This window comes from Candidatus Dormiibacterota bacterium (genome assembly GCA_035635555.1).
Classification (GTDB): domain Bacteria; phylum Acidobacteriota; class Polarisedimenticolia; order Gp22-AA2; family Gp22-AA2; genus Gp22-AA3.
In genome coordinates this window covers 1-90,144 of record DASQAT010000054.1, presented here as the reverse complement: position 1 = coordinate 90,144, position 90,144 = coordinate 1, and the positions used below count along the sequence as shown (strand labels likewise).

87 protein-coding genes are annotated in these 90,144 nt (G+C 67.1%); 23 read left to right on the top strand and 64 right to left on the bottom strand.

The window, feature by feature from the left end; all coding sequences use genetic code 11:
- Positions 1-487 precede the first annotated feature (487 nt).
- Positions 488-730, top strand: a complete 243-nt coding sequence (locus VEW47_16405) for a hypothetical protein (GenBank protein HYS06763.1) — start codon at positions 488-490, stop codon at positions 728-730.
- Between the two features lie 26 nt (positions 731-756).
- Positions 757-1,839, top strand: a complete 1,083-nt coding sequence (locus VEW47_16400; protein HYS06762.1) for a DMT family transporter — start codon at positions 757-759, stop codon at positions 1,837-1,839.
- Positions 1,840-1,885: 46 nt separating this feature from the next.
- Here VEW47_16400 and VEW47_16395 read toward each other — a convergent pair whose 3' ends face one another.
- Together VEW47_16395 and VEW47_16390 are read right to left on the bottom strand one after the other, a co-directional pair.
- On the bottom strand, positions 1,886-3,463 hold the full coding sequence (locus VEW47_16395; protein HYS06761.1) for a D-aminoacylase: 1,578 nt from the start codon (positions 3,461-3,463) through the stop codon (positions 1,886-1,888).
- Between the two features lie 17 nt (positions 3,464-3,480).
- Positions 3,481-3,633 carry a hypothetical protein gene (locus VEW47_16390; GenBank protein ID HYS06760.1) on the bottom strand — a complete coding sequence of 51 codons (153 nt, stop codon included), beginning with the start codon at positions 3,631-3,633 and terminating at the stop codon, positions 3,481-3,483.
- A gap of 177 nt (positions 3,634-3,810) precedes the next feature.
- On the opposite strand from VEW47_16390, the gene VEW47_16385 reads away from it, so the two are divergent.
- Positions 3,811-5,013 carry a di-heme oxidoredictase family protein gene (locus tag VEW47_16385; protein ID HYS06759.1) on the top strand — a complete coding sequence of 401 codons (1,203 nt, stop codon included), beginning with the start codon at positions 3,811-3,813 and terminating at the stop codon, positions 5,011-5,013.
- A gap of 271 nt (positions 5,014-5,284) precedes the next feature.
- Here the strand turns inward: VEW47_16385 and VEW47_16380 are convergent, their stop codons facing one another.
- From VEW47_16380 to VEW47_16360, 5 genes are all read right to left on the bottom strand, one after another.
- On the bottom strand, positions 5,285-7,243 hold the full coding sequence (locus tag VEW47_16380) for a response regulator (GenBank protein ID HYS06758.1): 1,959 nt from the start codon (positions 7,241-7,243) through the stop codon (positions 5,285-5,287).
- A gap of 9 nt (positions 7,244-7,252) precedes the next feature.
- Entirely contained in the window at positions 7,253-7,708 is a 456-nt protein-coding gene (locus VEW47_16375) for a response regulator (protein ID HYS06757.1), read from the bottom strand.
- Positions 7,708-9,858 carry a PAS domain-containing protein gene (locus VEW47_16370; protein HYS06756.1) on the bottom strand — a complete coding sequence of 717 codons (2,151 nt, stop codon included), beginning with the start codon at positions 9,856-9,858 and terminating at the stop codon, positions 7,708-7,710. The genes VEW47_16375 and VEW47_16370 overlap by 1 nt, the downstream gene beginning before the upstream one ends.
- A gap of 255 nt (positions 9,859-10,113) precedes the next feature.
- On the bottom strand, positions 10,114-10,632 hold the full coding sequence (locus tag VEW47_16365; GenBank protein HYS06755.1) for a hypothetical protein: 519 nt from the start codon (positions 10,630-10,632) through the stop codon (positions 10,114-10,116).
- Between the two features lie 31 nt (positions 10,633-10,663).
- A complete protein-coding gene (locus VEW47_16360) occupies positions 10,664-12,394 on the bottom strand; it encodes a hypothetical protein (protein HYS06754.1) in 1,731 nt (576 codons plus the stop codon).
- A gap of 128 nt (positions 12,395-12,522) precedes the next feature.
- Between VEW47_16360 and VEW47_16355 the strand changes: the two genes are divergently transcribed.
- Together VEW47_16355 and VEW47_16350 are read left to right on the top strand one after the other, a co-directional pair.
- On the top strand, positions 12,523-13,527 hold the full coding sequence (locus VEW47_16355; GenBank protein HYS06753.1) for a hypothetical protein: 1,005 nt from the start codon (positions 12,523-12,525) through the stop codon (positions 13,525-13,527).
- 82 nt (positions 13,528-13,609) lie between these two features.
- Positions 13,610-13,876, top strand: coding sequence for a hypothetical protein (locus VEW47_16350; protein ID HYS06752.1), 267 nt, complete (start codon positions 13,610-13,612; stop codon positions 13,874-13,876).
- Between the two features lie 64 nt (positions 13,877-13,940).
- On the opposite strand, the gene VEW47_16345 is transcribed toward VEW47_16350, so the two are convergent.
- Positions 13,941-14,735, bottom strand: coding sequence for a hypothetical protein (locus tag VEW47_16345; GenBank protein ID HYS06751.1), 795 nt, complete (start codon positions 14,733-14,735; stop codon positions 13,941-13,943).
- 7 nt (positions 14,736-14,742) lie between these two features.
- Positions 14,743-15,306, bottom strand: coding sequence for a chalcone isomerase family protein (locus tag VEW47_16340; GenBank protein HYS06750.1), 564 nt, complete (start codon positions 15,304-15,306; stop codon positions 14,743-14,745).
- Between the two features lie 158 nt (positions 15,307-15,464).
- On the opposite strand from VEW47_16340, the gene VEW47_16335 reads away from it, so the two are divergent.
- Both VEW47_16335 and VEW47_16330 read left to right on the top strand, forming a co-directional pair.
- The gene (locus tag VEW47_16335; GenBank protein ID HYS06749.1) at positions 15,465-16,748 is read left to right on the top strand and encodes an outer membrane protein transport protein; all 1,284 of its coding nucleotides are present in this window, start codon (positions 15,465-15,467) and stop codon (positions 16,746-16,748) included.
- Between the two features lie 19 nt (positions 16,749-16,767).
- Entirely contained in the window at positions 16,768-18,558 is a 1,791-nt protein-coding gene (locus tag VEW47_16330; GenBank protein ID HYS06748.1) for a long-chain fatty acid--CoA ligase, read from the top strand.
- Here the strand turns inward: VEW47_16330 and VEW47_16325 are convergent.
- The 6 genes from VEW47_16325 to VEW47_16300 form a co-directional block, all read right to left on the bottom strand.
- Positions 18,497-19,453, bottom strand: a complete 957-nt coding sequence (locus VEW47_16325; GenBank protein HYS06747.1) for a DNA-formamidopyrimidine glycosylase family protein — start codon at positions 19,451-19,453, stop codon at positions 18,497-18,499. The two genes, VEW47_16330 and VEW47_16325, sit on opposite strands and share 62 nt — an antisense overlap.
- A gap of 20 nt (positions 19,454-19,473) precedes the next feature.
- Positions 19,474-19,983 carry a hypothetical protein gene (locus VEW47_16320; protein HYS06746.1) on the bottom strand — a complete coding sequence of 170 codons (510 nt, stop codon included), beginning with the start codon at positions 19,981-19,983 and terminating at the stop codon, positions 19,474-19,476.
- 63 nt (positions 19,984-20,046) lie between these two features.
- Positions 20,047-20,436, bottom strand: coding sequence for a hypothetical protein (locus VEW47_16315; protein ID HYS06745.1), 390 nt, complete (start codon positions 20,434-20,436; stop codon positions 20,047-20,049).
- Positions 20,433-20,885 carry a hypothetical protein gene (locus VEW47_16310; GenBank protein HYS06744.1) on the bottom strand — a complete coding sequence of 151 codons (453 nt, stop codon included), beginning with the start codon at positions 20,883-20,885 and terminating at the stop codon, positions 20,433-20,435. The genes VEW47_16315 and VEW47_16310 overlap by 4 nt, the downstream gene beginning before the upstream one ends.
- The gene (locus VEW47_16305) at positions 20,882-21,508 is read right to left on the bottom strand and encodes a sigma-70 family RNA polymerase sigma factor (GenBank protein ID HYS06743.1); all 627 of its coding nucleotides are present in this window, start codon (positions 21,506-21,508) and stop codon (positions 20,882-20,884) included. Before VEW47_16305 ends, VEW47_16310 begins: the two co-directional genes overlap by 4 nt.
- A 27-nt stretch (positions 21,509-21,535) precedes the next feature.
- Positions 21,536-21,715 (bottom strand): hypothetical protein, encoded by a 180-nt coding sequence (locus VEW47_16300; protein ID HYS06742.1) that lies wholly within the window; start codon positions 21,713-21,715, stop codon positions 21,536-21,538.
- Between the two features lie 144 nt (positions 21,716-21,859).
- Between VEW47_16300 and VEW47_16295 the strand changes: the two genes are divergently transcribed.
- Genes VEW47_16295 through VEW47_16285 form a run of 3 tightly spaced genes read left to right on the top strand, consistent with a single transcriptional unit; the run spans position 21,860 to position 26,482 of the window.
- A complete protein-coding gene (locus tag VEW47_16295; GenBank protein HYS06741.1) occupies positions 21,860-23,191 on the top strand; it encodes a M48 family metallopeptidase in 1,332 nt (443 codons plus the stop codon).
- The gene (locus VEW47_16290; GenBank protein ID HYS06740.1) at positions 23,164-25,368 is read left to right on the top strand and encodes a CRTAC1 family protein; all 2,205 of its coding nucleotides are present in this window, start codon (positions 23,164-23,166) and stop codon (positions 25,366-25,368) included. The genes VEW47_16295 and VEW47_16290 overlap by 28 nt, the downstream gene beginning before the upstream one ends.
- A gap of 10 nt (positions 25,369-25,378) precedes the next feature.
- Positions 25,379-26,482, top strand: coding sequence for a zinc-binding dehydrogenase (locus tag VEW47_16285; protein HYS06739.1), 1,104 nt, complete (start codon positions 25,379-25,381; stop codon positions 26,480-26,482).
- A 5-nt stretch (positions 26,483-26,487) separates the two neighbouring features.
- Here the strand turns inward: VEW47_16285 and VEW47_16280 are convergent, their stop codons facing one another.
- From VEW47_16280 to VEW47_16235, 10 genes are all read right to left on the bottom strand, one after another.
- On the bottom strand, positions 26,488-28,197 hold the full coding sequence (locus VEW47_16280) for an FAD-dependent oxidoreductase (protein HYS06738.1): 1,710 nt from the start codon (positions 28,195-28,197) through the stop codon (positions 26,488-26,490).
- 2 nt (positions 28,198-28,199) lie between these two features.
- Positions 28,200-28,775 (bottom strand): LemA family protein, encoded by a 576-nt coding sequence (locus VEW47_16275; protein ID HYS06737.1) that lies wholly within the window; start codon positions 28,773-28,775, stop codon positions 28,200-28,202.
- A gap of 22 nt (positions 28,776-28,797) precedes the next feature.
- The gene (locus VEW47_16270) at positions 28,798-29,517 is read right to left on the bottom strand and encodes a hypothetical protein (GenBank protein HYS06736.1); all 720 of its coding nucleotides are present in this window, start codon (positions 29,515-29,517) and stop codon (positions 28,798-28,800) included.
- Between the two features lie 13 nt (positions 29,518-29,530).
- On the bottom strand, positions 29,531-30,352 hold the full coding sequence (locus tag VEW47_16265) for a TPM domain-containing protein (GenBank protein ID HYS06735.1): 822 nt from the start codon (positions 30,350-30,352) through the stop codon (positions 29,531-29,533).
- 149 nt (positions 30,353-30,501) lie between these two features.
- Positions 30,502-31,476: a quinone oxidoreductase gene (locus VEW47_16260; GenBank protein ID HYS06734.1), complete on the bottom strand. Its 975-nt coding sequence runs from the start codon at positions 31,474-31,476 to the stop codon at positions 30,502-30,504.
- Between the two features lie 11 nt (positions 31,477-31,487).
- Positions 31,488-32,138, bottom strand: coding sequence for a hypothetical protein (locus VEW47_16255; protein ID HYS06733.1), 651 nt, complete (start codon positions 32,136-32,138; stop codon positions 31,488-31,490).
- Between the two features lie 18 nt (positions 32,139-32,156).
- Positions 32,157-32,597: a nuclear transport factor 2 family protein gene (locus VEW47_16250; GenBank protein ID HYS06732.1), complete on the bottom strand. Its 441-nt coding sequence runs from the start codon at positions 32,595-32,597 to the stop codon at positions 32,157-32,159.
- Positions 32,598-32,857: 260 nt separating this feature from the next.
- Complete coding sequence (locus VEW47_16245) at positions 32,858-33,322, bottom strand: ester cyclase (GenBank protein HYS06731.1); 465 nt, start codon at positions 33,320-33,322, stop codon at positions 32,858-32,860.
- A gap of 108 nt (positions 33,323-33,430) precedes the next feature.
- Positions 33,431-34,549 carry a host attachment protein gene (locus VEW47_16240; protein ID HYS06730.1) on the bottom strand — a complete coding sequence of 373 codons (1,119 nt, stop codon included), beginning with the start codon at positions 34,547-34,549 and terminating at the stop codon, positions 33,431-33,433.
- Positions 34,546-36,387: an amidohydrolase gene (locus tag VEW47_16235; GenBank protein HYS06729.1), complete on the bottom strand. Its 1,842-nt coding sequence runs from the start codon at positions 36,385-36,387 to the stop codon at positions 34,546-34,548. The genes VEW47_16240 and VEW47_16235 overlap by 4 nt, the downstream gene beginning before the upstream one ends.
- A 176-nt stretch (positions 36,388-36,563) precedes the next feature.
- Between VEW47_16235 and VEW47_16230 the strand changes: the two genes are divergently transcribed.
- Entirely contained in the window at positions 36,564-36,932 is a 369-nt protein-coding gene (locus VEW47_16230; GenBank protein HYS06728.1) for a hypothetical protein, read from the top strand.
- 11 nt (positions 36,933-36,943) lie between these two features.
- On the opposite strand, the gene VEW47_16225 is transcribed toward VEW47_16230, so the two are convergent.
- Together VEW47_16225 and VEW47_16220 are read right to left on the bottom strand one after the other, a co-directional pair.
- Positions 36,944-37,414, bottom strand: coding sequence for a hypothetical protein (locus VEW47_16225; protein ID HYS06727.1), 471 nt, complete (start codon positions 37,412-37,414; stop codon positions 36,944-36,946).
- Positions 37,415-37,431: 17 nt separating this feature from the next.
- Positions 37,432-41,214, bottom strand: a complete 3,783-nt coding sequence (locus VEW47_16220; protein HYS06726.1) for a kelch repeat-containing protein — start codon at positions 41,212-41,214, stop codon at positions 37,432-37,434.
- 198 nt (positions 41,215-41,412) lie between these two features.
- On the opposite strand from VEW47_16220, the gene VEW47_16215 reads away from it, so the two are divergent.
- Complete coding sequence (locus tag VEW47_16215) at positions 41,413-41,778, top strand: hypothetical protein (protein ID HYS06725.1); 366 nt, start codon at positions 41,413-41,415, stop codon at positions 41,776-41,778.
- Positions 41,779-41,796: 18 nt separating this feature from the next.
- Here VEW47_16215 and VEW47_16210 read toward each other — a convergent pair whose 3' ends face one another.
- The 22 genes from VEW47_16210 to VEW47_16105 all read right to left on the bottom strand — a co-directional run bounded on the left by VEW47_16210 (position 41,797) and on the right by VEW47_16105 (position 60,094).
- Positions 41,797-43,227 carry a DHA2 family efflux MFS transporter permease subunit gene (locus VEW47_16210; protein HYS06724.1) on the bottom strand — a complete coding sequence of 477 codons (1,431 nt, stop codon included), beginning with the start codon at positions 43,225-43,227 and terminating at the stop codon, positions 41,797-41,799.
- 21 nt (positions 43,228-43,248) lie between these two features.
- Positions 43,249-44,361 carry a sialidase family protein gene (locus VEW47_16205; protein ID HYS06723.1) on the bottom strand — a complete coding sequence of 371 codons (1,113 nt, stop codon included), beginning with the start codon at positions 44,359-44,361 and terminating at the stop codon, positions 43,249-43,251.
- A gap of 2 nt (positions 44,362-44,363) precedes the next feature.
- A complete protein-coding gene (locus tag VEW47_16200) occupies positions 44,364-44,639 on the bottom strand; it encodes a MoaD/ThiS family protein (GenBank protein HYS06722.1) in 276 nt (91 codons plus the stop codon).
- A gap of 136 nt (positions 44,640-44,775) precedes the next feature.
- On the bottom strand, positions 44,776-45,519 hold the full coding sequence (locus VEW47_16195) for a DUF1326 domain-containing protein (protein ID HYS06721.1): 744 nt from the start codon (positions 45,517-45,519) through the stop codon (positions 44,776-44,778).
- A gap of 105 nt (positions 45,520-45,624) precedes the next feature.
- Positions 45,625-46,140, bottom strand: a complete 516-nt coding sequence (locus tag VEW47_16190; protein HYS06720.1) for a hypothetical protein — start codon at positions 46,138-46,140, stop codon at positions 45,625-45,627.
- A gap of 14 nt (positions 46,141-46,154) precedes the next feature.
- The gene (locus tag VEW47_16185) at positions 46,155-47,654 is read right to left on the bottom strand and encodes a PQQ-binding-like beta-propeller repeat protein (GenBank protein ID HYS06719.1); all 1,500 of its coding nucleotides are present in this window, start codon (positions 47,652-47,654) and stop codon (positions 46,155-46,157) included.
- Positions 47,655-47,716: 62 nt separating this feature from the next.
- Positions 47,717-48,370, bottom strand: coding sequence for a rhomboid family intramembrane serine protease (locus VEW47_16180; GenBank protein ID HYS06718.1), 654 nt, complete (start codon positions 48,368-48,370; stop codon positions 47,717-47,719).
- Between the two features lie 13 nt (positions 48,371-48,383).
- Positions 48,384-49,037, bottom strand: coding sequence for a YiiX family permuted papain-like enzyme (locus tag VEW47_16175; GenBank protein HYS06717.1), 654 nt, complete (start codon positions 49,035-49,037; stop codon positions 48,384-48,386).
- Entirely contained in the window at positions 49,025-49,873 is an 849-nt protein-coding gene (locus tag VEW47_16170) for a CPBP family intramembrane glutamic endopeptidase (protein ID HYS06716.1), read from the bottom strand. The genes VEW47_16175 and VEW47_16170 overlap by 13 nt, the downstream gene beginning before the upstream one ends.
- Positions 49,867-50,340 carry a hypothetical protein gene (locus tag VEW47_16165; GenBank protein HYS06715.1) on the bottom strand — a complete coding sequence of 158 codons (474 nt, stop codon included), beginning with the start codon at positions 50,338-50,340 and terminating at the stop codon, positions 49,867-49,869. The genes VEW47_16170 and VEW47_16165 overlap by 7 nt, the downstream gene beginning before the upstream one ends.
- A gap of 15 nt (positions 50,341-50,355) precedes the next feature.
- A complete protein-coding gene (locus VEW47_16160) occupies positions 50,356-50,733 on the bottom strand; it encodes a hypothetical protein (GenBank protein ID HYS06714.1) in 378 nt (125 codons plus the stop codon).
- A 27-nt stretch (positions 50,734-50,760) separates the two neighbouring features.
- Positions 50,761-51,531: a tetratricopeptide repeat protein gene (locus VEW47_16155; GenBank protein ID HYS06713.1), complete on the bottom strand. Its 771-nt coding sequence runs from the start codon at positions 51,529-51,531 to the stop codon at positions 50,761-50,763.
- A 113-nt stretch (positions 51,532-51,644) separates the two neighbouring features.
- Positions 51,645-51,965 carry a hypothetical protein gene (locus tag VEW47_16150; protein ID HYS06712.1) on the bottom strand — a complete coding sequence of 107 codons (321 nt, stop codon included), beginning with the start codon at positions 51,963-51,965 and terminating at the stop codon, positions 51,645-51,647.
- Positions 51,950-52,405, bottom strand: coding sequence for an SRPBCC family protein (locus tag VEW47_16145; protein ID HYS06711.1), 456 nt, complete (start codon positions 52,403-52,405; stop codon positions 51,950-51,952). The genes VEW47_16150 and VEW47_16145 overlap by 16 nt, the downstream gene beginning before the upstream one ends.
- A 48-nt stretch (positions 52,406-52,453) precedes the next feature.
- Positions 52,454-53,383: a hypothetical protein gene (locus tag VEW47_16140; GenBank protein HYS06710.1), complete on the bottom strand. Its 930-nt coding sequence runs from the start codon at positions 53,381-53,383 to the stop codon at positions 52,454-52,456.
- Positions 53,384-53,390: 7 nt separating this feature from the next.
- Complete coding sequence (locus tag VEW47_16135) at positions 53,391-53,699, bottom strand: DUF1272 domain-containing protein (protein HYS06709.1); 309 nt, start codon at positions 53,697-53,699, stop codon at positions 53,391-53,393.
- An 18-nt stretch (positions 53,700-53,717) separates the two neighbouring features.
- Positions 53,718-54,641, bottom strand: a complete 924-nt coding sequence (locus tag VEW47_16130) for a cysteine synthase family protein (GenBank protein ID HYS06708.1) — start codon at positions 54,639-54,641, stop codon at positions 53,718-53,720.
- Positions 54,642-54,779: 138 nt separating this feature from the next.
- Entirely contained in the window at positions 54,780-55,535 is a 756-nt protein-coding gene (locus tag VEW47_16125; protein ID HYS06707.1) for a hypothetical protein, read from the bottom strand.
- A gap of 46 nt (positions 55,536-55,581) precedes the next feature.
- Complete coding sequence (locus tag VEW47_16120; GenBank protein ID HYS06706.1) at positions 55,582-57,036, bottom strand: hypothetical protein; 1,455 nt, start codon at positions 57,034-57,036, stop codon at positions 55,582-55,584.
- 10 nt (positions 57,037-57,046) lie between these two features.
- The gene (locus tag VEW47_16115) at positions 57,047-57,508 is read right to left on the bottom strand and encodes a hypothetical protein (protein ID HYS06705.1); all 462 of its coding nucleotides are present in this window, start codon (positions 57,506-57,508) and stop codon (positions 57,047-57,049) included.
- 16 nt (positions 57,509-57,524) lie between these two features.
- Positions 57,525-57,836, bottom strand: a complete 312-nt coding sequence (locus VEW47_16110) for a hypothetical protein (protein ID HYS06704.1) — start codon at positions 57,834-57,836, stop codon at positions 57,525-57,527.
- 194 nt (positions 57,837-58,030) lie between these two features.
- Positions 58,031-60,094 (bottom strand): sigma 54-interacting transcriptional regulator, encoded by a 2,064-nt coding sequence (locus tag VEW47_16105; protein ID HYS06703.1) that lies wholly within the window; start codon positions 60,092-60,094, stop codon positions 58,031-58,033.
- Between the two features lie 190 nt (positions 60,095-60,284).
- Here VEW47_16105 and VEW47_16100 point away from each other — a divergent pair, with 190 nt between their 5' ends.
- Positions 60,285-64,127 carry an FG-GAP-like repeat-containing protein gene (locus VEW47_16100; GenBank protein ID HYS06702.1) on the top strand — a complete coding sequence of 1,281 codons (3,843 nt, stop codon included), beginning with the start codon at positions 60,285-60,287 and terminating at the stop codon, positions 64,125-64,127.
- A gap of 180 nt (positions 64,128-64,307) precedes the next feature.
- Here VEW47_16100 and VEW47_16095 read toward each other — a convergent pair whose 3' ends face one another.
- Together VEW47_16095 and VEW47_16090 are read right to left on the bottom strand one after the other, a co-directional pair.
- A complete protein-coding gene (locus VEW47_16095) occupies positions 64,308-64,856 on the bottom strand; it encodes a hypothetical protein (protein HYS06701.1) in 549 nt (182 codons plus the stop codon).
- A gap of 185 nt (positions 64,857-65,041) precedes the next feature.
- On the bottom strand, positions 65,042-65,215 hold the full coding sequence (locus VEW47_16090) for a hypothetical protein (protein HYS06700.1): 174 nt from the start codon (positions 65,213-65,215) through the stop codon (positions 65,042-65,044).
- Positions 65,216-65,371: 156 nt separating this feature from the next.
- Here VEW47_16090 and VEW47_16085 point away from each other — a divergent pair, with 156 nt between their 5' ends.
- Positions 65,372-67,369: a nitrilase-related carbon-nitrogen hydrolase gene (locus VEW47_16085; protein ID HYS06699.1), complete on the top strand. Its 1,998-nt coding sequence runs from the start codon at positions 65,372-65,374 to the stop codon at positions 67,367-67,369.
- 264 nt (positions 67,370-67,633) lie between these two features.
- On the opposite strand, the gene VEW47_16080 is transcribed toward VEW47_16085, so the two are convergent.
- From VEW47_16080 to VEW47_16055, 6 genes are all read right to left on the bottom strand, one after another.
- Positions 67,634-67,981 (bottom strand): DUF2442 domain-containing protein, encoded by a 348-nt coding sequence (locus VEW47_16080; GenBank protein ID HYS06698.1) that lies wholly within the window; start codon positions 67,979-67,981, stop codon positions 67,634-67,636.
- Positions 67,935-68,174, bottom strand: coding sequence for a DUF4160 domain-containing protein (locus VEW47_16075; protein ID HYS06697.1), 240 nt, complete (start codon positions 68,172-68,174; stop codon positions 67,935-67,937). The genes VEW47_16080 and VEW47_16075 overlap by 47 nt, the downstream gene beginning before the upstream one ends.
- Positions 68,175-68,348: 174 nt before the next feature.
- Positions 68,349-68,630 (bottom strand): DUF3303 family protein, encoded by a 282-nt coding sequence (locus tag VEW47_16070; protein ID HYS06696.1) that lies wholly within the window; start codon positions 68,628-68,630, stop codon positions 68,349-68,351.
- Between the two features lie 48 nt (positions 68,631-68,678).
- Positions 68,679-68,966 carry a hypothetical protein gene (locus VEW47_16065; protein ID HYS06695.1) on the bottom strand — a complete coding sequence of 96 codons (288 nt, stop codon included), beginning with the start codon at positions 68,964-68,966 and terminating at the stop codon, positions 68,679-68,681.
- Positions 68,967-68,968: 2 nt separating this feature from the next.
- Positions 68,969-69,622, bottom strand: coding sequence for a M28 family peptidase (locus VEW47_16060; protein ID HYS06694.1), 654 nt, complete (start codon positions 69,620-69,622; stop codon positions 68,969-68,971).
- Between the two features lie 49 nt (positions 69,623-69,671).
- Positions 69,672-70,055: a hypothetical protein gene (locus tag VEW47_16055; GenBank protein HYS06693.1), complete on the bottom strand. Its 384-nt coding sequence runs from the start codon at positions 70,053-70,055 to the stop codon at positions 69,672-69,674.
- A 171-nt stretch (positions 70,056-70,226) separates the two neighbouring features.
- On the opposite strand from VEW47_16055, the gene VEW47_16050 reads away from it, so the two are divergent.
- Positions 70,227-72,878: a VCBS repeat-containing protein gene (locus VEW47_16050; GenBank protein HYS06692.1), complete on the top strand. Its 2,652-nt coding sequence runs from the start codon at positions 70,227-70,229 to the stop codon at positions 72,876-72,878.
- Between the two features lie 756 nt (positions 72,879-73,634).
- Here the strand turns inward: VEW47_16050 and VEW47_16045 are convergent.
- The 5 genes from VEW47_16045 to VEW47_16025 form a co-directional block, all read right to left on the bottom strand.
- A complete protein-coding gene (locus VEW47_16045; GenBank protein HYS06691.1) occupies positions 73,635-74,612 on the bottom strand; it encodes a peptidoglycan-binding domain-containing protein in 978 nt (325 codons plus the stop codon).
- Positions 74,613-74,722: 110 nt separating this feature from the next.
- A complete protein-coding gene (locus VEW47_16040) occupies positions 74,723-75,346 on the bottom strand; it encodes a hypothetical protein (protein HYS06690.1) in 624 nt (207 codons plus the stop codon).
- Between the two features lie 225 nt (positions 75,347-75,571).
- Complete coding sequence (locus VEW47_16035) at positions 75,572-76,663, bottom strand: NAD(P)/FAD-dependent oxidoreductase (protein HYS06689.1); 1,092 nt, start codon at positions 76,661-76,663, stop codon at positions 75,572-75,574.
- Positions 76,611-77,390 (bottom strand): SWIM zinc finger family protein, encoded by a 780-nt coding sequence (locus VEW47_16030; protein HYS06688.1) that lies wholly within the window; start codon positions 77,388-77,390, stop codon positions 76,611-76,613. The genes VEW47_16035 and VEW47_16030 overlap by 53 nt, the downstream gene beginning before the upstream one ends.
- A gap of 1 nt (position 77,391) precedes the next feature.
- On the bottom strand, positions 77,392-80,181 hold the full coding sequence (locus VEW47_16025; GenBank protein HYS06687.1) for a DEAD/DEAH box helicase: 2,790 nt from the start codon (positions 80,179-80,181) through the stop codon (positions 77,392-77,394).
- Positions 80,182-80,272: 91 nt separating this feature from the next.
- Between VEW47_16025 and VEW47_16020 the strand changes: the two genes are divergently transcribed.
- The 3 genes from VEW47_16020 (at position 80,273) to VEW47_16010 (ending at position 83,647) form a co-directional block, all read left to right on the top strand.
- Positions 80,273-80,563, top strand: coding sequence for a type II toxin-antitoxin system prevent-host-death family antitoxin (locus tag VEW47_16020; GenBank protein HYS06686.1), 291 nt, complete (start codon positions 80,273-80,275; stop codon positions 80,561-80,563).
- 20 nt (positions 80,564-80,583) lie between these two features.
- Positions 80,584-80,985 carry a PIN domain-containing protein gene (locus VEW47_16015; protein HYS06685.1) on the top strand — a complete coding sequence of 134 codons (402 nt, stop codon included), beginning with the start codon at positions 80,584-80,586 and terminating at the stop codon, positions 80,983-80,985.
- 148 nt (positions 80,986-81,133) lie between these two features.
- Positions 81,134-83,647, top strand: a complete 2,514-nt coding sequence (locus tag VEW47_16010) for an HNH endonuclease signature motif containing protein (GenBank protein ID HYS06684.1) — start codon at positions 81,134-81,136, stop codon at positions 83,645-83,647.
- 9 nt (positions 83,648-83,656) lie between these two features.
- Here the strand turns inward: VEW47_16010 and VEW47_16005 are convergent, their stop codons facing one another.
- On the bottom strand, positions 83,657-85,258 hold the full coding sequence (locus tag VEW47_16005; GenBank protein HYS06683.1) for an NAD(P)/FAD-dependent oxidoreductase: 1,602 nt from the start codon (positions 85,256-85,258) through the stop codon (positions 83,657-83,659).
- A 3-nt stretch (positions 85,259-85,261) separates the two neighbouring features.
- On the bottom strand, positions 85,262-86,863 hold the full coding sequence (locus VEW47_16000; protein ID HYS06682.1) for an NAD(P)/FAD-dependent oxidoreductase: 1,602 nt from the start codon (positions 86,861-86,863) through the stop codon (positions 85,262-85,264).
- 399 nt (positions 86,864-87,262) lie between these two features.
- On the opposite strand from VEW47_16000, the gene VEW47_15995 reads away from it, so the two are divergent.
- The 5 genes from VEW47_15995 to VEW47_15975 all read left to right on the top strand — a co-directional run.
- The gene (locus VEW47_15995) at positions 87,263-88,144 is read left to right on the top strand and encodes an energy transducer TonB (protein HYS06681.1); all 882 of its coding nucleotides are present in this window, start codon (positions 87,263-87,265) and stop codon (positions 88,142-88,144) included.
- Positions 88,145-88,195: 51 nt separating this feature from the next.
- Positions 88,196-88,390 carry a hypothetical protein gene (locus tag VEW47_15990; protein HYS06680.1) on the top strand — a complete coding sequence of 65 codons (195 nt, stop codon included), beginning with the start codon at positions 88,196-88,198 and terminating at the stop codon, positions 88,388-88,390.
- Positions 88,391-88,689: 299 nt separating this feature from the next.
- Complete coding sequence (locus tag VEW47_15985; GenBank protein ID HYS06679.1) at positions 88,690-88,971, top strand: type II toxin-antitoxin system Phd/YefM family antitoxin; 282 nt, start codon at positions 88,690-88,692, stop codon at positions 88,969-88,971.
- Entirely contained in the window at positions 88,968-89,261 is a 294-nt protein-coding gene (locus tag VEW47_15980; GenBank protein ID HYS06678.1) for a type II toxin-antitoxin system RelE/ParE family toxin, read from the top strand. The genes VEW47_15985 and VEW47_15980 overlap by 4 nt, the downstream gene beginning before the upstream one ends.
- A gap of 109 nt (positions 89,262-89,370) precedes the next feature.
- Positions 89,371-90,144, top strand: a 774-nt coding sequence (locus tag VEW47_15975; protein ID HYS06677.1) for an aminomethyltransferase family protein, incomplete at its 3' end; no start/stop codon positions are given.

Here is a 90,144-nt window from a genome sequence, read left to right as displayed (position 1 = left end):
CCTGGATGGTGCGGTACGGGGCGGCCTGGCTGCCGCAGCCGCTCGTGCAGGTGCTGTTGTCGTCCACGTACAGCGTGATCGCCCCGGCCGCCATCACCAGCCGCGCCACCACCCCCAGCGCGCACACCGCCAGCCCGCAGGAAAGAATGCGGAGAAAGCGCGATCGTGCGGGCGGGGCGGACCTCGGCCGAACCCGCGGCCGGGGACCCCTTGGCAGAGGGTCAGGTCCGTCCGGCGCAAGCCCTCGAGCGACCGTCACGCCCCCTTTGGGCGTCCTGGCCACGTCCCCCCCACTCAAGCCTGAATCCGCGCAGAGCCGGGATGCACACTCTATTACCGTGATGACAAAAGTTGTCAACGGCTTTTCTGAAATCTTTTTGACGCGACGAAAAAGGCATGACAGTCGCGCCATGTTCGGAGTCCCGGGAAATGCCTGAGGGCGGTTGCGCTTTCAAGGTGCTATCATTTGCGCTTGAGGAGGGTGACGGTGGCGAAAAATTCGAGCGCTTTCTCGGTCAACGAGAGAATCCAGCATGAAGAATACGGACCCGGCACGATCACGAACATCGGCCCGCTGCACACGACCATCGAATTCGATCAGGGCGTGACGAAGAAATTCATGAACACCCTCGTCCGGCTGGAAAAAACCGATGTCGCGGCCCCGGCGCGCCGCACCCGGGGGTCGTCGGCTGGGAAGACCGGCGCCAAGGCGAAGAAGGCGGCCAAGTAAGCGGCGCGCATCGTCGAAGTCTCCGCATGCGAGGGCTGGCCAGGGTCGATCCGCTGCACGCGCGCGGCGCCGCGATGGCGCTTGGGTCGGCGATCCTGTGGGGCGCGAGCACCCCTTTTTCCAAGATCCTGCTGCGACGGACCGGTCCGCTCATCCTCGCGGCCCTGCTCTACCTGGGCGCCGGTCTGGCGCTCGTCGTCGTTCTCGCCCTGCGGCGGCGAAGTCCCTCGGACGGCGCCGCCGAAGCCGCCCTCCGGGCGTCCGATCTGCCCCTCCTTGCGGCCGCGACCTTCTGCGGAGCGATCCTGGGGCCGTCCCTCATGATGTTCGGACTCCTGCGCGTCTCCGCGGTCACCGGATCTCTCCTCCTGAACCTCGAGCCGCCTCTGACCATCCTCCTGGCGATCGTCTGGTTCCGCGAGCACCTCGGCAGGCGCCAGGCGGGCGCGGCGGCGCTCATCCTCGCCGGAACGGTGCTCGTCGGCTACCGGCCGGGCGAGCTGGCCTCCCAGTGGTCCGGGATCGTGGCGGTCGCGCTCGCCTGCCTGGCCTGGGCCATCGACACGAACCTCAACCAGCGGTTGTCGCTGCGGGACCCGGTGGCGCTCGCGGGGGTCAAGGGACTCCTGGGGGGATTCTCGATCCTGGCGGTGGCGCTGCTGGCCGGGGAGGCCCGCCCCTCGCCGGGCGTTCTCGCCACGGGGCTGGCGCTCGGAACGATCACCTATGGCGTCAGCATGGTGCTGTTCTTCAGAGCGCTGCGACAGCTCGGGACGGCGCGCGTGGCGGCCTATTTCGCGACCGGGCCGTTCGTCGGCGCGCTGACCTCGGTCGTCGTGCTGGACGAGACCCTGCGTGGCCTCGACCTCGCGGCCATGGGACTCATGGCGGCGGGTCTGGTCATGCTCCTCCGCGAGACCCACGCGCATGAGCACGTCCACGAGGTCATGGAGCACGATCACGCCCACACGCACGACGAGCATCACGATCACGCCCACGAGCCGGGTGTCTCGACGGCCGGCCGGCACGCCCATCCGCACCGGCACGCGCCCCTGGTTCACGCCCACCCGCACACCCCGGATCTGCACCACCGCCACCGGCACGACTAGGACCATGTCCGAGTCATGGCCGGAGTCGTGACCGGGTCCGGGTCGATCAGGAGGCGCGACGCAGGACGCGACCGGGACGCTCGCCCGTCGACTTCCCGTCGCGGTAGACCACGACGCCGTTGACCCAGACGGAGCGGATACCATCCGAGACGGCGTGCGGGTGGGTCGGAGTGGCGCGATCCCTGACGGTTCGTGGATCGAAGAGAACCAGGTCGGCGTGCAGGCCGGGCCGGATCTGCCCGCGGTCCGTGAACCCCATGTGGGCGGCGGCGAGGGCCGACGCCTGGTGCACCGCCTGCGGGAGCTTCAGGATTCCCCGCTCGCGCACGTAGTGTCCGAGGATGCGCGGGTAGGACCCGAAGCCGCGTGGATGCGGCCCCTCGAGGTAGCCGTCGGTGCAGAAATTCATCTCCCGCCATGTCATCAGACGCTCGACGTCCGGCTCCTGCATGCTGGTGCCGATGACGCTCTCCACGCTCTCGCCGGTCTCCTTGCGCATCGCCTCGGACATCCGGATCAGGTCGATGAGCGTGGTCACCGGGTCGCTCCGACGCAGGCGCGCGATCTCCGCCACGGTCTTGCCGGCGTACGACGGCTCCGGACCGAACTCGGTCAGCAGGAGTCCCTCGGGGGCGGCGATCTCCTTCAGCACCAGGCTCGCTTCGGCGCGGTTCTCGAAGTCGCGCCCGGGGAACAGGACGGTCAGCGTGGATTCCCAGTAGAGGTACGGGTACATGTCCGCGGTGATGTCCACCCCCGATGCGCGCGCCTTGTCCAGCCGCGCCAGAAGCTTGTCCGCCTGCCCCCACCAGCTCCGCATGGCCAGCTTGGTGTGGGAGATCTGCACCGGCAGCTTCGCCTGCCGTCCGATCTCGATGATCTCGTCGATCGCCTTCCAGAAGTAGCGGTCCTCGCTCCGGATGTGGCTGATGTACCGGCCGCCGAACGAGGCGGCCGTCTTCGCCAGCTCCACCACCTCCTCCGGGGCCGAATAGATTCCAGGGTCGTACTCCAGACCGCTCGAGAGGCCGACGGCTCCCGCGGCCATTTCTTTCCCCAGGAGCCGCTGCATCTTCTCGATCTCGTCCTGCGTGGCGTGCCTGCGGAAGTCGTCGCCCATCACCCTGTCGCGCAGCGTGCCGTGACCGGCGTACGAGGCGACGTTGACCGCAGCCGGCCGGCGCTCGAGGCGATTGAAAAAGCGCCGCAGAGGGTAGGAGGAGCCGCCGTCCTGACCCACGACGATGGTCGTGATCCCCTGGCTGGTGGCGGCGGTAGCGTCGGGGATTTCGAAGATCTGATCGCTGCCGTGGCTGTGCGTGTCGATGAAGCCCGGTGCGAGCGTCAGCCCGGCGGCGTCCACGACCGTCTCGCCCGCCGCAGGGCCGGCGCCGCCGACGTCGACGATGAGGTCCCCCGAGATGCGGACGTTCGTCCTGCGCGCGGGGGAGCCTGTGCCGTCCAGGACGCTGGCGTGGACGATGACGGTCACCGGGGCGGCAGGGGTCGCCTCTGCCGCCGCGGGTGCCGTTGGAGAGGCGTAGTCCCGAGCCGGGGCGGCCGGGACGAGAGCCGCCATGAGCAGCAGTCCCCGGAGAACCAGGTTGCGGCGATTCGTCGACATCACGTGTCTCCTGTCAGTCATGGATGCGTCTCGTCGCCGGCCAGATCGCGCACTACGGCGTAGACGCCCCGGATCACGTCCGCCATGCGCCGGTAGTCCAGGGTGTCCGGCGTGTCCCGAATCGTATGACATTTGGGATTCCGGTAGAAGGCGGTGTCGGAGATCATCACGGCCCGGTAGCCCGCGGCGGGTGCGCATCCAGATTCCGCTCACCGGCCCTCTCCCGTGCGACGCCCGGATGACGGGCGTTTCAGCGAAAATGGCCTCCGTCGCTTGACGCCGGGTCCGCGCGGGGACCACCTTTGTCTCCAGGGGTCCGGGATATCGTGTGTGGGAGGGACCATCACATGCGCATCACGAGAGCCGACGTGTGGCGGCTGCTGCGCGCGGGAGCGATCGTCTCCGCGCTGGCCGCGATGGGCGTCCTGGACGGCTGCGCCCGCAGGACTCAGCCGGGCGATCCGCTTCCCGGGCTGACGCGCGCCGAGCGCGACCGGTTCGAGCGAGGCAAGCAGGTCTTCGAGCGGGAGTTCACACCCGAGACGGGGCTGGGGCCGCTGTTCAACTCCACGTCCTGCCGCGAGTGCCACGAAGATCCCGCGACCGGAGGCTCCGGCGACGAGATCGAGGTCCACGCCACGGCGTTCCGGCCGGCCGGCGCCGGGAGCAAGGGGGACGTCTGCGATCAACTCGCCGCCGAGGGAGGGCCGGTTGTGCAGCAGCACGTGACGCCCGCGCTCCACGACGCTCTCGGGATCGACGCGGAGCCGGTTCCCGCGCACGCCACCGGTACCGCACGGCGCACGGCCCCGTCGATCCTCGGCTTCGGTCTTCTGGACGCCGTCCCCGACGAGACGATCCTCGCCTACGCCGACCCGGAGGATCGCGATCACGACGGCATCTCCGGCCGGCCGAACCGCTTCACGGACGGCCGGATCGGACGCTTCGGGCGCAAGGCGTTCGTGCCGACTCTGCGCGAGTTCAATCCCGGAGCCTTCCTGATCGAGCAAGGGATCACGAATCCGGCCCAGCCGGTCGAGGAGACGATCGGCGGCCGGCCGATCCCCGCGGGCGTCGATCCGACCCCCGAGCCGGAGCTGTCGCAGGAGGATCTCGACCTGGCCATCGATTTCGTGCGCTTCCTGGCGCCGCCGCCCCGCCGGGGGACCGGCCTGGACGTGCTTCGAGGCGGGCGCCTGTTCAGGGCGGCGGGCTGCGCCGACTGTCACGTGCCGGCTCTCGAGACGGGGAAGAGCGACGTGCGGGCGCTGCGGCACCGCGAGGTGGCGGCCTACACCGACCTCCTGCTGCACGACATGGGGCGGGACCTCGCCGACATCTGTCTCGGCCAGGCGACTCCGTCGGAGTTCCGCACCGAGCCACTGATGGGTCTGCGGCTCCGGACCCACTTCCTCCACGACGGGCGCGCCGAATCGATCGAGACGGCCATCCGGCTGCACGGCGGTGAAGCGACGTCCGCGCGCAACAGGTTCAACGCGCTGTCCGCCGAGGAACGGCAGGCCCTGCTCAAGTTCCTCGGCTCGATCTAGGAGCCTGTCCGAGTCAGGGCATGGGCCGCGCACATGGGGCTTGCGAGTCCCAGGCGAGGCGCGAGGAGGAATCGATGCTGGTCGCATCGTTGACGACGAGGAACGAAGCATGGGGCCGCAATCCCCATGTGCCCTGCGGGTTCGCGGCGGCGCGGGGCCGTCTGGGTCGTTGCCGCTCCTCCGCGATGACTCACATCGCGGTCGTCGCGGCGCCTCGCAGCCGACCCCGCGGCGCCGCGAACGCGACCCATGCCATGACTCGGACAGGCTCCTAGGAGGGCGACCCGCCGTCGTCGAGCACGTCGCGGACCTTGCGCGCGAGAGTCAGGAGATTGAACGGCTTCTGGAGGAAGGAAACGCCGCGCTCCAGGACGCCGTGCTGCACGATGGCGCTGTCGGTGTAGCCCGACATGTAGAGCACTTTGAGGTCCGGTCGCGCTTTCAGGATCTGCTGCGCCAGCGTCCGGCCATTCATCCGGGGCATGACGACATCGGTGATCAGGAGATGGATCCGACCGGGTTGGGCCGCGCAGATCCGGACCGCCTCTTCCGCGTCACCCGTCTCGAGCACCGTGTACCCGAACCCGCGCAGAGCCTCGCGCACCACCTGCCTGACCGTCTCCTCGTCCTCGACCACGAGGACCGTCTCCGAGCCGCGCGGCGGCGTGGTGGATTCGCGCATCCTGACGACCTCGGCCGACTCCTGGACCCGGGGGAAGTAGATCCGGAACACCGCGCCGCGGCCCTTCTCGCTCTCGACCGAGATGTAGCCGCCGTTCTGCTTGACGATCCCGTAGACCGTGGCCAGCCCGAGACCGGTCCCCTTGCCCATCTCCTTGGTGGTGAAGAACGGCTCGAAGATGTGGCTCTGGACTTCGACGTCCATGCCCGACCCGGTGTCGCGCACGGCCAGCATCACGTAGGCCCCGGGACGGGAGCCGGCGTGATGCCGCGCGAATGCCTCATCGAGGTCGGCATTCGCCGTCTCCAGGATGAGACTTCCCCCCTGCGGCATCGCGTCACGGGCATTGACCACAAGGTTCATGACGATCTGGTCGACCTGCCCCGGGTCGGCCTTGATCCGTCCGAGCGCGGCTCCCTGGACGGTGTTCAGCTCGATGTCCTCGCCGATCACGCGGCGGAGCATCCTGTCCATCTCCCCGAGGACGAGGTTGAGGTCGAGCACCCTCGGCTCGATCACCTGCTTGCGGCTGAAAGCGAGGAGCTGCCGCGTCAGCCCTGCGGCGCGATGGGCGGCCTTCTTGATCTGGTCGACCTTGGCGCCCACCGGCTCGCCGGCCGGGAAACTCTCCGAGAGCATCTCGCCGTAGCCGGTGATGACGTTCAGGAGGTTGTTGAAGTCGTGGGCGATCCCGCCGGCCAGCCGCCCCACCGCCTCCATCTTCTGCGCCTGCCGGAGCTGTCCCTCGAGCTGTTTGCGCTCGGTGATATCGTGCATCGCGACGACCGCGCCGAGCTTCCGGCCCTGCGGGTCCATGATCGGCTGGCCGCCGACGAGCAGGGTGCGCGGCGGGCCGTTGCGCGGAAGGATCACGATTTCGGCGTTCCTCACGTGCTCGCCCTGCAGCGCCCGGAACAGCGGGATCGCCTCCTTCTTCAGGGGCGTCCTGCCGTCCACCTCGTACAGGCTGTAATGCTCGGACCAGTGCTCCGGGGGGATGGCGGTCTCCGGGAGTCCGTGCAGCTCCCGCGTGGCGCGGTTGAACAGCGTGAGGATGCCGTTCGAGTCGCAGGCCACGATCCCCACCTCGAGACTCTCGAGCATCGTGCGGAGAAACTGCCTCTCGTTCGCCAGCGTCTCCTCGAACTGGCCCCGCTTCCTGCGCTCCTCGGCCTCGTTCAGGGCGCGCCGCACCGCGGGACCGAGTCGGGTAAGCCGGTGCTTCAGGACGTAGTCCGTGGCACCGCTGCGCAGGCTCTCGATGGCCGCTTCCTCGCCGAGGGTCCCCGAGACGATGATGAACGGAAGGTCCCTCGATCTCCGCCGGGCGATCTCGAGCGCGCTCAGGCCGTCGAACCCCGGAAGGGAGAAGTCGGACAGGACCAGGTCGGGGTTCCCCTGCTCCAGGACGCTGACGAACTCCTCCCGGGTCGAGGTGACCTTCCGGTCGCAGTCGAGACCGTCCGCCTCGAGCGTCGCGCCGACCAGCTCCACGTCGTTCGGGTCGTCCTCGAGGTGCAGGATCCGCAGCGGTCTGTTCCAGCCCATCCGCGCTCCCTAGGCGATTTTCCTGAAGTTCTGAGGCGGCGGCTGGTTGACCACCGCCCAGAACAGACCGAGGCTCCTCACGGCGCCGATGAACTCGCGGAAATCGACCGGCTTCACGACGTAGGCGTTCACGCCGAGCCGGTAGCTTTCGAGGAGGTCGCTCTCCTCCCGGGACGACGTGAGCATCACCACCGGCACCGGGCGAAGGCCCTCGTCCGCCTTCATCTGTTTGAGCACCTCCAGACCATCCAGCTTCGGCATCTTGATGTCGAGCAGGACTACCGCGGGATTGCCGCGCGGACGATCCGCGAAGCGGCCGCGGACGTGCAGGTAATCGAGGGCTTCGACGCCGTCGTTCACCACCACGACCTCGTTCGCCAGATTGTTCTCGCCGAGAGCCGTGAGAGTCAGCTCGACGTCGTTGGGGTCGTCCTCGGCGAGCAGGATCCTCCGCATGTCGGTCATCATCGGGTGGTCTCCTTGTGCTTCGGAAGGGAGAAGTAGAAGGAGGCACCGCGGTCCACCTGTCCCTCCGCCCAGGTCCGGCCCCCGTGCCGGCTGATGATCCGCCGGACGTTGGCCAGACCGATCCCGGTGCCCTCGAATTCGTCCGCCCTGTGAAGCCGCTGGAACACTCCGAACAGCTTGTGGGCGTACTGCATGTCGAACCCGACGCCGTTGTCGCGCACGAAGATGACGACTTCGGGGCCCCCGTTCGTGGCTCCGATCTCGATGCGCGCCCGATCGCGGGTCCGCGTGTACTTGATCGCGTTCCCGATCAGGTTCGCGAAGACCAGCCGCAGCATCGCCGCGTCCGCCTCGACCACCGGCAGGTCGGCGATCGTCCACTCGATCGACCGCCCCTTCACCTCGCTGTCCATCTCGCGCAGGACTCCGGCGACCATGGAGGACAGCGAGACCTTCGCCCGACCCATCTCGCTCCTGCCCATCCGCGAGAACACCAGGAGATCGTCGATCAGCTCTCCCATGCGCCCGGCGGACGCGGCGATGGTGTCGAGGAACCTCCGCCCCTTGTCATCCAGCCCGGACGCGGCGTGCTCCCGCAGCATGTCCACGAAGCCGCTGATGTGCCGCAGCGGGGCCCGCAGGTCGTGCGAGACGGAGTAGCTGAAGGCCTCGAGCTCCTTGTTCGCGGCCTCGAGCTGCGCCCCGTGCACCTTCAGAGACTCGTTCAGCTTCTCGATCTGCTCCTGCGCGACCTTGCGCTCGGTGATGTCCTCGGAGATCCCGAGCAGGTATCGGGGCCGGCCCGTCTCGTCGGGAATCGGCACCTTCTTCGTGTGCAGGAAGCGCTGCGTTCCGTCCTTTCGGGTGATCGGCTCGTCCGGGATGTCCAGGAGGACGCCCCCCTTCAGGACGTCGCGGTCCCTGGCCGTGAAGAAATCGGCCTGCTCTTTCGGGAAGAAGTCGTAGTCGTTCCTGCCGATGAGCGCGTCCCTCGAAAAGCCGAGCAGCTGCTCCCCCGCCTGGTTCAGGCGCACGAACCGGAGCTCACCGGCGTCCTTGACGAAGACCATGTTGGGGATGTTCTCGACGACCGAGTCGAGGAATGCCTGGGTGTGCTTCACCTCGTCCTCGGCCTGCTTGCGCTCGGTGATGTCGGTGGAGATGCCTCCAATGGCGTACACGGCGCCTTGCGCATCGCGCAGCGGGAACCGGGTGAGGAGAAAGGTCCTCACGCCCTCCTTGACCGGCACCGTCTCTTCCAGGGTCAGCGGAGCGCCGGATTCCAGGACCCGCCGCTCGTTCGCGCGCAGCTGGTCGGCCGCATCCCTCGGGAAGAAGTCGTAGGAGGTCCTTCCCAGGATCTCCGCGGCGCTCCGGCCGAGTATCGTCTCGACCCGACGGTTGACAAGCAGGAAGCGCCCCTCCTTATCCTTCAGGTAGATTGCCGCCGGGCTGTTGTCGAGGATCGTCTGCAACCGGGATTCGCTCGTGGCCCGCGCCTCTTCCGCGGTCGTCCGCCTCCGGATCTCCCGCTGCAGAACCGAATAGATGCCGGTCAGCAGCGCGAAGCTCGTGACAGCACCGGCCAGTAGCGAGAGGTTCATCCACCATGTGTTCGCCTTCACCTCATCGTCCCGCTGGAGCATGAGCCGGCGCTCTTCGGCCGTCATCTCCGCGACGTTCGCGCGAACGTCGTCCATGAGCGTCTTGCCCTGCCCGGTGTCCACCAGGGCCGCGGCGGCCCGGAGCCCCTCCCGGCGCCTGAGGAGGATGGTCTGTTCCATGAATGCGTTCTTCGAGCGGACGATCGGTTCCAGGAGGTCGAGCCGTCGTTGCTGAAGGGGATTGTCGGCCGTCAGGGAGCGCAGCCGCTGCAGGTGCGCCTCGAGGTCCTCGAACGCGCGCCCGTACGGCTTCAGGAACCGCTCGTCCCCGGTGAGGACGAACCTGTGCGCGCCGGCCTCCATCTCCGTGATCGGGCCCAGCGTCGTCTGGATCTGACCGATGACCTCGTCGGTGTGGTGGCGCCACTCGGCGGCCTCGAGAAGTCTCTGGGTGGTCCGGTAGCCGGCCCAGGAGACGCCGGCGAAGATCAGGAGGGCCAGGCCGAATGCCGCCGCCGCGAGCCTGAGCTGGCCTTTGAGCAAGACGCTCCTCCGTGGCTCAGGGGTTTGGTGGGAATCCGGACGGAGCGGTGTTCTCACCGTCAAGCCGGCATCGAGGTTCCTCCCGCCGCGGGCGGGGGGCCGACAGTGGTGTCCCCGGGCAAAACCCTTTCAAAATCAACGCCCTCGGGGCTTAATCTAGGTGCTTTTCAGCGGGAGGCAAGGAGGGAGCGGTGCGTGGGGGGAGAAAAGAGCGGGCGGCCGGACACACCTGGCCCGGCTGCCCGCGGCGGGACATCAACCCTGGCGCTGGAAGGTGAAGACTTCGACCTGTTTCTGATCCTTGACCTTGAACGTCCACTCCTGGGTGAAATGGTCGGGATCGGCGAAGCTGACCACCAGACGTTCCATGTGACCCTCGGAGGGGGAGGAAAGGTTCGTCGCGTCCACGAAATTGAACGTCAGGGTCTTCGGTTCGGCGGTGGCCGCTTCGGCACGCATGCGGGGCTGGTTGTGTGCCGAGCAGTAGTGCGTCATCATCACGCGGCTGCCGTCCGGGTGATACATCGTGATCATCGCCGACTCGTCCCCCGGCTCGAGAGTCTCCATCACGGCCGAGCCGTCGGCCACCAGGGTGTAGGTGACCTTCACCGCCTTGCCGTCCTTCTTCGTCCCCTGCCAGGAGCCCACCAGCGCCTTCATCCGGTCGAAGCCGAAATTGGGCTTCTTCTGCACGGTGCCCGCGTCCGCCCGGACCAGGGCCGAGGCGCAGAGAAGCGCGACGAGTGCTGCGACACAGGTCTTCGATCTGTCCATGGATCCTCCTTGCGATGCGTGCGTCCCGATTCTACAGATCCTCGACCCGGAGGAGGACGTCTGCGTTCGCCCACGCGGCCTCGAACTCCCGGCGGGCCGCCTGCGCCTCGCGCGTCTTCTTTCCCGCCAGGAGGCTCTGCCACAATCCGAACAGCGAGCGGCCGTTCTTCGGATTCCTGTCGAGGTCGTCCCGGAAGACCGTCCCGGCCTCGCGCGCGCGTCCGGCGCGCAGCAGTTCCCCGCCGAGCGACTCCCGCACGGGATAGTACCAGATCGGCGGCTCGTCGTAGGCGAGCCGGTCCTGCGCGGCCGCGGCCTTCGTCCACGCCTCGAGCGCGAGCGTCCGGTCGCCGCGGGCCGACGCCATCCGCGCCTCGAGGACGGCGGAGGCGACGGCGAGGACGTCCTTGCAGAGATTCAGGTTGAACGCCGCCTCGGCGGGGATCCGGTCGCGTTCGGCGGCGAACGCCTTCTGCTCTTGGAGGGCCGATGACTGGTCGCGCCGCGCCGCGTACGACACACCGCGCGCGTAATGCCAGAGCGCGTGGGTGGTCTGAAGGGACGCGTCGGGCTCGGGGTAGCGCAGGACGTCGTCCCAGCGCTGGAAGCGCAGCGCGACGTACAACGCGGTCGGCATGAAATACTCCGCCATCGGCATGTCCCTGACCGCCGGTGCCGCGTCCTCGACGAGCCTCAGCGCCGCCTCCCGCGCCGCCTTCGAGTTTCCCGCCATCGCGGCGGCGAGCGCCAGGAAGTGCAGGTTGTGGTCGTAGTACATGACAGGGTAGAGGCCCCTGATGTCGTGGGTCCGGATGTACCTCTCGTCGACGCCGGCGGCCAGCCGGTTGGCCTTGACCGCCCCCGCGTAATCCCCGGTCCGCATGTAAACATGCGCGGGCATGTGCACAAGATGCCCGGCCCCCGGCATCAGCGACTCGAGACGCCTGGCGCTCGCGAGCGCCCTCTCCGGATGGGGCGACGCCTCGACCGCGTGGATGTAATAGTGGTTGGCGCCGGGGTGGTTCGGGCTGCGCCTGAGGACCGACTCGAGGACCGAGACGATCTCCTCCGTCCCTTCCTCGGGCTTGCCGTCGAGGGTCCACAAGTGCCAGGGTCGCAGATCCATCAGACTCTCGGCGAACAGCGTCGCCGCGTCCAGGTCGTCGGCGTAGCGCCGCGAGACCTCCCGCATCGCTCCGGCGTAGGACCGGTCGAGCGCGCCCCGGTCGGCGCCCGGATCGATCGAGTAGCGCAGTGACAGCGCCTTGATGTACGCCGCCTCGGGCTCCGTGACCTGGGACGCAAGCGACAGGGCCTTCTGGATCGCCCCGTAAGCCGACCGGTTGCGTGAGGCGTCGATCGGCAGGTTGATGTTCGGTCCCAGGGACAGGGCCACGCCCCAGAACGCCATTGCGCAGGCGGGATCGAGCCGCGCCGCCTCGCGGAACGAGCGCTCCGCCTCCTCGTGGTTGAACCCGTACACCAGGCGCAGGCCCTGGTCGAAATACTTCTGCGCTCCATCCGACTTCGTGGTCACTGCGTGATGGTGCGAGCCGAGATCGTCGAACAGGGGTGCGAGGGGGGCGGCGGAAGGGGCCGGTCCCGGCCCGGCGCCCGGGTGCCCGTCGCGCGGGTCGCCGCCGGCGCCGGTGCCGAGCGCGGCCAGAAGCAGGATCGATGCCTCGAGAAGGGATCGGTGCGCCACCTCGGTCCTCCAGCCGTACAGGGTACGGACCTTGAGCGCGAGGATCAAGAGCGCCAATGGCCGCGCGTTTCACGATCCGAAGCCTGGTCTGTGCGAACCCGAGCACAAGCGCAGATCCCGGTTCCCAAGGGGAGAGAACTGCGCCATATGGTGTTGCCGGGCTCGTGGCCGGCAAGGAGATGGAGATGGGGACGACATCGCGTCTGATCGAAGTCCTTCCAGGACAGATGCGCGATATCGCCACACGCATCAAGAGGCTGCGCGAAGGGATGGGTCTGACGCAGGAGGATCTCGCCGAGCGCTGCAACCGGGCGGCCGGCAGTGTGCTGGGCGGGGAGGACCTGCGGCGCGTCTCACGCATGAGCCGTTCGCGCGTCGCGCACCTCGAGCAGGCGGGGCTGCCGCGGCCGGGCAAGGGGGCGGCGATCACGGTGCAGCCGCACGAGGTGAAGCTCCTGGGCCACGTCCTCGGCGTCTCGCACGAGCAGCTCGTGGGAGACGACTCCGAAGGGATCATCGCCTGGGATCCGCTCACCAACCCGCGACGCGCGCACCATTTCCTGGGGCTCCTCGACGAGTACGATCGCCGGGCCCGCGAGCTGCTCGGCTGGGCGGAATTCCTTCCCTGCTCCCTCACGACGCGGGAGTTCATGCACGCCCATCATCGGGCGATCTTCGCCGTCGACGCCCTGCACCTGCCCGAGGAGCTGCGCGAGGAGTACAGCCGCGCCGCGGTGACGATGTACGACACCATCGGCGAGAGGCGGCGCGAGAGCCTCGTGGCGGCCGCCGCGTCACGCCCCTGGGTCATGGTCCACCTGATCCTGAGGTCCGACCTCGAGAGCATCGCCCTGGGGACCGGGCCCTACGCCGCCATCGGCCGCGACGTGCGGCGCGACTGTCTCCTGAACCTCAGAAGGCTCGTGGCCGACCGCTCCCTGCGGATCGATCTGATCGTCGCCGACGACGCGGCCGGAATACGCCACCTGTTCCGGGGGTTCGACTCGCTGGTGGTGTTCGACGAGGCGTTCGCCTTCTGGCGCTATGACTCGGGCGACATCGCCTACACGCGCCACCCGAGCATCGTCCGCCTGCGGCGGGCGCTCCTGGATACACTGCGGGCGCACGCGATCGAGAGCGGGGCCGAGGGGACCCCGCGTTTTCTGGACGATCTTCTGGGCTCCCTGTAGAGGTTCGACACACGACCGTCCGGGGGGGAGGCCGGCCCCGCCCGGGAGGACGGACACCAGCCGGCGCAAGGAGGCCCGTCGCATGAGAAAGTCACTGAGGATGGCTGCACGCTTCGCGGCGATCGCCCTCGTCGTCACCGCGATCGCCGTCACGTTCGCCCCGCCGTCGAGCACGTCCACGCCGTATCTCTCGGCGCTGTCCGACCTGGCGGGGACCTCCGCCTACGCGGCGAAGAAGAGCTGCCGGGGGATGTGCGAGTTTGTCGCTCCCGCCTTCACCTGTCTGAGCGACGCGGTCGGGAGCCGGTGCGTCCGGACCACCGGCGGCTGCACGACCCAGGCCTGCTGATCGGGTTCGGGGGGAACAGGCCGGCGGCGCCGCCGCCGGCCTCACCCCGAATACGGCGCCGGGTTCAGTGCACCGAGAAGCCGACACCCAGACCGTAGTCTTCGGTGGTGTCGGAAAGGCCGATGGACACGGCGGCACGGAGGTTCACCCGGCGGGCCAGCCCCTGGTCGTAGACGAGCGCGATCTTCGAGAGAGCGGGGTGATTGGGCAGAACCGAGTCGCGCCGCTCGTAGGACAGGCTGGCCGAGGCGCCGCGCGCGACGCGCCTCTGCAACCCGACCGACAGCCACAGAGTGTTGCGGAGATCGATGTTGCGCGGATCCCCCAGGACGGAGTACTGGGCATCGCCGAGCAGGTGCCACCGTGACCCCAGCGGCTGGATGAGGCCCAGGCCCGCTCCCGCGTCGGGCCGGCCGGTCCCGAGACCCTTTTCTTCGTCGGCCGTCGGAAGTTTTACCGCAAGGAGGATGGAGAGCCACGGGCGGGCGCCGCCGCCCGCGAGGAGGTAATGCTCCTCCTCGGCCACCACGTCGCCGGGGCCCGACTCGGTGCCGCCCCGTACGCCGTTCCGCTTGATCACCTGGTTGCCGACGAGGGTCACCGGGTCGTCGCTCGTGACGTACAGGTACGGCACGGACACGCGGAACTCCTGGCGATCCGAGATGACCGTGAAGGTCACCGGCAGCGCGAGGATGCGGGTCCCGGCCGACAATCCAAAGTCGCCGCTCCGGTACGTGGCCAGAACGCGATACTCGCTGCGCATCTCGGCGCGCACAGGGGGCGCGGTGGCCAGGACCAGCGACACGGCGACCGCCGCCCCCGCGCGGGAACGCCGGGTGCGGGCGCGCGCGGGGAGCACCGGGCGCTCAGCGCCCGCCGAGAAGTCCATCCTTGAGGCCGGGATTGGGAGGGTGCGATCCGAGCCAGATGCCGAACAGAGCCTGCGAGAAGTCGGTTCCCGCGATGACGCCTTTGGTGGCGCCCTGCACCTCGACGGTGACCCCCGAACCCGGCAGGTAGGTGAACGACATCAGGGCACCGTTCGGCACGTCGCTCATGTACGAGTCCAGAGTCGCGACACGATCCTTGAGGGCCGCGAGTGACGCGCCGGCGCTCTCCTGGAAGCTCTCGTCCCAGGCCTTCACCAGGTCCTTGCGCCCCACGGCGCGCACGAACTTCATGACCAGCCGCTTCGCCTGCTCCGAGCGGATGATCGCATCAGGGTCGGACGACTTCGTTTCCAGGTAGAGGCCGGCCACGTAAACGTCCACCTTCAGGAACGTCGCCTCGCGCAGCCCCATGCCGTTGAGGACGAGCGTGCGCGAATCGACCTGGATCCGGTCGGGCAAGGCGACGCCGGCCAGCTCGCCGGCGGACGCGCTCGCCGCGAGCGACAGCGTCAGGATGGACTGGACGACGACGGCTCTCATGATCGACCTCCGCGACGGGGCACGCGCGTTCGCGCCGCGCCGGGGATGCTACCACGAGGGCGTTGACAAGCGGACCGACGTCGGGGAAGATGCGACCAATCCGCGCGAGCGGGATTCAGGAGTCGAGTGCGCGACGCGCGTGCCGCAGGGGGGGACCGATGCGCAGCAGAGCGGCAGTCATCCTGGCAGTCCTCGCACTGGGTCAGGCCGCGGCGGACGCCGTCTTCGCCTCCGGGTATTCCATCTACGAGCAGGGGGCCAGGGCGATGGCGAACGCAGGCGCGTTCACGGCCCGTGCCGACGATCCGAGCGCGATGTTCTTCAACCCCGCGGGAATCGTGCAGCTCAAGGGAAAAATGTTCAGCTTCGGGACCAACGCGGTCCTGCTGACCGGCTCGTCGTTCGACTCGCAGCTGTCGAACAAGGTATTCGCTCAAGAGGACAACGTCGCCTGGCCGTCCAATCTCTATTACACGCAGACCGCCGGAAAGCGGTACGCCTTCGGTGTGTCGATCACCTCGCCGTTCGGGCTCAAGACCGAGTGGTCGAACACTTTCGACGGCCGCTACATCTCGCGAGAGTCGAACCTGGTGGTGCTCAATTTCAACGGAAATTTCGCCTGGTCGTTCGCCAGGACCTGGTCCGCCGCGGTGGGAGTCGATTGGGCGCGGGCGGATATCCGGGAGCTCTCCCGGAACATCGACCTGACTCCGCTGGGATGCGCAGGATGCGACGGCTTCACAAAAATCACGGGTGACGGCGACGACATCGGCTGGAACATCGCCGTGCGCTGGGCCGCTGAGGATGGCTTGCGCTGGGGCGCCTCCTATCGATCGAAGATGAAGCCGAAGATCAACGGCGACATCACGTTTGAAAACGTTCCGGCGCCTCTGGCTGCCCTGTTCCCGGACGGCGGAGCAAGCGCTGAGCTGCCGCTTCCCGCCACGTTCGCCACGGGCGTGGCCAGCGTTCACGGACGATGGGAAAGCGAGTTTGACGTCGTGTGGACCGACTGGTCCGAATTCGACCATCTGAGGATCGACATCGAGAAGAACACCTCTCTTCCTGGACCGATCCCCGTCGTGGCAGACATCGATCAGACCGAGAACTGGAAGGATACCTACTCGTTCCGTCTTGGAAGCGCCTACCACGCGAGCGACACGCACCAGTACCGCTGGGGGCTTTACTACGATTTCAATCCCATCTCCAAGGAGCACGTGAGGCCGCGTCTCCCGGACGCCGACCGAGTCTCGGCCCAGGTGGGATACGGTTTCACCGGCAAGAACGGATTCACGGTCGACGTCGCCTACCAGGCCCTGTATTTCCTGGATCGCGTGGCGGCCGGCGATCCGAACAGCTCCACCGATCCGGTCATGCCGGGGGAGTACAGGAATTTCACCAACCTCCTCGGAGTGAACCTGGGCTGGAAGTTCGGAAAGTAGCCGGGGCCGGGGGACGGGCGTGGAGATCGGGACGCTCTGCGACATCCTGACGCACCTCGAGGCGCATTTCCGCAAGCCGTCTCTGCTGCGCTACAAGGCGGCCGGGACCTGGCGGGACATCTCGACCGAGGAGTTCGCGGCGACCGTGCGTGCGCTTTCGCTCGGGCTCCAGTCGAAAGGGATTGCGAAGGGGGACCGCGTCGCGATCCTCTCGGAGAACCGTCCCGAGTGGACGGCGTTCGACCACGCCGTCCTGAACCTGGGCGGGGTCACCGTCCCGATCTACTCCACGCTCCTGGCGGATCAGATTCGCTTCATCCTGGACAACAGCCAGTCGAAAGCGCTCGTGCTCTCGACCCAGGCGCAACTGGAGAAGGTGGGTCCGATCCTGTCCTCCCTGCCGGCAATCCAGACGGTCGTCATCCTGGATCCGCCGGCGCAGGGGGCGCCCGCCCGGGCCGTCCCCTGGACGGACCTGCTGCGCGCGGGCGAAGCGGCGCAGCGCGCCGACCCGCGCCGCTTCGAGACGACCCGCTCCGGGATCACCCGCGAGGACCTGGCCAGCATCCTGTACACCTCGGGGACGACGGGCGACCCGAAGGGGGTGATGCTGACGCACGGCAACTTCGCCTCCAACGTCGACGCCACCCTCCGGATCATTCCGTTCTCGGAGACCGACGTGACCCTTTCGTTCCTGCCGCTGACGCACGTCTTCGAAAGGATGGTCGAATTCGCCTACCTGTCGGCCGGGGCCACGATCGCCTACGCCGAGTCGATCGACGCGGTGCCGCAGAATCTCCTGGAGATCCGGCCGACGGTGATGGCCAGCGTGCCGCGGCTCTTCGAGAAGGTGCATGCGCGCATCCTGGACTCGGTCCAGACGTCCTCCTTCGTGAAGAGGCTCATCTTCGCCCTGGCGCTCAAGGTCGGCAGGGCTAACGCGCGCGCCATGCTGGCCGGCCGGAAAGCGCCGCTCGCCGTCCGCCTGCTCCACCCGCTGACGGACCACCTGGTGTTCGTCAAGGTCCGGGAGAGGCTCGGCGGACGCCTGCGCTTCCTGATCTCGGGGGGCGCGCCGCTCTCACCGGAGATCGCCGAGTTCTTCTATGCGGCCGGGATTCGGATCCTCGAGGGCTACGGTCTGACCGAGACCTCGCCCGTGATCGCGGTCAACACGCTCGACAGGACCCGCATCGGCACCGTCGGTCCGATCGTTCCCGAGGTCGAGGTGCGGATCGCGGAGGACGGCGAGATCCTGGTGCGCGGACCGAACGTCATGAAGGGGTACTTCCGCGACGAAGCGGCCACGCGCGCGGCCATCCAGGACGGCTGGTTCGCGACGGGGGACATCGGTCTCATCGACTCCGACGGCTTCCTGAAGATCACCGACCGCAAGAAGGAGGTCCTGAAGACCTCCGGCGGCAAGATGGTGGCCCCCCAGCCGATCGAGAATCTTCTGAAGACCGACCGGTTCATCTCGCAGGCCGTCCTCATCGGCGACCGGCGCAAGTTCATCTCCGCCCTCGTCGTCCCCGATCACGCCTGCCTCGAGTCGTACGCCAAGCTGAAGGGGATCCCCTACACGAGGGTCGAGGACCTTCTCGAGAACCCGCGCATCGTCGATCTGATGCGACGGCGCATCGAGGCGAAGATGGCCGGTCTGCCGTCGTACGAGACGATCAAGAAGTTCCGCCTGCTCCCACGCGAGATGACGCCGGAGTCGGGGGAGCTGACGCCCACCCTCAAGATCAAGCGCCGGATCGTCGAGAAGAAGTACGCCTCGGAGATCGAGTCGATGTACCGGGAGTGAGTCCCGGCCCCTCCTCCATCTCCTCGATCGTCTTCGGCCAGTCGTCCTTCAGGAGGCGCGACAGGGCCCGGTCGGCCAGGACCCGCCCCTCCGTCTGGCAGCGCGGGCAGTAGTTGCACTCGTTGTCGGCGTACACGATGCGCTGCACGGCGGTGCCGCAGACGGGGCAGGGTTTTCCGAACCGGCCGTGAACCGCCATGCCGTCCCGGAAGGCGGTGACCTTCTCCGGGAAGCCGCCGCCTCTCGCGTTCCGCAGACGCCCGATCCACTCGCGCAGAAGAGTCGTGGTCGCCTCGAACAGACGCTCGGTCTCGCCGTCGGCGAGGCTCCGGGTGAGCCGCAGCGGCGACAGCCGGGCACGGTGCAGGATCTCGTCCGAATACGCGTTGCCGATGCCGCTGAACAGGCGCGGGTCGGTGAGGGCGCGCTTGAGCGTGTGACTCTCCCGCCGCAGGGCCGCACTGAAGGCGGGCAGGTCCGCCTCGAGCACCTCGACCCCGCCCCGCTTGAAGGCCCCGAGCGCTGGCGCTCCGGCGACCAGGTGGAGGGAGGCGCGCTTCTTCGAGCCGGCCTCGGTCAGGAGGAGCGTGCCGGCAGGGAAGTCGAACGCCGCGAGGCCGAGCCGTCCGGGAATTTTCGCCCCGACCGGCCTCCAGTGCAGCCGCCCGGCGATCATCAGGTGAACGACCAGGAAAAGCTCCCCCTCGAGGTCGAGGACGATCCGTTTGCCGATACGGCGGAGCCCGCGGACCGCGCGCCCGCCGGCCGAGCCGATCGGGGGATCCACGCTGCGCAGGACGAACGGGCTGCGCAGCCTAACTGCGAGGAGGGGCTGTCCCAGGACGCGCTCCTCGAGCGCCTCGATGTAGACGACGACGTCCGGGAGCTCGGGCATGGCGGAAAGACTACAGGAATTCAGGACCCGGCCACAGCGTACAACGTGGCGCCGAGAGTGTTGCGACCGAAGGCGTGACGGTGGTCGGAGGTCGTGTCTTCTGGCGGAGGACGAACAGGCCCCACGGCTGGTTCTCGGCATAGGACCGGCTTGCCGGCGATGCGACCGTGGGCCTCGGAGGGCGTGCCTCGCTGCAGGGCGGTGTGCAGGGCGTCGGCCGCGGCGAACGGGTAGGCGACGAGCTCGGGCGGTTCGTAGATGATGGTGCCCTTGTCATCGAAGATGCGCAGCCCGAGGACGCGCTCGTATCCCGTGACCTTGTCGACCAGCACGCGCACGTCCTCGATCTGCCTGTCGCGCAGGGCGTCCTCCATGGCGATCTGGACGGTCCTCGCCAGGGCGCGTCCCTCGCGCGCGAGCTCGTCCTGCAGGAGGGCGCGGCTGGTCCGCTGATCGATGTACCCGAACAGGGCCATCACGAGGACGAGGGGTCCGGCCAGGAAGAGGGTGAGCCTCGTGCCAAGGGTCATGCACGAGTCTATCGCCGTCCCGCGCGTCCGACCACCGCCCGGGGCCTGAGGCCGGCCGGTGCGTCACGGGGCTCTCAGGGAATGCCGGCGCAGGCGCTCCTTGGCCTCGGCGCGGACGATCTCGAGCTTCTTCTGCTGCTCGGGGTCGAGGGAGGGGAGAAGCTCCTTGCAGGCGTCGTCGAGGATCGCCTCGACCTTGGGCGCGACCTCGTCGTGCACTTCGTCGAGACGCAGACGGGTCTTGTGGACCACCTCCTGGAGGGTCTTGCGCTGGGCCTCGTCGAGGTCGAGACGGCGCGTCAGACGACGCACGACGAACTGCTCCATGCGCTCGTGGGAGAACCCGCCCCCGTGGAACCGGTGCAGCGTGAGGGCCGCCGTTCCGAGCGCCCCGCAGGCCAGGCCCAGCACGAACATCCCGCCGAGGAGAAGCGCCGCGCGTCCGCGGGTCATGGCTCGTCCGTCGCGGGAGCGATCTGCGGATCCGCGAACATGGCGCCCGGGTCGACCGTCAGGATCGAGGTGAAGACCGGGTCCGTCTCGAGCAGGGACGCCAGGTCGCCCCCGCCCTCCGGCGCCGCCACCTGGACGTACAGCCCCGCGCACACGAGGACCAAGGCCGCGGCGGCGGCCAGCGCCGGCCGGACCAGGCGCTCGAAACCGCCGTTCCAGGTGGAGGACCTTGCGACGGCGGGCTCGGCCAGAAGACGCGCCCTGAGCCGCTGCTCGAAGCCGGGACGCACCAGCGCCCCCCCGTCCCGCTCGCTTCCCAGCCGCAGAAGGAGGTGGGCGCGCGCCTCGGTCGCGCAGGCCGGGCACGACTCGATGTGCCGGCGCGCCTCGTCGGCGACATCTCCACGCGCCGCGCGTCGCAGCAGTTTCCTGGTCCGGCGACAGCTCATGTTCCCCCTCCGCCTCTCCGACCGACGGCGAGCCGGCGCAGGGCCCGCCGCGCGCGCATGGCGCGAACCTTCACGGCGGCGCGCGTCGAGCCTGTCGCGGCGGCCACCTCCCGCGCCGAGAGACCCTCGAGGTCCAGGAGGACCAGCACGGTGCGATCCTTCGGCGGCAGCGTCGCCAGAAGCTCGGCGGCCGCCTCCTTCGCCGCCTCGGCCTGCTGCTCCTGCAGCGCCGCCCCTGAGAGCGCCCGGTCCAGCCAGGCGCCCGCGTCGGGGGTGAGCGACGACAGGACCTCTTCGGGACGCCGGCGCATCGAGCGCAGGCGATCCCGACAGGCGTTCGTCGCGATGCGCAGGAGCCAGTGCTCGAACGGAGCGTCCATCCGGTAGGTCGCTGCCGTGCGGTAGACCTTCATGAAGACCTCCTGGGTCACGTCTTCGGCGTCCTCGGGGCGGCGGAAGAAACGCAGGGCCAGCCGGAACACGCGATTCTTCCAGCGCAGGACCAGGTCGTCGAAGGCCGCCGGGTCCCCCCCGGCGGCGCGCCCCATGAGGGACGCGTCGCTCTCATCGTCGTGGGCCGGTCCGCCCACCGTCTCCGGATCCGCTTCATGTCCGATGCTCAAGCGTCGCCATCATAAGGCCGGTTGATCTCAGAGCGCGTCGACGAAATCGGCCGCGTGCTCCTTCCAGATCGTGCGGGCCAGCCCGACCCGCCTCTCGAGGCGCTCCTCGAACTGGCGCCTCATCGATTCCAGGCGGTTCTGCTGCTCGTCGGTGATGATGCCACGGAGGCGGGACTCGATCCGCCTCGGCCGCCGCTCAACCCTCAAGACGCGGCCTGCCGGCGGGCGGTTACAGCGAATCGAGGGACGGAGGCCGGCGCGGGCATCCGGCCGGGGTCAGCCGGATCACGGTTTTGGAACCTCCCCCGCGCCCAGGGAGTATGATTCACAGCCCACTGGGGGGAGGTGCGCATGAACCGACCGCGAACGTGCCTGCTGCTCGCCGTGTTGATCCTGATCGTACCGGCCCTGTGGGCGGGTCCGGCGTTCGCCGAAGGACCGGGGACGAGCGGGGCCGGGAGCGGAGGATTCGACGTCAAGACGGCGACCGCCGCCTACCTGGCCAAGATGCCGCCCGACAAGAAGGCGAAATCCGACGCCTATTTCGAGGGCGGATACTGGCTCCTCCTGTGGGATTTCCTTTACAGCAGCGCGGTTCTCCTGCTTCTCCTGAACCTGGGGTGGTCGGCCGCGATGCGCGACCGCGCGGAGCGCATTGCGGGCCGGCTGGGGCGGGGGCTCAACTGGTCGCGCACGTTGCTCTACTGGGTGCAGATGTTCGCCGCCATCACCATCGCCCAGTTCCCGATGGTGGTCTACGAGGGGTATTACCGGGAGCACAAGTACGGCCTGGCGACCCAGAGCTTCGCCCCGTGGCTCGGCGACCAGGCGAAGGCGTTTATGGTCAATCTGATCCTGTTCGGAATTCTCCTCGTCCCGCTCTACCTCGTGCTGCGTCTGTCCCGCCACTGGTGGATCTGGGGATCCCTCGTGTCGATCCTGTTCCTGGCCTTCGCCGTGGTGATATCGCCGGTCTACATCTTTCCGATCTTCAACACCTTCACGCGACTCGAGGACAAGGCGATCCGCGAGCCGATCCTGGGTCTGGCGCGTGCCAACGGCATTCCGGCCGATGACGTGTGGGTCGTCGACGCCTCGAAGCAGACGACCCGGGTCAGCGCCAACGTCAGCGGTCTTCTGGGCACGACCCGGATCACCATCAATGACAACATGCTCAAGCGCTGCAGCCTGCAGGAGATCGAGGCGGTGATGGGGCACGAGATGGGGCATTACGTCCTGCACCACAACTACAAGGGGGTCGCGTTCCTCGGTCTGATCACGTTCCTGGGCTTCGTCTTCCTGAATCTGTCCTTCGGCGGCGCCGTGCGGCGGTTCGGAACGAAATGGGGCGTGAGAGGCACCGGAGACCCGGCCGGTCTGCCGCTCCTGATGCTGCTGTTCTCCGTCTACTTCTTCTTTCTCACGCCGGTGACCAACTCGGCCACCCGCATCGAGGAGGCCGAGGCGGACCTGTTCGGTCTCAACGCCGCGCAGCAGCCGGACGGGGCCGCCGAGGTCGCGCTGAAGCTCGGCGACTACCGCAAGATGGATCCGGGGGGTCTGGAGGAGGACCTGTTCTTCGACCACCCGAGCGGCCGCAACCGGATCGAGATGGCGATGCGCTGGAAGGCGGAGCACGGGCCGGGAGGCATCCTGTGCAAGCAGGAGGGCTGCGCGCCGTAACGTTCGCGGGCCTGCTGGCCCTGCTCGCGGGATGCCGCGGGACGAGGGAGCCGGCGCCCGGGGAGAGCGGCAAAGCGCGCATGGCGCAGCGGCTCGCCGAGATCACGCACGGTCTCGATCCGGCGAAGAACATCTTCCTGAATACGAAGAGGGCGGCGGCGCTCAAGACCGGCATCGAGAAGACACCCAGCCAGAAGATGTCCCTCCTGCCGCTTCTGGCCGACGAGCTCCTGAAGGCCGGGCGGACGGAGGAGGCGATCGCGATCGGCCAGTCGCTGCTGCACCCCGATCCGCACGACGCGATCGAGGCGCCGCCGGCCGTCCAGACGCACCACTTCCTCGGTCTTTGCTCCATGCGGCTGGGCGAGCAGGAGAACTGCGTCGCCCACCACGGCGCCGATTCCTGCCTGGCGCCGATCCGGGGGACCGGCGTGCACACCCTCACGCGCGGCTCGCGATCTGCGATCGCCGAGTTCACCACCGTCCTGAAGGACCAGCCGGACGACCTGGGTGCGCGCTGGCTCTTGAACATCGCTTCCATGACGCTGGGGGAGTATCCGGACAAGGTGCCGCCGCGATGGCTCATCCCGCCGAAGACCTTCGCCTCCGAGTACGACGTCGGGCGCTTCTACGACAAGGCCCCCAAGGCCGGCCTCGCGATCAAGGGGCATGCGGGGGGCGCCATCATGGAGGACTTCGACCAAGACGGCTTCCTCGACGTGATGCTCTCGTCCATGGGGGTGGAGGACCAGCTCCACTTCTTTCACAACAACGGCGACGGGACCTTCACCGACCGCACTGAGGCGGCCGGTCTCATCGGCGAGACCGGCGGCCTGAACATCATCCACGCCGACTACGACAACGACGGACACCCCGACGTCTTCGTCCTGCGGGGCGGCTGGATGCAGAAAGGGGGGCGGTATCCCAACTCGCTCCTGCGCAACAACGGCGACGGAACGTTCGAGGACACGACCGAGAAGGCCGGCGTCCTCAGCTTCCATCCGACGCAGACAGGGGCCTGGGGCGACTATGACAACGACGGACGGGTCGATCTGTTCATCGGCAACGAATCGATGGCAGGGGACCCGCACCCGAGCGAGCTGTACCACAACAATGGGGACGGCACCTTCACCGATCGCTCCGTCGAGCTGGGGGACACCGATTTCGGCTACGTGAAGGGGGTCGCCTGGGGCGACTTCAACAACGACGGAAGGCAGGACCTGTATGTCTCCATACTTGGCGGCGACAATCTCCTGTTCCGGAACGAGGGCAGGAGGGCCCGGCCGGGGCCGCGCGGCGAGGAGTGGCAGTTCACCAACGTGGCGGCTGCCGCCGGCGTGACCGGTCCCAGGGACAGCTTCTCGGCCTGGTTCTGGGACTACGACAACGACGGCTGGGAGGACCTCTACGTCGCGGGCTACCGGGTGACCGACGTGCGCGACCTGGCCGCGGCGCACCTCGGCCTGGCGACGCGCACCGAGATGCCGCGCCTGTACCGCAACAACCACGATGGAACGTTCAGCGACGTGACGCACGCGGTGCGGCTCGATCGCGTCGTGCTGCCGATGGGATCGAACTTCGGCGATCTCGACAACGATGGCTGGCCCGACGTCTATTTCGGCGACGGCGAGCCGTCCCTGGGTGCCTTGATCCCGAACCGGCTGTTCCGCAACGCCGAGGGGAAATCCTTCCAGGACGTCACATTCTCGGCCGACGTCGGCAATCTCCAGAAGGGGCACGGCGTGGCGTTCGGCGACATCGACAACGACGGCGACCAGGACATCCTCGAGGAGATGGGTGGCTGGTTCGAGAGCGACATGGCCCCGACCGTCCTGTTCATGAATCCCGGACACGGGAACCATTTCGTCACCCTCAGGCTGGAAGGCCGGCGGTCGAACCGATCGGCGATAGGCAGCCGCCTCAAGGTGCGCGTCACGACAACGGCCGGTCCGCGCGACATCTATTCCACGGGCGGCACGGGCGGCAGCTTCGGGGGGAACAGCCTGCAGCAGGAGATGGGACTGGGCCGCGCCACCTCCATCGATTCGATCGAGGTTCGCTGGCCCGCGACCGGGGCGACCCAGGTGTTCCGCGACGCGGCCCTGGATCGCGTCTATCGGATCGTCGAGGGGGACCCGGCCCTCGCCCCGGTCACCCTGACCGCCGTCGATTTCTGAGGAACGTGCCATGGGCCAGCTGCGTGTCGCCGTCATTCCCGCGCCCGGGGCGCCGATCGAGGTGCGCGAAATCAGCGAGCCCGCTCTCGAGACCGGGGCCGCTCTTCTGCGCGTGGAGCTGAGCGAAGTCTGCGGCACCGACGTGTCGCTGCACGCCGGGAGACTCGAGGGGGTGCCGTACCCGCTCGTACCCGGGCACGTCTCGGTCGGGAGGCTGGAGAGGATCCGCGGCCCGCTCCTGGACGTCGACGGCCGGGCCCTGCGCGAGGGGGACCGGGTCACCTTTCTCGACGTGCACCGCACCTGCCATTCCTGCTGGTACTGCCTGGTGGCGAAGGCCACGACGCGCTGCCCGCGCCGCAAGGTGTACGGCATAACATACGGTCTGGAAGACGGTCCGTGCGGCGGCTGGGCGGAGGCGATCCACCTCAAGCCGGGCACGCTGTGCATCCCGCTTCACAGCACTGAGCCGGAGCGCTTCATGGCGGGCGGCTGCTCCCTGCCGACGGCGCTGCACGCTGTCGAGCGCGCCGGGATCCTCCCAGGCGACACCGTCCTCGTCCTCGGGAGCGGCCCCGTCGGCCTGTCCTCGATCGCCGTGGCCCTGATGCAGGGCGCGGGGACGGTGCTCTGCATCGGCGCGCCGGCCGACCGCCTCGAGGCCGCGCGGTCGGTCGGAGCGGCCGCGACGCTCGACCTGGAGCGGCACGACGAGAGCGCCCGCCTCGACTGGGTCCGGGAACGCACGGCGGGGCGCAGCGCGGACGTGACGATCGAGGCGGCGGGAGCGCCCGAGGCGGTCGTGCAGGCGATGCGCTTCACGCGCGACGCCGGCCGGGTGGTGATCGTGGGGCAGTACACGGACCACGGCGACGTCTCGTTCAACCCGCACGCGGATCTGAACCGGAAGCAGCTCGATGTCCTGGGCTGCTGGGGGTCGGACTTCTCGCACTTCTACCGGGCCGCGCGGATCGCCGCCGACCCCGCGCGCTCCGCGCCGTGGGGGCGCATCCCGCTGCGGCGCTACGCCCTCGGCGAGGCCGCCCGCGCCCTGGACGACGTGGCGAATCTCCGCACCATCAAGGCGCTCATCGATCCGCGGGTGTCCGGCTGAGGAATCTAGGACGCCCCGGGTCGCACGAGGGCCGCCGCCTCGCGCGCGGCGTCGAAGCCGGCGCGGGTGGCCAGCTCGAAGCTCGGCATGCCGTTGCGGTCCGAGTGGGCGAACGTGATGCGGCCGAGCGGGCGGGTCAGGTTGCGCCGCGCGTCGCCGGTCAGGAACCCGGGTGACGGGATCACCATGTGGTGCCCCCAGGCATAGACGTCCAGGCGCGTCAGGTCGGAGTGGATGCCGGGGAGCGCCGCCTCGAGGTCGTCGGCCAGAAGATCGGCCCAGTGCGACCAGGGCTCCGCGAGGAGATCGGCGCGCGACGCCTTGCCTCCGAGCGGAGCCCACAGACACAGGACGTTCGGGCGGCCCGGGTCCCCCTTGCGCCAGCGATCGGAGTTGTAGTCGGCGACCAGGAACCCCTGGGCCAGGCGCCCGCGCGACCCGTTGTACCAGGCGAGCGGCGCCCCCTTGAGCCTCGGGGTCCTCCTGACCGAGGCGGCGCCCATGAGGAGAGCGCCGTAGCGGTACGACAGGTACGTGTCGCGCCCCGCCGCAAGGAGCTCCGGCACCATCCGGCCGGTGATGTGCTTCGGGCAGGCGATGACCGCGACGCGCGCGCGGCGGGCGCAGAAGCGCTCCGTGCGCTGATCGACGAGGACGACGCGCACCTCGTCCCCGCGGTTCTCGACCTTCACCGCCATCCACCCGGTGCGAATCCGGTCTCGACCCACCTTGTCCGTCAGGCGCTCGGCCAGCCAGGCGTTGCCGCCCGGCAGGGTGATGTCCTCGCCCCCCTGCCCCAGGCTGTTGAACGCCAGGAAGGCGTACGCGGAGACCTCGGACGACGTGCCGCCGATGTCGCTGGTGCTCCAGTCCTCGACGTTGGCGAGGGCGCGCTCTCCCCAGCCCTTCCGCTTCGCGTACTCGAGCATCGTGATCGTGTCCAGGGCCAGGATGTCCGGATCGCGGCTGGCGTCCTCCACCGGCATCGCGAACGCAGGCTTGCCGTCCCTGCCGCGCTTCGTCGCCCAGGTGTTCATCTCGTTGTAGAAATCGATCTCGTCGTTCCGGTCCTTTTCCGGGAGGGGCATGCGCAGCACCGCCTTGGAGGCGTCGGCGCCCATCAACGGGTCGGCGTACCAGGTCCCGTCGATCAAGGTGTTGGCGTCCGGACCCGGACCGACGAGGCGGGGATCGATCCGCGGCGTGCCGTCGGCGGCGATCCCCTTGACGACGCCGAGATCCTGGAAGAGGCGCGTCAGGAACCTGTCCTTGGGGCGCACCACCGACCAGGTGGCGCAGGTGTAATCGGTGCCGTTGGCGTGGCCCTTGCGCGCGTTCCCGCCGATGTAATCTTCTTTCTCGTAGAGGAGCACGTCCCCGAGGCCGCCGCGCTCCAGCTCCCAGGCGGCCATCAGGCCGGACACGCCGCCGCCGATGACGATCGCGTCGTGCAGAGGCCCCTCGGGGACGAGGGTCGAGGGGATCTCCAGGGTCCCGTCGCGCAGCCGGTGGGCGATCGAGTACGACTCTTCGATCAGCTCGCCGTCGAAGGCGCGCGCGCCGGTGGTCACGGGGCCGCGCGCGGCCGCGCCCGGCGCGCCCGTCTGCGCCAGCAGGCCGGGGAGGGAGAACCGGGACACCAGACCGGCGGCCAGCGTGGCCTTGAGACCGCCGCCGAGAAACAGCCTCCGCGTGACGTGGCGCGCACCGGACATCTCTAGAACTTCACCTTCGGCGCTTCCTGGGCGGACGCCTCCGCCTCGAAGTACTCCCGCTCGCCGAACTTGAACAATCCGGCGAGAAAATTGGTGGGGAAGCGCTTGATCGAGGTGTTGAAGGCCCGGACCGCCTCGTTGTAGCGCATTCGCTCGACGGCGATCCGGTTCTCCGTCCCGGCCAATTCATCCTGAAGCCGGATGAAATTCTCGTTCGCCTTGAGCGTCGGGTAGTTCTCGGCGATCGCCAGGAGCCTGCCGAGGGCAGAGGTCAAGCCGGCGTTGGCCGCGGCGGCCTCGCGCGGCGAAGTCGCGCCGGCCAGGCGGCTTCTCGCCTCGGCGACGTTCTCGAAGACTTCCTTCTCGTGGGTGGCGTATCCCTTGACGGTCTCGACCAGGTTCGGGATCAGGTCGGCGCGGCGCTGCAGGACGTTCTGCACCTGCGCCCACGCCTGGTTGACCTGCTCGTTCTGCGCCACCAGCGTGTTGTAGGTCCCCATGAGGACCATCCCCCCGATCACCAGGATGAGGAGGAGCCCCCCCCCGACGATCAGGCAGCCGGTCAGACCCTTGTTCATCTCGTCTCGCCTCCTTGCGTGCTCAGGACGTGCTCAGACGGTCCACGCCGTCGGCCGCCTTCGTGAGCTGGTCATGATAGCGCGCAAACACCGTCTTGAGGTCCACGGCCGGCTTCTCGCCCCGGCGCAGGCGCGCCACGTCGTCGAACGGGGCGCGCGCGAGTCCCGTGGCGTCGCAGAACGCCGCAACGACGTCGTGGCTCTTCGACGGGACCGGTCGGTCCATCAGGTGCAATCCGCCGCGGAACAGGGCGGCGAACGCGGAATACGACTCGACGAGGAGACGTCGCAGGGCGGAGTCGCTGTCGTGGGCCATGACGTAGGCCTCCCGCAGCCGCATCATCTTCTCCTTGATCTCGCGCTCCAGCTGCAGCCGCAGATTGTCGCGCGCGACGACGACTGCCGCGAACGGGTCCTCGCCGTGCAGGACGGTCCGGCCGTCACGGATGTCCGCGAACTCGATCGGGAACGAGTCGGCCGACGCGGCGATGAGCGCCGGCGAGAACATCCGGGGGACCGGGTGGTCCTTCTTGACGAATCGCCTCACCGCGGGGGCGAGCGCCTCGAGGGTTCCCGGGTCGAGCGACTCCAGGACGAGGATCACGTTGAAGTCGCTCCCCGCCGCGTGCGAATCCCCGCGTGCGGCGGATCCGTACAGGACGACGCTTTTCAGCCGCGGGCCGAGCGCCTGCACGAGACCCTGCACCAGCCCCTGCAGGACCGGATCCGTCTTCAGGTTCATCCCCGCGTCCTCTTCATCGCCCGGCGCCCCCGCCGCCGAAGCCCCCGCCGCCGAAGCCGCCGAACCCACCGCCGCCTCCGCCGAAGCCCCCTCCGCCGAAACCACCCCCGCCGAAGCCGCCACCGTACCACACTCCCCGGTACCTGCCCCGAGGGATGATGAACACGCGGAAGACGAACAGGGCGACGAAGAGCAGAAAGAAAAACAGGGCGGGCGGAAATCCGCCGGCTCCGCGCCGCGGTGGAGCCTCCGACGGCTCGATCCCGTCGATCGTGACGCCGTACTCGGTGGCGCAGGCGGCGACGAGCTGGCCGCTCGCCTGCAGCATCGCCGCGTCGAAGTTCCTGTTCCGCAGCGGCCCGACGACATGATCATCCAGGATTCCGCCGACGCGGCCGTCGGTCAGGAAGCCCTCGACGCCGTACCCGGTGGCGACGAAGACATGCGGCTCGTCGGTCGTGGCCGCGACGACGATCCCCCTGTCCTGGCCCTTCTTTCCGGCGCCCCACTCGCTGCCGACCCGGACGGCGAAATCGGGGAGCGTCTCGTCCTCCAGTCGCCGCACGGTGATCACGATCAGGGCGACGCCGGTCTTCCGGAACAGATCTTCGTGCCGGCGCTCCAGGGCCTCGAGCGTCTGCGGCGACAGGACGGCCGCGAGATCGTGGACCGAGCGGTCGCCGTGCGGTGGCAGCTGCAGAGGCGCGGCCGTCGCGGCTCCGAGGGTCAACGCCAGAAGCGCGGCCGTCACCGGCGCGAGCGCCGGGCCGAGCCGGTTGGAGGAAGATCGAGGGCGTCGATCGTCGTGCTGCCGGACGGGTGTCGTACTTCTCAAGGGGGCTCAATCTCCTGACGGACCGCGGCCGGCATCATAGCGTCAATCCGCCCTTCCAGGGTGACGCCGGGCCGGACGATCCGCGACGATCGCGTTCGATGTGGCCCGTTTCAAGGAGAAGAATCCCACCGGCCGTGACCCGGCGGGGGTCACGGCACCAGCACGCAGGAGCCGGCGGTCCTGCGGGCCTCGAGATCGCGGTGCGCCTGTGCTGCGTCCTTCAGGGCGTAGCGCCGATCGATCCGGATCTTCACCTGGCCCGCGAGCACCACGTCGAAAAGCTCCTTCGACGTGGCCTCCAGGTCGGCCCGGCTCGCCGTGTAGCTGTGAAGCGTCGGACGCGTGACGTACAGCGAACCCTTCTGCGCCAGGATCGCGAGCTCGAACGGCGGCACCGGGCCGGAGGCATTCCCGAAGCTCACCAGCAATCCGAAGCGCCGCAGGCTGTCGAGCGAGCCGGTGAAGGTGTCCTTCCCGACCGAGTCGTAGACCACCGTCACGCCGGCATCGCCGGTGATCTCCCGGACGCGCGCGGCGAAGCTCCCGGCGCGGTAGTTGATGCAGACGTCGGCGCCGTGCTCTCTCGCGAGCGCGCATTTCTCGTCAGAACCGGCGGTCCCGATCACCTTCGCGCCGAGCGCTTTCAGCCACTGGCACGCGATCAGCCCGACACCGCCGGCGGCGGCGTGGAACAGGACCGTGTCGCCGGGCCGCACCCTGTAGGTCCGCCGGACGAGGTACTGCACCGTCATTCCCTTGAGCATCATCGCGGCCCCCTGCTCGAAGTCGATCCCCTCCGGCAGGATGACCAGGCGGTCGGCGGGCATGCTGCGTACCTCGCAGTACGATCCCGGCGGCCCGCCCGCGTAGGCCACGCGGTCGCCCGGCTTGACGTGGACGACACCGGGGCCGACCGCCTCGACCAGGCCCGCTCCCTCGTTCCCGGCGACCGCCGGAAGGGGGACCTTGTAGAGGCCGGTGCGCTGGTAGACGTCGATCATGTTAAGGCCGCAGGCCTTGTGGCGGACGCGCGCCTCGCCCGGTCCGGGGTCGCCGAGCGCCACGTCCTCCCAGCGCAGGACCTCGGGACCGCCGTTCGCGTGGAACCGAATCGCCTTCGGCATGTTCTTCCCCGTCAGACGGCCGGCGCGTTCCGGGGGGGCCCCTCGAGCAGCCGGACGACGACGGCGAACACGACATAGGCCGAGAACGCCGTGACCGCCAGACTCTTATCGGATGCCGGAGGAGGTCCGAAGAAGACGTACACCTGGATCGCGAGCATGACGATGCCGAACGCGGCCATGGCGAGCCGGCGCGCGCCGCCCGTCCTGAAATACAGCCACATGCCGCCGAACAGTGCCGCCGCCTCGAGGCCCAGGGCGGTCGCCGGCCGGTTCCACAATCCGAGACCGACCTTGGCCGTATCGTCGTAGAGCGGCAGGTCGGGAACATGGACCACCAGGTCGAAGACCCAGTGGGAGAAGACCGCGGCGGCGACGACCAGCGCCGCGATGTTGCCCCCGCGCGCCGCCAGCCGGTAGACGGCGAAGGCGGCGGCCGACCATAGGATCGCCGCGACGAGGCTGTGGGTGTAAGGCATGTAGTAAAGATCGAGGGCGTTGGTTCGGGTGAACCCCGGCACGATCCGCACCCTCTCGACACCGAGCAGGACGAGCGGCGCCCAGGCGAAATCCAGGAGCTGCACCGCGACGAACAGCACCCACAGCGGGACGGACGCGTCCGCCTTCTTCGCCGCGAAGCTCACGCCGTAGTGCCCGACGAACACGGGGATCCTCCTCGTCCGCTACGAGGCGGCGGGTGATGCGTGAAACGCCACGACTCTCCACTGATCGCCGTGCCGGACGTAGACTTTCGTGAAGCGCCAGTCGTCCTCGACCGTCTGATCGTTCATGCTGCGCGTTCGCCGGAGCCGCCCCGTGACCACGGCGGCGTCGCCGTGCATCCGGAAGCCGAGGTCGGACGATTCGTGGCGCTGGAAGCCCGGCCGGTTCGATCGAAACGCGCCGATCGCATCGGCCCGCGTCATGACTGGCATGTTCGGCACGGTGACGGTGAAGTCCTCCGCCCAGATCCTGTCCAGGGCGTCTGCGTCACCGTGAAGGTGGGCGTCGTTCCACACGCTCTCGAGCCGGGACAGCTCCCGGCTGTCGGCCGCCTCGCGGGAGGCGGCGACGGTCCTCTTTGCCAGGGCTATCGCGACGATCCACGTGCCCAGGATGTGCATGAGTCTCCTTCCGGACCAGGAGGACGTTGCCGCCCGATCATAGCATCCGTGGCGCGCGGCGTGGCGGGACGGGCGGGGCTACTCCTCGCGCAGGGCGACGATCGGATCGACGCTGGCCGCGCGACGCGAGGCCCTGCAGGACACGGTCGTAGAAGTCGGCCGTCGGATGGGATGTCTGGCCGTCGAAGCGAAGGTCCCCGCATCCCATCGTGTCCGATCGCGGGACGGTGTTGTCCCGGCAGCGGACAACGGCGGGAGTTCTACTGGCCGAGGCCGATCTGCTTCATGAAGGTGAGATTGTCCCAGAACAGATACTCTTCATCCATCACGCCGTCCTTCCAGTGCCCGACGGTGCACATCTCGATCTTGAACGGCTTGCCCGTGGGCGGGATCGTCTTCCCGTCGGCGGCGGGCATCGGTTTCGTGAAGGTCCCTTCCATCACTCCGATCACGCTCGTCCAGTCACCCGAGCCGAACTTGACCGGATGGACCTGGATCCGCGTGTCCGGGGCGTACACGAACATCGCCTTGAGATCCTCGATGTGCTTGTCGATCCCCTTGGTCTGGTGCCCATCGGGCCAGTGCACGACGATGTCCCTGGAATGGCTCCGCTGCAGCTGGTCCCACTTCTGGTGCGTGAAGACATTGAAGTCCAGGTCGTCGAAGGTGGCGAGGCGGGCGCTGACGGCCGGGTCAGGACCGGCGGCGGTTCCGGGTCCCGCCATCAGAAGGACCGTCACCGAGAGGCAGAGCAGGGCACGCGCGCCGGAGCGCGTCATCACGGCACCAGGGAACATGGTTGATCTCCTCCATGGAATGTCGTCGACATGCGGTCAGCGGGAGCGGAGGAGGGCCCCGATGCCGCCCCCCGACTCCATAAGACGCCGCGCCGCGTCGCCTCGGACGACTTCCACGGCGCCGGATTTCTCCACGGCGAGGCGCATCGCCCGGTGCAGGAGGTCGTGCACCGGCCGGGTGGCGGCGCCGCACTCAGGGCAGGTCGGGATCGTCTCCGGATCAAGCCGCCCGCACTCCTTGCATTCGGCGCCGTCCAGCCGCAATTCATCCGCCACCACGAGGGTCTGGACCTCGCCCCGCGACAAGGCATCGAGCGTCGGCGTCAGCCCGAGGGTCGCCCGGCCTCCGCCCCCCGCCATCTCGAGAAGCTCCCCGACGACGCGTTCCTCGACCTGGCGCTCGACCTTCCGCTCGATCGGCAGCGTCTTCTCGAGAAGATCGTGCGCGCTCGCGAACATCTCGCCCGGGATCACCGCCACCAGTCGATGGGCGAGCGGTCTCGGCAGGATGCGCCTCAGGTCGCTGGTCGTCTCCTCGGGTCCCGCCACGATCAGCCGGTCGAAGCGACGGCGCCCCAGGAGATCCGAGAGTCGCTGCGCCACGCGCTTCAGGTGCCGGTGGATATGGGCCTCGCGGTGGCCCTGAGAGCGCACGTTCTGGCTGCCGGACCGGTCGCGCTCGCTCGTCATCAAGTCCGCGAAGGCGTCCGTCTCCTCGATCTCCCCCATGAAGACGACGAACAGCCGCGCCTTCACCTTGTCGACGAGTGCCAGGGCGTAGGCCTCGTACTCGTCCAGGGCCTCGAGCAGGGGAGCCACGTCCGGCGCGGGTCCGAACTCGAGATGGTCCTCGAGCCGGATCTGCAGAAAGTGCGCCTGCCACAAGTCCTGCGGCTCGCAGGAGAACAGCGCCAGCCCCTTCCCGCGCGGCTTCTCGCTCTCGAGCCAGGTCCGGACGCGGGCGGCCTCGCGCAGGAATGCCTCGCGCGCCGGCTGCTCCAGCCGCGCGCGCGTCTCCTTGACGAGATCGTCGAACGCGATCAGGTACGAGCGCCGGATCTGCCGCGCGGGGTCGAGGTCCAGGAGGAGGCTGAGGACGCGCGCTCCACGCGCGTCGAATGTGGCCAGTGTCTCGATGCGTTCGCGGGTGATCATGGCGTCATCCTCCCGAGGCCGGCGTCGGCGTTGCTGTAGACGACCTTCCCGCCCAGCATCGTCAGCAGGACCTTCGTGTCCGAGATTTTCTCCGTGGGAACGTCGAACAGGTTCTGGCTCAGGACAATCAGATCGGCCTGCTTGCCCGCCTCGATCGATCCGAACTCCCGCTCCCGGTGCATCTGGTAGGCGCTGTTGATCGTGTGCATCCTGATCACGGCGAGCAGGTCGGGGATGGCCTCCCTGGGGCTGAGCGCGCCGGGGAAGACGCCGGGGACGGCCTCCCCCGTGTGGTCCACGGTCGTCTCGATCTGCACGAAGGGGAGGAGCGGATCGACCGGGTAGTCGCTGCCGCCGGCGATGATCCCGCCGGTCCGCCAGATCTCCGCGGCCGGGAAAAGACGCTGGTACAGGACGTCGTCGATGTACCCCACAGTACCGTTCACCGTGTAGGCGTCGCGCCTGGCCCATTGCATCGACATGCTGGCGACCACACCGAGACGGGCGAAGCGAGGCACGTCGTCGCTGTCGATCGCCTCGAGGTGGGTGATGGTGTGGCGCAGATCGCGCGCGCCGTTCTGCTCGAGCGCCGCCTGGAAATTGTCCAGGGCGTCCCGCGTGGCGCGGTCCCCGATCGCGTGGACGTGGATCTGCCAGCCGGCCTTGTCGAGCTCGACGAACCCCAGTCTGGCGTCGGAGCAGGACGGGTCCGGCCCTCTCGCGGTACCGGGGCGCCAGATCGGCGTCTCGAGCGTCCCGGCGTTGACGTTGTACGGCTTCAGCATGGCACCGGTGAGGGCGGGGTACTCCATCACGCCGTCGCAATAGACCTTCACGCTGGTCACGTCGATGAGACCGCGCGCGTACCGTTTGTAGTCCTCCAGGGCGGCGATCTTCTTCCGCAAGTCGGCGACGTCGGTGTTGCCGTGAACGAACGGGGCCGACAGTCCCAGACTGGCGCGGACCGTCATCTTCCCTTCGTCCTGGACCTTCGCCCAACGGGCGATCTCATCCTCGCCGCCGCCGGGCACGAAGACGGACGTGATCCCCATCCGATTGGCGTCCGCGTTCGTCCGCCGCACGAGGTCGACCCGGGTCTCCTCCGAAACGGGCGCCGTCTCCCCCCAGTCGTCGACGTCGAGATCCGCGAAGAATCCGTTCGGTCTGGCGCCCGCGTCGCGGCCGATCTGGCCGCCCGGCGGCGTCGCCGTGTTCCTGTCGATGTGGGCGTTTTCGATCGCTCGGCTGTTCATCCAGAACTTGTGTCCGTCGGCGTTGTCGACCGTGACGGGCCGCGTCGTGTCCAGACGATCCAGATCGTCGCGTGTCAGCGCCGTCCCGGGCGGCACGATCGCCTCGCCGAACATGTGCGTCGCCGCCATCCGCACGTTGGTCCCCTTGAAGGCGGCCTGATCGGGCCGGTCGAGACAGGCCTGGAGCTTCGCCAGGACCTGCGCCACCGTCCCGCCCGCATATCCCATCTCGCAGTCGGTGAGGCGCGTGCCGTGGAAATGCCCGTCGACGATGCCGGGCATGACCATGCGCCCCTCGAGGTCGATGACCCGCGTCGCGGACCCGACGTACTTCTTCGCCTTTCGAGCGGGGCCGACGAACACGATCCGGCCGCCGGCGATCGCGACGGCCTGCGCGAACTTCGGCTGCCTCGCGCCGTCGTTCCGCTCGATTCCTTGGAAGACGAGGATCGCGCCGTTCAGCAGGACCGTGTCGGCGTCGCGCGGATTCGCCGGCGCGGCGACCGGGTGCGAGGCTGCGCCGAGCAACGAGACGGCCGACAGGCCGAGGGCCCAGGTGATTTGCCGAGCGCGCTTGCGGATCATCGCTCGCGCGAGGTTATCACGAACCAACTTCATGCCGTATTCGGCGCCGGGTATCTCCTGGAGAGGACAGTGTGCTCACCCGTCCGGACGCGCGATCCCGCTTCGCCCGTGAATTCCGATTGGCATCGGTCTTGCTCGACAACCCGGCGCGATGATACCTAGGTAAGGAGGATGCCATGAACATCGACATCGTCCCGGTGAAGAGCGAGAGACGACAACAAGTCGAAGAACAGCTCCTGCTTCGCGTCGGCCTGTTCGATCCCGAGAGGGCCCGCCTGATGCCCGATCTCGGACCTTTGCTGTACCTGCTTTTCGGGTCTTCCGGCAGGAGGCAGAAGCAGGGATGGGCCGAGCAGGTCGACGAGGGCGTTTACGAGGTGATCTTCCGCACTCCCGGCCTTGGCGACAACTACCTCTTCTTCGCGTGCCCCAAATCGAACGTCTGGTACGCGCAGCTTCCGCACCTGATCCTGCACGCCACGGAAGAGGAGATCACGGTGATCCGGAAGCCCCCCGAATCGATCGACGACGCGCATGTGTGCTGACGCCGGCGGATCTACCGCACCGGGCTCGATGGCTCGGCGGCGGGCTTCTTCCAGACGAGTCGGCCGTGGCTCCGGTAGGCGCGCAGGCTCGGCTTCGACAGCAGAAGAATGACCGCCGTCAGGATCAAGACCAACCCTAAGACGTCGGGCGGGGTCCACTCGTGTCCCGCGAAGCCCGATCCGAGTCCGAAAACGGAGAGACCGAGCATGACCAGGACGAGGGCGGCGGCAAGAACCATCAGGACGACCCAGAACCAATAGAACAGACCGAGCATCTGCCCGATGCCCCACGCCCAGACGAGGCCGACGACGAGCCCGAGGATTGGTCTCAGAATGCCTTGCCACAGGCCCGGCCCCGGCCCTCCGCCGGCCCACTGCCTCGAGAGTGACTGGACGAAATCGAGCACGTTCGCCGCGAACAGGCAAACCACGCCCGCCCGAACGGTCTTCGGTGCGTCACGATCGAACAGGGTTCCTGGCACGGTCGGAACCCGCGTTCCTAGGGTCGGGCCGGGCCGAAGGTCCGGACCGTCCCGTCGGTCAGCAGCATGTCGACGAAGATGTTCTTACCGCTCTTGTGCTTCGGAACGACCGTGGCGTAATCGGCCCCCAGTCCAGTGACGCACTCCTGGCAGGGGATCAGCACGGGATTCAGCCGAACGTGATTTCCCTTGTTGTCCACTTCGACGACGTTGAACCCGCGGACGTAGAACTCACCCGTGGTGCGCCAGCTCACGAGCCATGAGCCCTTGCCCGGCGCACCCTTCAAGTCGACGCCGAGGTCGGTCACCCGCTGGCCGTCGTCGATGACCAGTTGCTGTTCGCCCTGATACAGGACGATAGCCTCCGCCGTGACCGGCACGGTCGAGCCGTCGGTCACCGTGATGATCATGCGATAGGTGACGCCGGGCAGGAGGTTTGCGAGCGGGCTCGTCTGCGGCAGGCCGGAGGAGAAGGGGATGGTCCACGAGGGCGCCCGCAGTACGTTCAAGAGCTGGATCGTCTGGGCGTCCATGGCGACCACCGTCAGATCGGTGCGCGGCGTGCCGAAGAGGAAGTCCCCCGTGCGCGGGTCGAAACGGCCGATGCAGATGACCGTGGGCGCCTGGTAGACAGTGAGGAGGAGTTGCGGACCCGACAACGGAGAGTTGCAGGTCCCCAGGGCCGTCGCGTAGTCCGGTTGACCGTCGCTGCACACCAGGCCGGGGAACGCCTCGCCCAGCTGCGAATCGATATCGAAGAGAACCGCGCCTCCTTCAGGATTTGCGAAATAGCCGATTCCAACCCCCGGCGTCCCCGGTGGGTACGCGTCGGTCGCGCATGGGTTCGGGCTGGACGGATCGAGCGTTCGCAGCGTGAACGTGTCATGCTCGAAGAACTCGATCGAGCCGGACAGAAGATCTCCGTTGGGGTCGAACGCGCGGGCCATGACCTCGAGCGTCGATCCGCCGTCCTGCTGAACGTTTCCGAGGAACAGAGTCGGCTGGCAGGCGTCCCCCGAGCCATCGTGATTGGTGTCGTCCTGGAGCGGGTTGAAGGTCGTGGGGCAATTGTCGACATCGCCGCAGATCCCGTCCCGATCGGCGTCGTTGGCGGGATCGTGCGGGCAGGCGTCGCAATCGTCGGCGATGCCGTCGCCGTCGCTGTCCGGCCCGCCGCCGCCCCCGATCGATGCCGACGGGCGGCCGTCCACGTACGACGCCGGGCAGGCATCGTCGCGGTTCGCCACGCCGTCTCCATCGATGTCGTCGTCGCAGGCATCGCCGAGATGGTCGCGGTCGAGATCGCGCTGCGTCGGGTTGGCGACGCCGGGGCAGTTGTCGCAGACATCACCGAAGCCGTCGTGGTCGCCGTCGGCCTGGTCGGGGTTCGCGGCGAGCGGGCAGTTGTCCCGCATGCTCTCGATCCCGTCGCCGTCGTCGTCGACGGGCTGGAGATATTCAGCCTGCCGTCCCGGCAGATTGTCTCCACCGTACACGAACATGCGATCGCGGGCGCCATCATAGGCGGACGCGATCCCTTCTCCCGAATCGCCGGTCGGTCGCGTCGGAACGATCGACCAGCCCGTGCCGTCGTAAACGCGCGTTCCTGTGCCGGGCTGGAAAACGCGGAATAAGGTGCACCCTCCAAATGGAGAGCAATTCAAGATCAGCCTCTCGAACACCCCCCCGTTGTTCATCGCCCGCCGGCGGACAGGATCGTAGGCCGTCGCCCCGCCCCAGTTGGGAGGCAGGTCCCCCTGGGCGTCGACCGGCTGCCAGACGGCGCCGTCGAACTCCCAGGTGTCGTTGAACAGACGCGGCGAGGGTGCGAATTGGAAGAGGTCGATGCCGCCGTGCAGAACGGTGAGCTGACGCACCGGGTCATAAACCATCTGCGGCTCGTTGCGGGGAAGCGGCGATCGGGGGCTCGGCGCGACTCTCCAGAGTTTGTCGTCGAACACCCAGGTCCGTCCATCCGCCCTGCCGCCGAACAGGACCAGCAGTCGGTGGGCCGAGTCGTAAGTCATGCCGAACGACGGTGTGACCGGAGCCCCGGGAAGGATGGTCTCAGGGGACTGGGGCGGCGGTGCTATCGGCGTGTCGATTCTTCTCCACGACGAGGCGGTGTACTGCCAGAGATCGTTGAGCGCGCCGCCTGCGAAACGGGTTCCACCGAACAGAAGGACACGCCGGTTCGTATCGTCGTAGACCATCCGGTGACCAGCGCGGGCGTCCGGGGCCAACGGTGTCTGGAGGCTCGTCCAGGTCGTGCCGTCGTACTCCCACGTCGCCGTGTCGTCCGAGCCGCCGAACAGGACGATCACGCCCCGGCTCGCGTCATAAGCGGCCGCCGCGCCCCTGCGTTCCCCCGGATTGACCGAAGTCACAAGAGTTGTCCAGGAGTGATCGATGATCGCCAGCGGATCGAGCGTAGGGTCGCAGGCATCCCCGACACCGTCGAGATTCGCATCAGGCTGGAATCCCAGAACTATCGAAGCCGGGACGGTCGGGCAGATATCGTAAGGCAGCAGCCAGGTGTCCATGTCCTGGTCGAGCGTCTTCACCCGGACGGTCGGCAGCACCGCGAGGCCCTGGAGGAAGGCATCGGAGCCGCTCGATCGAATCCCTCCCTCGAGCGAGGCGACCACGCCGTTGGGTACAGGGGCGACCGACAGGAAGCCGCCCGTCATCGGAACCTCGGCCGCCGTCGTCCCGGTCTCCAGGAAATGCTGGCTGGGCTGTGGAAATCCGATGGTCTGGAGAGCCGCCGCGAAGCGGTCGAAGACGACCCGCTGCCCCCCCGCGTCATCGACGCGGGCCGGAGCCGACGGCTCGAGACGGAACCGCTCGGCGGACTGGATGTAATCGACCCGCGCCGACGTGACCCGGAACCCGAAGACGTTCTCGCGCAGCGAGGCGTCAATCGCGCGGTACACGGTGCCGTCGGTCCCTGTGATCGTGCGGGCCGGGCTGTTGATGGCGTCGAAGTCGTACGCCGAACCGTTCCACGCGACCGAGGCGACGACCAGCCCGCCCGGGGCGGGACGGAACGAGGTGTACGGGTAGTAGGGCGGCAGGGGTCGATGCGTCCCGTCCGGCAGGACCTCGAACATCACGTCACTTGGTTGTGGAAGGGGGCGGTCGTTCAAGACTTGGTCATGGTTCCGATCTTCGTTGACGAGGTCCAATCGGCCGTCTCCGTCCCTGTCCTCGCCGGGATCGAGAACGCCGTTGCCGTTCAGATCCTCGTTGAAGACGTCGAGATGTCCATCGCAGTCCTGGTCCTCGCGCGTCACCCCCTCGCAGCCGTTGGGCCCGGTCAGACGGCCGTCGAAATCGCGGTCCTCGCCGAAATCGAGCTGGCGATTGTGATTGATGTCCTCGAAGACGTCGAACAGTCCGTCGCGGTCGAGATCCTCCCGCGGCTGACTGAGGATCACCACCAGCGGCGGATAGGGCGACGCCGCAGTCGCAGGACAGCCGATCGTGCGCGGATCCCCCCAGCCTCCCGGTCCCTCGCCTGGGGCGCGCAGGCGGTATTCGATCCGTCCGTCCCCGTCGAGATCGCCGAGCCTCTCCAGCCAGTCCGTCGTCGCAAGTGTGCCGCTGTTGTTCCGATCACCGTCGCCGAGGAGGAAGAACGCCGCGTTGATGGGACCATCGCTGAAGCTGAACACGACAGGGAGACCGGCTGCTCCGGTCCCGCTCGTGATCGGCGCGGCGGCGCCGGACGGACAGGCAGCCTCGACGCGGCCAACCGTCACGAGGACCAGGACAGCGAGGAGAGCGATCTGTTTCATTCGGGGCTCCTTCCGGATCGGGTGGTCCGGGCCCGACGCGGCCCGGCGCGATTGACCCTTATATACGCCAAGGGATGATCAGGAACAACCCGAAATGTTGCAGGAAGCGCGGGCCCGAAGACGCATTCCCGTTGCAGGAATCCCGGGATGGGCGTACTCTCTGGGAAATCCTCGATCCCTATCCTTTGGAGGGAAACCATGAACAAGACCATCTCTGCCCTGGTCATCGCGCTGGGGGCGATTCTGGCGTTCCAGCCGCTCCGCGGCGACACCGACGCACCCAGGATGGACGTCATCGGGGTGCTGGTCAGCGACGCGACGTGCCCGCTGGCCACTCACGTCCTGCTGAACCCGTGCACGAGGGCGCCGGCTCTCTACGTCGTGTTCCAGCCGAACAAGAGTGTGGATCGTTTCGTGGGCTACATCGTGTCGGTGCGCGGCACCACGGAGTTCACGAGCTGCGCGCTGCCTCTGCTGCATGCCACGAGAATCGCCCGAACGGACCTGCTGTTCCCCTGTCCGCCGCCGATGTGCAATCCGGGGGACCCTCCACCCTGCCCCTAGCACCAGGCACGCGCGCTCTCAGCCTTCCGGCAGGGGCTCCTCGTGCCGGCTGACGTTCTTTCCGTCGGTCGGTCGCAGCTCGCGGAAGACGGCGGCGGACAGGATCGTCAGGATACCGAGGAGGACGAAGGCCTTCTGCACGCCGTGGATCATCTGCGCGGGGCCGGTGTGGAGTCGATCGGGGATGAACAGGGCCGTGGCGAGCGACGCCATGGCGACCCCGAAGCTCATCGACATCTGCTGCAGGGTGCTGGCGATCGTGCTCGCCATGCTGGTCTGGCCTTCCGTGACGTCGGCGTAGACCAGGGTGTTCATGCTGGTGTATTGCAGCGACGCGATGAATCCGAAGCAGAAGGCCTGGACCACGATCAGCCAGACCGGCGTGCCGAACCCGATGGTCGCAAACAGGCCGATGAGCAGCCCGAGCAGCATCGTGTTCGAGAGAAGGACCCGGCGGTAGCCGAAGCGCGTCAGGATGAGCGGCATCGTCATCTTCAGGCTCATCGCCGCCAGGGACTGCGGCATGATCAGCAGACCCGACTGGACCGGCGTGAAGCCGAGCCCCACCTGGTAGAGCAGCGGCAGCAGGAACGGGGTCCCGCCCGCCCCCAGGCGCGTGATGAAGCTGCCGATGACCGCGCTGCGGAAGGTACGGATACGGAACAGGTCCAGCCGCAGCAGCGGGCGCTCGGTCGTGGTCGCGTGGCGCCCGTACCCCAGGAGCAGCACGATCGACAGCGACAGAAGCCAGATCATCTCGCGCCCGCCCAGGGAATGCTCGCCGAAGATCTCCAGGACGTACGACAGGAGCCCGATCCCCGAGCCGAACAGGATCAGCCCGATCAGATCGAGCCTGTCGGTGCTCTTGGTTCGGTAGTCGGGGAGGTGGCGGTGGACGAGATAGAGCCCCAGGAGGCCGATCGGCAGGTTGACGAAGAAGACCATCCGCCAATGCAGGTATCCGACGATGAGACCGCCGGCCAGAGGTCCGAGCAGCGGACCGATCAGTCCCGGTATGGCGACGAAGGCCATGGCGCGGACGAGCTCCGATCGGGCGAAGGTCCTCACGATCGTGAGACGGCCGACCGGCACCATCATCGCCCCGCCCAGCCCTTGCAGGATCCGGCAGGCGACGAGCGCGTGGATGTTGGTCGAGATCCCGCAGAGGAACGAGCCGACCGTGAACAGGGCGATCGCGGCCGAGAAGACCCGCCGTGTGCCGTACCGATCCGCCACCCAGCCGCTGACGGGGATGAACACCGCCAGGCTCAGCGTGTAGCTCGCCAGCACCGACTTCATGCTGAGCGGCACGACCCTGAGCGCCGCCGCGACGGTCGGCACGGCCGTGTTCAGGATGGTGGTGTCGAGCGCCTCCATGAAGAAGGCGACCGCCACCAGCCATGGCAGGAGTCGCTTGACCGATTCGTCCGGGGAAGATCGGGGCGGCATCGGGTGGTCGATCGCCCCCGCTTACACCACCGCGACCTTCACGCAGTGGATCGGCGGCAGCGAGTCGAACAGGCAGTCCCACTTCTCGCCGCCGTCCCGCCCGATCCAGAGCTGTCCCGTCGTCGTGCCGAAGTAGAGCGCCGGTGACTTGAGCTCGTCGACGTCCATCCCGTCGCGCAGGACCGTGAAGAAGCTCTGCTTCTTCGGCAGACCGCGGGTGAGCCGTCCCCACGAGCCGCCGCCGTTCTCGCTGCGCCAGACGGCGGGGACGCCGCCCGGACAGGTGCGTGTCGGCGGCTCGAGCGGCACGACGTAGATCGTGTCGGGGTCCTGCGGATGGACGACCATCGGGAAGCCGAAGTCGGACGGCAGCCCCTTGGCGATGGAGCGCCACGACCTGCCGTAATCGTCGCTGCGCAGGACGCCGATGTCCGGTCGACGCCCGCCGGGCCCATCCCATTCCCCCCAGCCGCCGTGGTTCTGCATGTACAGCCGCCCGGGCGCGTCCTTGTGCCCCGCGATCTTGTGCACGCACTGCCCGAACTCGGGATAGGGATCGGGATTGAAGCCGGCGCCGACGCCCTTGTTGGACGCCTTGAAGGTCTTGCCGCCGTCCTCGCTAACGTAGTGGCCGCCGGTCGAGATGCCGAGGTGCACCCGCTTGCCGTCGCGCAGGATCGTGTGCATGCACAGCCCGCCGGCCCCGGGCTGCCATTTCCGGGAATGCTCGTGGTTGCTGATGCCCGGGACCATCTCCCAGGAGTCGCCGCCGTCGTCGCTTCTGAAGAGCGAGGCGGGCTCGACGCCGCACCAGAGATCCTGTTTGCCGTCGCCCGCCTCGAGCGACCAGATGTTGATGAGCGCGCGGCCGTCGTCCTTCGGGAAGGCGGGGGCCGATTTCGTCTCCTTGAACGTTTTCCCCAGATCGGTCGAGAGCATCACCTTCATGCCGAAGAAGGCGTTGCAGCTCGAGGCGTAGATGCGCGGCTTGCCGCGCGTGTCGATCAGCGTCGAATAGACGCCCACCCCCGGTCCGAACGGCCCGCGCAGCGCGAAGGCGCCCCGGGTCTTCGGCGCCTCGGCGACGAAGACCCCCTTCTTGGTTCCGATGCTGAGAATGACGCGTTCCGGCATGATCAACCTCCTGAGACAGCGGGAATGATGCTGACGACGTCCCCCGAAGTCAGCGCAGTATCGAGCCCATCCCGGTCGCGGATGTGGGACGTGTTGACGAACAGGTTGACGTGACGGCGCACCTTGCCCGTCTCGTCGCAGATGTTGCGGTACAGCGCCGGGTAGTCCTTTTCGATCTGCTCGAGGGCGGCGCGGACGCTCGCGACCGGTAGGGACAGCTCGGACGCGCCCCCGCAGCTGGTGCGCAGCACGCCCGGAACAAGAACGGTGACGGTCATGACGCGGCCTCCCGCGGCGCCGGGCACCGGGCGCCGCGCCACGCGTGCACGCGAGCCCGCAGCACGAGCTCCAAGTCCATGATTGGACGGCTAGGTTAGCGCCGCGGATGGGGTTTAGGCAAGCCGCTCCATCGTCCTACTTCACGTCCTTGGACGTGACGTCGACGGTGATCATGAAGCCGTTGGTCCCCTTGTACTCGAACTGGCTGTCGCCGCGCCTGTACGCTTCGACCTCGGCCGGCATCAGCACGAAGCCGTCGTTCCGGGGCGCTGCGAAGTACTTGAGGTTCTTGATGACCGTCGGCTCCGGGCTCATGGCCGTCGGATTGTGCGCGAGCACGATCTCCCCCGCCTTGCCGCCGTCCAGCCGGGCCACGGCGCGATCCTTGCCGCCGTTCCACTCGACCGTGGCGTCCGGTCCCACGGTGAACTTCTTCCACTTCCAGGGGTACACAGGCCCCAGAAGAATGGACGCGATGGCATCGCGCTGCTCCTTCGTGACCGACGGGTCGAACGTCGCTTCGGCCCACTCCGTCTCTCCGTCGCCGAAATCGTCGCCGAGATCACCGGCAATCCAGAACCTGGCGCCCGCGAGATTCACAGAGCCGTGCATTCCCTTGTTGACCTTGTAGGCCATGTTGAAGCGGCAATAGTGCTGGCCCCCGGCGTGACCCTCGTGCGCCGGGGCCGGCTTGGTGCTGAAATAGCACGGACAGAACATCTGGCAGCTGCAGGATTCGATGACGGTGGCGTTGAAGGACCAGTCCACGGCCGGCTTCGCCTGCTGGCCGATCGCCCCGGTCAGGCCGCTCACCGCCAGAATCACGGTCAAGATCGCCATCGGCAGGACCACGGCCAGATAGGTTTCCAGTCTCCGCATGAGACCCCCTCCTCTTTGGAAACGCGGGAAGCGCAGTGACGATTCGGCGCGGGATGCTATCACAGGGTCGGCAGCTTGAGCGCCGCGTCGTGACCTGAGCCCGGCCTACAGCCGGGACCGTTCCAGGCCGCAGGCGGGACAATGCCAGCGCGGGTTGTCGAACAAATCCCCTCCGCAAAAGGGACAGGTTCGGGCCTCGTACGGCACGACGGCCGCCAGCCGCTCCCTGAGGGACGGCGCGGCACGGTGTCCGAGCGTCGCCCACCAGATCGCGCCGCACAGCGCCACGAGACTCAGGAGGCGTCCCAGCCAGAGGATCTTGACTTGATCGGCTCCGGGTGCGACGAACCAGAGAGGAAGAGTCATCAGCACAACAAGGATTACCAGCAGGATCTTGAAGAATCGTCTCGTCTGGACGATCGCGTGCGGATCGTGCCCGCAGACGGAGCAGACCCACTTCTTCCAGACCCCCAGCGGCAGCAGGGGGATCCAGTACAGGTGTCCTACATAGAGGCTGCGAACCTGAACGGAGACGGCCGTCGCCTTGCACGTGAGGCAGAAGTCGTTCCGGAAGGCGAGGTGCTTCGGGGCGAACCGGTAGACCCCGTGAATGATGATCACATCATTCACCTCGGCTAGGAGTCGAGTCTCCCTGTCTTCGCGTCGAGTGCGTAAAGGTAGCCCTGGTCGACCCGCTTCGTTCCGATATAGGTTACGGTCGGTGAGGTCAGGAAGATCCTGCCCCCGGACATCAGTCGAGCCGACAGGCGCCCCGTGCCCTTGAATGTCCAGAGATCCTTGCCTGTGGAGGCATCGATTGCGCGGAACGGCTCTCCATCGGCGTAAACGACTCCTTCGCGGACCATGGCGACGCTCGCGTTCACGTCCCGCGACCACTTCTCCTCGCCTGTCGCGAGGAGGAGCGCGTGAAGCGTGTCCTTCGGGCGCATGATGGAGCCCTTGTGGGTCACGACGTAGAGGTACCGGTCATCCGCCCGGGGATCAACGCCGATCTGATCGGCGCTGAAATTCCAGCGCTCGACTCCTGATTCCAGGTCCATGGCCGACAGGGTCTTGTCCGTGGAGCAATAAAGCGAGTCGCCGGCGATGCGCAGCGACGGCGCCGTGTACGTCGCCTTCAGGCCGCGCTTCCATTTGACCTGTCCATCGGCCGCGTCGAGGGCATACAGAGTCACAGGATTGGAAGCAGGGGAGCCGGCCGCCTTGACTGCGACGAACACGAGTCCCTTCGCCGTCATCGGGGTGGTGATGCCATCGCCATCGACACGGGTCACCCACTTCGCCTTGCCCGATTCCTGGTCCACCGCGTAAACGAAGCTTGGAAGAGGTCCCCGGAGACCCGCGTAGGGCCAGGCCGTCACGAAGACCACGCCATCCCCCAGGACGGCCCCTTCGGGAGGGCGCCGCTTGTGAGTGTTCATCTGCTCGAGGGGTATGTCCTGCAGCGTCTCGAACAGCCACTTTCTTTTGCCGGTCGACGCATCGAGGGCATGCAGTCCGTCCTCGGTCGCAAAATAAACGGTGCCGGCCTTGAGGAGCGCAGGGGGGCGCGCGACGTCCGAGAAATTGCTGGAGGCCATCCCCGGGCCGGCCTCGTACGCCCATTTCTTCTTCCCTGTCGCGGCGTCGACGGCATAGAACGACTGATCCCCCGAGCCGACGAACACCGTGCCATTCTCGACCGCAGCGGTCATGTCCACTCGTCTTAGACCTTCCGGTTTCTTCTTTTCGGCGGCGTCGATTATGGAGGCCATCATTTCAGCCTCGCTGCTCCCACGGGGCATGGTGATGATCTTCGGGCCGGAAGTCGCCGGCGAAAGGTTCTCCCCCGTCTGGAAGCGCCACTTCGTCTCTCCGGTCGTCGCATCCAGGGCGTGGATCGCGCCGTCCGCCGATCCGATGTAAAGCACGCCATCGGCGATCACGGGATCCGATCCGCTCTCGTTGAACTTGACTTTCCAGCCGGTCGCCGCCGGCTGCCGGGTCTCGCCCGGACCGGCCTGGGTGATCCCGATGGTGAACAGACCGATGAAAGCGATGGCCAGGCGAACACGCAATCGGGCGGCAAACATGATGCGCAGTTCCTCCTTGAGAGTCCGGGGCGGCCTCACCATCGTGCCACCTATCCTGGAGTTGGTTGAGTTGGGCCGGATCCTAGCACCGTTGGGTTGGCCGGTCAGGACTCTTCGACGCCCCCGCGGCTTCCACGGAACAGGAGTCCCAGGACGAGCCCGGCGACGAATCCACCGACGTGCGCCATGTAGGCGACACCGCCCCCCGCCCGCTCCGTGCTGGCGATGGAGCCGACGCTGCTGAACAACTGCAGAACGAACCAGAGCCCGATGACGATCAGCGCGGGCACTTCCGTCACCTGGGTATACAGCAGGACCCGGACCCGTCTCTGTGGAAACATCAGGAAGTAGGCGCCGAGGACCCCGGCAATCGCTCCCGAGGCCCCCAGATTCGGCACGCTCGAGCCGACACTGAAGAACAACTGCGCGGCAGTGGCGGCGAGCCCGCAGAGCAGGTAGAAGATCAGATACCTGAAGTGCCCGAAGCGGTCTTCGACGTTGTCGCCGAAGATCCCGAGGTAAAGCATGTTGCCGCCCAGGTGAAGCCACCCGGCATGCATGAACATCGAGCTGAAGAGAGTCCGTGCATCCGCGAAGGGATCGGCCAGGAAGCGGCGCGGCACGAAGGCCCACTTCAGGACGAACGCATCGCCGCCGCTCAGCTCGACGAAGAAGAGCAGGGCGTTGAGAGCGATCAGCGCATACGTGACCAGCGGGAATGTCTTGCGGTCACGGTTGTCATCCCCGATCGGGAACATGTTGCCTCACTTTTCACCGCGCCTCCTGCAGCAGAGGGGAGGCGAAAACGGCGGCCGGAGAAATGACGCGCTCGTCCAGCGGCACCTTGTCTCCGTAACGCTCCGCCAGCTTTGTCTTCACCAGCAGATTGGACAAGTCGAAGGTCGATAGACGCGCAAGAGAACCCAACTGGACCCCAATCCCGCGATCATACGCTTTCCAGACGAGCTCGGAACAGTAGATGCGGTCATCCGACCATTCGAAATAGGGATCGTAGGGCCGGCCGGCGAAGGCCAGTGCCGAGCGTTTGAGCGCGGACAGCCTGGCAGGATCGCCGAGCAACTCGGGGTCGCGCAGGCGCTTCACGACATACCGGCCCTCTTCACCCCGATGGATCCATTCAACGAAGGGGGTGAACTGAACCCGCGCTATCGCCTCGAACACGAAAGGCTTCCCGTCGCGAAACAGGACCAGCCCCATGTGACTGTATGGGGAATGTGTCGCCAGCTGGACCGCCTGGCTCTGGGCAGACCGGGAAGTCTGAAACACGATGTCGCCCTCCTGGACCGTGATCGCAGGCGACGGACTGCACGACCAGGCGCACAGAACCGCGGCCACGGCGAGAATCCGTACACGCGCCTCGGACCAGCGCGCATGTCCCGGGGACCACCGCGTCAGGTTCCGCATCCGTTCCTCCCGGCCGCCGGCCCGTCGGCGACCACGTCCCGTTCGAGCGTCGGGTTCTTGCGCATTCGAAGCAGGAAATAGCCGGCGCACAGCCAGAGCAGAGCCAGCGTCATCCAGGCCACGAGCGAGTGGCTCAGAGCCCACGGATTCGTGGCGTTCGGATCGGCCGAGGGCACGATGTCCTTGGTATTGTTCACAGCGGCGTGCATGAGCATGACCGGCAGCAGGGTGCCGCGTGTGTGGGCGAACAGCCACGCCATCGCCACCGACAGCGCCGTGACCTGCAGAAGGTAGAGCGGGAACGACTGGCCAGCCGTGTCGACGCCGGAAATGAAGAACAGGGGAAGGTGCCAGCACGCCCACAGCAGGCCGAGGAGCACGCTCCCGCCCCCCAGACCGAAACGCGCCGCGAGCCGCGGCAAGGCATACCCGCGCCATCCGACCTCCTCGCCCGACTGGCCGCCCACCACAGTGGACCCGACCGTCGCGGCGAGCATCAGGTACCAGGGGAGTCGGCCAAAGAGCGGCCACGCGCCCGTGACGGCCCGGTGCACGAGGGCGACGGTGAGTTTGATGACGACGATGTAGCCGGCGGCGAATGCGTACCAGCGCGCGGGGACCCGCCACTCGACGAGGCGCCGCAGGAGCGCAGCCACTCCGCCGCGACCAGTTTCCCGGCTCGTGAACCACAGGGCGACGTATCCGGGCGCGAACGTGCCGAGCAGGAACAGGAGCCCGCGCGGCCACGCGGCCGGCGTCAGGCTCCCCGCGAAGAAGAAGCCCCACGTGATGAGATAGGTGACGACAAAGTATGCGGGCAGGGGAGTGGCTACCACCTGGCGCCGTGCTCCTCGAGCTGTTCGTTGATATGGGCTTCCCAGTCTCGCCTGCTTCCCATGCTGTATATTGCCGCATTCTTCAACGTGACCTTCTTCCATGAGACTGTCTGATCATTCAAGCAGGGTTCATGGGTCGTCGCGTTGCGACACTTGAGTGACCCTTCGATCACGTTCGCCCTCATGAGCCCGTCGAACACGAACAGGTTGCGTATGACGGTTCCTTTCTCGTCATAGAGAGGGTTCCTGGCCTGGAAGGAGAGCTTCATGGTCGCCGCTCCCAGGGAATATTCCATGTATCCGTACAGATCGTTCTTCTCTCTCCACAGATACACATCCTCGCCGTCCTGGTGTTCCTGCGAATACGTCATGTTCGAGAATTTTCCGAGGAACTCGAAGGGTGGAGAGGCAGCCCCGAACGAAAGTGTCGGGACGATCGCAATGACCCAGAGCAACCATCGACGCATGAGCACCTCAGCGGTTCACACCTTGGTGAAGACGAAGAGGGCGACGAAGAGTCCCTCGCACACGAGCGACGCGACGCCCATCGGCTCGAGCCAGGCGTCGGGCTCGGCCGGCAGCCCGGGCAGCCCGACCGTGCGGCTCGCCACGTAGGCGAGCAAGGAGCCGCCGGCGACCAGCAGACCCAGGAGCCACCCCAGATCGCGCCGATTTCGAAACAGGCCGAACGCCGCGACCAGCGCACCGACGCCGTTGGCGACGAACAGCACGCCTTTGTACGCGGCGTCGCCGAAGGCGTCCTGCGCCTCCACGAGGTGAATGAATCCCGTGCCGAGGATGGCGGCGGTCGCCAGCCACTTCAGGATCGGGGAAGACGCCGTGCGGTCGCCGGGTTGCATCGCGCGAATCCTACCGTATGCGGACGATTACGGCTTGCCGGCATGGCTGAGATCGGCCTTGACCTGCTCGTATTCGGATCGGAGCTGCTTGATGAACGGAGTGCTCTCGGGAAAGGATGTCCCGAAGCCACGGATCGCCTTCTCATAGAGCGAGGCTGCCGACTCGAGCTGCCCGCGTTGCTTCGCGATGAAGGCCAGTCCCCAGTAGACATCGGCCGTGACCTGGTGCGTCTCGCCAAACTTGTCGTGGAGGACCTTCAACGAGTCCGTATAGAGGGTCTCGGCTTCCTCGAGTTGACCCTGGTCGCGCAGCGAATTCGCCAGGTTGTCCTCGATCATGGCGCGGGCCACACGATCGGGCGCAGCCGGGCCGGACGCGATCGACAGGGCACGCCGCAGAAGCGGCTCGGCCTCCTTTCCCTTCGACTCGAGATTCAGCACGGATCCAAGGTTCATGAGAAGCCTGGCGAGAGCCGGGTCGCCGGGCTCCAGCACCTTCTCCTGAAGCGCGAGCGAGCGTCTGTGATATTTCTCCGCCTTCTCGTATTGGCCGTCGTTCTGGTAGGCAGCCGCCAGCGTGCTTGCGACTCGGGCCAGGCGGGGGTCGTCCCTCCCCAGCACCGTCTCCGCGCCTTGCAGTGACCGCTCCAATGATATTTGAGCCTTGGACCAGTCCTGTGTCTTCGTGTGGGCAAACCCCAGCATGTAAAGCACCGGCCACTTCTCCTCCGGCGGGATATCGGCCTCGAGCGCCGCCTCGAGCAATTTCTGCGCCTCGGTGAATTGGCCGACAGTCATGCGCGAATCGGCATCGCGCACAAGATTCCGCCAGTCGTCATACGCCTGGGCCGGGCTCGCTGTCCCGACAGCAAGAAGCAGAATGGTGACTGGCGCCAGGAGTCGTGCGGTACTCACGCCGGCGGCCACTTGCGATCGTGCAATTCGGCCGGCAGCTGCTGCGGGTCCTCGGGATAGATGGTGCTCCGGTCGGCTCCTGCTTCGTGCCGCGGGGCACCGAAAAACAGCCACAGCACCTCTTCCTCGGTGTCGTTGAACACCTGACGGAGGCAGGTGTTCGCGGAGAAGGGCGGAAGTCGCCACAGACGCGCTGCCAGCTTCTCGGTGCCCAGCTGCTCAGCCAGGTTCGTGTTCGGGATCTTCATCATGTTCGACTCGCGCCAGAAGGCGTCACGCGGCAGCAGAAACGAGTACGGTTTCAGGGGGGATGACACGCGAACGCCTCCTGGAGTTGCGCCAGCTGCTCGGCGTAGATGCGTCGGAGCAGCGACGGGGCCATCATCCGTTCAAGCCAGCCACGAAGCCCGCTCGACTCCCATTCAGTCTTGATCGTGACTTCCGACTCGCCTCCTCCGGGACGAGGAACCACGATGAAGCTGGTTCGAGCGCCTGTCGCCAGGTCGGTTTCCACAAGCTCTTCGCCGGGCTTCGGCTCCGAGATCTCTGCACGGACCCGCCGGGTGGTGCCAAACAGTTTGACCTCGAAGCGGATGATGGTTCCTTCGCCCGAGCCACCGCGTTCCACCTCCAACCGAGGAAAGTAGCGACGAGGCAGCATGCGAGCGTGGCCGTCACGATAGTCCGCGATCAAGGAGTAGACGGCTTGAGGCGGTGCCGGGATCAACGCCCTGCTCGAAACCTGAACGACGCGCATCACCCCGACTCCGAGACACGGAAGCCCTTGGCGGACACTCAGATGATGCTACTCGGGAGACCTCACCTGCGAAGCCGACTTCACCATGGCCGCGCACAGGACGATGAGCGACGCGACCCACGCATAGTACCCCGGTCCGAGACGCATGTGAAATTCCTCGGACATGCGCCCGGGCATGTACCCGAGGCCCGGGGCGCACGCCACGAGTGTCGCGGCGACGAGAGGCACGAGCACCCACGCCGAGTCGAAGCGGCGCCCGCGCTGGACCGCGATGGCCGACCACAGCATGAAGACGTTTCCGCTCAGAAGAACCGCAGGAAACCAGACGAGGAGGCCTTCCGAACCACGGGAGCCGAGAAGCAGTCCTATGAGCGCACCGCTGAGCCATGCCATCTGCCACCCGAAGAGAATCCGATCGCCCGCACTCGCGAGCCCCTGAGGGAGAGCCGCCGGGATGACGAGCGACACCGCGTACAGGAGCCAAGCCCATGAGAACAGCTTGCGCGAATCGAGCCTGCCCGCAGTGATCCAGCGTCCGAAGAGGTGTTGCACGGTTCCCCGCAGGTATCGCCAGAGCGCGACCTGGCCCGCCACGTAGAGAAGGGACCATGCCGCCATGGGCCAGGGGGTCTCGATCAGAGCATCGCGGAACTCACGCCCCGGGCTCGCATCGCTCAATTCGATCAGAATCAACACGGCCAGGACATGAAGCGCCGGCAGCAGCACCGCGCTCCGCTCGAATCGGCCGGCGCGGGCAGCCACCGCGAGCCCGCCGATGAGAGCCCACAGAACGGGAGTGGCAACGAATGCTCCGATCAGGCCGAAAGAGCCCAGCGGAGCCGACGAAAGAACGATCAGGATGAAAGAGCCATGACCGGAAGCGGCCGTTCCCAGACTCAGCAGAGACAACACCACGCCGTACGCCAGGCCGGCGCATCCACCCTCGAGAATGGCCCTCGACAGCGGTGTCATCGTCATGCACGCACTACCTCTTCTCCGGCGGAATGCTCCGGATGGGCGCCGAGAACTTCGCGTGTACCGCGGGATCGACCGGTCGGTGCCGGACTTTGGTGCTCGCCGGGTCTTTGCCGAGGAAGTTGTCGCCTTTCCAGTTCGTCGCCGGCCTGATCGGCCTCGGGACGAATCCGCCGCCGCAGTTCGGGCAGATGTTCCCCAGGACGTTGTTGACGCAAGGCGCGCAAAAGGTGCATTCATAGCTGCAGATGCGTGCCTCGATCGAGTCAGGCGGCAAGGCCTTGTTGCAGTTCTCGCAGGTCGGGCGGAGCTCCAGCATCGGCGTCGTGACCCTATGTTATCTCTTCCTGTATACGTCAGTGCTCAGGTACTTCAGGCCGGAGTCGCCCATCAACGTGACCACCCTGGCACCCAGCCCAAGCCGCTTAGCCACCCGGATCGCGGCGACGACGTTGGCACCGGAGGACGTCCCCGCGAACAGCGCCTCCTCGCGCGCGATGCGCCTCGCCATCTCCTTCGCGTCGTCCGTCCTGACCGGAAGGATCTCGTCCACGAGGGTCGGGTCCCAGAGCGGGGGGCTGAAGCCGATCCCGACGCCTTCGATGTTGTGAGGCCCCGCCTGGCCTCCCAGCAGCACCGAGGACTCGGCCGGCTCGACGACGACGATCTTGATGCCCGGCTTGTGTCGCTTCAGCACCGTCGCGACTCCCCGCGATGAAGCCGCCGTGCCCACGCAGTGAACGAAGGCGTCGATCTCTCCCTTGGTTTGACTCCAGATCTCCTCGCCCAGCGGGTAGTAGCCGGCGAGGCTGTCCTTGTTGTTGAGCTGGTCGGTCCAGTAGGTGTGCGGCTCCCGGCTCAACTTGCGGGCCGCCTCGATCATGTCGAGGATCAGCTTCTTGGTGGTCCGGCCCCCTTCGCTCGGGACGAGGGTCAGCTCCGCGCCCAGCGCCGCCATGTGATCCAGCTTCTCCTGGCTGAACGCGTCGGAGCTGACGATCCGGATAGGGTAGCCTTTGGCGGCGCAGATCAACGCCAAAGATGTCCCTGTGCTGCCGCCCGTGTACTCGAGGACGGTGTCACCGCTCTTCAGCCGCCCATCCTCCTCGGCCCGCGAGATCACCGCCAGCGCCATCCGGTCCTTGAAGCTGCCGGAAGGGTTCTCCCACTCGAGCTTCACGAAGATGTCCGCGCATCCGGCCGGTACGACCTTGCGAAGCCGGACCATCGATGTGTTCCCAATTGCGAGAAGAATATCCATCGGTCGCTCCTTTTGCGCGACACCTTCCAACGTGGTGCGAAGAGTGTTGCACCCGAGATCATGCCCGCCGGCGGAGCGACTGTCCGCCGGCGGACACCCGGACGATCATATCAAGCTCGACGTTGCATGCGCACCGGCCTAGGGCGACACCTGCGGCTCGCCGTAGATGAAGTCGTCCATGACGACGACGTCTCGACCCGGTGTCCCCGGGGCACGATTCCCGCTGGTGATCCGCACCATGTAGACACGTTCGCCGGCATCGAAGCCCACCCCCAGGAACGAGAGGTTGCCGGGAGTCTCGGGCCCCGGCAGGACATTACGGCTGAAGAGCAGCCGACCACTGGCGTCGAAATATTCGATCCTGGTGCTGGCGGTCTGATTGACGCCGGTGAAGACCGAACCGAATCCACCGACGGTTGCGCCTGTGCGGCTGCCGGGCACGAAGAAGACCGTCTCGGTGATGTTGCTGTCGAGAGCCGCGAAGAGTCGCTGCGGGCTGAAGGTACTGAAGATCCTGGGAAAGTCGGGGTGGAGATTCCCGAAACGGACCGGCGTGTTCGTCGGATTGTCGCTGTCCGCGCTCACCTGGAAGCCCGACCCCGGGGTGAAGAACACCGCGCCACGCGGGGAATTGGCGTTGAAGAAGTTCGGCGGGAGATTGTTCGGGGCCGAGAAGGCGTCCGGGACGCCATCCCAGTTGATCTCCCGGCGGCCACTGGGGAACGAGCCGGCCACGTTGGGGTTGAGGGCCCCGAGGAAGGCACGGAAGGCATCGACCGAGGCCTGGATATCGGCCGGGGTTGCCCCCGAGGATTCGAACACGACCGGCGCGGCCATGGTGAGCGCCGGCGACAGGAACATGAACAGCGCGAGTGCGATGATGACGGGCTTCATCTTGATGTCTCCCTTGTAGATGAGATCGATGTGTTTCAGCGTCCCTCTATCGGTCGTCTGAATCCCTCCCTTCCGACGCCGGCACCGCGGGGGACACCGACGTCGCGAACCCCGTCAGGACCCAGGCGCGCTGTGCGTTGGCGAAGCGCGGCGCCAGCATGCCGTCGTTGATCTCGCGCGTCACCGCGAACCGGTCGTAGCTGGTCGCGGGGAGGAACAGGCGCGCGTTGTCGTCGAACCCGTCGCTGGCGCTGTCCACGTCCCCCTCGACCGCCGAGATGACGCCGTCCCTGTCCTGATCGACCCGGGCGACCTCGTGCGCGTAGGCATCGAAGATTCGTTGCGGCAGCGCAGTCAGCCCCGGCTCGAACGACGCCACGCGCTCGAACACATCGAGGTAGATCTCGTTCGCCAGGCCGCTCGGGATGAAGCGGTTCCTGAACTCGCGCTGCGCGTCGTCGTCCCCGTCGAACTTGTCCGGGTCGCGGGGGAGGAACGGACTGTCCCCGTATCTCGTCGGGTCGTTCTGGAAACCCGAGGGCCCCGAGCCGGGGACGAGATCGCTGAGGGCGCCGATCTGTCCGGCCTCGAACGTGCCCGCGATGCCGCCCGTGAAGGGGAGCTCGTAGAGCGGGAAGACCCAGTTGGTCGTGTAGTTGAACTCCCAGTATGAGTGCACGTCGCTCTGCTGCAGCGCGTTGTAGGCCCCCATGCTCAGGTAGATCGGGACGAGGTTGCCGTGGACATCGGGGAAATGATCGGACTCGGACGGGAACCGGACCGCGCCGCCGTCGGTCGTGAAGAGATGGCCGAAGACGTTGTTGCCCGTTCCCATCCCCCGCAACCGGTCGGCATCGACCTGGAGGATCGTCCCGAACTGCGGGTGTCCGTTCGGGCGCGGTGCGGCGACCGGCGCGACCCGGAGATCGTGGATCATCCAGCCCTCGTACCAGCCGCTCTCGTTGTTGATGACGAAGAGGGGGTGGATGTCGGTGAACACATCGATGAAGGCGCGGACGTCGTTCGGGTCCGTCGGGAGGCCGGGCTTCGGCTCGACCACGAGGCGGACCGCCCCGACCGTCGGCAGGCCGCAGTCGGCGCCGGTCACGGTGAGCTCGACGGCGTCGTTCACGCCGGGGAAAATGGTCGTGAACACGTTCGGCTCGAAATGATGCGTGTCCACGAGGTAGTACTGGAACAACTGGCTCGGCTGGTCCGCCTCCGCGAATGCCTGGATCGGCAGCGTGCTGTGGGGCCGGCCGGCGAGCCTGAGAATCCGCTGCTTGAGAGGCAGCGGCAGCGACCTGATATCGCCCCGGCCGGCGACCGACGCGATGTCGGCCTGGGCATGCGGGTTCGGATGGCAGGGCGGGGAGATTTTGTCGATCTCGACACCGGGCACTGTCGACGCAACCTGCGAGGCGCCGAGCACCAGGGCGCCGGCCATCGCCGCGGAGAGCACCAGCGGTGCCGCGAGACGTCTCGATTCGATGCGCATCATTCGGAGCTCCTCAATTAGGACGTTGGGGGATGGGGCGGCCCGGCCGGATTGCCGGGACGCCCGGTTCTTCAGTCTTCAGAGGGACGAAAAGGACACCGGGGCACGCCGGCGCTTCGCCGGAGACCAGCACCGGACTCCGAGAGTCGAAGTAGAGAATCTTCCTCGTGTCCCGCAGCTTGAGGGAGCGAACGCGATAGCCGCTCTCGTCGTAGACGAGACACAGCAGACCGCCGGGTGCGCCGATGGCCCATTCGATCGACGCCGCGTAGAACACGGCGGCCTCGCCGTCGCCACGCACGTACACCCAGGCCCGGGAGATCGCGGGCGAAACGACGAACTTGTACTCCCCGGCCGGGAGCATGCGGTGGTTCCACTTCGCGGCGACGGGAAGCGTGAAGCCTCCCATCAACCTTCCCCTGGTCGAGGGGGCCGAGGCCGCGACGCCGATGACCAGCTTCGAGAACATGCGCATGGTTGTCCTCCTCTTCCTAAGGGCGCCCCTCGTCCGCACTGTCCGCGTCCACCGTGACGTGGACGCCCTCCCCTTCGAGCACGCTCGCGACCAGCCTGGACCGACAGTGGATCTCGACTCCCATGTGGCTGAGCCGCCGAAGGGAATCGACACCGGCCAGATCGACGAAGACGACGCCCGCCAGATCGAGTCTCACCGCGCCACGGGACAGAAGAAGATCCAGGCATTCCCGCTCGAGCAGCGCGGCCCACTCCGCGACGAGTCGCCCTTCGAGCCTCAGATTGGCCCGGTAGCGAGAGCCCCTTTCGCGTGTGATCCTCAGCGTCACGTCGACCTCCTCGTCACTTTGGCTACGGGAGGTCTATAGGCACGCCGCGTGCCAGGCGCGTCTCACGCGCGCCGAATGAACGGAAGCCGCTGAACGGAGTCGAGTTGGGTGGATGGACGACTTACCGATCCGGCGGAGCCGGAGCGGGGATGCATGCCGACCAGTTGGGAGAATGCCGAAGGGATGGCAGTCGATCAGGGATTGCGGTGGATGCCGAGCTTCTTCATGCGGGCCTCGAGGGTCGTGCGCTTGAGGTCCAGGATCCTGGCGGCGCCGCGCTCACCGCTGACCCGCCAGCCGGTCTCCTCGAGAACCGTGAGGATGTGCCGGCGCTCGACCTCCTCGAGCCGGCGCGCTTCCTGCCGGGCGTCCCCGCCGGCCGGCGCGGGCGCGAACTCGCCGAGCACGAAGTGCCCCTTGGGCGACAGGATGACCGCCCGCTCGATGACGTTCTGCAGCTCGCGCACGTTCCCCGGCCAGGAGTAGGCGGTCAGCCGGCCCAGTACGTCGTCCCCCAGCGAGCCCACGTGCTTTCCCATCTTCGACGCGTACAGCATGGCGAAGTGCCGGGCGAGACGGGGGACGTCCTGCAGCCGCTTTCTCAACGGCGGCACGACGATCGGAAAGACGTTGAGCCGGTAGAAGAGGTCCGCCCGGAAGCGCTCCTCGCCGACCGCCCGCTCGAGGTCGCGATTCGTGGCCGCCACCAGCCGCACGTTGACCTTCAACGTCTGCGTCCCGCCGACGCGTTCGAACTCGCCGTCCTGCAGCACACGCAGGAGCTTCGCCTGCAGCTCGAGCGGAAGGTCGCCGACCTCGTCGAGAAAGAGCGTGCCCCCGTTGGCGAGCTCGAACCGGCCGACCTTCCGCGCAAGCGCGCCGGTGAACGCCCCCTTCTCGTGCCCGAACAGCTCGCTTTCGATCACACCCGCCGGGAGGGCGGCACAGTTCACCTTCACCAGGAGTTTGTCCTTCCGCAGGCTCAGACCGTGGATCGCGCGGACGATCAGCTCCTTGCCGGTCCCCGTCTCGCCGGTGACCAGCACGGTGGAATCGGTCTTCGCCACCTGGCGCACGTTCGCGAGGACGGCGTGGATGACCGGGGACTCCCCCACGACGTCGCCGAACGCGGCCTCCGTCCGGACTTCTTCCTGAAGATAGACCTTCTCCTCCTCGAGGCGCGCCTTCAAGGTCGCGATCTGCTCGTAGGCCAGCAGATTCTCGATGGCGAGCGCCACCTGCTCGCCGATCGCCACGAGCAGCGAGGCGTCGTCCTCGCAGTACCGCCCGGGCGTGTGGCTCCCGACGTTCAGCGTTCCGAGGATCTTCCCCTTGGTCGACAGGGGAACCGAGACCGCGGAACGGATCCCCTCCTTGAGCAGCGGAGCGTGCTCGGGGAACGGAGGCGCCTTCTCGAGATCCGGCGTCAGAAGCGGCGCGTGGTGATCGAACACCCAGCCGGCGCGGGACCCCTGCCTCGGCCACTCGGTCCCGAGTGGGATGAGAGTCGGCGACGGCACGGCCCCCGCGACCCCCAGCACCCTGAAGACATCCCTGACGGGATCGTGCAGGACGAGCGCGGCCCGGTCGAACGGGATCGCGCACCGCAGCGCGGCCACGGTTGCCGAGAACAGGGAATCGCGGTCGAGACACGTGACGATGGCGTTGTTGACGTCGAGCAGGACGCGCAGGCGTTCCTCGGACGTTCGGAGCTCGGCAGTCCGGGACTGCACGACATTCCGCAGATCACCCACCACGCGCCGCAGCTCGATCTCGCACATCGCGGACGTCGCGAGGATCCGCAGGATCCCGATCTCCTCCTCGGTCCATGCGTGAGGCTGCCCGTCCACGACGCAGAACGTCCCGAGGGCGTGTCCGTCGGAGGTGATCAGCGGGATTCCCGCGTACGCGATCACGCCGTCGGAGACGGCGAGGTTGTTCTCGAAGCGCGGATCGCGCCGCGCGTCCGGCACGACGAGAGGCTCCCCCGATCCCACGGCATGCTTGCAGAACGAGTCGGTCAGAGGGGTCTGCCGCGTGGAAGCGAGCGGCTCGGTCAGCCCGCATTGACTCTTGAAGAACTGCCGATCGCCGTCCACCAGCGACACGAGCGCCACCGGCACGCGCAGCACGGTCGTCGCCAGGCGCGTCAACCGGTCGAACGCCTCCTCGGGCGGCGAATCGAGAAGCATCGTCCGCCGCAGCGCCTCGAGCCTGGCCTCGTTCCCGATGACTTTGAAGAGCTCTTCCGAGGCCAAGCCGCAGGACTCCCGCAGATGGAGGTGGACTGCCCAGAACTATAACTCCGGGCGGGGCCGGGCGGCAAATACGTGCAGCACGGCGCCGGCGAAGACCATCACGCAACCCACGAGGGTCGGTCCGTCAATCCTGCGGAAAAGCCCTGATTTGGCGGTATAATTCGGTACCGACCTGCCTTTGGAGACCATGATGATCCAATCCACCACCCTTCGGACGATGGCCATACTTCTGTCTTGCCTCGGGTCCGTCGTTGTCGGCAATCGCCAGACGCTCGCCGAACCGGTCTTCGCGGGGGCAACCTCCGAGATCGGTCCAGCCTCGTTCGGGTCGGCGATCGGGGACATGAACGGAGACGGGATACTCGACCTGGTGACGACCGACAATCTCGCCGGGGGAATCTCCGTCCTCATCAGCCGGGGGGACGGCACGTTCGAGCCGCGGAGTTTCACGCCCCTCAACGCCGCTCCGCTTGCAATCGCCCTGAACGATCTGGACCTCGACGGCGATCTCGATCTGGTCGTCACCATTGGAGGAGGGTTCGGCGTGACTCTCAACTCCGGGGATGGGCATTTCGATCCCCTCACAAGGTACACTCCGCCCAGCGGCGCGACCCAGGCGGTATCCCTTGTGATTGCCGATTTCAACGGCGACGACAGCGTGGACGTCGCGGTCTCCGAGATTTCCACGGGAAGCGTCTACGTCTACCTCAGTCGTGGCGGGTTCGGATTGTGGGACATTCGGAAGGTCCCGGCGGGTCGTTTGCCCCGGGCGCTGGTCGCGGCCGATTTCAACGCGGACGGAAAGGTCGATCTGGCGGCGGAAGGGTTCTGCGCCACCGGCGACCCGACCTGCTCCCAGGGGGAGATCGCCGTGGTACTAGGGCATGGGGACGGGAGCTTCGATCCGCCGGTCCTCTATGCCGCGGGACCGCGTCCGGCCACGACTCTGAGGACGGGCGACTTCAACGCGGACGGCGTTCCGGACCTCGCCACCGCGAACCCGGGCGCCGTCTCCATCCTGTTCGGCGTCGGGAACGGGTCGTTTCGCCCCCGGGCGCAGTTCGACACGATGTCGGATCCCTTCAGCCTCGTCGTCGCCGATTTCAACAGGGACCGCAAGGACGATATCGCCTTCGTTGCGAGCGATCGGTTCGCGGTCCTGCTCGGTCGCGAAGATGAAAGCCTCCGTTCCACGCAACCCGGCGCGACGGGTGGGCTTCCTTTCGCCCTCGCTGCGGCGGATTTCAACGGTGACGGAGGGGTGGATCTTGTCATCAACCACCGCTCGCCCACGCTCGGATTCGAACCGGGGTACGCGTCGGTCTATCTGGGACAGGGGGACGGGACATTCCGGCAGCGGGCATTGTCCATGGAGGCGGATCCGACCGCGCTGGTCGACGCCGATCTGAATGAGGACGGCCGGCCGGACCTGGTCGTCCCCATGAAGGGGAACGCCGGCGTGTCGATCTTCCTGAACCAGGGGGCCGAGAACTTCCTGGCGGCGGCGACTGTCCCGGCGGGCAGCGGACCGACCGCGGCGCTCGCCTCGGACTTCAACGGCGACGGCCACGTGGATCTGGCGGTGACGAACGGCGCTTCAAACGACGTGTCGATCCTCCTCGGAGATGGGGCGGGACACCTGGTGCCGGGCTCCCGGCCGGGTGTGGGGTCTACCCCCTCCTCGATCGCCGCCGGGGACTTCAATGAAGATGGTGTCGTCGACCTTGCCGTGACGAATTCGTTCTTCGACTACACCGGGGCCACGGGCGATCTCTCCATTCTCGTCGGGGTCGGCGACGGCACTTTCGCGCCGGAAAGCCGCATCAGCGTGAGCGTCGGCCCCCAGTTGGTGGTGGTGGCCGACTTCAACCTGGATGGCCACGACGATCTGGCGGTTGTGTCCACGGACAGATACACATGGGGAATCTTCCTGCTGCTCGGGCGGGGGGACGGCACATTCACCAGCGGCACGACTCTTTCGAATCTGCTGGCGCCCCAATCACTGGCGACCGGAGATCTCAACGGCGACACTCTGCCCGATCTCGTTGTCTCGAGTGCCGGGCAGGGCGTGATCGCGACTTATCTCGGACAGGGCGACGGGGAGTTCCTGCCGGCGAAGACGATGTTCGTGCTCGGGGAATCGGGCAGTATCGTCCTCGCCGATTTCGATGCGGACGGGCGCCTGGATCTGGCGGCGCGATCGCTGTGGGACGGCCCGTTTCAGGACAAGGTTCTGGTACTGCGCGGTGGCGGTGACGGGACGTTCTCGCCGCTCTCGAGGTTCGCGGTTGGCGCCGGACCAGCAGCGATGATCGCCCGGGACCTCGATGGCGACAACCGGCCCGACCTGGCGATCGCCGGTGATGGTCTGGGCTCCAACGGGATCATGACCCTGCTGTTCAATCGGCATCCCGGGCCCGACTCGGACCACGATGGCGTCCCGGACGAATCGGATGACTGCACCGATACGGATCATGACGGGTTTGGCGACCCCGGCTTCCCGGCGAACACCTGCCCTACGGACAACTGTCCTCACGTCGCCAACCCGGACCAGGCGAACGGCGATCACGACGCGCTGGGAGATGCCTGCGATGCGTGCACCGACTCGGATCATGACGGGTGGGGCGACGCGGGGTATCCGCAAAACCTCTGCGCGCCGGACAACTGTCCCGCCGTCGTCAACCCGTTCCAGGCGGACGCCGACCACGACGGCGCCGGGGATGCCTGCGACACCTGTAGCGATCCCGACGGCGACGGGTACGGCTCGAGAAGCCGCGTGTTTCCCATGACCTGCCCGCTGGATAATTGCGGCAACGTCTACAACCCGGGGCAGGAGGACGCCGACGGGGACGGCATCGGAGACCTCTGTGACCCCTGCCCGCACGACGCCGCCAACGATTACGACCGCGACGGCGTCTGCGGCGATGTGGACAACTGTCCCCTGCTGCCGAATCCATCGCAAGTCGATCAGGACCATGACGGACGGGGTGACGGTTGCGACAATTGCCCGACCGTCCCGAACCCCGACCAGGCGGACGGAAACCATGACGGATCGGGGGACGCCTGCCAGCCGAGCGTACGGATCTACGCCGTTCGGGATCAGGGGGGATCCGAATTGGAGGTCTTCGCCACCGCCCAGGATCCGCAGGGGGAAACGCTGAACGGGACGATTCAGGTCTTGGAGACGAAGGCCACGTCCAGGGACCTGCCGGACATGGGATTGACCCGGAACTGCGCCGACGGGATCTTCCCCGAAAACATCCCCGGCGAGGGGATCGGTTTTGCCAACGGCTCGATTGGCTTTCCCGTGCTGTTCGATCATCAACTCGGGGCTTCGAACTTCAGTCTCCCTTGCGGGTCAGGCTTCTCCACGTATTACCTCGCCCGGGGCTCGTGCGACCTGGCCGGCGGTTTCGACACGACATTGTTTCTGGAGGGGCTCCCGCTGCCTGCGCCGATCTGTCTTCTGAAGGGCGGCTTCGGCGGTCCGCGCTTCGATGCCACCGTGCTCGGCTACGACACCGGCAGCATCGCAATGAATTTACAGCAGAAACTGACGCTCACGTTCCCGTTCACCGGCGTACTGCCGACGCAGGTCGACATCTCCGGTCTGTCCGTGGGCGCCGAGCACAGCCTCCGCATCACCGCGACCGACGGGAACACGCTGCCGGCGAGCGCCGAGGCCCCATTCCTCTATCAAGGCGAGTCGGTTATGACCTTCCGGCCCCCCATAACGACCGTGTCGGACATCTTGATCAACTTCACGAGCGGTCCGGGAAAGGGAGCGGGGCTGCTGACCTGGACCACCGATCTCGAGTTCGACCTTCTCGGATTCAACGTCGTGACGTACGACGCGCGCGGGAGCCGTGTGCAGCTGAACTCCGTCGTCATCCCGTGCGAGGAGTGCATCACCGGGACGGGACACACCTACACGTTCGTCGTCCCCAAGCACAAGAGCGGCAGAAGCGTCTACATCGAAGTCGTGCACGTCGATCACAAGGTCGACCTCTTCGGCCCCTCCCGGCGGGAGTGAACGAAGATCAGATAATTTCCCGCACCTGTCACCTGCGGTGATGCTTCGCGATCTCCTCCTCCCCCGACGTTTTGAAAATTCGGCCATCCGAGGCTCGACGCTGCACGCCTCACACCCCAGCAATGTGACACCCGTCGGCTCGAGCCAAGTGTTCGGCTCGGGCGGCCCGTGCCGGGCGAGTTACTTCGATTTAGAACGCTGGAAGGCCATCCACGTGACGGTGTCCCAGGCGTTGTGAATGCCGATGAACAGCAGCAACAGCGTGGCGGCGCCGATTCCGAACAGGGATGTTGTCGGTTTGTGGCGAAGCATCATCCCAGCGATCACAAGGGCCACGTACACCGCGAGAGGCAACAGGAGATGGCACAGCCAATCTTCAAGCACCGGCCTGTAGTGGCCCTCGCTCAGCACACGCCGAATGCGCACCGCGACGACGACAACGAAGACCAACCCCGCAAGACCGGTCATCGCAATCGCCAGGCCGGCTTGCGACAGCGCGCCCCAAGGCGCGCTGAGAATCGCGGACACGAGCAGCGCCGAGCAAAAATGAACGATGGTCGGCGTGCTGAACACCGAGAATCCCAGGACCGGAATGGTACCTCGCGACTGTGCTTCCGGGATTAACGTGACGACGACAAACATCAGTCCGGTCAGTCCTGCGGACGAGGACCCTACGATGACATAGAAACTTTCCCAGGCCGCGAGTAGTGAGACGCCTGCATCATGCATGAAGAGCCTCCCGTGGCTGTCCGCTCTTGTCCGCCGCGATTCTACGTTTCATGAATCCGCGTCCACTACCTCGCCCATCCTGGACGGTGGATCGCATCGTAGGAACGACTCGGACCAGCGGATGAGTCCGTAGCGAACGGGGATGGGCCCCTCCACGAGCTCGGATCACCCCCTGCCGCCACGCGTCAATCTCGAATCTCGGCCTCGACGAGCTTCCCCAGGAGAGCGAACGATTCCTGCCAGCCGAGATAGCAGGCCTCGCGAGGAAACCGGACATGATACGGCCAGTGCTGCCGGAACTCTCTTCGCTCGGTTACGCGCTCCGCCGTCGCGGCGTCATGGAAGGCGACCCATATCATGAAATTCACCCCTGCGAGCCGCGATCTCGTGGTCGGACCGGAGGTGAATCACCTGACGCCTCTCGGACGATTTCACGTCGTCGATTGCGGGATCCTCCGCATACCCAGGACCGCAGGGGCCGGCCCATCATTAGGTGTCTTTAGAGGAGGGGCACGATGAAAAGCGACGCGCGATCCCGTCTGTGGCGGCTGCTGTCGGCCTGCGCGTGTGTCCTCCTGCTTGCGCCCGCGACGGCCCTCGCCGCCACCCGCATCCAGAACGACGACCCGGCCGTGCGCTACTCCGGCACCTGGTTCAATCTGACCCGGACGCAGTTCGACGGCGGCGGCGCCACGACGTCGATGGGCGCGGGGGACCGCGCCGTGCTCGGCTTCACGGGCACGGGGGTCCGCTGGATCGCCTATCGCGACGAGTGGTCCGGCCTGGCGAACGTCTACCTGGACGGGACGCTCCGGGCGACGATCGACACCTTCAGCTCGCCGCCCCAGGCCCGAGCCGTCGTCTGGGAAGCCGCCGGTCTGCCGGAGGGCGGCCACACCCTGACGATCGAAGTCGCCGGGTCCCACGACGCGTCCTCGGGCGGCGCGTGGGTCTGGATCGACGCGTTCGAATTCGACGAGACGGCCGGTCCACCGCCGCTCTCCATCACGACCGGCTCCCTCCCGGACGGTGTGCAGGGAACGGCGTACGGCGCCACGCTGACGGCCGCGGGCGGCACGACTCCCTACGCCTGGTCGATCGTGTCGGGGAGTCTGCCGGCGGGGCTGACCCTGGCCTCCGGCACGGGGACGATCTCCGGCACGCCGGCGGCGGCCGGCACGAGCGTCTTCACCGCGCAGGTGACGGATCGCGACGCGCGATCGGCGACCCGCCAGCTGAGCCTCACCATCCAGCCGGGAGCGGGGACCGGGCAGGAGCTCATGCCCGCGAGCACGGACGCCTGGTCGGTGTTCGCGCCGCGGGCGCAGTCGGCGCCGGTCGTGTCGACGTCGGGGGGACCCGGTGGGTACGCGCTGAGCGTGTCCGGCGGCGGGCTGCCCGACGTCTACGGAGGATGGAGGGCGCGCATCGGCGGGATCGCGGGAGGGAGCTACTACCGCTTCAGCGCGCGGGTCCTGCCGTCCGACCTGGCCTCGCTGCGCGAGTCGATCTCGATCCTGCTGCGTTGGAGCGGCTCGTTCGGGCCGGAGGAGACTCCCGACTATGTCTGGGATTTCAAGCCGGCGGCGCAGCCGCCGGGCGCGCTGACCTTCGATCGAATCGTCCAGGCCCCTCCCGGGAGCACGGCGGTGGACGTCGACCTTCTCCTGCAGTGGTCCGCGGCCGGGCGGGTGACGTTCGACGAGCTGAGCCTGAAGCCGTCCGCGGCCCCCGCCCCGCGCCGGGTGCGCGTGGCGGCGATCTACTACCGCCCGTCCGGCACGCAGAGCGGCTACGAATCGGTGCAGCGGGCCGCGAGCTACGCCGAGCAGGTGGCGATCGATCACCGCCCGGACATCATGGTCCTGGGAGAGCAGCTCAACGTGATCGGGGTCCCCGGCACGCCCGACGACAAGGCCGAGCCGGTGCCGGGGCCGAGCAGCGACGTCCTGGCCGGCGTCGCCCGGCGCCAGGCCGTCAACATCGTCTTCGGCCTGGCGGAGCGCGTCGGCGACAGGCTCTACAACACCGCCGTCCTGCTCGATCGGAACGGGAACATCGCCGGGAAGTACCGCAAGGTGCAGGTGCCGCGTTCGGAGGTCGACGAGGGGATGGTGCCGGGGGACTCCGTGCCGGTGTTCGACCTCGATTTCGGGAGAGTCGCGCTCCTGATCTGCCACGATCTATCGTTCCCCGAGCCGGCCCGCGAGGCGGCCCTGCAGGGGGCCGATCTCCTTCTCGTCCCCTACTGGGGAGGACGAGTGACGATGGCGCACGCCCGGGCGATCGAGAACGGAATCCACCTCGCCCTGTCGGGCTACGACCAGGCCAGCGAGATCGTCGACCCGCTCGGCACCGTGCTCGCCTCGATCGGGGAGATCACGGGGGCGCCGAAGGTCGCGGTCGCTGACATCGATCTGTCACGCCGCTTCCGCGAGACGTGGCTCGGCGACTGGCGCGACATCTCCAACAAGGAGCGGCGCGCCGCTCCGTACATCTACCGCGTGCCCTGAGCGGAGACGGCCGCACCTCTGGCGGATGACATCACCTACGCGGCCAATCCGCGCCGCGCGGTCAAGCGCGCCTGCGAAGAGACACATGAGTCGCGCGAACGCCCGCGACGTGCTTCACGCTTTCGTAGCCTACCTGGTTCGGCCCGGCACCGAAGCCGTCGATCGAGACCGCAAAACTGCTGACTCGGAGTTTCGACATGACGTTCCTCTGAGGAGGTGCCTCAGGATTCGATGGACGCGCGGCGGGGCGCCGGACGCCCGGGTTCAGCGACGCGCGCCACGTGACCGCTTGACGCTCTTGAGGCGGCGCTTCGCGCGTGTCCGCTGCAACACGTTGTTGGGCCGCGTCCGGCTCACCAGCGGGAACCGCTCGGGGAATTCTATGGACTCGATCGAGAGGTCGACGTCGAGGTCGGGCCAGTAGATATGCGTCGGGTGCGGCAGCGCCACGTTCAGCACCTGAGCGACGGGAGCGTCCTTGAACCAGGGAAACTTCTTGAACGGCAGGAAGAGCTCGCGGCCTCCGACCAACACCCAGAGGCCATGCTGAGACACGTTGGTGACCTCAACGTCCAAAATGCTTCTTCCACGCAGCGCGGATCTCACGTTCATGCCTCCGGACAAGGTATAGGGCGCTCGTCAGGCGCCGGGCGCTCATGCCATCGCTTCGGGCCAACTCGATCTTCGGTTCCAGCCAGAACTTCGCTTCTCCATCCGCATGATGGACGTGAACATGCGGTCGCAACTCCTCACGCGAGAAAAAATAAAAGCGATAGCCGGCATGGCGAAAGACTGTTGGACTCACCTCCCTATGTTACACGGTCCCCGGCGGAGCGGATGACCAATACGAGGTCGCCGGCCTTGATGGTTGGCTCCATCGCGCCCGTCGGAACCCGGAAGACCCTGGGGCCCACCCAGCTGCAATCCAGGGTGGACAACAGCACCAAGACCAGAATTGCCCCGAACCTGGCCGGTCGACTCACGCTTCCTGCTTCGATGCCACCCGCTTCGCTGCCTCCTGGGACGTCATGACCGGATGAACCTCGAATTCAACCAGATCGGTCCAATTCCGAATCCAGTCCTCGAGAAGCGCCCGGTCGGCTGTTTCCATGAGCTGATAGCAGGTGGACAAGTCCTCAGTCACCCAACTCGAGATGTACGCAAGACCCTCGGGGGCCATACGGCCGCGTTCCCTGAACCGGCGGTATACGGGCGCCGCGTCACCGTTGCGGAAGCGCTCGACGACCATGTAAAGGGGCACGCTAATCTCTCCTTGTTCAAGACGCTGGCGAACATGACCGCGGAGGTGTCATGATCGGGGCTTCGCAAGATCGTCGCCGCCTGCCGACCCGCTCGTGAGATGGATGACCGCGCTCAGAACCCCGTCGACGACACCGGCCATTCGAACGTAATCAAGGGTCTCCGGCAGATCGTGAGGTGTATGGTAATTGAAATTGCGCATGAAGGCCGTGTCGGTCACCATGACTGCGGGGTAACCCGCAGCCCAATAATTCCGCTGGTCTGACAGATCGGCGCCGATCTCGACCGGGCCGGAGTAGCTCACCGCGGGGACAGTGGTGGCACCGCGGAAGCACATCTTTACCCTCCGGGCGAGAGAGCGGTCACGCCACCGGCCGGCAATGGAAATGAAATCGCCGCGTCGTGGGTAGATGAGATAAAGATGAAGTACCCAATCATCTCCAGCGAGATCATGGCCTCCACGGGCGCACCGGCCTTGCGCAGCGACTTCGCATGAGTCGCGCTTCCCATCTCAGGGCCCCCGAAGTATGGCGGCTCCTCAGTCGAGAATGCGACAAGCTCAATTGACGATTGCAGCTTCCGGGCACTGAGGAGCCGCCCGAGTTCCAGAAGGCCGGCGACACCGCTCGCGTTGTCGTCGGCGCCGGGGAATTCTCCGTAAACGTCGTAATGCGCGCCGACCACGACCTTGCGGCCAGTCGCAGGGCCGTACGTTGCGATGATGTTCCTGAATGGTTTGTGAAATGCCTCGTACGGCTGTTCCGTCACTACGGCACCAGTCCTGGAGAGAGCGGCCTTGATGTAGTCCGCCGCGAGGTTGAGGCTGGCTGGTGCGGTCGGGTTCCTCGGAAAGGCCTGTGTACTGAGGTACTCGACGTGCGTTCGAAGAGTGGCAGGATCGGCTCGGGCACCTTCAGGGAACGGATGACGACCGATGTTCGGCTGCCGGACCATCAGGCCAATGAGCAGCACAATCAGGGCCAGGCCGGTCACGACGCCTACCATGATTCTAATGATGCTCGGAATCAGCTTGCGATCTCCCCTACTCCTGAACCGGCGATCCCGATTGCAGCCAGGCCTCTGCAGAGGCCGTATCGCGAAACACCGCGAAGCGAGGATCGAAGTCCGCGCAGAGAATCGAATACATGCGCGCCATTCCGAAGACCACGTCGTCCGTGGCCACGAAGGCCGTGGGCCCAAGGGGGTAGCGATGGCTGAGCTTGCGCAGGTGACTCACGAGCTCCCGGACCTGCCGTCCTCCCATGTCCGTCGTAGCGTCGCGCGCATCGATCAGCTCGGGGATGCCAAGAGCGTTCGCCGCCTGCTCGCGCTCCAGGTGAGCGAGAACGTCATGCAACGAGATGTTGCCGCGCGCGGTAGCGCGCAGCATCCGCTTGTCCGATACGTCTTCGATTTCGATAGGCATCGTGGCCTCCCGGGTGCACGCATCTTACCGCATGCGGACAAATCACTTGCTGCCTACACAGGAAGAGAAACTGGTTGACAAGCTGGCAGCGGGGGAGTATCTGTCGTGTAACGATCAATCAGTCAGCGAGGCTCTGCCTCTTGAGAGCGCTAATCCCCTGAGGAGGCCACCATGAGGGGTTCCCGAACGTCCGTCTCACGGAATCGGTGTATCCGGTCGGTCGTCTTCGTTGGACTGCTGTCCGCGGGGCCGATCCTCACGGCCCCGGTCTGGGGGCAGCCGCAGTTTCCGAATCCGGTCTACGAGGTCGGCACGAACCCCTACGGTCTCGTGAAGGCCGACTTCGACGGTGACGGGATCGCCGACCTGGTCGCGTCCGACTATGGTTACGGCCCGAACTCGGCCAATTTACCCGCGGGCGGCTTGGCGTTTCTGCGCGGGCTGGGGGATGGCGTCTTTGAGGAGGCGGTCCCGATTTCGATGCTGAGCGGCCCTGCATCGGTGCTGACCGCCGACGTGAACGGCGACGGCCGGCCGGACCTGCTCTGCGAGTCGTTTTCGGCTTCCTACCCCAACGGGATCATCTCCCTGCGCTTGAACCTCGGGGGAGGCGCGTTCGCGGCGGAGCAGCTCCTGGTCAACGGAGGCGGGATCGATCTCAGGGTTGGGGACTTCAATGGCGACGGACGCCCCGATTTTCTTCTGAATGCCTGGGACGGCCAGGGTTACCTGGTCGTGCATTTCGGGAACGGAGACGGCACCTTCTTCGCCGCCCCCCGGTTCGCGGTCGGCTCGTCGTTTGACACGGCAGTGGCCGACGTGAACGAGGATGGACGCGACGACGTGGTCATGATGTCCTATCCGGCGGGACCGTCGGATCCGCCTCCGCCACAGAACGCCGTGCTGACGTTTCTGAGCCGCGGCGATGGCGGCTTCGACGCCGGCCCTTCGATCCCCCTCGGCGAATACGGGTACCTGCCGTTCCCTGTGGACCTCGACGGAGACGGGTTCGTCGATCTTGCCTTGAACACCTTCCACTGGGACGGGGGCAACGGCTCGGTCGGGCCTTTCCTGACGTTCTTTGGACACGGCGACGGGACGTTCGAGCCCGGACCCGTGAACCTCACGTCGATCGCCTACGACGTGGAGCCGGCCGACGTGAATGGCGACGGTTTCACCGACATCCTGACGATCGGCGATTCCGACCTCACCGTGCACCTGGGGAACGGCGACCGCACCTATTCCCCGGTCGCCGGGTATGTCCGCGCGGGCTCCAACGCACGGAAGGTCGTGATCGGCGACTGGGAGGGGGACGGACTTCTCGACGTGGCGGTCCTGTCCAATTTCTCCGGCGCGGTGTTCACCTTCGCCGGCAACGGAGACGGCACGTTCGGGCCCAGGCCGATCGCGTCCCTGTCTGACGCGCTCCTCGAAGGGGTCGCGACCGGCGACTTCAACGGCGACGGCCGGCTCGACATCGTGGCCGGCCGGGTCGTGGCGGACGACGTGGCGGTCCTGCTCGGCAATGGAGACGGCACGTTCGGGGCGCAGGTGCTGTATCCGGCAGGCATCAGCCCGCTCGCGGTGAGCGTCGCCGACTTCAACCGGGACGGTCGCCTGGACCTCGCGGTCCTCGACGCCAACTGGCACGACTTCGCCCCCGATCCGATCCCAGAGGGCAGCCTGTCGATCCTGTTCGGGAACGGGGACGGGACCTTCGGTGCCCCCGTGCAATACCCCAGCGGCGGCCTTGCGCTGGCGCTGGCGGTCGGCGACGTCAACGGCGACGGTGCTCCGGATGCCGTCATCGCCAACAGCCACGGGCGCGGTGGCGAGTCGAGCGACCTGTCCGTCTTCTTGAACGACGGATCGGGCGTGCTGGGCAGCCCCACGACTCTGGCGCTCGACGTGGCGGACTACTTCCCGTATGGCTGGACCTCCCCCGCCGCGCTCGCCATCGGCGACGTGACCGGCGACAAGCACGCGGACATCGCGGTCGCGATCCGTGGACTTCTCTACAGGGATCCGACACCGATTCCGGGCAAGCTGACGGTCATCCCCGGCAACGGCGATGGGACGTTCCAGGCCGGCTTCACTGTCGTCGAAGGGGATGACGCCAGCAGCGTCGCGGTCGGCGATCTCAACAACGACGGACGTCTGGACCTGGTGTTCGGCGATCCCAGCTCGTACTCGACGTTCCGGCCAGGGGCGGTCCAGGTGATCTTGGCCGGCCCCGGTGGGTCGCTCCAACCCCTGGCGCGTGCCGAGGCCGGCCAAGGACCACTGAGCCTTGGAATCGCGGACTTCAACGGCGACGCCATCCCCGATCTGACGGTTTCGAACAACGGCGGCTATCTCGCCGTGCTGCCGGGTGTCGGGGACGGAACCTTCGGGACGCGGACCAACTACGGACTGTTCGGGACTCCGGTTGCGGCCATCCAGGGTGACTTCAATTCGGACGGCCGCAGCGACCTGATGGTCGTGACCGAGGTCGGAGCGTTCGTCCTGGCGAACCAGTCGGGACTGCGCCTCGCGGTGACCGCGACCGTCTCCAACAACAACACACTGGGGAAGGGATCCGGTGTGGTCTCATGGACCACCAGCACGGAGACGGACGTGCGCGGGTTCAACGTCGTCATCCTCGACTCACACGGCCGGCTCCAGCTCAACAACGTCCTGATCCGTTGCGAGCAATGCACGACCGGAGTCGGCGCCAGCTATACCACGTTGCTCCCGAAGCACAAGAGCGGTCGCAACATCTATATCGAGGTGGTGCACCGAAGCGGCCGAATCGAGACGTTCGGTCCTGCGCGGAAGGAATAGGCGGCAAGACAGCAGTGCCACTGTTGAAAGCACCCCACACCGGCCGCCTAGTGTCGCCTGAATGCGGTGGTTGGGTGACGTCGTGAGTTTAGTCACGTGGGGCGCCCGCATCTCTGAGCCACCGTTCAAGAAGGATATCGACGTCATAGCCATATGTACTGAGCTGCCGCTCGTGCGTTCGCAGAATGCGCGCGAAAGCCTCTCTCTTTTCTTGGCCAGTTTGCCGCGCGGCCGGATGAGGTGCCCGCAGGATTATCGGCACTTTAGGTACATCGGGACCACACCATCGTGCAGTGTCGGTCGGCTTGGAGAACCTGAAAGTGAACGAAAGGATGAGAGATGGCGAGAAGAGCGAGAGTTCGCGGACGAGGTGTCGGCGGCTGCAGGTCTCGAATATTGCGTCTGACTGTATGCGCTCACCGAAGTGGCACTTCGCTTGATTTGTCACGTAGTGCAAGTGGGCTCTCATGTTCTCGGGGGCGATCGGTGAGCGACCACGATCCACGTAGATCCGATTGAACTGCGGCGACATCTCTCGCAGAACCTCGTCCACCATCCTAAGGAGCGGACGCAGTGGATGATCCTTCGGAACACGCTGCTCGACGAAATGTAGCTGAACATCCAGGCGTGCTGCCGATCGTATCCGCGCATCGGTCCCTCCTTCATAGAGGATCTACCGACGCTGCGATCGAAGTGATCAAGAAAAACGCGACTTTTTCAGCAAGCTGTTAGACTGATTCGAGATTCGAGAGAGAGTCATCGAGGTGCTGAGGACTTCACGAGCAATCGAAGAGTATCTATGTCTGGTTCGCCGGTCACGGGGAGGTTATGAGTCCGCTGAAATCGCCTGAGCGCGGTCACCGTCAGTGGTCCCCTCCTTCCATCCACATCTCCCGTGTAGTAACCCAGCGTGCGAAGCCTTGCTTGCACGTCCGAAATGGTCATTGTCGCGCCTGTAATCATTTGCTCGGCAATCGTCGTAGATTGTAGACTGACCACGGTGGGTGTGTCCGTCCTCAATAGCACGACATACCCATCATCACGACCTTCCCTTATGAGCACGAGCTTGCGAGAGTTGCGGTCGTAGTCGGGTACAAGAGAATGCATCGTCCATTTCATAGTCCCGGGGTCTGCGGCGCGAGCCGCTGCCAGAGCCCGCAGCAGTGCGTCGCCCGAGGCCGAGGAACCCGTAATAATCGAGGTTGGCTCTCGCGTTAGAGAGGCGGCGACTGCGAGAAGAGAGCCGAAAATGGCTGCCAGAGCAACGATCGATCCGAGAGCAAAAGTTAGACGCTTGGTGTACGAATATCCGCTTGGCGCATCGACAGCTCGTGGACGCCAGTGCGTTGGGTGCCCCACGGCAGAAAGGGCGCTATCTAGGTCGAGCAATGTGCGCTCGGTAAGGTACTCGGTTCGATGCTCCTCATAGGATCGATGATCGGAATCGACCTTAGCGTTGGTCTTAGAGATAACGTACCCCACGATAAGGAACACGAGGAGAAGAAGCAGTCCTGCGGTGATCTGAGCGTACTCGGGAGTGAGCTCTGCCTTAAGTATCAGGGCAATGAGACCACCATATGCACCCACTACGAGTGTTAGGAGCGTCTTGATGACATCGACAGTATGAGCTTTGTGCGCAATCTCAGACTCATGATACGCGCGCATCCCGTCAAACGCCTCCCGCTTATTCGCCTCATGCCGCCGCTCGTCATTCGGCCCTAGCTGTACTACCATTCCATCACCTCTCGGCTACCGGAGACAACGCTCCCGCTCAGGTGCGGCGGGCGCATGTCCCCGATGAATAATCCCCACACCTGCCGCCTGTCGGCGGCTGCAGCGGGTGGTTAGGCTTCCTCTTGACTACGTTCAGCCTCGGCATAATTACCGAGCTGCTTCAGAGTATCGTCAGCCATCCCGTCCAGCCCGAGAACAGCCTCGTCAAGAGCGGTGAGAAGTACGTCCATGCGCGAACAGAAGTGCTTGATATTGAATATGAAATTCTTCGGTAATGCGGCGGTTCCCTTCTTGTCGGTAGGGTAACGAAAGGAGTAGGACTGCTGATCGACACGGTCTAGATCGCGGACGAGCTGCTCGAAGTCTTGATAGGTCCGCAGGCCTTGAACCCGGAGATCCCACGACCAGCCGACAGACCTATTGATGAGTTCAATGATTGGGAGGAAGTCGACGAGCCGGTGACTTACTGAAGCCCGTCCCACAGGCATCGCGTCCATTGCCCGTGTAGCGAGGAGCTGCCGTGCCCCGACAACAAAGGTCTTCAGATAAAGCTCCAGAGCATGTCTATACGAGTAAACGATGGGACAGGCCATGACGTGTTCACTGACCTTCCTGAATTTGAAGGACTCCACAAGTTTGCGGCCCGCCCGGTGGAACGCCCCAGCGTAGTCGCGGAGCTGTTCGGGGGGGGCACCCCAGAAGTTGAGGATGATGTCCCCGTCTTCGCGACGCATCCTGAAAAGGGGCTCCCGTCTCAGCCTACTCTCCCTCGTCATTGTCGCTCGACTCCAAAGACAAGAAGCCTAACGCGAATTATATCGTTCGGTGTACCCGAGTAAACGGTGCCAGGCCGTCATGTGAATGACGCTTGCACTGGAGAGCGGTTGGCTCACTGAATTCTCGCGAGCGTGTGCTGGCGGGAACTATACGCCGAGACGTCAGTGGTCCGCAAGCCGGCGCTACTTCAAGTCCTTGAGGATTTCCCGGGCCGCATTTGCCCCGGATCCACCGGTGAGCCCGGTCCCCGGGTGCGTGCCGGAGCCGCACAGGTACAGTCCGTGGACCGGCGTGCGATAGCGGGCCCAGTCGAGCAGCGGACGCATCGTGAAGATCTGGTCCAGCGTCAGCTCGCCGTGGAAGATGTGGCCGGTGGTGAGGGAGTAGGTCGATTCCAGATCCTTCGGAGTGATCACCTGCCCCTTGATGATGAGGCTCTTCAAGTTTGGCGCGTATTCCGACAGCGTCTTGACGACCGTGTCGCCGAGCGCCTCGGCGCGGGCGTCCCAGTCGCCGGTCTTGAGGCGGAACGGGGCGTACTGCATGTAGATCGACATGACGTGCTTGCCGGATGGGGCCAGAGACGGATCGGCGATCGAAGGGATGGTCACATCGAGGTACGGGTTCTGGGAGAAGTCGCCGTACTTCGAGTCGTCGAAGGCGCGCTCGATGTAGTCGATCTCCGGGCCGATGTGGATCCGTCCCGACAGGGCGGCGGCGCCGTTCGGGGCCCCCGCGGGCGCGCGCTTCAGCGCCGTGAACTCGGGCAGGCCGGAGAGCGCGAGGTTCACCTTCGCGACGGTGCCGTAGCACCGGTAGTTCCGCATCCTGACGACGAACTCGGGGCCGAGGTGGACGGAGTCGACGAGTCCGAGCAGCGTGCGGCGCGGGTCGGCGTTGGAGATCACGGCTCCCGCCTCGATCGTCTCGCCTGAGGCGAGCGCGACTCCGGTCGCGCGACCGTCCTTCACCACGATCTGCTCGACGTCGGCGCCGGTCCTGATCTCGGCGCCGGCCTCTCTGGCCGCGGCGGCCATCGCCTGGGTCACGGCCCCCATCCCTCCTTTCGGGAAGAGGGTCGGACCGGCTGGGTTGCCGTCGCCGGCGGCCCGCATCAGCAGCATCAACGATGTCCCAGCCGACCAGGGGCCGAGGAAGGCGCCGAACGTCCCGCGCGCGGCCGCGGGCCGCGGGAGAATCTGCTGGACCGCGCCCTTTAAATCAGCCCCGCTCTCGCGCGGGCCTCCTCTTCGTGCCCCGCCCTGCTCCCGCACCGCCTCCCGGCGCCATCTCCAGCCCGAAGATTTCAGGGAGGTTTCCGCGCTCGAGGACGCGGCGCGCCGAGGGCGCCTTCTTCGCGAGGGCGAGACCCGTCCCGGCGCGGGCGATGAGGTCGTTCTGGTCGACGGCGCGCAGGGTGAAGAAGAGCTCGGGGCGTTCGTCGACGCGCGCGCCGATGCCGTAGAAGACGGCCGCGACGTGCTTGCACATCGTGGCCCAGTCCGGGCAGGAGCACGAGAGCTTGATCTCCCTCGGGGTCGGGAACAGCCCCGTGCCGGGGCGGCAGATGCGCTCCATGACCCCCGTCGAGAAGCGCCCCTGTAGGAGCTCGACGAGGGAATCGACGGCGCCGGCGCAGTCCTTGCAGATCGCCCGCCAGCGCGCCGGGCTCACCGGCGAGACGCGCACGACCACCTTGTAGAGGGACGATCCGCTCACCAGGGCGCGGACTTCGCGGGGGCCGATCCGCAGATCGAGGACCGAGCCGTTGCGGAGGTAGGTCCTGCCTCGCGGCAGGCGGTTGGCGTAATCGCTGTAGCGCTCCAGGTTGCGGCACCACGCGTCACCCCAGAATGTCCGCGCGATCGCGCGCCCTTCGACCTGGATGGGCGAGAGGGTCCTGGCGCCCTTCCTGAACCGTGCGATCAGGACCGCCGCGCGCCGCCGTCTTTCGGCTACCGGCACGTACGGAGGCCACTGGGTCCTCCATCTGTCGAACATCTCAAGCCTCCTTCAGGGCCGCGTTGATGTCGAGGGCTACGAGGTCGAGCAGCTCGTCGTCCTTCATCTCGGTGAGCAGCAGCTCGACACCCCCTTCCAGCAGGTCCCGCGACAGGGCGCGCTTCGATTCGATCAGGCGGTCGATCCTCTCCTCGACCGTGCCGCGGCAGACGAACTTGTGGACGAGCACGTTTCGGGTCTGCCCGATGCGGAAGGCGCGGTCCGTCGCCTGGTTCTCGACCGCCGGGTTCCACCAGCGATCGAAGTGGACGACGTGCGCGGCGGCGGTGAGATTGAGACCGGCGCCCCCCGTCTTGAGCGACAGGACGAAGTAGCGGACCGCGTCGTCCTCCTGGAAGTGGCGCACCAACTCCTGACGCTTGCCGACGGCGGTGGCGCCGTGCAGGACGAGACCCGGGGCCCCGAACACCGAGCCGAGGAAGGCCGCCACGGGCTCCGTCACCTCGCGGAACTGCGTGAACACCAGGACCTTCTCCTGCTTCGCCGCGATGACTTCGGCGATCTCCCGCAGCCGGGTCCACTTGCCGCTGTCCTTCTCGGCCCAGGCGCCGTCCCTCAGCCACTGCGAGGGGTGATTGCAGATCTGCTTGAGGCGCATGAGATACGCCAGGATGATGCCGCGGCGCTGGATCCCTTCGGCGGCGGCCAGCGCGGCCTTCAGATCGTTCACGGCCTGCGCGTACAGCGCCGCCTGCCTGCGGCTGAGAGGACAGAACGCCTTGACCTCGGTCTTGTCGGGAAGGTCGGCGATGACCGTCTTGTCGGTCTTCAGGCGTCTCAGGATGTAGGGACGCACGAGCTCCCGCAGCGGCGCGTACGGATTGTGCGGCCGCCGCGCGAGGCGCTTGACGAAGCCGGAGAATTCCTTCGACGATCCGAGCAGGCCGGGATTGATGAAGTCGAAGATCGACCAGAGGTCGCCGAGGCGGTTCTCGATCGGCGTGCCGCTGAGCGCGAACCTCGCGCGGGCCTTGAGCGTCTTGGCCGCGCGCGTCTGCCTGGCGGCCGGATTCTTGATCGCCTGCGCCTCGTCGAGGACCACGAGGTCCCAGGATGTCTTGGTCAGCCAGGGGAGCCGGTGCAGCGAGCCGTAGCTCGTCATGACGAGATCGATTCCGGCGAGGCGCTCCGGCGCGAGCGTCCTGACCTCGGCCGCCGGCATCGCCGACGGGTGCGCGACGAGCGCGCGCAGTCGAGGCGCGAAGCGCTCGATCTCCGACGCCCAGTTGGCCAGAAGGGAGGCCGGCGCGACCAGGAGGCTCGGCTTCCGGCGGTCGGAGCGCTCGCGGTCAGCCGCCTCGCTCTTCAAGACTTGCAGGAGCGCCAGCACCTGGATCGTCTTCCCGAGCCCCATGTCGTCCGCCAGGCAGGCCCCGAGCCCGAGCCGCGACAGCAGGTAGAGCCAGCGCAGCCCGACGTGCTGGTAGGGGCGCAGCGTGTCGCGCAGCGCCGCGCCGGGATCGACGCGCGCCAGTCCCTGCGGGCTCCGCAGTCCCTTCAAAGTCTCGGAGAGCCAGGGCCCCGCGACCACCCGCGACCAGTCGGGGCCGTCGCCGCCCACTTCGCCTCCACCCGCGAGACCGCCACCCGCCGGGCCGCCGGCGCCGCCGCCTGGGCCATCTGCGCCGTTCGCGATGTCGGCGCCGGCGAGCAGACGCATCGCCTCGCCGAACCCCAGGCCGTCGTCCGCGGCGGCGCGCTGCACCGAGCGGAACTGCTCGATCGTCCGCCGCAGCCGTTCCCGATCGATCTCGACCCACCGTCCGCGGATGAGCGCCATCTCCTCCGTCCCGGCCAGCAGCTCCTCGACCTCGCGGGACGTCAGGGCGGCCCCCTCGATCGTGACCGCCATGTCGAAGTCGAGCAGCGCGTCCCGGCCCACGACGGAGGGGGCGCGCCCGCCGATCGTGGCGGTCACCAGCGGCCGCAGCGGTCGATTCCCCACCCAGGACGCCGGCATACGCACGGCGATGCCCGCCTCCTGAAGCCGCGGCACGTCGCGCAGGAGTTGCAGCGCCTCCCGGGACAGCCATCGCAGCGGATGGAAGACCTCCCCGGAGTCGAGCATCTCCTTCAGCCAGGGGCACGTCGTCGCCGCGCGCTGCACCGGGAGAAGCAGCGCCAGCAGCCGGTCCTTCTTCGCCGCCCCCGCGTATTCGCGCAGCGCTTGTCCGAGCGGCAGATGCTGCGCCTGCGCGTGCCGCGACAGACGCGTCGTGTAGGTCGCGAGAAACGCGAACGGTGCCTCGCCGTCGCCCTTGTTCTCGGCGAGATGGAAATGAACGCGCCCCACGAGGTTCCACGCCGGATTGTGCCGCTTGAGGAAATCCTGGACGCCGGCGCGCGACTCGGACAGCTCCGCCGCCAGCGCCGTATCGATCGCGCCCCAGAGGTCCCGCAGGAGACCCGCCGTGACGTATTCCGTGCCGGTCATCGGAGGAGCGGCCTCCGCCATCGGCTCGATTTCTTCTTCGGGAGGCGGGGCGGGGCGCGCCGGCGCGACCTTCCCGGCCAGATCCTGCCTCGCCAAATCCCCCTGGGCGGCTTCCGGCAGCGTGCACAGCGCCGTCACGTACCGGGCGCCGAGGTCCCGCCAGAATGAGAGGACCGGCGGCAGCGCCGTCCCGATCTCGCCCGCCCCGAGCTGCAGCAGCCCGTGCCCCGGGCCGCGCGCGAAGGCGCTCTCGAGACGCTCGGCGGCTTCCCGATCGAAAGGAGGCGCGGTATCGCCCGGCTCCAGCCCGAGTCGGCCCTGCGGCGTCACGAACACTGCGTCAGCGCTCCATCGTGGGGGGGCGGAGAGGGGATTGTACGCGAGACGTGCGGCCCGAGTCGATGGCCCGACTCGACGACTTGACGACATGACCAGATGTGACTATCTTCTGGTCATGAAGAAGGTCCGGATTGCGGAGCTCAAGACCCGCCTGAGCGAGCACCTCCGCAGGGTGCGGCGCGGCGAGACCTACACGGTGATGGACCGGGAGACACCGATCGCCCGGCTCGTTCCGTATGGCGCCGAAGCCGAACCCCTCAGGGTCCGCAAGCCGCTGCGGCGCGTCCCGAGCCTGCACGACGTCCGGCTGCCGCCGCCGCTCAAGGTCGGCGTCGATGCGGTCGCCCTCCTTCTCGAGGAAAGGCAGGTCGGGCGCTGATCGCCTATCTCGACTCATCGGTGCTGCTGCGGGTCGTCCTGGGTCAGCGCGGCAGACTGAAGGAGTGGAAATCTGTCCGCGACGGAGTCGCCAGCGCCCTGGCCGAGGTGGAGTGTCTGCGGACGCTCGACCGGCTGCGGCTCCGCAATGCCATCGACGATGACGATCTCTCGGTGCGCCGCGAGGCGGTGTACCGGCTGCTGGAGGAGATCGAGATCGTGGAGCCGACCCGGCCCGTCCTGGCCCGCGCCTCTCTTCACCTGCCGATCCCGATCGGCACCCTCGACGCGATCCATCTCGCCACCGCCATGCTCTGGCGTGAATCATCCTCGGCCGACCTGGTGTTCGCGACGCACGACACGGCGCTCGGAATCGCCGCGCGCTCCAGCGGCTTCAGGGTCGTCGGGCTCGACCGGACTTAGGCTCCTGTCGTCGCGCTCCCGGCCTCGCCGCTCTTCGCGCGCAGACGCATTCGCTGGCACGAACATTGTTGAATTTTCCATCTTGACATCGCGCCGAGTGAGTGTAAATTAGACGCGTCGTACCCGTTCCGCCCCCACGTGAAATCCGATGATCAAATACGGTTGCCAAGCGACCGCCGCGGCGGCCACCGTCTGCTCGGAGGATCCTGCTGGATCGTACCGGGCGCCGGAGCCAGCGGCCCATCGATCGCGCGGCGCGCTCCCCGGCGCGCGCCCCTCGGCGAGCCGCGATCCGCGCGTCCCGCCGCCCCATCCCGGCGCGCCGTCGCCGGCCCGCGTCACGGCGGAGGTTCGCCCATCGCCAGCTCCGCGCGTCGAGGCCGCGGCCCTCGCGCCGCCTCCACCGCGCGTCGAGACCGCCGCCCTGCGCGCCGATGCGCTGGCGCGCTCGTTGAGCGCGGCGCGTGCGCGGATCACCCTGCCGCTCGCGCAATTGGCGGCATCGCTCTGCCGCGAGCGCGCCTGGTGCGCCTTCGGGTTCGCCCGCGCCTCCGATTTCGCACTCGAGTACCTCGACCGCTCGGGCCGCTGGCTGCGCGATCTGGCGGCGCTGCACTCGGCGCTCACGGTGCTTCCGGGACTGGACGCCGCGCTCACCGGCGACGATGGTGGCCCGCCCCTGGGCCACGTGCGCGCGCTCCTCATCGGCCGCGTGGCCGGCGCCGGCAACCTCGCGGGCTGGATCGCCCTGGCGCGCCGCCTCACCGTCCGCGCGTTGCGCGAGGCCGTCACCCGCGCGCGCAACGCCGGACAGGACGGCTCGCAGGCTCCACCCACGCCGAAGGATTCGCCTGGCGGCCCTGACTCGGACACCGGCGACCACGACACAACGCTCGCCACAATACCCGCCACAATAGATGACGAGGCCCATGACGACCGCGTGCTCCTCCGCATCGCCTCGCCGTCCGCTCTCGTCGCCGCCTTCGACGAGGCCGTCGACCTTCATCGCGCCGTGGAGGGGAACGAGACGACCATCGCATCGTTCGTCGAGTCTCTCGTCGCCGAGGCCTCGGCCGCCGAACCCCTCGCCGAGGAGCAGGCCGTCCCCTGCGCGCCGTCCCCCGAATCGCGGTTCTTTCCGGGCGCGCCATCCTTGGACATCGACCGCACCGGCATCCGGCACGGCCCGCGTCCCTCCATCGTCGAAGAGGCTCTGGCGCGCTCAACAGACGGCTGGAGCCATCTGCCGGAGAAGAACGACGCGTCGTGGGGCCTGGCGCTCGGCCGCTCCACCCTCCGCCGGCTCGCGGCTTTGGCGCGCGAGGGCGACCGGGGCTCGCCCGCGGAGCGCGTGGCCCGGATGCGCGCGCTCCTGTCGATCGAGACCGAGCTCGAGGTCCGACTCGGCCGCCTCCTGGCGACGATGGGGGAGGACCGGGCCTGGACGCGCCTGCGTTTCGCCGGCGTCGGCCACTACGCCGAGGAGCGGCTCGGGCTGTCGCGCACCGCGGCCCAGTCGCGCGCCCGCGCCGCGCACCTGCTCGGACGTTTTCCACGCGTGCGCGAAGCGTACGAGGCGGGCGCGCTCGGTCTGGAGGCCGCGCTCGTCGTCGGGCGCGTCCTGTCCGCGCCCGCTGCCGGCGGCGCCCCCGCCGAGCGCGCCTGGGTCCGCCACGCGCGCGAGGTCACCGTCAAGCGCCTGCGCGACGAGGCCCGCGCCATCGTCCGCGCCGCGGCCATCCGCCCTGCTGGCGCGCCGTCCCCCCTGTCCGACGACTTCTGGCATACCTCGCTCTCGCGCGCGCCCGGCACCGCGCACCGCCGCGTCGGCGTCCTGGGGATGCTGGCCATCGGCGCCCGCCCGCTGGACGGGTCCATCGACGCGTCCGTGCCCCCCTCGCTCGACGCCGAGGACCCCGCCCGGCTCGCCGCGTCGTTCTCCCCGGCGACGGCGGTCCTCCCCAAACCGGACGTTTTCCTCCGGCTGACGCTTCCTTTTGATCTAGCCGACCGATTCCTGGCCGCCGTGGAGGGAGCGCGCGCCCGCCTCGGCCGGGAGGCGGAGGCGATCGCGTGGTACGTGGAGGATGCGGGGGGCGGCTCCGCGTCCGGAGGCGGAATCCTTGCCGAAGGCCAGATCCCGTCCGGAGATCGTCTCCCCGCTGCGCGCCTTGCCGCCCGGATGTTTTCCATCGCCTCCCGCCGCGTCCCTGATTGGATCGGTCTCCTCGCCCTGCTCGAGGACTTCGTCGAGACGTGGGATCCACCGGAGCACGCCGGCGATCTCTCCGCCGATCCGATCTTCGTCCGCGACGGCTGGCGCTGCCTCGCGCCGGCGTGCTCCTCGCGCCGAAATCTCGAGGACCACCATGTCCACTACCGGTCGCACCTCGGCGGCAATGGGCAGCACAACCGTGTCTGTCTCTGTCGTTTCCACCATCAGCGAGGTGAGCACGGGGGGCTCGCCTCCTGCCGGGGCACGGCGCCGCTGTCGCTCACGTGGCGTCTCGGTTCGGCTGAAGTCGGTCGCTGGTATCGCAACGAGCGGCGCCTGCCCGGAGATCCTGGTGCGCCGGCCTCGGGCGAGGCGGATGCGTCGCGTTCGGGCGAGACTCACGCGCGGGGTTCGGGCGAGGCGGGCGCGTCGCCGGGGTCGTCGTGATGCCGGTTGCTACTTCGAGTCCTTCAGGATTTCCCGCGCCGCGTTCGCCCCCGAGCCGCCGGTGAGCCCGGTCCCCGGGTGCGTGCCGGAGCCGCACAGATACAGGCCGGCGACCGGCGTCCGGTACCGCGCCCAGTCGAGCAGCGGACGCATCGTGAAGATCTGGTCCAGCGTCAGCTCGCCGTGGAAGATGTGGCCGGTGGTGAGGGAGTAGGTCGATTCCAGATCCTTCGGCGTGATCACCTGCCCCTTGATGATGAGGCTCTTCAAGTTGGGCGCGTATTCCGACAGGGTCTTGACGACCGTGTCGCCGAGCGCCTCGGCGCGGACGTCCCAGTCGCCTGTCTTGAGGCGGAACGGCGCGTACTGCATGTAGATCGACATGACGTGCTTGCCGGACGGGGCCAGAGTCGGATCGGCGATCGAAGGGATGGTCACGTCGAGGTACGGGTGCTGCGAGAAGTCGCCGTATTTCGAGTCGTCGAAGGCGCGCTCGATGTAGTCGATCTCAGGGCCGATGTGGATTCGTCCCGACAGGGCGGCGGCGCCGTTCGGGGCCCCCGCGGGGGCGCGCTTCAGCGCAGTGAACTCGGGCAGCCCCGAGAGCGCGAGGTTCACCTTCGCGACGGTGCCGTAGCAGCGGTAGTTCCGCATCCTGACGACGAACTCGGGGCCCAGGTGGACGGGGTCGACGAGTCCGAGCAGCGTCCGCCGCGGGTCTGCGTTGGAGATCACGGCCCCAGCCTCGATCGTCTCGCCCGAGGCGAGCGCGACTCCGGTCGCGCGGCCGTCCTTCACCAGGATCTGCGCGACGTCGGCGCCGGTCCTGATCTCGGCGCCGGCCTCTCTGGCCGCGGCGGCCATCGCCTGGGTCACGGCCCCCATCCCTCCCTTCGGGAAGAGGGTCGGACCGGCGGGGTTGCCGTCGCCGGCGGCCCGCATCAGCAGCATCAACGATGTCCCGGCCGACCAGGGGCCGAGGAAGGCGCCGAACGTGCCGCGCGCGGCGATCGTGGCGCGCAGCAGCTCGGTCTCGAAGAACTCGGCGACGAGGTCGGCGATCGCCATCGGGCCCCAGCGCAGGACGTGGTACATCTCCTTCTTGCCCAGGCCCCGCAGGCCGCGGCCGACCTTCAGCATGTTCCAGAGATCCCCCGACGATGGATGGTCGATCGAGGGCGGGGTCGTCTCCAGCACCTGCGCCATGACCTTGCCGATGCGGCCGAGGGTGGCGTGGAACTCCTTGTACTTCTCGGCGTCCTTCGCCGAGAAGCCGGCGATCGAGGCGGCCGAGCGCTCGGCATCGTCGTACAGGAACAGGCTGCGCCCGTCGGGGTGCGGCGCGAAGACGCGCACCTCGGGGCGGATGATGTGCAGGCCGTGCCGGTCGAGCGCCATGTCGCGGGCGACGTCGGGGCGCAGCGGGCCGAGCGTGTGGGCGAGTGTCGGGACCTTGAAGCCGGGGTGGAACTCGTCGGTGATGGCGGCGCCCCCCACGACCGGGCGGCGCTCGAGGACGAGCGGCTTGCGGCCGGCCTTCGCCAGGTAGAACGCGGTCACCAGGCCGTTGTGCCCGCCCCCGATGATGACGACGTCGCGCTTCATGGCCATGCCTTAGGCAATCCCCCGCTTCCAGTCCTTCAGGATCTCCATCGCGGCGATCCGGCCGTTCGCCCCCATGATGCCGCCCCCCGGGTGCGTGGACGAGCCGCACATGTAGAGGTTCTTGATCGGTGTCCTGTACTTGGCCCAGCCGGGGATGGGGCGCAGGAAGAACAGCTGCTCGAGCGACAGCTCCCCCTGGAAGATGTTCCCTTCGGTCAGGCCGAACTCGCGGTCGAGGTCGAGCGGTGTGACGACCTGGCGGCCGACGATGATCTTCTTGAGATTGGGGGCGTACTGGGCGATCGTGTTCACGACCGTGTCGCCGAACGCCTCGCGTTTCCCCTCCCACGCCTCGGGCCCTTCCTTCAACTTGTACGGGGCGTACTGCACAAAGCACGAGAGGATGTGCTTGCCCGGGGGTGCCACCGACGGATCGGTCAGCGACGGGATGACCATGTCGATGTACGGCTTGCTCGAGTACACGCCGTACTTCGCCTCGTCGTACGCCCGCTCCATGTACTCGACGCTCGGCGAGATCGAGACGGCGCCGCGCAGGTGCGCGCCCGGCCCCGGGATGCAGGTGAAGTCGGGCAGGGCGTCGAGCGCCAGGTTGACCTTGCCGCTCGAGCCGCGCAGCTTGAAGCGGCGCACCTCCTCGACGAACTCCGACGGCAGGTGCTCGGCGTCGATCAGCTTCAGGAAGGTCCGGTTCGGGTCGACGCTCGACGACACGACGTCGGCGTGGATCTCGTCGCCGTTCTGCAGGACGACACCGGTCGCCTTGCCGTTCTTGATCAGGATCTTCTCGATGCCGGCCTTGGTCCGGATCTCGACCCCCGCCTCGCGCGCCGCCTCGGCGATGGCGTTGCTGATGGCGCCGGTGCCGCCGCGGGCGAAGCCCCACGAGCGGAACGCCCCGTCGATCTCCCCCATGTAGTGGTGCAGCAGCACGTAGGCGGTCCCCGGCGAGCGCACCCCCAGGAACGTGCCGATGATCCCCGACGCCGACATCGTCGCCTTGAGGATGTCGGTCTCGAACCACTGGTCCAGGAAATCGATGGCGCTCATCGTCATCAACTGGACCTGGTTGTACTTGTCCTCGCCCGACAGCGCCTGGAAGCGGCGGCCGAGGAACAGCAGCTTCATCAGGTCGCGCGGGTTGAGGGTCGTCGGGTCGGGGGGCGTCATGCTGAGGATCGGCTTCACGAACCGGCACATCTGCACCATCGCCTTGCCGAACTCTTCGTAGGCATCGGCGTCGGCGCGCGAGTGGCGCCTGATCTCCCGCATCGTCTTGGCGTGGTCGTTGACGCGCCAGAGATACTTGTCACCGTCGATCGAAGGCGTGAAGGTGCCGTCGAGCGGCAGGATCTCGAGGCCATGCCGCGGCAGGTCGAGCTCGCGGATGATCTCCGGACGCAGCAGCGACACGACGTACGAGCAGACCGAGAACTTGAACCCGGGGAAGATCTCCTCGGTCACCGCCGCGCCGCCGAGGACGTGACGGCGCTCGAGGACGAGGACCTTCTTCCCCGCCCGCTGCAGATACGCGGCGTTGACCAGCCCGTTGTGCCCGCCCCCGACGATGATCGCGTCGTACTTCGTCGCCATGCTGGTCCTTCTCAGTATCTGAACCGGTGCCGCGTGATGTGAAATGAGGGCTCATTCTACGGATAGCGCGGTCGCCGTGCAAGGAAGAAAAGAAAGGGGATGGAGGCGATTTCACCCCGCGCAACGAGGCCGGTCGCGGGGCGTCCGAGGCTGCGCCCGCCGGGGATGGGGCGGCTCCCTGCATGAAGCCTCCCCTCGACTCGAGACGCGCCGCCCGCCGGCACGATCACAAGGTAGCGGGTCTTCGGCGCACGCTCTCGAGCGACCCGGCGGACGCAGCCTCCGACGCCGCTCCGCCGACGGTTAGAGCATGAATGCCCCTCCGATCCTTCGATCCGTCCACGCCCGCCTCCAGGATCTATAATCGGCGGCGAATCGATCCTCAGAGGACTCGTCCCGATGCGCGCTCTTCCGCTGTCCGTCCTGCTCGCGCTGGCGATCGGCTCGTCGACGAGTCGGGCGGCGGCCCAGGAGATCCAGAGCGGTCTGCTGGATGGGATCGAGGTCAAGGACTTCCAGGGACAGAAGGTGTATCAGTCACGGATCGAGCCCTGGCCGGTCCACGACATCCTGATCAGCGCAATCATTCTTGAGATCGGCACCTCGAGGAGGGAACTGTTCCTGGGAGTCTCTCTCTGGGGGGTCCACGCCGGGAAATTGGGGCGCCTCAGATTCGCTCTCGACGGGTCGACCGTCGTCCTGGACCTGGGTGCGAAAGGGGACGCCGTCCTCGACACGTCGGGATGCCGGCCGAAGGCGGTGCTGACGCTCAATGACGAGGAGAGCCTCGTGCGCCGGCTCGCCGCGTCGGGGAGCGGGGCAGCGGCGGACATCCCGGTCGAATACGAGTCGCGCGGAGTCCTCCTCAAGGGGGTGCTGACCACGGAGGATCGGGAGCGGTTCCGGCGGATCGTCGACCTGTACGAAATGACCGACCTGCCTCCAGCCCCCCGTCCCCCGGAATACAAGGACGGTCAGTTCGTGGGGCTCACGCTCGAGGATGTCACGGCTCCGGAGATCATTCCAAAGTCCAAGGTCACGCCAAAGTGTCCGGCTCGGGCGCGCGCCAGCCGCAAGAGCGGACAGGTCGTCCTGGTGGCCACAATTCTGAAGGACGGCACTATTGGGGCCCTGCGTCCCGTGCAGGTCACCGGCGGCGGGTGCGGCTTCGCGGAGGCCTCGATGGAGGCTGTCAAACAGTGGAAGTACCACCCGGCCACGAAAGCCGGCCAGCCGGTCGAGGTCGAATTCACCATCGTCGTGGACTTCGTCCTGAGATAGTGAGGTCGCGCAAAGCGAGTACCATTTCTGATCCCGGCCAGGGAGGTAGCGATGACCAAAGCTCTGGAACGAGCCTTCCACGAGGCCTCGAAGCTGTCCGAAGCCGAGCAGGACGCGCTCGCCGAGGCCATCCGGAACGAAGTGTTGGGGGAAGGGTCATCGGATGCTCTCGAGAATTTGGCCGACGAGGCCATCGCGGAGCATCGCGCAGGTCGAACGCAACGGCTCAAATCTGGGAAGCGGTGAAATCACATACCACCTCGCGCTTCCGATTTTCTCGGCACGCGTCGTATTGGGGTATCGCGCCATTGCCGTAAGGGACCCGAAGATCGATCTTCGTTGCTGCCATCGCGTCGGTGAGGCGGAGCTTCTCATACTGCCCGGCGGGCGCGCCCTCGGCGCCGGGCTCCCCACGTAACCGCCGGTGCCACATTCGACATCGGCACTCTTTCGCTGGCGCCCGATTGGACGAGTAATCTCTGCTATCAAGTTGCCGGACGGAGTCTTTGGAGGTACATTTAGCCGTACTTCTGGAGGGATCGAAAATGCCCAAGGTACCAGAGATCATGCCGGTGACCGATCTGCGCCAGGATGCTGCGGGTGCCCTGAAGCGGGTGCGGGCTTCCAAGCAGCCGATTGTCATCACGCAACGCGGCCGAGCCGCAGCCATCATGCTGAGTGTCGAGGCCTACGAGAGAGGTGAGCACGAGCGTCAGCTGCTGCGGCTGCTGGCCAGGGGAGAAAAGGAAATAGCCGCGGGCGAGGGCTACGACTTGAACGAGGTCCTGGACGAAGCTGATGCGCTTCTGGCTCACGCGTCGAAGTGAAAATTCGGTTCACACCCTCGGGCCGCCTTCAATTCCTGACGGTCCTGGCTTACGTTCGCGGCGACAATCCGGAGGCGGCACGGAAACTCCGGCTGCGGGCCGAGCAAATACTCCGGCGGCTCGGTAGATATCCCAAATCAGGTCGTCTGATCCCCGAATTCCCAGAACTGTCGTACCGAGAGGTTCTCATTCCCCCGTACCGGTTCTTCTATCGGGTCGAGCGTAAGACAGTCTGGGTTGTGGCCGTGTGGCACGGGGCGCAGCTTCCTGACGAGCCCATCGTAAAATAGGGCATCCGCCTCGACTACTTCGTTTCCGCAGTCGCGCCCCGTGCAACGCGGGTTGCGGCTCTCGTCATGCGTGGGCTAGAATGCGCCCTTCCAACAGGAGGAAGCGCGAGTGCCGATCGGGACAGCGGTCCACGAGAGAACCCTCAAGCTGTGCGAGAGCCTGAACTACCGCGAGTGGTCCGGCTACTACGCAGTCAGCGTGTACGAGATGCACCACGAGCACGAGTACAACGCGCTGCGCAACGCCTGCGGCCTGATCGACATCTCCCCGCTGTTCAAGTATCTGGTCCAAGGACGCGACGCGACGAAGCTCCTGAACCGCGTCATCACCCGCGACGTCTCGAAGATGACGACGGGGCAGGTGATCTACACGCCGTGGTGCGACGAGGCGGGGAAGATCATCGACGACGGCACCGTGTCACGTCTCGACGAGACGACCTACAGGATGACCGCCGCCGATCCGAACCTGCGCTGGCTGCGCATCAACGCGATCGGCATGGACGTCGCGATCGACGACATCTCCGAGAAGACGGCGGCGCTGGCGCTGCAGGGACCGACGTCAGGCAAGCTGCTCAAGAAGGTGGCGCAGGCGGACGTCGCCAACCTGAAATACTTCCGCGTGACGCGCGGCACGATCGCCGGTGTTCCCGTGGACATCTCGCGCACCGGCTACACGGGGGACCTGGGATACGAGATCTGGATCCCGTGGAGCGACGCGGTCAGGGTGTGGGACGCGCTGATGGAAGGGGGGCGGGCGTTCGACATCCACCCGACCGGGATGCTGGCGCTCGACGTGGCGCGCATCGAGGCCGGGCTCATCCTGATCGAGGTCGACTACAACAGCAGCAAGAAGGCGGTGATCGAGTCGCAGAAGTACACGCCC

Bases quoted from the DNA above. Each gene is read 5' to 3' on its own strand.
- VEW47_16315 (HYS06745.1), bottom strand. From the start codon at position 20,436: ATGACCCGCGGACGCGCGGCGCTTCTCCTCGGCGGGATGTTCGTGCTG.
- VEW47_16045 (HYS06691.1), bottom strand. From the start codon at position 74,612: ATGGTAGTACAGCTAGGGCCGAATGACGAGCGGCGGCATGAGGCGAAT.
- VEW47_16220 (HYS06726.1), bottom strand. From the start codon at position 41,214: ATGAAACAGATCGCTCTCCTCGCTGTCCTGGTCCTCGTGACGGTTGGC.
- VEW47_16085 (HYS06699.1), top strand. From the start codon at position 65,372: ATGAAAAGCGACGCGCGATCCCGTCTGTGGCGGCTGCTGTCGGCCTGC.
- VEW47_16065 (HYS06695.1), bottom strand. From the start codon at position 68,966: ATGTGCTTCCGCGGTGCCACCACTGTCCCCGCGGTGAGCTACTCCGGC.
- VEW47_16380 (HYS06758.1), bottom strand. From the start codon at position 7,243: ATGGGCTGGAACAGACCGCTGCGGATCCTGCACCTCGAGGACGACCCG.
- VEW47_16200 (HYS06722.1), bottom strand. From the start codon at position 44,639: ATGACCGTCACCGTTCTTGTTCCGGGCGTGCTGCGCACCAGCTGCGGG.
- VEW47_15995 (HYS06681.1), top strand. From the start codon at position 87,263: ATGCGCGCTCTTCCGCTGTCCGTCCTGCTCGCGCTGGCGATCGGCTCG.
- VEW47_16120 (HYS06706.1), bottom strand. From the start codon at position 57,036: ATGATGCGCATCGAATCGAGACGTCTCGCGGCACCGCTGGTGCTCTCC.
- VEW47_16080 (HYS06698.1), bottom strand. From the start codon at position 67,981: ATGAACGTGAGATCCGCGCTGCGTGGAAGAAGCATTTTGGACGTTGAG.
- VEW47_16195 (HYS06721.1), bottom strand. From the start codon at position 45,519: ATGCGGAGACTGGAAACCTATCTGGCCGTGGTCCTGCCGATGGCGATC.
- VEW47_16155 (HYS06713.1), bottom strand. From the start codon at position 51,531: ATGACTGTCGGCCAATTCACCGAGGCGCAGAAATTGCTCGAGGCGGCG.
- VEW47_16010 (HYS06684.1), top strand. From the start codon at position 81,134: ATGATCAAATACGGTTGCCAAGCGACCGCCGCGGCGGCCACCGTCTGC.
- VEW47_16090 (HYS06700.1), bottom strand. From the start codon at position 65,215: ATGATATGGGTCGCCTTCCATGACGCCGCGACGGCGGAGCGCGTAACC.
- VEW47_16005 (HYS06683.1), bottom strand. From the start codon at position 85,258: ATGGCCATGAAGCGCGACGTCGTCATCATCGGGGGCGGGCACAACGGC.
- VEW47_16130 (HYS06708.1), bottom strand. From the start codon at position 54,641: ATGGATATTCTTCTCGCAATTGGGAACACATCGATGGTCCGGCTTCGC.
- VEW47_16125 (HYS06707.1), bottom strand. From the start codon at position 55,535: ATGAAGCCCGTCATCATCGCACTCGCGCTGTTCATGTTCCTGTCGCCG.
- VEW47_15985 (HYS06679.1), top strand. From the start codon at position 88,690: ATGCCCAAGGTACCAGAGATCATGCCGGTGACCGATCTGCGCCAGGAT.
- VEW47_16210 (HYS06724.1), bottom strand. From the start codon at position 43,227: ATGCCGCCCCGATCTTCCCCGGACGAATCGGTCAAGCGACTCCTGCCA.
- VEW47_16040 (HYS06690.1), bottom strand. From the start codon at position 75,346: ATGCGTCGCGAAGACGGGGACATCATCCTCAACTTCTGGGGTGCCCCC.
- VEW47_16245 (HYS06731.1), bottom strand. From the start codon at position 33,322: ATGGCGGGACCCGGAACCGCCGCCGGTCCTGACCCGGCCGTCAGCGCC.
- VEW47_16215 (HYS06725.1), top strand. From the start codon at position 41,413: ATGAACAAGACCATCTCTGCCCTGGTCATCGCGCTGGGGGCGATTCTG.
- VEW47_16285 (HYS06739.1), top strand. From the start codon at position 25,379: ATGGGCCAGCTGCGTGTCGCCGTCATTCCCGCGCCCGGGGCGCCGATC.
- VEW47_16320 (HYS06746.1), bottom strand. From the start codon at position 19,983: ATGACCCTTGGCACGAGGCTCACCCTCTTCCTGGCCGGACCCCTCGTC.
- VEW47_16400 (HYS06762.1), top strand. From the start codon at position 757: ATGCGAGGGCTGGCCAGGGTCGATCCGCTGCACGCGCGCGGCGCCGCG.
- VEW47_16350 (HYS06752.1), top strand. From the start codon at position 13,610: ATGAGAAAGTCACTGAGGATGGCTGCACGCTTCGCGGCGATCGCCCTC.
- VEW47_16295 (HYS06741.1), top strand. From the start codon at position 21,860: ATGAACCGACCGCGAACGTGCCTGCTGCTCGCCGTGTTGATCCTGATC.
- VEW47_16310 (HYS06744.1), bottom strand. From the start codon at position 20,885: ATGAGCTGTCGCCGGACCAGGAAACTGCTGCGACGCGCGGCGCGTGGA.
- VEW47_16135 (HYS06709.1), bottom strand. From the start codon at position 53,699: ATGCTGGAGCTCCGCCCGACCTGCGAGAACTGCAACAAGGCCTTGCCG.
- VEW47_16375 (HYS06757.1), bottom strand. From the start codon at position 7,708: ATGACCGACATGCGGAGGATCCTGCTCGCCGAGGACGACCCCAACGAC.
- VEW47_16250 (HYS06732.1), bottom strand. From the start codon at position 32,597: ATGCACATCCTGGGCACGTGGATCGTCGCGATAGCCCTGGCAAAGAGG.
- VEW47_16355 (HYS06753.1), top strand. From the start codon at position 12,523: ATGGGGACGACATCGCGTCTGATCGAAGTCCTTCCAGGACAGATGCGC.
- VEW47_16270 (HYS06736.1), bottom strand. From the start codon at position 29,517: ATGAACCTGAAGACGGATCCGGTCCTGCAGGGGCTGGTGCAGGGTCTC.
- VEW47_16240 (HYS06730.1), bottom strand. From the start codon at position 34,549: ATGATCACCCGCGAACGCATCGAGACACTGGCCACATTCGACGCGCGT.
- VEW47_16140 (HYS06710.1), bottom strand. From the start codon at position 53,383: ATGACGATGACACCGCTGTCGAGGGCCATTCTCGAGGGTGGATGCGCC.
- VEW47_16230 (HYS06728.1), top strand. From the start codon at position 36,564: ATGAACATCGACATCGTCCCGGTGAAGAGCGAGAGACGACAACAAGTC.
- VEW47_16275 (HYS06737.1), bottom strand. From the start codon at position 28,775: ATGAACAAGGGTCTGACCGGCTGCCTGATCGTCGGGGGGGGGCTCCTC.
- VEW47_16365 (HYS06755.1), bottom strand. From the start codon at position 10,632: ATGGACAGATCGAAGACCTGTGTCGCAGCACTCGTCGCGCTTCTCTGC.
- VEW47_16340 (HYS06750.1), bottom strand. From the start codon at position 15,306: ATGAGAGCCGTCGTCGTCCAGTCCATCCTGACGCTGTCGCTCGCGGCG.
- VEW47_16055 (HYS06693.1), bottom strand. From the start codon at position 70,055: ATGCCTATCGAAATCGAAGACGTATCGGACAAGCGGATGCTGCGCGCT.
- VEW47_16385 (HYS06759.1), top strand. From the start codon at position 3,811: ATGCGCATCACGAGAGCCGACGTGTGGCGGCTGCTGCGCGCGGGAGCG.
- VEW47_16175 (HYS06717.1), bottom strand. From the start codon at position 49,037: ATGCGGAACCTGACGCGGTGGTCCCCGGGACATGCGCGCTGGTCCGAG.
- VEW47_16280 (HYS06738.1), bottom strand. From the start codon at position 28,197: ATGTCCGGTGCGCGCCACGTCACGCGGAGGCTGTTTCTCGGCGGCGGT.
- VEW47_16325 (HYS06747.1), bottom strand. From the start codon at position 19,453: ATGCCCGAGCTCCCGGACGTCGTCGTCTACATCGAGGCGCTCGAGGAG.
- VEW47_16180 (HYS06718.1), bottom strand. From the start codon at position 48,370: ATGTTCCCGATCGGGGATGACAACCGTGACCGCAAGACATTCCCGCTG.
- VEW47_16020 (HYS06686.1), top strand. From the start codon at position 80,273: ATGACCAGATGTGACTATCTTCTGGTCATGAAGAAGGTCCGGATTGCG.
- VEW47_16260 (HYS06734.1), bottom strand. From the start codon at position 31,476: ATGCCGAAGGCGATTCGGTTCCACGCGAACGGCGGTCCCGAGGTCCTG.
- VEW47_16165 (HYS06715.1), bottom strand. From the start codon at position 50,340: ATGCGTCGATGGTTGCTCTGGGTCATTGCGATCGTCCCGACACTTTCG.
- VEW47_16000 (HYS06682.1), bottom strand. From the start codon at position 86,863: ATGGCGACGAAGTACGACGCGATCATCGTCGGGGGCGGGCACAACGGG.
- VEW47_16185 (HYS06719.1), bottom strand. From the start codon at position 47,654: ATGGTGAGGCCGCCCCGGACTCTCAAGGAGGAACTGCGCATCATGTTT.
- VEW47_16095 (HYS06701.1), bottom strand. From the start codon at position 64,856: ATGCATGATGCAGGCGTCTCACTACTCGCGGCCTGGGAAAGTTTCTAT.
- VEW47_16115 (HYS06705.1), bottom strand. From the start codon at position 57,508: ATGCGCATGTTCTCGAAGCTGGTCATCGGCGTCGCGGCCTCGGCCCCC.
- VEW47_16395 (HYS06761.1), bottom strand. From the start codon at position 3,463: ATGTCGACGAATCGCCGCAACCTGGTTCTCCGGGGACTGCTGCTCATG.
- VEW47_16335 (HYS06749.1), top strand. From the start codon at position 15,465: ATGCGCAGCAGAGCGGCAGTCATCCTGGCAGTCCTCGCACTGGGTCAG.
- VEW47_16030 (HYS06688.1), bottom strand. From the start codon at position 77,390: ATGTTCGACAGATGGAGGACCCAGTGGCCTCCGTACGTGCCGGTAGCC.
- VEW47_16205 (HYS06723.1), bottom strand. From the start codon at position 44,361: ATGCCGGAACGCGTCATTCTCAGCATCGGAACCAAGAAGGGGGTCTTC.
- VEW47_16235 (HYS06729.1), bottom strand. From the start codon at position 36,387: ATGATCCGCAAGCGCGCTCGGCAAATCACCTGGGCCCTCGGCCTGTCG.
- VEW47_16100 (HYS06702.1), top strand. From the start codon at position 60,285: ATGATCCAATCCACCACCCTTCGGACGATGGCCATACTTCTGTCTTGC.
- VEW47_16145 (HYS06711.1), bottom strand. From the start codon at position 52,405: ATGCGCGTCGTTCAGGTTTCGAGCAGGGCGTTGATCCCGGCACCGCCT.
- VEW47_15990 (HYS06680.1), top strand. From the start codon at position 88,196: ATGACCAAAGCTCTGGAACGAGCCTTCCACGAGGCCTCGAAGCTGTCC.
- VEW47_16050 (HYS06692.1), top strand. From the start codon at position 70,227: ATGAGGGGTTCCCGAACGTCCGTCTCACGGAATCGGTGTATCCGGTCG.
- VEW47_16160 (HYS06714.1), bottom strand. From the start codon at position 50,733: ATGCAACCCGGCGACCGCACGGCGTCTTCCCCGATCCTGAAGTGGCTG.